The following is a 115,343-nucleotide window of genomic DNA, read 5'->3' as shown; positions in this document are numbered from 1 at the left end:
TCGCCCGGTGACGCGGCGGGAGGTTCGTCGGCGAGCGACATCGCGGACGCGCCGACCAGCAAGGCCCAGGTCTCCCGGCCGTCCGCGCCGTCGAGCCCGTCCACGCCGCCGGGTCCGCCCGGTGCGCCTGCCGCCCCCGGTGGAGGGGCGCACCACGCCGCCACGATGCTGGCCGGCCCCGGTGTTCCGCAGCCGCCCGGTCCGCCCGGTGCTCCGGGCGCGGGTCAGCCCCCGGCGCCTCCCGGTCCGCCCGGTGCTCCGGGGTCGTTGGGGCGTGGGCTGGACCATGCCGCGACGATGCTGGCCGGTCCGGCCGTCACGGGTCAGCCTCCGGCGCCGCCCGGTCCGCCCGGTCCGCCCGGGGCTCCCGGTGCACCTGGTGGCGGGGCCCATCACGCCGCCACGATGCTGGCCGGTCCCGGTGTTCCGCAGCCGCCCGGTCCGCCCGGCGCGCCTGGTGCGCCTGCGGCTCCCGGTGCGCCCGGGGTTCCCGGTGGCGGGATGGACCATGCCGCCACGATGCTGGCCGGCCCCGCCGTGGGTCGGCCGCCGGGTCCGCCCGGTCCGCCGCCCGGCGCGCCCGGTGCTCCTGGAGCCCCCGGTGGGCAGCCTCCGGTCCCGACCGGTGCGCCCACCGTCGGCCCCGGCTACCAGGCCGTGCTCCGCTACCGTGCGCCCGACGGCTCCGAGCAGCAGCTCATCCGCCGCTCGGCGCCCGGTACCCCGCACCCGGAATGGCAGATCCTCTACGAGCTGCGCGCCATGAACGTGCCGCCGCAGCAGGTGCTGGAGCTGCACACCGAGCTGGAGTCCTGCGAGCTGCCCGGCGGTTACTGCGCCCGGATGATCCGGGAGACGTGGCCGCAGGTGCGGATCACGAGCGTGGCCCCGTACGGCCAGGACCACGCGGGCCGGCAGCAGGGCATGCGGCATCTGCTCACCCACCAGGGCGAGCTGCACCAGGTCGCCGACGGTCCGGCGCGCCCGGCGCCGGTGCGCGCGCCGCTGCCGCAGGTCCCGCTGCAGCCGGCGATCCCGCTGGAGGCCATCGGTCAGGAGCTGTCGGCGGCGTTCGGTCCGCAGGGCGTGTTCCGGTTCGACCAGCGGGCGGTGTCCCGTCAGGGTGTGCCGGAGATCGTGGCGCAGACGCTGATGTGGGCGGGTCTGCCCGTCGATTTCGGGCCGTTCTTCTGGGCGCAGGCGGTGCCGGGCCAGCCGGTGCCGACGCTGGCCGAGCTGGCCCAGCAGCGGCAGGTGCAGCCGGCCTCGGACGCGGGCTCGTACCTCGTGATCGGCAGCGACTTCGGCAAGGCGCTGTGCGTGCAGTACGGGACCGCGCACATCGTGGCGGTGCCGGTCGAAGGCGGCCCGGGTGGTGCTCCCGTACCGCCGCAGTTCGTGAATTCGAGCCTGCCGCAATTCGTCCGGTCCCTCGCGATGCTGGGTCACATGTGGCGGCTGCGCCAGCATCTGACGCCGGAGCAGGCGGGGCGCTGGACGGTCGACTTCCAGTCGAATCTGGCGGGGCTCGACAGCGCGGCGCTGGCCTCGCCGGAGAGCTGGTGGTCGGTGCTGCTGGAGCAGATGTGGGACGGGCTGCTCTGATCGGCTGACCGTGTGAATGTGTGATCGACCGGCCGGCCGGGTCGGGACCCTCGAACAGGGTCTCGGCCCGGCCATTCCGGCTTCTGGGATCAAATGGCGCATCCTTGACGGGAATCCCCGCGAGAGAGGCGCTTCCAGGATGAGTGCACCCATTGCGACCGTGCGCGGTCGTGGCTACCGCACGGAAGAGGTCGACCGGTATCTCGCCCGGCTCTCCGGGAGCCGGGACGAGGCCTGGGAGCGGGTGGCGCGGCTGACGGTCCTGGCCAAGCAGATGGAGGCGGAGGCGGCGCGGCTGCGGGAGGCGGTCTCCGTGTTGGCTCCGCAGACGTACGACGAGCTGAGCGAGCGGGCCCGCCGGATCCTGCTGCTGGCGGAGGAAGAGGCGGACTCCGTACGGACGGACGCGCGGGTGGACGCGGCGGCGACGCTGGGCGCGGCCGAGGCGCGCGCCGACCGGGCGGCGGAGCTCGCGCGGGGCGACGCGGAGGCGGTGCGCGAGCAGACGGAGGTCCGGGCCCGGCAAGGGCTGCTGCGGGCGCAGCGCGAGGCGGACGACCTACGGGCGGGCGCGCGGGAGGACGCGGAGGCGTGGCGGGCGCAGGCGTCGGCCGCGGCGGCGGAGACGCGGCGGCGGGCGGAGGCGGAGCGGGCGGAGCGCGAGCAGGAGCAGGCGGAGCGCCGGGAGTCGGCGGAGCGGGAGCTGGCGGAGCGGGAGGCGGACCTGGAAGCGCGCCTGTCGGAGCTGGAGCGGCACGTCGAGGCCCGCCTGGCGGAGGCGCGGCGCGATTTCGCCGAGGCGGAGGAGTCGGCGCGGCACGGGCAGGAGGACGCGGAGGCGCGGGCGGCCGAGCTGGTCGCGCAGGCACGGGTGGCGGAGGAGCGGATCGGGCGCGAGACGCGGGGGATCCTGCGGGAGCACGAGGAGGCGGCGGAGGAGATGCGGGCGCACATGAACCACGTCCGGTCCAGCCTGGCAGCCCTGACGGGCCGAGCCCCGGCGGAGGGCTAGGCCGTCTTTTGATCCGCAGGAGACGGCCTGGCGGGTGCCCGATCTGAACAGGAGGTCTTCGATCGCGCCGAGGTCGCGGTTCCCGTACGTGACCCGGGCGTCGGTTCCGACGCGATCTCGGCGATCTGTGAACCCCTTCGTGTCAGGGGAGTTCGGTGAGGAACTCCTCGATCAGCGGGGCGATCCGCGGGAGGTGGCTCTCCAGGGCGAAGTGGCCCGCGCCCTCGAAGACGTGGACCTCGGCGTCCGGGGCGTCGCGGAGGTAGGCCTTCGCGCCCGCCGGGGTGAAGAAGGGGTCGCCCGCGCCCCACAGCACCAGCACCGGGATCCGGGCGGCGCGGAGCCAGGCCTGCCAGGCGGGGTAGTGGGCGAAGTTCGAGGCGTAGTCGAAGGCGAGGTCGGCCTGGGCGTCGGCGCGGCCCGGCAGGCCGAGGTGGTGCATGTCGAGGGTCCAGCTGTCGGGGGAGAGGAGGGTGGTGTCGGCGACGCCGGTCTCGTACTGGAAGCGGGTGCCCTCCAGGGTGAAGAGCCCCCGGACGCGCTCCTCGTCACCGGGGACCTCGCGCCGGAGTCCGGCGAACTCGCGGGCCGCGTCCGAGAGGCCCTCCTCGTAGGCGTTGCCGTTCTGGACGATCAGGCCGGTCACCCGCCCCGGTCGGCGGGTGGCGAGCCGCAGTCCGACCGGGGCGCCGAAGTCGAAGACGTACAGGGCGAAGCGGGCCAGCCCGAGGGCGTCGGTGAAGCCCTCCACGATGTCGGCGAGCCGGTCGAAGGTGTACGTGAAATCGGCCGGCGCCTCGGTGCGGCCGAAGCCGGGGTAGTCGGGGGCGATCAGGCGGTACGGGGTGTCGCCGAGGGCGTCCATCAGGCGGGCGAACTGGTGCGAGGCGGTGGGGAAGCCGTGCAGGAGCAGCAGTACGGGGCCGTCGGCCGGGCCGCTCTCGCGGTAGGCGACGCGGACCCCGTCCACGTCGACGGTGCGGTGCCGGATGGTGGGAATGGTGCGGCGAGCGGTCATCACATGCCTCCTGCGTCCTTGTTTCCATTAGTCTCACCGGTGATCGCTAATGGGTCAAGTGATTGCAGTAGCATTAGTGGAGTGACAGTGACCTTTCCGCTCATCGGTGAGCCCCTCGCGCTGGACCTCCTCAACACCGAGGCCGCCACGGGCGACCTCGTCGCCGACCCGGCGGGCCTCACGGACTGGCTGGCCGCGCAGGCCGGGCGGCTGACGCCCGTCGATGTCGTGGGCGGGGCAGAGGTGGCGGCCGTACGGGCCCTACGGGCGGCCGCGCGCGTGGCGCTCGACGCCGTGCGGCGCGACGAGCGGCCCCCGGCCGGGGCGCTCACCACGCTGAACGAGGCCTTGGCCGCGGCGCCCGCGCACCGGGTGCTCGCCTGGGCCGAGCAGGGCGGGATCACCGCCGCCGCGCACCGCCCGGCGGATCCGGCCCGGCGGCTCGCGGCGGAACTGGCCGAGGCGGTGGCGGAACTGCTGACGGACCCCCGGGTGGGGCAGGTGCGCGCGTGCGAGGCGCACGACTGCGTCCTGCTCTTCCTCCCGGCGCACCCGCGGCGCCGCTGGTGCGTGGCGTCGGTCTGCGGCAACCGCGCCCGGGTGGCCCGCTACTACGCCCGCCACAAGGGGGACTGACGGGGGACGGGAAGCCCCCGGATCAGCCCGCCGGCTGGGGCTGGGCCGGGACGGCGGGCTCGGCGCCGGGCTCGTAGCGGTACGGGTCGCTGCGCAGGCCGCGTGCCGTGACGACCACCGTGAACGGAGCTGTCGCCGGGGCCGGGAGGGTGGCGGTCAGCGCGCCCGTCAGCGGGTCGGCCGCGGTCGGGAGCGGGGTGTCGTCGACGGTGAGGAGGGTCGGCGGGCCCGTCGGGTCAGGGGTGAAGCCGCCGCCCTCGACCGTCAGGCGGCCGTCCTCCAGGGCGACGTGCGTGATCACCGGGTTGGCGCGCACGGCCATCTTGTTGATCAGGTACGCGCCCGCCGGGGCGCCGGTCAGGGCCCACATCTCGGCGGGCAGGCGCGGGAGTCCGCCGCCCACGTCCGCGAGGTAGAACAGCACCACGTACAGCATGGTGACCACGCTGAGGGCGACGTACTGGAGGTCCACCAGGTCGGTGCGTCCGCTGTCGTTCGCGATCAGCTCCCGCAGCGGCCGCCGGCCCGACTCCGTCGGCTTCGCGGCCGGCTTCGCCATGGAGCCGTGCTCCACGCGCAGGCCGACGACCGCCTTCGCGGCGATCAGGGCCACGTACGGTCCGCCGAGCAGCGGGAGGTACACGGTCGTCAGGGTGGACAGCGGGCCGTCGGCGCCCCGGAAGTACGCGATGCCGCCGCCCGCGGTGAGCCCGTAGCCGAGGATCGCCAGCAGCAGCCAGACCAGGATCACGGTCCAGGCGAGGGCGAGCGCCGTCGAGGTCGAGAGGCGGCCGTCGCGGCCGGTGATGAAACCCGGGCTGCGGCGCAGCCGCAGACAGAGCGGGCCGGCCAGCGCGGCCAGTAACGCGAGTGCGCACAGTGCGGATGCCATGTCGTCGTCCCCCCGGAAACGGTCCTGGCACGAGGGTTACCCACTGGCCCGTCCATGACAAGGCGACTTTCCGTGCACCGCCTGTGGGACGGCCCTCAATCCTCCTCGCGCAGTTCCGGCAGGACGGGGAACCGGCGCGGCGCCACCAGCAGCAGGACCAGCAGCGCGGCCACGGCGGCCGCCGTCGCGCCGAGGAAGATGTGCTCCACGGCGGCGGCCACGGCCTCGCGCAGGTAGCCGGCGGCGGCAGCGGGCAGCAGCTCCGGCCGGTCCAGGGCCTTCGCCACGTCGTCCAGGTGCTCAGGGAGGCCGGGTACGGGGGCGTCCGCCAGGCGCGCGGCGATGGTGGCGTTGGCCACGGCCGCGAGCAGGGCGGCGCCCACGCTCTGGCCGACCTGCCGGCAGAACAGCACCGAGGCGGTGGTGGTCCCGCGCTCGGACCAGCCCACGGTGGACTGGACCCCGACGATCAGCGGCAGCTGGAAGAGGCCGAGGGCGCCGCCGAGCAGCAGCATGATCAGCGCGGGCTGCCAGGGCCGGGCCGGGTACGGCAGCAGGGTGAAGGAGAAGAGGATCACCGCGGCGAGGGCGATCCCGACCGCCGCGGTGTCGCGGAAGCCGATGCGCCGGTAGACGTGCTGGCTGCAGGCGGCGGTGACGGGCCAGCTCAGGGTCATCACCGACATGACCAGGCCGGCGCCGACGGGGCCGAGGCCCAGGACGGACTGCGCGTAGGTCGGCATGAAGACCATCGGGGCGACCATCAGCAGGCCCAGCGCCCCCATGGCCAGGTTGACGGCGGCGATGGTGCGCCGGCGCCACACCCAGCCGGGCAGGATCGGCTCCTCGGCCCGGCGTTCGACCCGGACCACGACCACGGCCAGCAGCGCGCTCGCGCCCAGCAGCCCGAGCGAGGGGGCGGACAGCCACGGCCAGGCGACCCCGCCCTGGACGAGCGCGAAGAGCAGCAGCCCACCGCAGGCGAAGACGGCGAGGGCCCCCGCCCAGTCGACCGGTCCCCGGCGGCCCGGGGACCGTACGGGCTCGGTGAGGTGACGGGCGACCATCCACAGGGCGAGGCCGGCCAGCGGCAGGTTGATCAGGAAGATCCAGCGCCAGTGCGCGTACGAGGCCAGCAGCCCGCCGAGCGCCGGGCCGGCCACGGCCGAGGTGGCCCAGACGCTGGACATCCGGGCCTGGATCCGCGGCCGTTCGCGCAGCGGGTAGAGGTCGGCGGCCAGGGTCTGGATCGTGCCCTGGAGGGCGCCGCCGCCCAGGCCCTGGACGATGCGGAAGGCGATGAGGGCGGCCATGTTCCAGGCGGACGCGCACAGCAGCGAACCGACGAGGAAGAGGCCGATGCCGAAGAGCAGGACCGGCTTGCGGCCGAAGGTGTCGGACAGCTTCCCGTAGACGGGCAGGGTGACGGTCACCGCGAGCAGGTAGCCGGAGAAGAGCCAGGAGAAGACGGAGAACCCGCCGAGCTCGCCCACGATCTGCGGGACGGCGGTGGCCACGATCGTGCTGTCCAGGGCCACGAGGGCCATGCCGAGCATCAGGGAGGCCACCACCGGGGTCGGCGGGCGTGCGGCCGGCTTGTCCGCGGGCGCGCCGCCGGTCGCGTTCCCGACCGGAAGGGGGGTCTCGGCCGCGGGCCCCGAAGGTATGCCGTCCGGGCTCGCGCCCGTGCTCTCCGCCGATGCCACCGAGATTCCTTCCCCCTGCACGTAACCGCGGGGAACACCATCTCACCGCCGCCGGTCGGGCGGTATCCCTCAGGGTCGGTACACCGAAGGGTGCAGATCCCCTAAGGGTCCCTCCGCACTACGGGCCAGGGGTCGTTCCTCCCGGCGGAGGAGGTGCGCGGCCCCGACGTGTTCTTGACTGGAACCTACGCACCAGAGGCCGGGGGGTGGGGTTAACCCCCGGGCGGATACGGCGATGAGCACCAGCGCGCCGAGCTCCCGCCCGGCGGAGACTTCATGACGGCGACGCAGGCACGAACGCAGACGTACGCATTCGAAGAGGGAGAAAGACCGTGACAACGGCAATGACCGAAACCAGGCACGGGGGTACTGGAGGGCATGCTGCCGTCGCGGCCCGGGCGCGGAAGGTCGTCAAGGCCTACGGCTCCGGGGAGACGCGTGTCGTCGCCCTCGACGAGGTCGACGTGGACATCATGAGCGGCCAGTTCACCGCGATCATGGGCCCCTCCGGCTCCGGCAAGTCCACGCTGATGCACTGCCTCGCCGGTCTCGACACGGTGACCGGTGGCCAGATCCACCTGGACGACACCGAGATCACCGGGCTGAAGGACAAGAAGCTCACGCAGCTGCGCCGCGACCGGATCGGCTTCATCTTCCAGGCCTTCAACCTGCTGCCCACGCTCAACGCCCTGGAGAACATCACGCTCCCCATGGACATCGCGGGCCGCAAGCCGGACGCGGAGTGGCTGAACCGGGTCGTGGAGACCGTGGGTCTCGCCGGTCGGCTGAAGCACCGACCGACCGAGCTGTCCGGCGGTCAGCAGCAGCGCGTGGCGGTCGCCCGCGCCCTCGCCGCCCGCCCGCAGATCATCTTCGGCGACGAGCCGACCGGAAACCTGGACTCCAGGGCGGGCGCCGAGGTCCTCGGCTTCCTGCGCCGCTCGGTGGACGAGCTCGGCCAGACGATTGTCATGGTCACGCACGACCCGGTGGCGGCCTCCTACGCGGACCGCGTCATCTTCCTGGCCGACGGCCGGATCGTCGACGAGATGTACGGCCCCACCGCCGATCAGGTCCTCGACCGCATGAAGGACTTCGACGCACGCGGGCGGACCTCGTGAGCAACACCGTCCTGAAGACCTCGCGGCGCAACTTCGTCGCCCACAAGGGGCGGATGGCGCTCTCCGCCGTCGCGGTCATGCTCTCCGTCGCCTTCGTCTGCGGCACCCTGGTGTTCACCGACACCATGAACACCACCTTCGACAAGCTCTTCGCCGTCACCAACTCCGATGTGACCGTCACCCCGAAGGAGGCCGAGGCGGGGGAGGAGACCTCCGACCGCGGCCGTCCCGAGACGCTGGCGGGCTCGGCCGTCGAGCAGGTGCGCAAGGCCGAGGGCGTCAAGAGCGCCGAGGGCGGCGTCGTGTCGATGTCCGTCACGGTCGTCGACGCCAAGAACGAGAACATGGGCTCGACCACCGGCGCCCCGACCATCGCGGGCAACTGGAGCGACAACGAGCTCAAGTCCATGAAGATCACCTCGGGCAACGCGCCGCGCGGCCCGACCGAGATGATGGTCGACGCCGACACCGCCGAGAAGCACCACCTGAAGCTCGGTGACGAGCTGCGCACGATCGCCATCACCGGCGACATCCGCGCCAAGATCACCGGTATCGCCACCTTCACCGTCACCAACCCGGGCGCGGCGATCGTCTACTTCGACACCGCCACCGCGCAGCAGGCGCTGCTCGGCTCCCCGGGCGCCTTCACGCACGTCAACGTCACCGCCAAGGACGGGGTGAGCGACGAGCAGCTCAAGCAGAACATCGCCACGGCCGTCGGCGCGGACACGTACAAGCTGCAGACCGCCAAGGAAGCCGCGGACGCCAACCGCAAGGACGTCGGCTCCTTCCTCGACGTCATGAAGTACGTGATGCTCGGCTTCGCCGGGATCGCCTTCCTCGTCGGCATCTTCCTGATCTTCAACACCTTCTCGATGCTGGTCGCCCAGCGCACCCGCGAGATCGGCCTGATGCGCGCCATCGGCGCCGACAGCGGACAGGTCCTGAAGTCCGTGGTCGTCGAGGCCTTCCTGCTCGGCGTCGTCGGCTCCCTCCTGGGCGTCGGCGCGGGGATCGGGCTCGCCATCGGCCTGATGCAGCTCATGGGCGCCATGGGCATGCACCTGTCCACCGACGACCTGACGATCGCCTGGACCACCCCGGTCGTCGGCATCGTCCTCGGCGTCATCGTGACCGTCGTCTCCGCCTTCGTCCCGGCCCGCCGGGCCGGGAAGGTCTCCCCGATGGCCGCGCTGCGCGAGTCCGGCACCCCGGGCGACAAGAAGGCCGGCGTCGTCCGCGCCGTCCTCGGCCTGGTCCTCACCGGCATCGGCGGGGCCGCGCTCTACCTCGCCACCGCCGCCGAGAAGGCCGGACCCGGGTCGATGTGGCTGGCTCTGGGAGTCGTCCTCACCCTCATCGGCTTCATCGTGATCGGCCCGCTGCTCGCCGCGGGCGTGGTGCGGGTGCTCTCCGGCCTGGTGCTGCGGCCCTTCGGGTCCGTGGGCCGGCTCGCCGAGCGCAACGCCCTGCGCAACCCGCGCCGTACCGGCGCCACCGCCGCCGCCCTGATGATCGGCCTGGCCCTGGTCGCCTGCCTGTCCGTGGTCGGCTCCTCGATGGTGGCCTCCGCGACCGACGAGCTCGACCGGTCGGTCGGCGCGGACTACATCATCAACTCCGGGACCGGCCAGCCCGTGCTGCCGCAGGCCGAGCAGGCCCTGCGCGCCACCAAGGGCCTCGACCACGTCACCGCCTACCGCGAGGTGCCGGCCAAGATCACCGCCCCCGACGGCACCTCCGAGGAGGAGGGCATCGGCGCCACCGACCCGACGTACGCCAAGGACATCCGGCGCAAGATGGTCGCCGGCGAGCACGCCGCGGCGTACGGCAAGGACTCCATGGCGGTGGGCTCGGAGTACGCGACCCAGCACGGCGTCAAGGTCGGTGACGAGCTGACGGTCGCCTTCACCGGCGGCAACACGGTCAAGCTGAAGGTCGCCGCGATCACCAGCGACGAGGGCAACCTCGACAAGGGCATGAAGTACATCAGCACCGACGCGGCCCGGGCGAACGTCCCGGCCGACAAGCTGCCGCTCCCCTTCATGCTGCTGGCCAGCGCCCAGGACGGGCAGTCGGACGCCACCGCGTACGCCTCGGTCAAGGCCGCGATGGCGGAGTACCCGCAGTACAAGGTGCGCAACCAGACCGACTACAAGCAGTCGCTCAAGGACCAGGTCGGCCAACTGCTGAACATGGTCTACGGCCTCCTCGGCCTCGCGATCGTCGTCGCGGTCCTGGGCGTCGTGAACACCCTGGCCCTCTCCGTGGTCGAGCGGACCCGCGAGATCGGCCTGATGCGCGCCATCGGCCTCTCCCGCCGCCAGCTGCGCCGCATGATCCGCCTGGAGTCGGTGGTCATCGCCCTCTTCGGCGCCCTGCTCGGCCTCGGGCTGGGCATGACCTGGGGGATCGGCGCGCAGCAGCTGCTGGCGCTCCAGGGCCTGAAGGTGCTGGAGATCCCGTGGCCGACGATCCTCGGGGTGTTCGCCGCCTCGGCCTTCGTAGGCCTGTTCGCCGCACTGGTCCCGGCCTTCCGGGCAGGACGGATGAACGTACTGAACGCGATCGCGAGCGAGTAACCGCCCGCGTTCGTTCGGGGGAATGCCGGTCCGGGACCTCAGGGTCCCGGACCGGCGTCGTTCCCGGGGCCGGGGCCGCGCCCGGGGTCGGCCCCGGCGGTCACTGCCGGTGCATCAGTACGATGCCGCCGACCTCACCCACCAAGGTGAACTGCTCGCCCGGGTGGAGCTGGCGGGCGTAGTCGGTCGGGTCCTCGCCGGCCCACTTGGAGGAGTTGTCGATGGTGATCCAGTCGGGCACCACACCCTTGCTGCCGCCGATCCACAGCACGCGACAGCGCGAGGTCAGCCGGGTCAGCGGGGTGGTGTCGGCCTCCACGGTCGCCCCGTCGGGGATCCGGTCCAGGAGCCGCTCGATCGCCGTGACCCGCTCGGGCTTCTGGTACGTACGGGCCTCCGCGAGCTTGGCGGTCGGCATCGCGGTCGCGCCGAGGGCGAGGGCGGCGGCCAGCACGGCGGTCGGCAGCTGCAGGGCGTACGAGCGCAGCCACGGCCGCTCGCCGCGCCGGACGGTGTCGATGGCGTCGACCAGGGCGAGCGTCACCACGGGCATGAGGACGGCGCTGTAGTGCCAGTCGGTGGACCAGTAGTGGTCGTCCCCGGACAGGAACCGCCAGCCGAGGGTGGGCGCGGCGACCAGGAGCAGCGGCGAGCGCAGCGCGAGCAGCCCGGAGGTGGGGATCAGCACCCACGCCAGGGTGGTGAGCTTGGTGCCGATGCCGCCGAGCGGTCCCGCCCCGTCGATCTTGTCCCAGTAGCCGTAGCCGGCCGTGGCGAAGGCCGGTATGAGCACGGTGAACACCAGGACGGCGAAGACGCAGGCGGCGGCGGCGACGCCGAGCGCGGCCACGGTGATCCGGCGGTTGCTGTCGCGGGCCCGCCAGGCCACCACCACGGCCAGCGCGGCGAGCGTGAAGCCGAGGTCCTCCTTGACGAGGACCAGCGGCAGCCCCCACAGCAGGGCGGCCCGCCACCGCCGGGCGAGCACCGCCTCCAGGGCGAAGGCCAGCAGGGGCACCGCGAAGGCGATCTCGTGGAAGTCGAACTCGACGGCCCGCTGGATGCCCCAGGACAGCCCGTACGCGATGCCGACGGCGATCCCGCGGGGCCGGCCGAGGAAGCGTACGGCGGCCCGGGTGACGGGCACGGCGGACAGCGCGAACAGCGCGGACTGGGCGACCAGCAGGGTGAGGGGGCCGGGGAAGACGCGGTAGACGGGGGCGACGAGCGCGATGATCGGGCTGAAGTGGTCCCCGAGGATGTTGGCCCCGGGCCCCTTCAGGTCGACGACGGGCTCCTGGAGGTGTGCGTACGCGCGGATCGCCTGCTCGAAGATCCCGAGGTCCCAGGAGGCCCAGTCCATCCGCCGGAACCGCCCGACGGACAGTACGAGGTAGACGAGGAACAGCCCGGCGGCCACCAGCCAGGGCACAGCCCCCGGGTACCGGACCGGCCGGGCGGGTGCCGGTGCCACCGGCGCCGGGCGGGCTATCGCATCGCTCGTCACAAACTCGTGCTCCTCCGGGGAAAGTCGTCTCCCCGGCGGAAGACGACGCGGCGAGCTCGGACAGTCACAACACGAACATCGTAAAGCGGCGCGAGGGGCGTCGTCGTAGGGTGGAACCCCCGGCCCGTGCGACGTGTCGGGCCCTTCGCGTTGCCCGCTCCGCACCTCCGCGGCCTCACCCCCGCACCTTCCCACCCCAGATCTCCACCGGACGGAAAGCCTCTTTCATGAGCCTGCACGGACTGCTCGACGCCGTCACCCGTGATGCCGCCCTCGCCGAGGCGGTCACCGCGGCCGGGGACGGCAAGCGCATGCACGTGGACCTGGTCGGCCCCGCCGCCGCGCGGCCCTTCGCGATCGCCGCGCTGGCCCGGCAGACCGGGCGGACCGTGCTGGCGGTCACCGCCACCGGGCGCGAGGCCGAGGACCTGGCCGCCGCGCTGCGTTCGCTGCTGCCCCCCGACGAGGTGGTGGACTACCCGTCCTGGGAGACCCTTCCGCACGAGCGGCTCAGCCCGCGCAGCGACACCATGGGCCGCCGGCTCGCCGTCCTGCGCCGCCTGGTCCACCCGAGCAAGGACGATCCGGCCGCGGGTCCCGTGAGCGTGCTCGTCGCACCCATCCGCTCCGTGCTCCAGCCTCAGGTCAAGGGGCTCGGGGAGCTGGTCCCGGTCAGCCTGCGCCAGGGTGGCGGCGCCGACCTCGGCGAGATCACCGAGGCGCTGGCCGCCGCCGCGTACGCGCGGGTCGAGCTCGTCGAGAAGCGCGGGGAGTTCGCCGTGCGCGGCGGCATCCTCGACGTGTTCCCGCCCACCGAGGAACACCCGCTGCGCATCGAGTTCTGGGGCGACGAGGTCGAGGAGATCCGCTACTTCAAGGTCGCCGACCAGCGTTCCCTGGAGATCGCCGAGCACGGCCTGTGGGCCCCGCCCTGCCGCGAGCTGCTGCTCACCGACGCGGTACGGGAGCGGGCCGCGGCCCTCGCCGAGGCCCATCCCGAGCTCGGCGAGCTGCTGCACAAGATCGCCGAGGGGATCGCGGTGGAGGGCATGGAGTCCCTCGCCCCGGTCCTCGTCGACGAGATGGAACTGCTGATCGACGTGCTGCCCGCCGGGTCGATGGCCGTGGTCTGCGACCCCGAGCGGGTCCGGACCCGGGCCGCCGACCTCGTGGCGACCAGCCAGGAGTTCCTGATGGCCTCCTGGGCGGCCACCGCGGGCGGCGGCGAGGCGCCCATCGACGTCGGCGCGGCCTCGCTGCGCGGGATCGCAGACGTCCGCGACCGGGCCCGCGAGCTGGACATGATGTGGTGGTCGGTGTCCCCCTTCGCCGCCGACGAGAGCGCCGGCGGCGGCGACACCCTCAAGCTCGGCATGCACGCCCCGGAGGCCTACCGCGGCGACACGGCCCGGGCGCTGGCCGACACCAAGGGCTGGATCGCCGACGGCTGGCACACCGTCTACCTCACCGAGGGCCACGGCCCGGCCGCCCGTACGGTCGAGGTGCTCGGCGGCGAGGGCATCGCAGCCCGGCTGGAGCCGGAACTGCGCACCCTGGAGCCGAGCCTGGTCCACGTCGCCTGCGGTTCGATCGACAACGGCTTCGTCGACCCGGTGCTGCGCCTGGCCGTCCTCACCGAGACCGACCTGACCGGCCAGCGCACCGCCACCAAGGACCTCGGCCGGATGCCGACCCGGCGCCGCAAGACGATCGACCCGCTGACCCTGGAGGCCGGCGACTACATCGTCCACGAGCAGCACGGCGTGGGCCGCTACGTCGAGATGGTCCAGCGCACGGTCCAGGGCGCCACCCGCGAGTACCTGCTCGTGGAGTACGCGCCGGCCAAGCGCGGGCAGCCCGGCGACCGGCTCTACATCCCCACCGACCAGCTGGAGCAGGTCACCAAGTACGTCGGCGGCGAGGCCCCGACCCTGCACCGGCTCGGCGGCGCCGACTGGACCAAGACCAAGGCGCGCGCGAAGAAGGCGGTCAAGGAGATCGCCGCCGACCTCATCAAGCTCTACAGCGCGCGCATGGCGGCCCCCGGCCACACCTTCGGGCCGGACACCCCCTGGCAGCGCGAACTGGAGGACGCCTTCCCTTACGCGGAGACGCCCGACCAGCTCACCACCATCGCCGAGGTCAAGGAGGACATGGAGAAGTCGGTCCCGATGGACCGGCTGATCTGCGGCGACGTGGGCTACGGCAAGACCGAGATCGCCGTGCGCGCCGCCTTCAAGGCGGTCCAGGACGGCAAGCAGGTCGCCGTGCTCGTCCCGACGACGCTGCTCGTGCAGCAGCACTTCGGCACCTTCTCCGAGCGCTACAGCCAGTTCCCCGTCAAGGTGAAGGCGCTCTCGCGCTTCCAGAGCGAGAGCGAGTCCAAGGCCACCCTGGAGGGCCTGCACGAAGGCTCGGTGGACGTGGTCATCGGCACCCACCGGCTCTTCTCGCAGGAGACGAAGTTCAAGGACCTGGGCCTGGTCATCGTCGACGAGGAGCAGCGGTTCGGCGTGGAGCACAAGGAGCAGCTGAAGAAGCTCCGTGCCAACGTCGACGTGCTGACGATGTCCGCGACCCCGATCCCGCGCACCCTGGAGATGGCGGTGACCGGCATCCGCGAGATGTCGACGATCACCACCCCGCCGGAGGAGCGGCACCCGGTGCTCACCTTCGTCGGCCCGTACGAGGAGAAGCAGATCGGCGCGGCCATCCGCCGCGAGCTGCTGCGCGAAGGGCAGTGCTTCTACATCCACAACCGGGTGGAGTCCATCGACCGGGCGGCCGCCAAGCTGCGCGAGATCGTGCCCGAGGCGCGGATCGCGACGGCCCACGGCCAGATGTCGGAGCAGGCCTTGGAGCAGGTCGTCGTCGACTTCTGGGAGAAGAAGTTCGACGTGCTCGTCTCGACCACGATCGTCGAGTCGGGCATCGACATCTCCAACGCCAACACCCTGATCGTGGAGCGCGGCGACAACTTCGGCCTGAGCCAGCTGCACCAGCTGCGCGGGCGCGTCGGGCGTGGCCGCGAGCGCGGGTACGCGTACTTCCTGTACCCGCCGGAGAAGCCGCTGACGGAGACCGCGCACGAGCGCCTCGCGACGATCGCCCAGCACACCGAGATGGGCGCGGGCATGTACGTGGCGATGAAGGACCTGGAGATCCGCGGCGCGGGCAATCTGCTCGGCGGCGAGCAGTCCGGTCATATCGCGGGCGTCGGCTTCGACCTCTACATCCGCATGGTCGGCGAGGCCGTGGCGGACTACCGGGCCGCCGTCGAGGGCCAGGTGGAGGAGGAGCCGCCGCTGGAGGTCAAGATCGAGCTGCCGGTCGACGCGCACGTCCCGCACGACTACGCGCCGGGCGAGCGGCTGCGCCTGCAGGCGTACCGGTCGATCGCCTCCGCCAACTCCGAGGCCGACATCAAGGCCGTACGGGAGGAGCTCACCGACCGCTACGGCAAGCTGCCGGAGCCGGTGGAGAACCTGCTGCTGGTGGCCGGGCTCCGGATGCTGGCGCGGGCCTGCGGGGTCGGGGACATCACCCTCCAGGGCAACAACATCCGTTTCGGGCCCGTGGAGTTGCGCGAGTCGCAGGAGCTGCGGCTCAAGCGGCTCTATCCGGGGACGGTCCTCAAGCCCGCCACCTCGCAGATCCTGGTTCCGCGCCCCAAGGCGGGCAAGATCGGCGGCAAGCCGGTGGTCGGGCGGGAACTGCTGGCCTGGACGGGGGAGTTCCTCACCACCATCCTCGGCTCGTAGCGGCGGTGGCGGCGGTGGCGCCGTAGCGGGTGCGGTGACGTACGGGAACGGCCGTGGCCGGGGACCTCACAGGTCCCCGGCCACGGCCGTTCCCGCGTACGTGGCGGGCTCAGCCCAGCTGGTCGGCGTCGATGACGTCCTTGCCGGTCGGCGCCTCGGCGTTCACCGGCTTGTCGATGCCGCTGAAGGAGACCTCGGACGGCTCCTTGCCGGTGATGCTCGCCTTGAGCAGGTACGGCTTGCCCTCGGTGGCCACCAGCAGGGTCTCGGTGCCCTCGTCGGTCTTGGTGGTGAGGGTGAGGGCCTTTCGGCCGTCGACCGAGGTGACCTTGCCCTTCTCCGCGCCCTTGCTGTCGTCGAACTCCTTGAGGAGCTCGTCCAGGTCGCACAGGGAGGCGAGCTCCTTCGCGTCGGCCTCCGAGGCCTTCGACTTCAGCCAGTGGCCGGCCAGCATCTTGATCGCCGCGTCCGCCTCCGCCTTGGGCATGTCCTTCATCTGGGAGCGGTAGAAGGGCTCGTCCGCCTTGATGAACACGAACTCGCCGGAGCGGATCAGCTCGAAGGAGCCGTCCTGGCCGGCGATCGTGCCCCGGCAGTCCCCGGCCTTGCTGACGGCCATGTTCAGCTCCAGCGGCTTGCCCTCGTCCCAGATCTTGCCGCTGACGGTGAGCGAGGCGGCGCCGCGCAGGGTGTCCACGGACTTGTCCGCCACCTCGGAGCCGGACAGGTCCGCGAACGGGCCGGACGCGAAGCATCCGGTGAGGCCGAGGGCGGCGGCACAGGCGAGGGCGGCGGTGGCGGTGAAGCGGTGAGCGGTGCGCATGGGGACTCTCTAGGGCTTCTGGAGGGTGGGGGTGAAGGCGGACGAAGGGGAAGCGGAAGAGTGTATTCCGTTTCGTGTGGACCCTGCGGATCCGGTGGTGTGACGTGCCGATCAGAGCAGATCTTTGTGAACCGAGTCAACATGATTCACGGAGGCATTTGAGTTCACGCTGTGAATCGGTCTCTTCGGTGTGAGCGGGTAAGCTCCCCGGCATGCCCGAGGAGAACGCCGCCGCAGAGGTCACCGCCGCAGCACAGGTCACCGCCGCAGAGGTCACCGCGGCCGAGGTCGCCCGCCTGGCCGGAGTCGGCCGCGCGGCCGTCAGCAACTGGCGTCGCCGCCACGCCGACTTCCCCAAGCCCGTCGGTGGCACCGAGACCAGCCCCTCCTTCTCCCTGGACGAGGTGGAGCACTGGCTGCGCGCCCAGGGCAAGCTCGCCGAGGTCCCGCTGCGCGAACGGGTCTGGCAGCAGATCACCGCGCACCCCGGCGGAGCCGTCACCGCACTCGGTCAGGCGGGCGGCGCCCTGCTCGTCGTGCGGGACCGGCCCGCCGACTGGCTGGAGCTGACCGCGGTCTCCGACGCGCGCATGGCCACCCTGCTGCGCCCCGTCCTCGACCAGGTGCTCGGCGCCCGCCTCGGGCCCGGCCACGCGCTCGCCGAGATCCCGCTCGGCCCGGCCGCCATGCCGCTGCTGCGGGCCGCCGCCGAACTCGCCGCGGAACTGGGAGCCCGCCAGGCCTTCGAGTTCCTCCTCGGGCGCCACCTCGACGCCAACCCCCGCCAGTACACGCTCACCCCGGACGGCCTCGCCGGGCTGATGGCCGCCCTCGCCGGACCCTCCGCCCGCACCGTCCTGGACCCCGCCTGCGGCACCGGCACCCTGCTGCGGGCCGTCCGCGGCGCCACCGCCCTCCACGCGCAGGACTCCGCGCCCGAACTCGCCGCCCTCGCCGCCCTGCGCCTGGCCCTGAACGGAACGCCCCAGGTCCGCGCCGCCGCCGGCGACAGCCTGCGGGCCGACGCCTTCGCCCAGGACACCGTCGACGCCGTGCTCTGCCACCCGCCGTTCAACGAACGCGGCTGGGGCCACGAGGAACTGGCCTACGATCCGCGCTGGGAGTACGGCTTCCCGGCCCGCACCGAATCCGAACTCGCCTGGGTCCAGCACGCCCTGGCCCACCTGCGCGAGGGCGGCACCGCCGTGCTGCTCATGCCGCCCGCCGTCGCCGCCCGCCGCTCCGGCCGCCGCATCCGGGCCGACCTGCTGCGCCGCGGCGCGCTGCGGGCCGTCGTCGCGCTCCCGGCCGGCGCGGCACCCCCGTACGGCATCCCCCTGCACCTGTGGGTGCTGCGCCGCCCCGCCCCGCACGCGGCGCCCCCGGCCGGGCTCCTGCTCATCGACACCGCGGCCCTCGCCGCCGCCGACGACCGACCCCGCTCCGCCTGGCCCGCCGTGCACGAAGCGGTGCAGGACGCCTGGAGCGCGTACGACCGCACCGGCTCGGTGGCGCAGGCGCCGGGCGTCAGCCGCGTCGTCCCCGTCATCGAGCTGCTGGACGACGACGTGGACCTCACCCCCGCCCGGCACCTGCCCCCGCCGACCGCCGGTGGCGGTCCGGCCGAGCTGACCGCCGTACGGGAGCGGCTCGGCGAGACCCTCGGCCGGGCCGCCCGGCTCACCCCGCCCGCGGCGGCGGCGCCCGCCGGGGGCACGGTCCGACCGCCGACGACCACCGTCGGCGAACTGGCCCGCGCCGGAGCCCTGGAACTGCACACCGGTACCGGCGGCGGAACCGGCTCGGCCCCCGTCCTCACCGAACAGGACGTCTACACCGGAACAGGCCCCTCCGGCACCTTGGCGCCCACCGCCGACGAGCCCGTGCTCACCGCCCCCGGCGACGTCCTCGTCCCCCTCGTCGGCGGCGCCGCCATCGCCCGGGTCGTCGACGAGGCCCTCGCCGGCGCCGTACCCGGCCGCGGCCTCGCCCTGCTGCGCGCCGACCCGGACGCCCTCGACCCCTGGTTCCTGGCCGGATTCCTGCGCGGCACCGCCAACACCCGCCGCGCCAGCAGCCACGCCTCCACCGCCACCCGCCTCGACGTCCGCCGGCTCCAACTGCCCCGACTGCCCCTGGCGCAGCAGCAGAGCTACGGGCTCCGCTTCCGGGCGCTCGCCGAGTTCGAGGACGCGCTACGGCTGGCGGGGCGGCTCGGCGAACAACTCGTACAGGGTTTCCACGACGGCCTCTCCGACGGCACGGTCACGCCGGAGTGAACGGCCGTGCAGCGAGCGTGCAACGGTTGCGCGCATCCCCTCACTCCTGGCCGGGAACGCTGTATACCCTCAGACCCGAAACCTCTTCCGCACGGCCCGTCAGGAGCAGCGATGCACGGCCCCGGCCTTCCGCCGCAGCACGGCCCCCAGTCCGATTCCGGGGGTGTGATGGCATTGCGCGTGGTGTTCGTGCTGCTCCCCATCCTCAGCTGCGGCTTCCTCGCCTGGGGTTCCCTGCTGCGGCTCGCCCTGGTCACCCGCAAGTCCCGTGACTGGACGCTGATGGTGGTCAGCGGCGTGCTGGCCGTCCTGTGGATGACGCTCATCCAGGTCGACCCCACGCCCGACGTCAACGGCTGGCAGGGCAACCTGGGCGCCGGTGGTTCGATCTTCAGCGGTCTGGCGATCTGCGTGTACTTCCTCGTCGCCGACATCAAGCACCACGAGGCCCGTCGGACCGCCCCGACGGCGCAGTGGTACCCGGCGCAGTCCGCCCCGTACGTCCACCCGCAGCCCTCCGGGCCCGCCTACGGATACCCGCCCGCCACCGCCACCACCCGGCCCTCCACGCCGACCTCGACGCCCACCCCGACGCCGACCCCGGTCCCGGCGCCTCCGCAGGTGCCGCCGCAGCCGACCCCGCCCCCGCGCATCGGCCAGGTCCGTGCCGAACTCGACGAGCTCAGCGAGCTGCTGCGCAAGCAGACCCCGCCGACCGGGGGCCCCCGCCAGGATCCCCACCAGACCCCGTTCCAGGACCCGCAGCAGTGACCGACCGGCTCATCGGCGACCGCTACCAGCTCGCGACCGTCCTCGGCCAGGGCGGCATGGGCCAGGTCTGGACCGCCTACGACCGGCGCCTCGACCGCCGTGTCGCCGTCAAACTGCTGCGCCCCGACAAGGTCGCCGGCCCCGGCACCGTCGCCGAGGAGCTGCGCCGCCGCTTCGTACGCGAGTGCCGGGTCACCGCGCAGGTCGACCACCCCGGCCTGGTCACCGTGCACGACGCGGGCAGCGACGGCGACGAACTCTTCCTCGTCATGGGCTACGTGGAGGGCGCGGACCTCGCCGACCACCTTGCCGAGCACGACCCCTACCCCTGGCAGTGGGCGGTCTCCGTCGTCGCGCAGCTGTGCTCGGTCCTGTCGGCCGTGCACGCGGTGCCGATCGTGCACCGGGACCTCAAGCCCCGCAACGTGATGGTCCGCCCGGACGGCACCGTGCTCGTCCTGGACCTCGGCGTGGCCTCGGTCATGGACACCGACACCACCCGCCTCACCAGCACCGGTTCGCCCATCGGCAGCCCCGCCTACATGGCCCCCGAGCAGGCCATGGGCGGCGCCGTGGGCCCGTATACCGACCTGTACGCGCTCGGCGTGCTGCTGTACGAACTGCTCACCGGCAACGTCCCCTTCGCCGGGTCCACCGCCCTCGGCGTGCTGCACCGCCACCTGTACGAGCCGCCGCTCCCGGTCCGCCAGATACGCCCGGAGATCCCGCCGGAGCTGGAGAAGCTGCTGCTCCACCTCCTCGCCAAGGACCCGCAGGACCGGCCCTCCTCCGCCCAGGAGGTCTACGAGGCCCTGGCCCCGCTGCTGCCCGCCCGTGGCAGCCGCACCCCGTCCGGGCCGCTCGACCCGACCCGGCCCTTCCTGCGCCCGCAGGCACCCTGGCCGGACCGGGCCGCGGCCATCCCCCCGCGGCCGAGCACCCCGCCCGCGCCGCCCAAGGCGGACGTCCCCGGCGCCGTGGACGAGGCCCGCAAACTCCTGGACGAGGGGCGCCTCACCCAGGCCGTGGACATCCTCGGCGGCATCCTGCCCGCGGCGGCCGCCGAGCACGGGGAGCACTCCCCGGTGGTCCGCTCCCTGCGCAAGCAGTACGCCGCCACCCTCATGGACGACGGCCAGTACCGGCGCGCCCTGCCGGAACTGCGCCGCCTCGCCGACGAGTTCCCGGCCGGCGATCCCCAGTCGCTGCGCTTCCGCTACGACTCGGCCCAGTGCCTGGAGCAACTGGGCGAGCCGGCCGCCGCCCTGGCGGAGTACCGCTCTCTGCTCCCGTTCTTCGAGAACCACTACGCCAACCCGGACCCGGGCCTGCCGCTGGAGGTCCGCCGCCGGATCGCCCACCTGCTGCTCTCCCTCGGCGACCGGCAGGCGGCCCACGACACCCTGGCCCGGCTGCTGTTCGACGCGGAACGGCTGCACGGCCCGGCCCACCCCTTCCCGGCCGAGATCCGCCGCACCCTGCACTGGCTCAGCCAGGTCCGCTGACCTGGCGCCGGGCCCGTACCCGCAGGGCCGTGACCAAGGCGATCGCCGCCGCGACCGCCGCGACCGCCAGCCCCGGGACCAGCCCCGGGGGGCGGAACGCGCAGCTCACCGTGGTGGTGCCGGGGGAGAGCGGGATCGCCACCAGGCCCAGGTGGGCGGCGGCCGGGCGGCCGTCGCAGGTCCAGCCGGCGATCGCGGGGACCGAGAGGACCGCCGTGCCGGTCGTGCCCGGCGGGAGCGTGGCGCGGACCTCCGAGGAGCCGACCCGCACCGAGGTCGCCGCGGTGGCCCGCAGGCCGGCGACCGCGGTGTCGAGGCGCGTCCGGTCCAGGCAGGACAGGGTCCACCGCGGGGGCGCGGCCGCGTCGAAGACCAGCGCCGAGGACTCCCCGCGGGAGGGGCCCAGCGGCTGGAGGGCCGCCCGGTTGCGCGGGGCGTTGCCGTTCAACCGGAAGGCGGGGCCGTCCGCGAGGCGGGCCGTCGCGTTGTACTCGGGAGCCCACAGATAGGCCTCCGTGCCCGCGCGGCACACCCCGGGCGCGAGCGGGTCCTCGTACACCCGGGCGCCCAGCAGCAGCTCCTGGTTGGCGAAGGGGGAGTCGTCGGCGTAGGAGAGGGTGGGGCCGGGCGGACGGGTCGTCACCAGCGGGGGCACCTCGGCGCGCCGCACCGTGCCGTCGGGCCGCAGGCGGGCGCCGACCGCGAAGACCGCGTCCGTCACCGGGTTGTCGAGGCTCTGGACGTTGCGTCCGCGCGAGGTCCAACCCGCCCCCAGCGCGACCATCGTGCGGGTGAACACGTCCGGGGTGTGGCTGCTGTAGTACGAGCCGCCCTCGCCGCCGAGCAGCAGCGGGTCGTTGCCCGTCAGGGCCGGCCGGCCGGGGTCGGTGCGGTACGCGGGCCAGCCCTCGGCGCCGGCCAGGGCCGCGGCGCGCGCGGTGTGCGCCGGCCCCCAGGACGGGTAGTCGTCCAGGCCGCCGAGTGTGCCCTTGTGGCCGTAGGCGGTGGTGGCGGCGGCCTGCGTCAGCAGGACCAGGGCGAGCAGCCCGGCCGCCGGCCACGCGAGCCGGCGGTGGCGCAGCGCCCACCAGGCCGCGGCCGCGAGCGCCAGCCCGCCGCCGAACAGCGCGTAGCCCGCCGTCGTCACCAGCGGGCTGTCGTACGCCCACAGCGCTGCGGCCGTCAGTACGCCCGCGCCCGCCGCCAGCGCCGGCGGCCGCGGCAGGCCGGCGGCCAGCCCGGTCCAGGCGGCGATCACGGCGATCCCGGCCAGCACGAAGGTCTGCCGGTACGGGCTTCCGTTCGGGGTGGCGAAGAGGTGCCAGGCCAGATGGGTGGGCGCCCACTGGAGGGAGAGCGCCACGGCCACGGTCAGCCCGGCCCACCACAGCCGGGTGCGGGCGGGCACCGCCCGGTGGAAGGGCAGGGCGGCCACCAGCAGCAGGGTTGTGGTGCCGACGAACACGGCCGGGGAGGAGAAGGAGTACGTGCCCGGCAGCAGCCGCGCGAACAGGTCGGCCCAGGACACCGGCCGGAACTCCTTGACCCACCCCGGGTACGCCTGCCCGGAGCTGAGGAAGAGGGGCAGGAGCACCGGGGCCGACAGCGCGATCCCGAGCACGGTCGTCCCGGCCGCCCGTGCGATCACCGGCAGCCGGGCCCGGACGCCCTCACGGGTGAGCACCACCCGTACCAGCAGCACCAGGGCCGCCCCCAGCGTCGCCATGTAGGCGGTGTAGAAGTTCGCCGTCCAGCAGACCGCGACGACCAGCGGCGCGAGCAGGATCCGGCGCCCGCGCAGGGCCCATTCACCGGTGAGGCACAGCAGCGGGAAGGCGATCAGGCCGTCCAACCACATCGGGTTGTAGGAGGCCTCGATCACCGACCAGCCGCACAACGCGTACGAGGCCCCGAGCAGTCCGGCCGCCCACCAGGGCCCGCGGCGCTGCGTGCGCAGCAGCCAGGTCATCGCCGCCGCCGCGGCCGCCGTCTTGAGCACGGTGACGACGTACACCGCGAGGTCGATGTCCGCGCGCGGGAAGAGCCCGACGAGGACGGCGAACGGGCTGGTCAGGTAGGTGCCCAGGTCCGGCAGGAAGCTCATGCCGTATCCGGAGCGCCAGTTGAACAGCAGCCCGCCCTCCGCCCGGCCGTGCAGGAGGTCCCACAGCTGCGCGTGGAAGGGGACGAACTGGTTGCCGAGGTCGTTGACGCTGCGGTGGCGCGTTCCGTAGGGGAACACGCGGGCGGCGGCGTCCCCGGCGCACACGGCCACCGCCGTGAGCAGGGCGGCGAGCGCCGAGCCGAGCAGACTCCGGCGACGCGGGGAGCGGCGCGGGGAGGGGCGCGGTGCGGCGCGCGGTGAGCGACGTGGTGCGGGACGCGGCGAGGTACGCGGCACGGAGCGCGGCGAGCGGTGCGTTGTCGACATGGTGGGCCGACCTTGGCAGGGTCGGGTGACCGAAGGATGGCCTCAGGGTTGCCGGTGGCCGATCCGGGCCGTCGTGGGGCGGCGAGGTACCCAGGATGGGTGACGGGTGGCGCGCCGGACGCGCCCGAGCCCGGCGACTCGCCTATGAACGGTGCGTGTTCGGTCCGCGCGTGAATCGTTGGTCGAACCGGTGGTCCGGATCACCGTGACCTCATAACATCGATCACCGCACGGCCCTTTGTGCACCGACGCACAATCTCCCGGCCCTGGAGGCTCCTTTGCACCGTCGCACAGCGCTCTCCGTCTCCGCCGCCCTGCTGGTGGCGGCGCCCTTGCTGTCCGCCTGCTCGGGCGAACCGCGTCCCGGCACCGCGGCCGTCGTGGGCGGCGAACGGATCACCACCTCCGCGCTCCAGGCCCAGGTGAACGATGTCCGAGCGGCGCAGAACCGTTCCGGGCAGGCCGCCGCCGAACTCATCGCGAGCACCCCCCACCTGGAACGGCAGAAGCTCGACGCCCTCATCCAGAGCCGGATCATCGACAAGATGGCCGACACCGCGGGGCTCACCGCCACCCGGAAGAACATCGAGGACGAACGCAAGGCGTACGTCGACGAGAACGGCGGCGACGAGCAGTTCGAGGCACTGCTCCTGCAGAAGGGGGCCGTGGCCCCCGGCCAGGTCGACCGCTTCCTGCGGGACCGGGTGCTCCTGACCGCGCTCACCGCCAAGTACGGGGCCGGGAAGCTGGAGGAGCCGGCCCGCGCCGCCGTCAAGGACCTGAACATCGAGGTGAACCCGCGCTACGGGGCCTGGGACGCCAAGGAGATCAAGCTGGGCACCGGGGAGACGCCCTGGATCACCCAGCGGACGCGGCCCGAGGCGGCCCCTGCCGGAGCCTGAGCTCCGGGGTCCCCCCGGGGTGTGGGCCGCCGCGTCGGAGGTAGGTTCGGAGGGTGACCGACCACTCCGAACCCACCGCCACCCCCGACGCCGACGAGCCCACGGGCCGCATCGTCCTGCTGACCACCAGCCACCGGGTCGCCCCCGGCGTGCTGTCCTGGCCGGCGTGGCAGACCCTGCACGCCGCGGACCGGGTGCTGTGCGCCGACCCCGGCCACCCGCAGCTGCCGTACCTGCGGGAGGCCGGCATCGAGGTCGCGTTCGAGAGTCCGGACGCGCACGCGCTGGTCGAGGCCTGCGCGGGCGGCCGTACGGTCGTGGTGCTCCCGGGCGGCGAGGGCGACCGGCGGCTCACCGACTCCCTGGCGCGGCTGGCCGGCTCGGGCCGGGTCTCCATGCCCGACCTGGAACTCCTGCCGGGTTCGTACGACCTGCCGGGCGCCCGCCTGCTCGACCTGGTCCAGGTGATGGACCGGGTCCGCCGCGAGTGCCCGTGGACCTCCCGGCAGACCCACCGGGGCCTGGCCAAGTACGCGATCGAGGAGGCGTACGAGCTGGTCGAGGCCATCGAGGACGGGGATCGGGAGGAACTGCGCGAGGAGCTCGGCGACGTACTGCTCCAGGTCGTCTTCCACGCGCGGATCGCCGAGGAGGCGTCCGAGGAGGCCTTCTCCATCGACGACGTGGCCGGGGCGCTCGTCACGAAGCTGATCCACCGGCACCCGCACGTCTTCGGCGACGCGCAGGCCGAGACCCCGGAGGACGTGAGCGCGCACTGGCAGCGCACCAAGGCCGTGGAGAAGCGGCGGGAATCGGTCACCGACGGGATCCCGGTGGGCCAGCCCGGTCTGGCGCTCGCCGCCAAGCTCGCGGGCCGGGTCCGTACGGGCGGCGTGGTCGTGGAACTGCCCCGCGGCGAGGGCATCGGATACGAACTGTTGGAGCTCGCGGCCCGCGCCGAGGCGGCGGGGATCGACCCCGAGACCGCGCTGCGCGCGGCGGCCCGCGCCTACCGGGACGCGATCCGGGCGGCCGAGGGCCTCGCGGGAGCGGACGAGCGGTAGTTCCGCTCCCCTCGGTACTCCTCTTGGTACTCCCTCGGTTCAGTACTCCCTCGGCGCACGGGCCGAGGGATCGAGCCAGTGGGGCGCCGGGCGGTTCAGGAACCACTCGCCGAAGCCCAGCGGGCGCTCCCCGTACCCGTGGCCGCCGGCCGGCACCGCGTCGTGGAAGAGGCGGCCGGGGCGGGCGCCCAGCTCCCGGAGCAGGTGGGCGGTCTCGTCGACGAACTGCGGCGGGCCGCTGAGGTAGACGTCCTGGTCCGGCCACAGGCCCCGGTGGCCGAGCGCGGTCGCGAGCCGGTCGGTGGCCTGATTGCGGTGCCGACCGGGGGCGGGCGTGATGTAGGTGACGGCGAGCCGGCCGCAGCGGGCGGCGTACGCGTCGATGAGCGGGCGGTCGTAGAGGTGCGCGCCGTCCCGCGCCACCACGAAGAGCCGTACGTCCTGATCGGGCGGGCGTTCCGCGAGATCCTCCAGCAGGGCCCGGATCGGAGCCCAGCCGGTGCCGGCGGCGATCAGGCTGATCGGGCGGTCCTCGCGGCGGAGGGTCAGCCGCCCGCCGGCGGCGCCGAGCCGCAGCACGTCGCCCGGTCGGGTCTCGCGGACCAGGGTGGTGCTCAGTCGGCCCTGGTCGATGCGGCTGACGTGCAGGTCGAGGGTGCCGTCGGGGCGGGGGGCGTTGCCGATGGAGTAGGTGCGCCAGGTCGTCGGGTGGCGTTCGCTGCTCACACTCGTGTACTGGCCGGGGAGATAGGGGAAGGGGACGTGCGGCCGGAGCGTCAGGACGGCGATGTCCGCCCCGTACTGGAGGTGGCGCACGACCTCCGCGTTCCACCACGGCGGGTCCTCGCTCGCGTCGGCGCCGGCCGTCATCGCGTCGGCCATCACCTGATAGGCCTCGGCCCAGGCCTTCTCGACGGACGGGGTCCAGGCCGCGCCGGAGGTTGCCGCGAGTGCGGCGAGCAGGCTGGCGCCGACGGCCGCGTAGTGCTCGGGGCGGACCAGGAACTTGCGGTGGTCGCGTCCGAGGTCGCGCAGGTAGGGGTCGAGGGTCTCCTCGTCGAAGTGGGTGATCACATGGGTGAGCGCCGCGAAGAGCCGGTCCCGCTGGCGTTCCATGTCGTCCGGGGAGTCCGGGAAGAGGGCGCGGATGCCGGGGTTGTGCCAGAAGAGGTGGGAGTAGAAGAACTTGACGGCGTGCTCGGCTCGTCGCTCCACCACCGCGAAACTGCTCTTCAAGATCCTGACATCCACAAAACCGAAAGTAGGAATGCCGGAGAAGTTCAGGTCAAGCGATGGTCGATCTGCGGACAGCCGCGACGAATCGCCTATATCGGATGGGGGTTCGGCGCCGGGATACGGTCATCAGGTGCACGAGCAGACCTCCGGGACCCCCGCCGAAACCCCCGCGGACACCCCTTCCACCGAGGGCCCCACCCTCTTCGACTGGGAGTTCGCGACCGACCCGTACCCGGCCTACGCCTGGCTGCGCGAGCACTCCCCGGTGCACCGCACCAAGCTGCCCAGCGGGGTCGAGGCCTGGCTCGTCACCCGGTACGCCGACGCCCGCCAGGCCCTGGCCGACCAGCGGCTCAGCAAGAATCCGGCGCACCACGCGGAGCCCGCGCACGCCAAGGGCAAGACCGGGATCCCGGGGGAGCGCAAGGCGGAGCTGATGACGCACCTGCTCAACATCGACCCGCCGGACCACACCCGACTGCGGCGGCTGGTGTCCAAGGCGTTCACCCCGCGCAGGGTCGCCGAGTTCGCCCCGCGGGTGCAGGCGCTCACCGACCACCTGATCGACGCGTTCGCGGGGAAAGGTGAGGCTGATCTCATTCACGAGTTCGCCTTTCCGCTCCCCATCTACGCGATCTGCGAGATGCTCGGGGTCCCGCGCGAGGACCAGGACGACTTCCGCGACTGGGCCGGCATGATGATCCGCCACGGTGGCGGTCCGCGCGGCGGAGTGGCCCGGTCGGTCAAGCAGATGCGGACCTACCTCGGTGAACTCATTCACCGCAAAAGGGATGATCTGGGCGACGACCTGATCTCCGACCTGATCCGGGCGAGCGATCACGGGGACCATCTGACGGAGGCCGAGGCCACCGCCATGGCCTTCATCTTGCTTTTTGCCGGTTTCGAGACCACCGTGAACCTCATCGGCAACGGGGTCCACTCCCTCTTCATGAACCCCGAACAGCGTGAGCGCCTCCAGCTCTCCCTCGCCGCCGGGGAGAGCGGACTGCTGGCCACCGGGGTCGAGGAACTGCTGCGGTACGACGGTCCGGTGGAGCTGGCCACCTGGCGGTTCGCCACCGAGCCGCTGACCCTCGGCGGTATGCGGATCGAGGCGGGTGATCCGGTCCTGGTCGTCCTGGCGGCCGCCGACCGGGATCCGGAGCGCTTCGCGGAGCCGGACACCCTCGACCTCTCCCGGACCGACAACCAGCACCTCGGATACGGTCACGGCATCCACTACTGCCTGGGTGCTCCGCTCGCCCGACTCGAAGGGCAGACGGCGCTCGCGACTTTGCTGACGCGTCTTCCCGATCTGGAACTGGCCGTTCCACCCCAAGACCTGCGCTGGCGAGGGGGGTTGATCATGCGAGGGCTACGTACTCTTCCCGTTCGATTCGCGGCTCAAAACACTTGCGCGAAACCTGATTAAAAGTCAGATCCGACTTGAACTTGTGACAATCGTTCGAAGGCCGCTAGGTTCTGCCGTTACCCCGCTGTTATGCGAAAGGTGATCCCTCATGCTCTCCGGGAACGGCCGTCACAGACGCCCCCGCCAGGTCCCCGCGCTGGTTGTCACAGCCGGAGTCACTGGCTCTGCGTTGGCCATGCCTCTGCTGGCCGCCACCAGCGCCACCGCCGCCGACACGTCCACATGGGACAAGGTCGCCGAGTGCGAGAGCGGTGGCTCCTGGAGCGCCAACTTCGGCAGCGGCGCCTACGGCGGACTCCAGTTCACCCAGGAGGAGTGGCAGAGCGCCGGCGGGCTCGACTTCGCCGAGCGCCCCGACCTGGCGAGCCGCTCCCAGCAGATCGCCGTGGCCGAGCGGGTGCTGAACTCGACGGGGCCGCAGGCGTGGCCGCTGTGCGCGGCCTCGGCCGGCCTGGTCAAGGAGAGCCCCGCCGCCCAGGTGGACCCCGGTCTGCCCGGCGGTCAGGGCCCGCTGGCCCCCGCGCCGTCCCGCCCGGACGACGCCGTTCCGTCCGCCGGCGGCGGCAAGCCGTCCACGGACTACGGGTCCCCGACCCCGGCGCCGGCTCCGAGCCCGTCCGGCACCCCGTTCCTGATTCCGGACGCCCCGTCCGTCGGACTGCCCGTCATGCCCGCGCCGGACATCCCGACGACGCCTCCGGTCGACCCGACGGCCCCGGTCCGGCCGGGCGACCCGACCGGTACCCCGACCCCCGTCGACCCGACGGCGCCGACGCAGCCGGTGGACCCGACCGCGCCGTCCACCACCGCGCCCGTCACGCCGGGCCTGCCCCCGGTCGACCCGACGGCCCCTGTGACCCCGGAGGTCCCGCAGACCACCGGCGCCACTGTGGTCGAGGGCAGCGGCAAGCATCGCGGTGCGCCGGAGACCGGGCCGTCGGCTCTGCCTGACACCGCGTCGGACCCCGTCTACACGGTCCAGGCGGGCGACAGCCTGGCGACCATCGCGGTTGCCAAGGGCGTAAAGGGGGGCTGGAACGGTCTCTACCAGGCCAATGAGCAGGTGATCGGCGAGGACGCCAACCTCATCAAGCCCGGTCAGAACCTGGATCTAACCCCGCAATAAGGACAGTTCAGTTATCCGGAAAGAGTTGAATGTCGGATTTCTGTAAGTGAGACATGTGTCTCTTCCGGTCAACTGGCGTGTCCCGCCCAGGGCATTGCGCAAACCCCGCCCTCACCTGCGCAAACACCCCTTCGAGGGGCGCAAGTAGGGTCCGTTTCTCCCCGATGTTGCTCGTTGAACATCGGGGAGAGACCTGTCTACCTTCTGAATCGCTCGCCACCGCGAGCTCCTTCGACCGCATCGCCGAATCCTGCCGGCGGACGGAGGGAACAGTCGTCGCGTCAAGCGCCGAAGGCAGGAGCGGGGGAACCAAGGTAGGTGCCGGGAGCGGCCGTTGAGAGACGGTCACGCCACCGGCTTGGGGTCAAGACGTGCGCTAGGTCGCACGGCCGGGCAACTCACTCGCCCGAACCCGACAGCTCACCTCGTAGGCGTCGGTGAGGAGAAACTCCATGCTGCTTTCCGGCAAGGGCAAGCACCGCCGCGGTACTGCAATCGAGCGGTCTGTCCGGATCGTCACGCTCGCCGGTGTCGCCGGTGTGGCTGTGGCCGCCCCCCTGATGGCCGCGGGCACCGCCAGCGCCGCCACCTCGTCCGAGTGGGACAAGGTCGCGCAGTGCGAGTCCGGTGGCAACTGGGCCATCAATACGGGCAACGGCTACTACGGCGGCCTGCAGTTCTCGCCCTCCACCTGGTCCGGTTACGGCGGCAAGTCCTACGCCGCGCAGGCCAACCAGGCCACCAAGGCGCAGCAGATAGCCGTCGCGGAGAAGGTCCTCAAGAGCCAGGGCAAGGGCGCCTGGCCGTCCTGCGGCAAGGGCCTGTCGAACTCGTCCTACGCCGGTGGCGGCGCCGAGGCCCCGGCCTCCAAGCCGCAGTCGAAGCCGAAGGCCGAGACGAAGAAGACCGAGACCAAGAAGACCGAGACCAAGGCCGCGCCGAAGCAGGAGACCAAGCGTCCCGAGGCGCCGACCACCCGCTCCGAGCGCGCCGAGGCTCCGGTCGCGCCGAAGACCGGCAACGGCTCGTACGAGGTCAAGTCGGGCGACACCCTGGGCACCATCGCCGAGACCAACGGCGTCAAGGGTGGCTGGGAGAAGCTGTTCGAGCTGAACAAGGACATCGTCTCGGACGCCGACCTGATCTTCCCGGGTCAGAAGCTGAAGCTCAGCTGAACACTGCGGCAAAGCCGCAGGAACATGTACGCGGCGTCAGCTGACCCCGTGCAGGATTTCACCGCCCGGCGCGTGTTCCACGCGCCGGGCGGTGCTGCGTTCGGGCCCCGCAAGCCGATGATCAAGCGTCCCTATGTCCCGGAAGCGGGGTATTCGGTCCCTTTTTCGTCCCAGGGTCCGGGCGGTCGGCCGGTCGAGTGCCCGGAGCCGGTTAGGCTCTAGGCGGCAAGGCCATCCCACGGCCTGACATGCCACCGCACACCCAGCGTCACATCCCAGAAGGAGATGCTCGTGCCGTCCATCGACGTCGTCGTAGCCCGGGAAATCCTGGACTCCCGAGGCAACCCCACGGTCGAGGTCGAGGTGGGCCTCGACGATGGCAGCACCGGCCGTGCTGCAGTTCCGTCCGGCGCCTCCACCGGCGCATTCGAGGCCATCGAGCTCCGTGACGGTGACCCCAACCGTTACATGGGCAAGGGTGTCGAGAAGGCCGTCCTCGCCGTCATCGAGCAGATCGGCCCGGAGCTCGTCGGCTACGACGCCACCGAGCAGCGGCTGATCGACCAGGCCATGTTCGACCTGGACGCCACCGACAACAAGGGCTCGCTCGGCGCCAACGCCATCCTCGGCGTGTCCCTGGCCGTCGCGCACGCCGCGTCCGAGGCCTCGGACCTTCCGCTCTTCCGCTACCTCGGCGGTCCGAACGCGCACCTGCTGCCCGTTCCGATGATGAACATCCTCAACGGTGGGTCGCACGCCGACTCCAACGTGGACATCCAGGAGTTCATGATCGCCCCGATCGGCGCGGAGTCCTTCTCCGAGGCACTGCGTTGGGGTGCCGAGGTCTACCACACCCTCAAGAAGGTCCTGCACACCAAGGGCCTGTCCACCGGCCTGGGCGACGAGGGCGGCTTCGCCCCGAACCTGGAGTCCAACCGCGCCGCGCTCGACCTCATCGTCGAGGCCATCAAGCAGGCCGGCTACACCCCGGGCAAGGACATCGCGCTCGCGCTCGACGTCGCCGCGTCCGAGTTCTACAAGGACGGCAAGTACGAGTTCGAGGGCCAGTCCCGCTCGGCCGCCGAGATGACCGAGTACTACGAGGAGCTCGTCTCCGCGTACCCGATGGTCTCCATCGAGGACCCGCTGTACGAGGACGACTGGGCCGGCTGGAAGACCCTCACCGACAAGCTCGGCACCAAGGTCCAGATCGTCGGTGACGACCTGTTCGTCACCAACCCGGAGCGTCTGGCCCGCGGTATCGAGGAGGGCTCCGCGAACGCCCTGCTCGTGAAGGTGAACCAGATCGGTTCGCTGACCGAGACCCTGGACGCCGTCGAGATGGCCCAGCGCAACGGCTTCAAGTGCATGATGTCCCACCGTTCCGGTGAGACCGAGGACGTCACCATCGCCGACCTCGCCGTCGCCGTGAACTGCGGTCAGATCAAGACCGGCGCCCCGGCCCGCTCGGACCGTGTCGCCAAGTACAACCAGCTGCTGCGCATCGAGGAGATCCTCGACGACGCCGCGGTGTACGCGGGCCGCTCCGCCTTCCCGCGCTTCAAGGGCTAATCACCCCCCTGAGGGGCTGGCCTCCGTACGTCCCCGCACTCGGTCCCGTACCGTGTGCGGGGACGTATTGCGTAGTGCGTACCTAGGGGAGGCGGACCAATGGCCGGGAACCGGGATCGGTTCTCCACCTTCTCCACCGCGACGAGGCTCAAGCAGCTCGGCGAGCGGACCGCCGCCCACGTCTACCGGTCGCAGTCGCGGCGTCAGGTCCGCCGCAGCCGGCTCACCGGCCGCGCCGCGCTCCTGGTGCTCGTCCTCTGTACGCTGGTCGTCGCCCTCGCGTACCCGATGCGCCAGTACGTCTCCCAGCGCTCGGAGATCGCGAAGCAGCAGCGGGCCGCCGCGGCCGCGCGGGACCGCCTGGAGCGGCTCCGCGACGAGAAGGCCCGCTGGCAGGACGACGCCTACGCGGAGCAGCAGGCGCGCAAGCACCTGCACTTCCTGCGCCCGGGGGAGATCGGCTACATCATGAGCGACCCCGGGGCCCAGCCCCCGCAGCCGCACCGGACCGGCCAGGCCGGCTCCGACCGCCCTTGGTACTCCAACGTCTGGGACGGCGTCGACAAGGCCGACCGCCCCGGCGAGTGACCCGGCCCGCAGGGCCACAGCACCTCAGCACCGCAGCACCCATCCACGAGAACGAAGAGACTTCCTCCAGGCATGCAGACGCCCCCGCCCCAGACCGACCGGACCGAGCCGACCGACGCGGACATCGACGCGTTCCAGCAGCAGCTCGGCCGCCCGCCGCGCGGGCTGCGCGCCATCGCGCACCGCTGCCCCTGCGGCCAGCCGGACGTGGTGGAGACCGCCCCGCGCCTCCCCGACGGCACCCCCTTCCCGACGCTGTACTACCTCACCTGCCCGCGCGCGGCCTCCGCGATCGGCACGCTGGAGGCGAACGGCGTGATGAAGGAGATGCAGGCCCGGCTCGCCGAGGACAAGGAACTGGCCGCCGCCTACCAGGCCGCCCACGAGGACTACATCGAGCGGCGCGACGCCATCGAGGTGCTCCAGGGCTTCCCGAGCGCCGGCGGCATGCCGGACCGGGTGAAGTGCCTGCACGTGCTGGTGGGCCACTCCCTGGCCGCCGGCCCCGGGGTCAACCCGTTCGGCGACGAGGCCCTCGCCATGCTGCCGGAGTGGTGGGCCAAGGGCGCCTGCGTCGTGCCGTGCGGGGAGAAGAAGACGGAAGAGAAGGAGTCGGGCGCGTGACCCGGGTCGCCGCCGTCGACTGCGGTACGAACTCCATCCGGCTGCTCGTGGCGGACTGCGACCCGGCCACCGGTGAGCTGATCGAGCTGGACCGCCGGATGACGATCGTTCGGCTGGGCCAGGGCGTGGACCGCACCGGCCGGCTGGCCCCGGAGGCGCTGGAGCGCACCTTCGCGGCCTGCCGCGAGTACGCGGGAGTGATCAAGGAGTTCGGCGCGGAGCGGGTGCGCTTCGTGGCGACCTCAGCCTCCCGGGACGCCGAGAACCGGGCGGACTTCGTCCGGGGCGTCCTGGACATCCTGGGGGTCGAGCCCGAGGTGATCTCCGGTGACCAGGAGGCGGAGTTCTCCTTCACCGGCGCCACCAAGGAACTCACGGCGCACGAGCACCTCGAGCGCCCCTTCCTGGTGGTGGACATCGGCGGTGGCTCGACCGAGTTCGTGGTCGGCGAGGAGCACGTACGGGCCGCCCGGTCCGTGGACATCGGCTGCGTCCGGATGACCGAGCGGCACCTGGTGGTGGACGGGGTCGTCACCGACCCGCCGACCGCGGAGCAGGTCGCCGCGATCCGGGCCGACATCGAGGCGGCGCTGGACCTGGCCGCCGAGAGCGTCCCGCTGGCCGAGGCGCGCACGTTGGTGGGGCTGGCCGGCTCGGTGACCACGGTCGCCGGGATCGCGCTGGAGCTGCCGGCGTACGAGTCGTCCGCGATCCACCACTCCCGGATCTCCTACGAGCAGGTGCGGGCGATCAGCGAGCGCATGCTGACGCAGACGCACGCCGAGCGCGCGGCGATCCCGGTGATGCACGAGGGCCGGGTGGACGTGATCGGCGCGGGCGCGCTGGTGCTTCTGGCGATCATGGAGCGCATCGGGGCTTCCGAGGTTGTCGTGTCGGAGCACGACATCCTCGATGGAATCGCTTGGTCGATCGCCTGAACGACCTTCGAAGCAGGTTGTGAGTGGCTGATTCGGGGCCGACAGGCCCGTGATCCACATCAACTTCGTGAAGTTCTTCACAAGGAAAAGGGGTCTGTGGAGTCGTCGGAAGGGTCCTTCGGGGTCCTCCGGAGGCCCGCAGGCCCCTTTTCGCGCGCGTTCGTGCGATCGACGGAGGCGACGGGATCCGCGTCGGAGGTATGGACGAAGCCCTGTGGTCCAGTCCGCTTTCGGCCTTGGAGGCCAGTTCAGGACGGGTGAACAACGACTCCGAGCACCTTCTGGTTCCCGTCGCGCGTCATGACCTCCGTCACGTGGGCGGCGGAGTGTAGCAGAGGGTCTCCCAGTCCTTGTGAAGGGGCTCACGAGCGACACCCCTTTGGGTGCTGGATACTCGTTCCATGAGCACCACGGAGCGTCCCAGGATCCTCGTTGTAGGAGGTGGGTACGTAGGCCTGTACGCAGCCAAGCGCATCATGAAGAAGATGCGCTACGGCGAGGCGACCGTCACGGTCGTCGACCCGCGCTCGTACATGACCTACCAGCCCTTCCTCCCTGAAGTGGCCGCAGGCAGCATCTCGCCTCGGCACGTCGTCGTCCCGCTGCGACGCGTGCTGCCCAAGGCAGAGGTTCTCACCGGCCGGGTCACCAGCATCGACCAGGACCGCAAGGTCGCCGTCGTCACGCCGCTCGTCGGCGAGGCGTACGAGCTGCCCTTCGACTACCTGGTGATCGCGCTCGGCGCCGTCTCCCGCACCTTCCCGATCCCCGGCCTCGCCGAACAGGGCATCGGTATGAAGGGCGTCGAAGAGGGCATCGGCCTGCGCAACCACGTCCTCGAGCAGCTCGACAAGGCCGAGTCCACGACGGACGAGAACGTCCGCCGCAAGGCTCTCACCTTCGTCTTCGTCGGCGGCGGCTTCGCCGGTGCGGAGACCATCGGTGAGGTCGAGGACATGGCTCGGGACGCCGCGAAGTACTACTCCACGATCAAGCGCGAGGACATGCGCTTCATCCTGGTCGACGCGGCCGACAAGATCCTTCCCGAGGTCGGGCCCAAGCTCGGCACCTGGGGCAAGGAGCACCTCGAGTCCCGCGGCATCGAGATCTACCTCAGCACCTCCATGGACTCCTGCGTGGACGGCCACGTGGTGCTGAAGAACGGCCTCGAGGTCGACTCCAACACCATCGTGTGGACCGCCGGCGTCAAGCCGAACCCGGTGCTGGCCCGCTACGGCCTGCCGCTGGGCCCCCGCGGCCACGTGGACGCCCAGCCGACCCTCCAGGTCACGGGCACGGACTACATCTGGACCGCCGGCGACAACGCCCAGGTTCCGGACATCGCGTCCCGCAAGGCCGGTGTCGAGAACGCCTGGTGCCCGCCGAACGCCCAGCACGCGCTGCGTCAGGCCAAGGTCCTCGGCGACAACGTCATCTCGGGCATGCGGGGCTTCCCGCAGGCCGAGTACTCGCACTCCAACAAGGGTGCGGTGGCGGGCCTCGGCCTCCACAAGGGCGTCGCGATGATCGTCATGGGCAAGACGAAGATCAAGCTCAAGGGCCGGCTGGCCTGGTACATGCACCGTGGCTACCACGGCATGGCCATGCCGACCTGGAACCGCAAGATCCGCGTCTTCGCCGACTGGACCCTCGCGATGTTCCTCAAGCGCGAGGTCGTCTCCCTCGGTGCGCTGGAGACCCCCCGCGAGGAGTTCTACGAGGCCGCCAAGCCGGCGCCGGCGCCGGCTCCGGCCGCCGCCGCTGCCCCGGCCGCGAAGGCCAAGGCCTCCTGACCGGTGTGACCGGCAGGAGCTGAGCTCACCGGCTCCACTTGCTCCATCTGCTTCACCTGTACGACCTGTTCGACCCCGAAGGGGCCGCCCGCCATCCGTGGTGCGGGCGGCCCCTTCGGCGTACCCGGGGCCCGAGATGGGTAGACGGAGGGGTCGGAGCTTTTGTGGAGGTGCGCCATGACCGACGCCGCGCCGCGGCTCGCCGTTGTTGCCGAGACCCTGCTGGGTGCCCCGCTGCCGGTACGTGTGCGGGCCTGGGACGGCAGCGAGGCCGGCCCGCCCGACGGCCCCGTGCTCGTCATCCACGACCGCCGAGCCGTGCGGCGGATGCTCTGGAGGCCCGGCGAGCTGGGGCTGGCCCGGGCCTGGGTGGCGGGCGAACTGACGGTCGAAGGAAGTCTGTTCGATCTATTGGACCGGGTGGCGGGCCTGCTGTGGGAGCGTGAGCCCGACCTGCCGCCCGTCGGCCCCACCGTCTCCACCGCCCAGGGCGGTCCCGGACCGTTCGCGGCCCTCGGCGGCCTCGCGCGCCGCACGGGGCTGCCCGCGCTCCGCGACCTGCCGGGCGCGAGGTGGCGCGACGCCGCCCAGCGGGCCGCCGCGCGCGAGCTGATCGCCCTCGCCGGCCCACTGCCCCCACCCCCGCCCCCCGCCGAGGAAGCGGCCTCCAGGCGGACCGGAAGTCGCCACAGCAAGAACCGCGACCGCCGGGCCGTCAGCCACCACTACGACGTCGGCAACGACTTCTACGAACGGGTCCTGGGCCCCTCCATGGTGTACTCCTGCGCCTACTGGAGCCCCGGCGCCACCCTCGAACTGGCCCAGCGCGACAAGCTCGACCTGGTCTGCCGCAAGCTCGCCCTGCGGCCCGGGGACCGGCTGCTCGACGTCGGCTGCGGCTGGGGCGCCATGGCACTGCACGCGGCCCGCGAGTACGGCGTCCGGGTCACCGGTGTCACGCTCTCCCGCGAGCAGGCCGTGTACGCCCGTAAACGGGTCGCCGACGAGGGACTGACGGAGCGGGTGGACATCCGGATCCAGGACTACCGGGACGTCAAGGACGGGCCGTACGACGCCATTTCCTCCATCGGGATGGCCGAACACGTCGGAGCCGACCGCTACCGCGACTACGCCCGCACCCTGCACGCCCTGCTGCGCCCCGGCGGGCGGCTGCTCAACCACCAGATCGCCCGGCGTCCGGAGCCGGACGAGGAGGCCTACCGCATCGACGAGTTCATCGACGCCTACGTCTTCCCCGACGGGGAGCTCTCGCCGCTCGGCACCACCGTCGGCGAGCTGGAACGGGCCGGCTTCGAGGTCCGTGACGTCGAAGCGCTGCGCGAGCACTACGGGCTGACCCTGCGGGCGTGGGTGGCCCGGCTGGAGGAGCACTGGGCGGAGGCGGTCCGGCTGACCTCGCCCGGCCGGGCCCGGGTCTGGCAGCTCTACATGGCGGCCTGCGCGCTCGGCTTCGAGCGGGGCCGACTCGGGGTCAACCAGGTGTTCGCGGTGCGCCCCACGGCGGCCGGGGACGCCCGGCTGCCCCTGCGGCTGCGTACGTGGGACACGGAAGCAGAAACGGTCTAGCAGGGGTCGCGAACGCGGAAGGGCCCCGGGGCGATGCCCCGGGGCCCTTCCCGTGTCCCTGCCGCCGCTACTCCGTCTTGATGGCGGTGAGCATGTTGAGGCGGGCGGCGCTGCGAGCGGGCCACATGGCGGCCAGGACGCCGACCACGGCGGCCAGCAGGAGGAAGATGCCGATCCGGTCCCACGGGAGGATCAGTTCGTAGTTCGGCATGGCCTTCGCGAGCGTGCTGCCGACCGCCCAGGCGAGGAAGACGCCGATGGCGACGCCCAGGACGGCTCCGAAGAGCGAGATCGCCACGGCCTCCAGGCGGATCATGTTCTTGACCCGGCCGCGGTCGAGACCGATGGCCCGCAGCATGCCGATCTCCTGGGTCCGCTCGAAGACGGACATCGCCAGGGTGTTGACCACACCGAGCACCGAGATGATCAGCGCCATGCCGAGCAGGCCGTACATGATGTTCAGCATCAGGTTGATCTGGCCGCCCATCTCGTTGCGCATGTCCTGCTGGGTGGCGACCTTGATGGCCGGGTTCTTGCCCAGCGCGTCGACGACCTTCTGCTGACCGGCCTTGGACGACCCGCCCTCGACGTTGACGTACACCTCGCTGACGGCGCTCTCCTCGCTGTGCTGGGAGAGGATCTTGTCGTCGAGGACGTACGGGGAGAGCAGGCCCTCCATGTCCTTGTAGACCGCGCCGACCTTGAGGGTCTGCTGCTTGCCGTCCTGGTACTTCACCTGGATCGTGGAGCCGGTGTCGAGCTTCTTGCTCTTCGCGGTCTTCTCGGCGACCAGGATCTCGCCCTTGGCGAGGGAGTCCACCGAGCCGCTGACGGTCTCGATGTTCAGCAGCCGGCCGATGCCGGCCGGGTTGACGCCGGAGGCCGACCGGAAGTCGTCACCGACCATGAAGTAGCCGGCCGTCTGCGGGGAGACCGCCTTGATGCCGGGGGTCTTGGCCAGGGTCTCGGCCACCGACTCGTCGAGGTAGCCCCCCATGTCGCCGGCCATGGAGACCTTGTAGTCGGCCTTGAGCTTCTCGGTGGTCATCCGGTCGACGACCTTGCCGACGGTGATGCCCAGCACCGACAGGGTGGTGACCAGGGTCAGGCCGATCGCCAGCGAGGCGGCGGTGACGGCGGTGCGGCGCGGGTTGCGGACGGCGTTCTGGGAGGCCAGCTTGCCGGGGATCCCGAACACCTTCTGCAGCAGCGGGCGGACGGCCCCGATGACCGGCTTGGAGAGCAGCGGCAGCAGCACGATCATGCCGATGAGCATGAAGAACGCGCCCGCGCCGATGGTCATGCGGCCGGAGTTGCCGCCGTTGGAGACCCCGAGCAGGACCAGGCCGATGCCGATGACACTGATGATCGAGCCGATGACGTTGCGCACGACCAGCGACTTAGCGCTGGCCGGCAGGTGGGCACTGCCCATGGCGGCGACCGGGGCGATCCGGCCCGTGCGCCAGGCGGGGAGCAGGGCCGCGACCGTCGTGACCAGGACGCCGATGACCAGGGCCGCGATGATCGTGCTCGGCGCGACCACGACGCCGCCGCCCGGGAGCTTGGCACCGAGGGAGCCGATCACGGAGCGCATGGCGACCGCCAGGCCGATACCGCTGATCAGGCCGATGACGGCGGACATGAAGCCGACGACCAGGGCCTCGGTGAGCACCGAGCGCATGACCTGACCGCGGTTGGCGCCGACGGCGCGCAGCAGGGCCAGCTCCTTGGTGCGCTGGGTGACCAGCATGGTGAAGGTGTTGTAGATGAGGAAGACGCCGACGAAGAGCGAGATGCCGGCGAAGACGAGCAGCATGGTGCCCAACTGGCCGAGGCCCCGCTCGATGTCCTTGGCCTGCTTCTCGGCGAGCGCGGCGCCGGTCTGCGCCTGGGTGCCCTTGCTGTCGACCAGCGTCTTGACGTCGGCGAGCAGCTTCTCGGCGGAGGTGCCGTCCTTGGCCCCGACCGACATCTCCTGGAAGTAGCCGGGCTTGAGGTAGAGCTCCTGGGCGACCTTGGTCTCGAAGAGCACCAGGCTGCCGCCGGCCGTGACGCCGCCGTCCGTGGTGGTGAAGACGCCGGCGAGGGAGTACTCCTTCACCGGGCCGTTGGTGGCGACGCGCACCTTGTCGCCGACCTTGTACTTGCCCGTGTCCGCGGTCGCCTTGTCGAGCGCGATCTCGTCGGCCTTGGCCGGGCCGGCGCCCGCTGTGAAGGTGTAGCGCGGGTTCTTGTCGTCCTTGACGGGCGTGTAGTTGGCGCCCTGGTTGGCCCAGCCGGCGCCGATCAGCTTGCCGTTCTCGTCGCCGACGCCGGCGAAGCCGGAGACCCGTCCGGAGACGGAGGCGACGCCCGGGAGCGCCTTGACCTTGTCGAGGGTGGCCTGGCTCAGGCCGGGCTCGCCCTCCTTCTCGCCGTTCTCGTTCATGAGCTGCCCGTACGAGGTGACGGACACGGCCACACCCGCGTAGTCCTTGGCGGACTGGCCGGAGAGGGACTTCTTGAGGGTGTCGGTGAAGACGAGGGTGCCGGAGACGAAGGCGACGCCGAGGGTGACGGCGAGCACCGTCATCAGCAGTCGGGCCTTGTGCGCGAGGACATTGCGCAGGGCTGTACGGAACATGGGTTTCGAGTCCTGGGGCTGGAAGTCTGGAGGAGGGCTTCGGAGGTGGCCCGGATCAGCTGGTGCGGCCCTTGGCGTCGAAGGCCTTCATTCGGTCCAGCACGCCGTCGGCGGTGGGGTGGAGCATCTCGTCGACGATGGCGCCGTCGGCGAGGAAGATGACGCGGTCCGCGTAGGAGGCGGCGGCCGGGTCGTGGGTGACCATCACCACGGTCTGGCCGAGCTCGCGCACCGAGTTGCGCAGGAAGCCCAGGACCTCGGCGCCCGAGCGGGAGTCCAGGTTTCCGGTGGGCTCGTCGCCGAAGATGATCTCGGGGCGGGAGGCCAGGGCGCGGGCCACGGCCACGCGCTGCTGCTGACCGCCGGAGAGCTGGGTGGGGCGGTGCGACAGACGCTCGGACAGGCCGACCATGTCGATCACGGAGTCCAGCCACTGCTTGTCGGGCTTGCGGCCGGCGATGTCCATGGGGAGCGTGATGTTCTCCAGGGCCGTCAGGGTCGGCAGCAGGTTGAACGCCTGGAAGATGAAGCCGATCTTGTCCCGGCGCAGCTGGGTGAGCTGCTTGTCCTTGAGGCTCCCGAGCTCGATGTCGCCGATGCGGACGGAGCCCGCGGAGAAGGTGTCCAGTCCCGCGACGCAGTGCATCAGCGTGGACTTGCCGGAGCCCGAGGGGCCCATGATCGCGGTGAACTGTCCCTGCGTGAAGTCCACGCTGACGTTGTCGAGGGCGACCACCTGGGTCTCGCCCTGGCCGTACACCTTGGAGAGGCCGGTGGCGCGGGCGGCCACGGCCTGGGTGGTGTGCGGGGCGTAGTTCATGGTGGTCACGGGACGGCTCCTCGGTCTGCGGTGCGGGGACGTTTCCATCCTCGCCGCGCGTACCCCCGCTCCGGATCAGCCGCCGTGCCTGTTCCTCGGCCCACTGGAGTCTGACGGCCGACGGGTGGGTGTCCTCCTCTGGTATGACAGGAGCCCCGTCCGAGGGCGGTGGCCCGGGGTGGCGGGGAGGGTGGCGCGGGGGGTGGCGTGGGCCATCGAAATCCCGTCATTCCCGTACAGGTGATGATCGACGTCCAGAACGGGCCGACCGTGCGTTCTCGGGCCTGACGAACCCTCAAGCGCCAATAAAATCAGACAACATCGGAAAGTTCGCAGGTTGGCACAGGGAGTGATCCGGATAGGCTCGACCCAGCGTTCAAGGCTTTTTCACGGGGGCCGCCACGCCTTGCCCGGATGGTGGAATGCAGACACGGCGAGCTTAAACCTCGCTGGCCTTCGGGCCGTGCCGGTTCAAGTCCGGTTCCGGGTACCACCCACGGCCCGGTGTCCGGCCTCGCGGGAGCGACCGACCACGGACACGGGAGTCATGCGCGTCGCCCGCGCCTCCCTCGGAGGAACAGCCCGAAGCCTTTCACGGCGACGTCAACCGGACCGGACCGCCGCCGCCCGTCGAACCGGGTGAAGACCGACCGGTACGCCACGGCGGGCCGGGCGGCGTACGGGGGCCGGCCGCGGGGCCGCCCGTTTATTCACAGCGCCCCGTCGTGCCCTCTCCTAAGATCCTCCTCCAGCAGTAGGGTGCTTTCTTTGCGAGCGCATTACTCTTGATGCAAGGCCGCGCTCGGTGGCCACGGAGGAGTGAGATGAGGAGCAGTAACCCGGTCTTCTCGCGACGGGGGTTCAGCCGCGACAACGGTGGCTACGCGGGCTTTGACGCGCAGCCGCAGCAGGCCGGGACCAACCCGTACGCGACCAACCCGTACGCGGCCGACCCGACCACCGGCATGCCGCAGGCCCCGGCCCGCGCCAACGTGATGACCATGGACGACGTCGTAAGCCGTACGGCCATGACGCTCGGCACGCTCATCGTGACGGCCACCCTTGCCTGGATCGCGCTGCCGGTCGACCCGGACAACCTCGGTACGTCGTACGCCATCGGCATCGGCGCGGGTCTCGTCGCGTTCGTCTTCGCGATCATCCAGTCGTTCAAGAGCAAGCCCGTCCCGGGCCTGATCCTGGCGTACGCGGCGTTCGAGGGCGTCTTCCTCGGCGTCATCAGCGCGGCCGTCAGCACCTACCTCGGCCCCGGCGTGGTCATGCAGGCCGTGATGGGCACGATGTGCGTCTTCGCCGCCGTGCTCTTCGCGTACAAGATGCGCTGGATCCGCGTCACCCGCCGCTTCTACGGCTTCGTGATGGCCGCGACCCTCGGCTTCATCCTGCTGATGCTCGTGAACACCCTGTTCGCGGTCTTCGGCGGCGGTGACGGCCTCGGCTTCCGCAGCGGCGGCCTCGGCCTGCTGTTCGGTGCCATCGGCGTCATCCTCGGCGCCTGCTTCCTCGCCCTCGACTTCAAGCAGGTCGAGGACGGCATCGCCTACGGTGCCCCGCGCGAGGAGGCCTGGCTGGCGGCCTTCGCCCTCACCATGACCCTGGTCTGGATCTATGTCGAGATGCTGCGCATCTTCTCGATCCTCTCGGGCGACGACTAGCAGGACCCGCACGCCGGTCACCGGCCTGCGCACCGCATGGGGAAGGCCCCGCGAGCACTCTGCTCGCGGGGCCTTCCCGCGTAGAGGGGTACGGGAAACGAGGTCGGGGGAGAGGGGCTCAGCCGAGCCGGCGTGCGGCTCTGCGCAGGTCGTACTCGTGGATGATCGCCTTGGCCTGGCCGTACGACAGCTCGTGCGCGCCGCGCAGCCAGCTGACCTTCTCCTCGAACCGGACGAGTGAGGGGCCGTCGTCCACGGTGCGGAGCCAGTCGGAGACTTCACGACCGGTGGTCTGGGGGATTCTGTCGATCATGTTGCGGTGGGTCTGTTCGGAGAACTCTACGGACATGGGCGCCTCCGGAGGTATCGCCGTGCTGTTCTCTTCACGCCACCGTGCCGGAGAGTTCGCCCGTTGGCAATGGGGCCCGGGCGGCGCGTAAGGTCGGCCGGGTGCTTGATACTTCGCCCCTGAGCGCCGTCGTGGAACGTTTCGCCGACCGGCTGCGGGCCGCGCCGCAGAGTCGCCTGCAGCAGGGTGCCGCCGCCGCGGCGCTGGACCTGGCCCGCGAACTCTCCGTACGGGCCCAGCGGATCGAGACCCCCGGGCAGGAGCCGAAGGAGGTGCCGGACGCCGGCATCTTCGTGGTCGGCGATCAGGTGGCCGTGACCGGGCTGGACCTCGCCGAGGCGCTGCGCGCCGCGGCCCCGGACAGCGCGAAGGCCCCGTCCGAGGTGCTGGACGAGGCCGTGCGGCTGGTGGAGCGGGCGGAAGTCAGAGCGATGCGATGACGCGGTCCGCGAGGATGTAGACGTTGCTGTCGGGGTCCTCGCCGTCACCGCAGGAGAAGGTCAGCGCGTAGGCGCCGGAGATGCCCGAGCCGCCCAGCAGGACCGGTGCGGTGCCCGAGCGCAGGGCCTCGGCGAGCCGCTCCGCGGTCTCCCGGTGTCCCGGGGTCATGCACAGCGTCGTGCCGTCCGTGAAGACGTACACGTCCAGGGTGCCCAGCGGGCCCGGGCGGACGTCCGCGAGGGCCGTACGGGCCTCCGCGAGCTCCTCCAGGCGGTTCACGGTGCGCTCGTGGTCGGCGCCGGGGTGCGAGGCCTGGACCGGTACGAAGTCGGGGTGCGAGGGGTGGCGCCGGCGGGCGGCGGCCAGCTCGGCCGAGTCCTCGGGGTACCCGGGGAGCTCGTCGAGGATCTCCTCGCCGAGTACGGGCTCCAGCCCCACCAGGTCGGCCTGCCGGGGCAGGAAGACCGGGTTGTCCTCGCCGAGCCCGGGCAGGCCGCCCAGCAGCGAGGGGGCGTCGGCGGCGTCACGGGCCTCCTGCGCGGCCCAGAAGGCCCGCGCCTCGGCCAGCTCGCGCTCGCGCTCCTCGGCGAGGGCTTCGGCCACGGCGGCTCGTATCTCCGCGGCGGGGGACTCGACGGCGCTGCGGGCGTGCGGGACGGTCGCACCACGAGGGTGGACCGGCACCGCCAGCTCGTTGCGCAGGGCGGCGACCTGCTTACGCAGACCGTGGACGGCGTGCAGCGCAGCAGCGCCCACGGCCGTGGCAGCGGCCGTGGTCAGCAGCAGGGCAAGAGACATGGCGCTCACTGACTAACTCCTGAGGTGATTCGATCCCCCGACTTCCTACATCAGAGTGTCCCGACCTGGGAATGGCGTGCAGTGCATTACGTCACGAAATGGACAGGGCTTTGGTCACACCTGCCGCATCCGTACCAGCGCTGACCTGGGTAAACACCGATCCCCCAGGAGATAGGTCACATCCTGGGGGAAATTTGGTCACAGGTAGGCCGCGACGGGGTTGGATCCGGTGCCGGTACGCCGCAAGGGATCCTCCCGGATCCCTTGCGGCGCCTGGGGCTCTCCTTGATCGAATGAGCGACCCCTACCCTCCGCTACGGCTCAGCTCAGGCGCTCGATCACCATGGCCATGCCCTGGCCGCCACCGACGCACATGGTCTCGAGGCCGAACTGCTTGTCGTGGAACTGCAGGCTGTTGATCAGCGTGCCGGTGATGCGCGCACCGGTCATCCCGAAGGGGTGACCGACGGCGATGGCTCCACCGTTGACGTTCAGCTTCTCCAGCGGGATCTCCAGGTCCCGGTACGACGGGATGACCTGGGCCGCGAAGGCCTCGTTGATCTCGAAGAGGTCGATGTCGCCGACCGTGAGGCCGGCCCGCTTCAGGGCCTGCTTCGACGCCTCGACCGGGCCCAGGCCCATGATCTCGGGGGAGAGGCCGGTGACACCGGTGGAGACGATCCGGGCCAGCGGGGTCAGGCCCAGCTCGCGGGCCTTGGTGTCGCTCATGATGACCAGCGCCGCGGCGCCGTCGTTGAGCGGGCAGCAGTTGGCGGCCGTGACCAGGCCGTCGGGGCGGAAGACGGGCTTGAGGCCCTGCACGCCCTCCAGGGTCACGCCGGCGCGCGGACCGTCGTCGCCGGAGACGACCGTGCCGTCCGGGGTGGTGATCGGGGTGATCTCGCGGGCCCAGAAGCCGTTCTTGATGGCCTCTTCCGCCAGGTTCTGCGAGCGGACGCCGAACTCGTCCATGTCCTGGCGGGTCACGCCCTTGATGCGGGCCAGGTTCTCGGCGGTCTGCCCCATCGCCATGTACGCGTCCGGGACCAGGCCGTCCTCGCGCGGGTCGTGCCAGCTGGAGCCGGTCGACTCGGCGACGGCCGCCGTACGCGCCTCGGCGTCGGCGAAGAGCGGGTTGTGGGTGTCGGGCCACGAGTCCGAGTTGCCCTTGGCGAACCGCGACACCATCTCGACGCCCGCCGAGATGAAGACATCGCCCTCGCCCGCCTTGATGGCATGCAGGGCCATGCGGGAGGTCTGCAGCGAGGAGGAGCAGTAGCGGGTGATCGTGGTGCCGGGCAGGAAGTCCATGCCCATCTGCACGGCCACGATGCGCGCCAGGTTGTTGCCCTGCTCACCGCCGGGCAGGCCGCAGCCGAGCATCAGGTCGTCGATCTCGCGCGGGTCCAGCCCGGGGACCTTGGCCAGGGCGGCCTGGATGATCGTCGCGGTCAGGTCGTCCGGCCGCACGTCCTTGAGGGACCCCTTGAAGGCGCGCCCGATCGGGGAGCGGGCGGTGGAAACGATGACGGCTTCGGGCATCGGGACTCCAAGGGTGTGTTGCGGCTCTGTGCGGGACCGCAAGCGAAGTTACCGCCCCGTACGGTCCAGGTCACCGGCCGGGGCGTGTGACACGGGCCGCACTCGCCCGCGACATCCGGTCGCGGGCGGGCGACACGACGACGGTCCGGCGTCGCGGCGGGCGGCGTCAAGCGGTGCGGAGTGCCCGGCCGGGACGCCCCTACGGCACCACGGGCTGGGCCGGGTCCGAGGCCGGCACCCGACGCCGACGGCGGTGCTTGAGCAGTACCCAGGGACCGCGGGCGGCCGTGACCTCCGTACCCGCCTGGCCCGCGGCGGCCGACGCGGCCTTCGCCACCGGCAGCATGTCCTCGTCCCGGGACACGTCCAGCCGGTCCGACTCCGGCCACAGGCCCAGCGCCGCGCACAGGGTCGGCAGCACGGCCATGGCGGCGGTCGCGTACCCCTCCGCCGAGGGGTGGTAGGAGTCCGGGCCGAACATCTCGCGCGGGTTCGCGGCGAACTCCGGGCCCAGCAGATCCCCCATCGAGACCGTACGGGCGCCCAGCGCGACCACCCCTATGGTCTGCGCGGCGGCCAGCTGGCGCGAGACCCGGCGTGCCAGCCAGCGCAGCGGCTGGTAGACCGGCTCGATCGTGCCCAGGTCCGGGCAGGTGCCCACGACGACCTCGGCGCCCGCCATGCGCAGCCTGCGCACCGCCGAGGTGAGCAGCCGCACCGACTGGGTCGGCGGCATCCGGCGCGTCACGTCGTTGGCACCGATCATGATCACGCAGACGTCCGGGGGCGGCGAGGGGCCGTCCAGCAACAGCCCGACCTGCCGGTCCAGGTCGTCCGACATGGCCCCCGAAAGGGCTACGTTGCGCAGCTCCACCGGCCGCTCGGCCACCGCCGCCAGCCCCGAGGCCATCAGGGCCGCCGGAGTCTGCCGGGCGCGCCGTACGCCCAGTCCCGCGGCCGTGGAGTCACCCAGCATGCCCAGGCGCAGCGGGCCCGGGCTCAGCTCCGGCCCGCCGAACTCGCTCCCGTAGAGCCCGTCGGCCCGTGGTGGCTCGGGCAGCCCGGACCCGACGGCCCGCCTCGCGAACTGTATCTCGGCCACCACCAGCCCGATCGCGGCGGCCCCCACCAGTCCGAGTCCGCCTCCGCCGTACGCCGCCCCCGCCGCGATCCGGCGGGCTGTCCTCGCCCTGGACATCCTTCAGGCCACCTCCTCGGTCCTCATTGATCCCTACCTGCCCCGTACGTACGGTCGGTCAATCCCTTTCCGCATACTCTGGCCGGACCTCCCGGAGAACCCGTGGAGTCCCCTCCTTGGAGAACATGGTGCAATTCCACGACTCGATGATCAGCCTCGTCGGCAACACCCCGCTGGTGAAGCTCAACCGTGTGACCGAAGGCCTGCAGGCCACCGTCCTTGCGAAGGTCGAGTACTTCAATCCCGGTGGATCCGTGAAGGACCGGATCGCCGTACGGATGATCGAGGCCGCCGAGCAGAGCGGAGCCCTCAAGCCCGGCGGCACCATCGTGGAGCCGACCAGCGGCAACACGGGTGTAGGACTCGCCATCGTGGCCCAGCAGAAGGGCTACAAGTGCATCTTCGTCTGCCCTGACAAGGTGTCCATGGACAAGATCAACGTGATGCGCGCGTACGGCGCGGAGGTCGTGGTCTGCCCGACCGCCGTCGACCCTGAGCACCCGGACTCGTACTACAACGTGTCCGACCGCCTCGCGCGCGAGCCCGGCGCCTGGAAGCCCGACCAGTACAGCAACCCGAACAACCCCCGTTCGCACTACGAGACCACCGGTCCGGAGCTGTGGGAGCAGACGGACGGGAAGATCACCCACTTCGTCGCGGGCGTCGGCACGGGCGGCACGATCTCGGGTACGGGCAACTACCTCAAGGAGGTGTCCGGCGGCAAGGTCAAGGTCATCGGCGCCGACCCCGAGGGCTCGGTCTACTCGGGCGGCTCCGGGCGTCCGTACCTGGTCGAGGGCGTCGGTGAGGACTTCTGGCCGACCGCCTACGACCCGAACGTCACCGACGAGATCATCGCGGTGTCCGACAAGGACTCCTTCCAGATGACCCGCCGCCTCGCCAAGGAGGAGGGCCTGCTCGTCGGCGGCTCCTGCGGCATGGCGGTCGTCGCGGCGCTGAAGGCCGCCGAGGGCCTCGGTCCGGACGACGTGGTCGTCGTCCTGCTGCCGGACAGCGGCCGCGGCTACCTCAGCAAGATCTTCAGCGACGAGTGGATGGCGGGACACGGCTTCCTGGAGGAGGCCGGCCCCGCCGCGCGCATCGGTGACGTGCTGAACGACAAGGAGGGCGGCATCCCCTCCCTCGTCCACATGCACCCCGAGGAGACCGTCGGCGAGGCCATCGAGGTCCTGCGCGAGTACGGCGTCTCGCAGATGCCGATCGTCAAGCCGGGCGCCGGTCACCCGGACGTGATGGCCGCCGAGGTCATCGGCTCCGTGGTCGAGAAGGAGCTGCTGGCGGCGCTGTTCGCGCAGCGGGCCTCCCTGACCGACCCGCTGGAGAAGCACATGAGCTCCCCGCTGCCGCAGGTCGGCTCCGGCGAGCCGGTGTCCGAGCTGATGGCGGTGCTCGGCGAGGCGGACGCGGCGATCGTGCTGGTCGAGGGCAAGCCCACCGGTGTGGTGAGCCGTCAGGACCTGCTGGCCTTCCTGGCCAAGGGCTCGAAGTAGCCCGCAGGGCGTCGCGCACGGCCTTCGCGCAATCGGTACGGGCCCGACACGTGACGGCAGCACCGGCTTAACACGGCTGGGGCACAGTGGTGGTCGTCGGCGGGGAAGTCCGGGAGACCGGGACCCGGCCGGCACCACCGAACGGCGTTCGAGCACCTCCGGAGCGGCTCCCGGACCGCGCGAACGCCATGGACGCGGACGGCCCTGACCCGGCCGTGTCCTTCGCGGGGACCGCCGTCGTCCCGCCCCTCGGGCGACCGAGGGTGCGGCGGTCCCCGCGCCATTCTTTTCGGGCTCGGTTCGCGCGTGCGGCGGTGGCGGCAGGGCCGGGCCGTCCCTTCCGGATCGTGCCTGACCCGCGCCGCCCGGCACGGCACCGGACGACGCGGGTTCGATCGGCAAGATCCGGAAGAGACGCCCCAGGGGTCAGTCCCGGGGGGCCTGCTGACCCCGCCGGAGGCGAGCGGCGTGGATGAAGCTCACGCCGGCGATCCCCGCCCAGGCGACGATCAGCCCCGGCAGCCGAGCCTGCGTGACGGCGATCGCCGACAGCGGGATCGCCAGGACCAGGGTGATGATCGCGAAGCCGAAGCGTTCGCCGAAGTTCCCGTCCCCCGGGGCGGCGGACGGCGCCCGGCCGCCCCCGCGGGCCGCGGACAGGCGTTCCTCGGCGAGCCTGCGCCGGACCTGTGTGTCGACCTTCTCGACGAACGAGTCCACGAGTGCGGCCTCGTACTCCGGACCCAGCTCGCGGCGGGCGTCCAGCGCGGCGTCGAATTCCTTCTTCAGCTCTTGGGCATGCGCGTCCATGTCCCCACCGTAGGAACCCCGGCGGGCCCCGGCACTGGGGCTAGCACCCCTATCCGGATCGCGGGCACGGCTTGCCCCGCTGCATAACCGCATGCAGAGTGCTCCGTGACTGAATATCTCACCGGGACGGAGGGGACGGGATGAGTGACAGCCCGGCCGCGCGGCTGCAGAAGCTGTTCGAGGGGCACCGGCTGACGCCGACCCAGCGGCGGATCGCGCACTGCATGGTGCGCGGGGCGGCGGAGGTGCCCTTCCTGTCGAGCGTCGAGCTCGCGGAGCTGGCCGGGGTGAGCCAGCCCTCGGTGACCCGGTTCGCCGTGGCGCTGGGCTTCGACGGCTATCCGGCGCTGCGCCGCCACCTGCGCGAGGTGGCTCCCGCCGAGCGGCCCGAGGCCGCGGACGAGGACGCGTACAACGAGTACCAGCAGGCCGTTCTCGGCGAGATCGAGAACCTGCGGCAGCTGGCGGCGATGCTCGCCGATCCCGCGCCGGTCCAGGAGGCGGGGCGACTGCTCGCCGCCTCGACCCCGCTGCTGGTGCTCGGGCTGCGGGCGGCCTCCTCCCAGGCGCGGGGGTTCGCGTACTTCGCCTCGAAGGTCCACCCGGACGTACGGCTCCTCGACGAGGGCGGTTCGATGATGGAGGACCGCATCGACGCGGCGCGCTACGAGGGCGCCACGGCGCTGCTCTGCTTCGCGCTGCCCCGCCACCCCCGGGAGGTCGTGGACACGCTGGAGCGCTCGCGGCGGGCCGGCCTGACCGTGGTCACGGTCGCCGAGTCGGCCTTCGCCCCGGTGGCCCGCCACTCGGACCTGCTGATTCCGGCGCAGGTCGGTACCGGGCTGGCCTTCGACACGGCGTGCGCGCCGATGCTGCTGGGGCGGGTGCTGCTGGAGTCGATGGCGGACGCCCTGCCGGACGCGCAGGCCCGGCTGGAGGCCTTCGACGCGCGGGCGGCCGCCCGAGGCCTGTTCGTGGAGTGAGCCTCAGCGGTAGCTGAGCTCGGCCAGCTCGGTGGCGAGCCGGTCGCGCAGCGCCGGGACGCGGGCGAGCAGCGGCAGCAGGGCGTTGCGCGCGGTGCGCAGGAGCGGGTTGCGGACGGTCGCGGCCCGGGTCATCCGGTGGGTCAGGGCCACCACGCGCCGGGCCACGGGGCGGCGGCGGGCCTCGTAACCGTCGAGGTCCCCGGTGGTCAGGGCGCGGCCGAGGGCGTAGCCGTCCTGGATGCCGGTGTTCATGCCCTGCCCACCCGCCGGGCTGTGCACATGGGCCGCGTCCCCGGCCAGCAGCAGCCGTCCGGCGCGGTAGCGGTCCGCGATCCGGTGGTGGATCCGGAACCGGGAGGACCAGACGAGTTCGCGGACGACCGCCGTGCCCGGGACGCGCTCGTCCATCAGGCCCTGCACGAAGGCGAGGTCCGGTTCGGCCGGGGCCTCGGCGACGGCGGTGACGATCCGGTAGTGCCCTCCGGGCAGCGGGGCGACCACGGTGGGCCCGGCGGCGCCGAAGGCGAGCGTGACCTCGCCCGGCCCCGGAGCCCAGTCCATGACGACGTCGGCGAGGACGAAGGACTCCCCGTACGCACTGCCGGTGAAGCCGATCCCGGCGGCTTCGCGGACCACGCTGTGCATCCCGTCGGCGCCCACGACGTGTGCGGCGCGCAGGGTCTCCCCGGTGGCGGTGGTGAGGGTGGCGCCGACCGCGTCCTGCGTGACGGCGGTGACCTCGTAGGGGCGGTGGACGTCGCCGCCGAGGGCGCGCAGGCGCTCCAGGAGCACGGCTTCGGTCTCGTACTGCGGGACCATCAGTGCGTACGGGTGGGCCGTGGGCAGGCCGTCGAAGTCGACGGCGGCGAGCGGGCGGGCGCCGTCGCGGATCCGGAACCGGCGCACGCGTACGCCGCGGCCGACGAGGTCGCCGGACAGGGCGCCGCTCGGGTCGAGCTCGTCGAGGACCTCCAGGGTGCGGGCGTGCACGACGGCGGCGCGGGAGGTGTTGGCGCCCTCGGCCTGCTTGTCGAGGAGGACGAAGTCGACGCCGGCCCCGGCCAGGGTCACGGCGAGGGCGAGCCCGGTGGGTCCGGCCCCGACGATGGCCACGTCCGTACGGGTCGGGAGTGCGGCGGTGCTGGTCATGCGGGCCTCCTCCGATAGGCCAACGTCTGTTGGCCAACAACTGTTGATACGAGAGTGCGCTCATCCCACTGGTATGTCAACGATTGTTGGCCTACGGTTGTTGGCATGACGGCACGACGTACCTCGGACCTGACGAAGACGGCGATCCTGCGGGCGGCCCGGGAGCGCTTCGCCGCGCAGGGCTTCGAGCGCACCACCATCCGGGCCGTCGCGGCGGACGCGGAGATCGACCCCTCGATGGTCATGCGCTACTTCGGCAGCAAGGAGCGGCTCTTCGACGCCGCCCTCGCGGTGGACCTGCGCCTGCCCGACCTGGCCGCCGTGCCGACCGGGGAGCTGCCGGCCGCCCTCGTACGCCATTTCGTGGAGCGGTGGGAGGGGGACCCGGCCGACGACGCCCTGCTCGTGCTGCTGCGCTCCGCGGTGACGAACGAACAGGCCGCGGACCGGATGCGGGAGGTGTTCGCGGCGCAGGTCGCCCCGGCGCTGGCGGCCGCCGTCGGCCCGGAGCGGGCCGCGGCCGCGGCGGGCCTGGTCTCCGCGCAGCTGCTGGGGCTGGCCCTGACCCGCTACCTGCTGCGGCTGCCGGGGGTGGTCGCCCTGACCCCGGAGGGCGTGGTCCAGGGCCTGGCCCCGGCCCTGGCCGCCACCCTCTCCGCCTGAGGTCGCCGTCCGGCGTACGCGCGCCGCTGTCGCCCGGCGTACGCGCGCCGCCGCCGGGGGCGTCGACCCCGGCGGGTCACAGCAGGGCGTCGCGCAGGTCGCCGCCCGCTTCCGCGACGATGGCCGCGACGTCCTGCGCCGGCCTGGCGAGGCTGAAGCGGACCCGGCCGTCCCGGTCCACCGCGAAGCCGTGGACCGCCGGGCGCGGCAGGCTGTTGTAGCCGTAGTGGGCCGTGAAGAAGTACGCCCCGGTGTCCGGGACGCCGATCAGGTCGCCGGGGGCGAGCCGCGGCAGCTCGCGGGCGGTGGCCAGCAGGTCCCCCGCGAAGCAGGCCGGGCCCGCGACGTCCTGGGCCACCGGGTCCCCGGTCTTCGGGGCGCCCTTCGCGTCGTAGGGCAGGATCCGCACCGGCCAGGCGGCCGGGGCGTACGCGGTGCGGGTCGCCACCTGGACCCCGGCGTGGGTGAGCGCGATCGGCCGGGAGCCGGTGGTCTTGGTGTACTCGACGCGGGCCAGCACCAGGCCGTGCTTGGCCAGCAGGGCCCGGCCGAACTCCGTGACCAGGCCGTACGAGCCGTCGAAGAGGGTGGGGACCGCCTCGCGCAGGGCGGCCACGTACTGGGCGAACGTCGGGGTCGGCTCGTCCGAGGCGAAGTTCACCGGCAGGCCGCCGCCGATGTCGAGGGTGTCGACCTGGCGTCGCCCGACCGCCGCGTTGATCTCCTCGGCGAGCGCGTGCAGGTCCCGTACGCCTTCCGCGATCAGGGTCAGGGGTACGCCCTGGGAGCCCGAGTGGATGTGCAGACGGGTGAGCCACGGTCGGTCCGCGTAGGCCCGCAGCAGCCAGGCGCGCGCCTCGGGGTCGCGCAGGGCGATCCCGAACTTCGAGGTCGCGGTGGCCGTGGACAGGGCGTCGATGGCTCCGGCGCCGGTCTGCGGGTTGATCCGTACGCCGATCGGGGCGGCGGGGGGCGCGGCCGCCCGGCCGACGAGCTCGTCGAGGCGGGCCAGCTCCTGCGGGTTGTCGGCGTTGACGGCGATGCCCAGGGCCAGGGCCTCGAGCAGCTCGGCCGGCGTCTTGGCGGGGGAGTCCAGGACGGTCCGGTCGGCGGGCACCCCGGCCGCCCTGGCCAGCGCCAGCTCCCCGGGGCTCGCCACCTCGCAGCCGAGCCCGGCGTCGGCGAGCAGCCGCAGGACCGGGACGAGCGGGGCGGCCTTGACGGCGAAGGCGTGCAGGACGGGGGTGCCGGGTGCGAGGGCGGCCGCGAAGGCGCCGGTCAGGGCGGCGGCGGAGGCCCGGATGCCGGCGACGTCCAGCAGGCACACCAAGGGCTCCGTGTCGTCGCCCCCGCCCACGAGACCCTGCGCGACGGCGGCCCGTACGGCCAGATCCCGGCGCCCTGCGGCGCTCCGGGCGGCACCCTCGACCTCGCTGTTTGCGGCCATGTCGGCCATCCCATCATCCGACGGGGCCGACCGCAGCTGTTGACTGAATCTATTCAGGGCGCGAGGATGTGAATAGATTGACCAACATCGGAGGAGGCACCGCCATGTCAGGACCCCGCCCCGTACGTGCCGCGCGAGGCACCGAGCTCAGCACCCTGGGATGGCAGCAGGAGGCCGCCCTGCGGATGCTGCAGAACAACCTCGACCCCGAGGTCGCCGAGCACCCCGACAAGCTGGTCGTCTACGGCGGCACCGGCAAGGCCGCGCGCGACTGGCGCTCGTACGACGCCATGGTCCGCACCCTCCAGACCCTCAAGCAGGACGAGACGATGCTCGTCCAGTCCGGCCGCCCGGTCGGCGTGATGCAGACCCACGAGTGGGCGCCGCGCGTCCTGCTCGCCAACTCCAACCTGGTGGGCGACTGGGCCAACTGGGAGGAGTTCCGCCGGCTGGAGCACCTGGGCCTGACCATGTACGGCCAGATGACCGCCGGGTCCTGGATCTACATCGGCACCCAGGGCATCCTCCAGGGCACCTACGAGACCTTCGCCGCCGTCGCCGCGAAGAAGTTCGACGGGACCCTCGCCGGCACCATCACCCTCACCGCCGGCCTCGGCGGCATGGGCGGCGCCCAGCCGCTGGCCGTGACGATGAACGACGGCGTCGCGATCTGCATCGACGTCGACCCGCGCGCCATCGACCGCCGCATCGAGCACCGCTACCTGGACGTCAAGGCCGACAACCTCCGCCACGCCCTCCAGCTCGCCGTCGAGGCCCGCGACGCCCGCAAGCCGCTCTCCATCGGTCTCCTCGGCAACGCCGCCGAGCTGCTCCCGCAGATGCTGGCCGAGGGCGCGCCCATCGACATCGTGACCGACCAGACCTCGGCCCACGACCCGCTCGCGTACCTGCCGGTCGGCGTCGACTTCGACGACATGGCCTCCTACGCCGCCAAGGACCCGGCCGGCTTCACCACCCGCGCCCGCGAGTCCATGGCCAAGCACGTCGAGGCCATGGTCGGCTTCATGGACGCCGGCGCCGAGGTCTTCGACTACGGCAACTCCATCCGCGGCGAGGCCCAGCTGGCCGGCTACGACCGCGCCTTCGCCTTCCCCGGCTTCGTCCCGGCCTACATCCGCCCGCTGTTCTGCGAGGGCAAGGGCCCCTTCCGCTGGGCCGCCCTGTCCGGCGAGGCCTCGGACATCCACAAGACCGACAAGGCCATGCTGGAACTCTTCCCCGAGAACGAGTCCCTGCACCGCTGGATCAAGATGGCCGGCGAGCGCGTCCACTTCCAGGGCCTGCCCGCCCGCATCTGCTGGCTCGGCTACGGCGAGCGCGACAAGGCCGGCGAGCGCTTCAACGAGATGGTGGCCGACGGCACCCTCGCCGCCCCGCTGGTGATCGGCCGCGACCACCTCGACTGCGGCTCGGTGGCCTCCCCGTACCGCGAGACCGAGGCCATGCTCGACGGCTCCGACGCGATCGCCGACTGGCCGCTGCTCAACGCCATGGTCAACGTGGCCTCCGGCGCCTCCTGGGTCTCCATCCACCACGGCGGCGGCGTCGGCATGGGCCGCTCGATCCACGCGGGCCAGGTCACCGTCGCCGACGGCACCAAGCTCGCGGGCGAGAAGATCCGCCGCGTCCTCACCAACGACCCGGGCATGGGCGTCATCCGCCACGTCGACGCCGGCTACGACATCGCCGAGTCGGTCGCCGACGAGCGCGGCGTCCGCGTCCCCATGCGTGAGGGCGACGACGCGTGACCTTCCACGAGATGTGGGCCGAGCTCGCGCCCATCGGCCGCGACGCCGGCACCGGCGGGTACCGCCGGTACGCCTGGAGCGGGGCCGACGCCGACTGCCGGACCTGGTTCCAGGAGCAGGCCGAGGCGCGCGGGCTGACGTACGAGACCGACCGCAACGGCAACCAGTGGGCCTGGCTCGGCGACCCCCTCGCGGGGGACGCCGTGGTCACCGGCTCGCACCTGGACTCCGTCCCCGACGGCGGGGCCTTCGACGGCCCCCTCGGGGTGGTGTCCTCCTTCGCGGCCCTGGACGAACTCCGCAGGAGAGGCGCGGAGTTCTCCCGGCCGTTGGCCATCACCAACTTCGGCGACGAGGAAGGTGCCCGCTTCGGGCTCGCCTGCGTCGGCTCCCGGCTCGCCGCCGGGCAGCTGACCAAGGAGAAGGCGTACGAGCTGCGCGACGCCGAGGGCATCTCCCTGCCCCAGGCCATGGAGGCCGCCGGATACGACCCCGAGACCATCGGGGCCGACCCCGAACGCCTGGGCCGCGTCGGCGCCTTCGTCGAGCTGCACGTGGAACAGGGCCGGGCCCTGGACCTGTCCGGGGACCGGGTCGGCATCGCCTCCGCGATCTGGCCGCACGGCCGTTGGCGGTTCGACTTCCGCGGCGAGGCCAACCACGCCGGCACCACCCGGCTGGTCGACCGCCGCGACCCGATGCTCACCTACGCGGCGACCGTGCTGGCCGCCCGCAGCGAGGCGGCCCTCGCCGGGGCCGTCGCCACCTTCGGGAAGATCTCCGTCGAGCCCAACGGGGTCAACGCCATCCCCTCGCTCGTGCGCGGCTGGCTCGACTCCCGGGCCGCCGACCAGGCCACCCTCGACACGGTCGTCACGGCCATCGAGAAGGCCGCCCGCGAGCGCGCCGACCAGGACGGCATCGACCTCGGCATCGTCCGGGAGTCCTTCACCCCGGTCGTCGAGTTCGAGCACGCCCTGCGCGACGAGATGAACCGGATCCTGGGCGGTTCGGTCCCCGTCCTCGGCACCGGCGCGGGACACGACGCCGGGATCCTCTCGGCGACCGTCCCGACCGCCATGCTGTTCGTACGGAACCCGACCGGCGTCTCCCACTCCCCGCGGGAGTTCGCCGCCGAGGACGACTGCGTGGCGGGCGTCCTCGCCCTCGCCGACGTACTGGAAGGCCTGGCATGCCGCTGAAGACGTACTGGCTGGAGCACGCCTGGCTCGGCACCCACGTCGAGCCGGGCGTCGCCCTGGAGGTCACCGCGGAGGGCCGGATCGGCGCCCTGCGCACCGGGGTGGAGACCCCGCCGCCCGGCGCCGAGGTGCTGCGCGGCCTGACGGTCCCGGGCCTGGCCAACGCGCACAGCCATGCCTTCCACCGGGCCCTGCGGGGCACCGTCCAGGTCGGCTCGGGCACCTTCTGGACCTGGCGCGACCAGATGTACAAGGTCGCCCAGAACCTCACCCCCGAGAGCTACTTCGCGCTCGCCCGCGCCGTCTACGCCGAGATGGCGCTGGCCGGCATCACCAACGTCGGCGAGTTCCACTACGTCCACCACGCGCCCGGCGGCGCCCGGTACGCCGACCCGAACGCCATGGGCGAGGCCCTGATCGAGGCCGCCGCCGCGGCCGGCATCCGGATCACCCTGCTGGACACGGCCTACCTCTCGGCCGGCTTCGGCGAGGCGCCCAACAGCCACCAGCTGCGCTTCTCCGACGGCACCGCCGAGGCCTGGGCCGAGCGCGCGAGTGCGCTGAGGCCCCGTGAGCACGCCCTGATCGGCGCGGCGATCCACTCGGTCCGCGCCGTGCCGGCCGCCGAACTGGCCACCGTGGCCGGCTGGGCCGACGAGCGCCGGGCGCCCCTGCACGTCCACCTCTCGGAGCAGACCGCCGAGAACGACGCCTGCCTGGCCGCCCACGGACGTACGCCCACCCAGCTGCTGGCCGACCACGGCGTGCTCGGCCCGCGCACCACCGGCGTCCACAACACGCACCTCACCGACACGGACGTCGCCCTCCTCGGCGGGACCACCACCGGCACCTGCATGTGCCCTACCACCGAACGCGACCTCGCGGACGGCATCGGCCCGGCGACCCGGCTCCAGCACGCGGGCAGCCCGCTGTCCCTGGGCAGTGACAGCCACGCCGTGATCGACCTGCTCGAAGAGGCCCGCGCGATGGAGCTGAACGAGCGCCTGCGCAGCCGCACCCGGGGCCACTGGACGGCGAACGCCCTGCTCACCGCCGCCACCGAGGACGGCCACGCCGCCCTCGGACTCCCGGACGCGGGCCGCCTGGAGGTGGGCGCGCTCGCGGACTTCACCACGATCGCGCTGGACTCCGTACGTACGGCGGGTCCGCCGGCGCGGCTGGGGGCCGAGACGGCCGTCTTCGCGGCCACCGCCTCGGACGTCCGCCACACCGTGGTCGGCGGCCGCCACGTGGTCCGCGACGGCGCCCACACCCTCGTCGAGGACGTCCCGTCCGCCCTCGCCGAATCCATCGCCGCCCTCCGCGCCTGACCGCTTGCCGGGGCTCCGCCTCGGACCCCGCGCCTCAAACGCCGGCGGGGCTGTACTTCAGCCCGTCCGGCGTTTGAGGACCGGGTCCGGGCAGAGCCCGGTGCTCCGAGAGGAACCCCATGACCACCACCGCCATCACCAACATCGGCAGCCTCGTCACCAACGACCCGTCCGTCGGCGACGGCTCCCCCCTCGGCCTGATCGAGAACGCGGCGGTCGTCATCGACGGCGACAAGATCGCCTGGGTCGGCCCCGCCGCACAGCTCCCGGCCACGGACGAGCGCTTCGACGCGGACGGCCGTGCCGTCATCCCCGGCTTCGTCGACAGCCACAGCCACCTCGTCTTCGCCGGCGACCGCACCCAGGAGTTCAACGCCCGCATGTCGGGCCGCGCCTACTCCGCCGGCGGCATCCGCACCACCGTCGCCGCCACCCGCGCCGCCACCGACGCCGAGCTGGAGGCGGGCCTCGTCCGCCACCTCGACGAGGCCCGCCGCCAGGGCACCACCACCTTCGAGACCAAGTCCGGCTACGGCCTCACCGTCGCCGACGAGGCCCGCGCCCTGCGCATCGCCGCCGCGCACACCGAGGAGGTCACCTACCTCGGCGCGCACATCGTCTCCCCGGACTTCGCCGAGGACCCGGCCGGCTACGTCGACCTCGTCACCGGCGAGATGCTGGAGGCCTGCGCCCCGTACGCCCGCTGGGTGGACGTCTTCTGCGAGAAGGGCGCCTTCGACGGCGACCAGGCCCGCGCGATCCTCACCGCCGGCGCCGCCGCCGGGCTGATCCCGCGCGTCCACGCCAACCAGCTGTCCTACGGGCCCGGCGTCCAGCTCGCCGTCGAGCTCGAAGCGGCCTCCGCCGACCACTGCACCCACCTGACCGACGCCGACGTCGACGCCCTCGTGCAGGCCGCCGACACCACCGTCGCCACCCTGCTGCCCGGCGCCGAGTTCTCCACGCGCGCCCAGTGGCCCGACGCCCGGCGCCTGATCGACGCGGGCGCCACCGTCGCCCTGTCCACGGACTGCAACCCCGGCTCCTCCTACACGAGTTCGATGCCCTTCTGCATCGCGCTCGCCGTCCGCGACATGCGGATGACCCCCGACGAGGCGCTCTGGTCGGCCACCGCGGGCGGGGCCCGCGCCCTGCGTCGCGACGACATCGGCCTCCTGGCTCCCGGGGCCCGCGCCGACCTGGCCCTGCTGGACGCCCCGAGCCATGTCCACCTCGCCTACCGACCGGGCGTGCCGCTCGTTTCCGGCGTCTGGCAGCGGGGCCGGCGCGCCTACTGACGAACTGTCGATCCCGGGTTGTCCTTTGTCTTCCCTCCGTAAGGGCCCGGGCGTACCTTGAGCCACCGATCTGATGTGTCGTCAGTTTTCTGTGGCCCGAGGGGAAGACGAAGGTGTCCGACCGCAAACGCTCCACCGCGCTCGCGCTGGCCTCCGCGCTGGCCGGATCGGCGGTGCTGTTCACCGCCCCCGCGGCCCATGCCGCCGTCGTCGACGTCGCCTACGACTGCAAGACCCCGATCGGGGACAAGTCGGCGGTGTCGCCCATCGACATCAAGTCCGTCAAGGAGGGGGACGGGTACAAGCTGACGATGTCCTTCCAGAAGGGCGTCTCGTCCAGCCCCATCGAGCTCGGCAAGGGCGCCATGAGCCCCAGCGCCGTCATCCTCGTCGGCGGCGCCGAGAAGGTGTCCGTACCGGTCTCGGGGCCGTCCAACCCCGAAGCCGTGCCCCCGGACACCCCCATCAAGATCACCGACCTCTCGGGCACCTACACGCCCAAGAAGAGCGGCAAGGTGACCTTCACCGCCGGCGTGCTCACCATCAAGGCGATGGGCACCACGACCACCTGCACCCCCGGCAACAGCCCGGGACCCTCGCTCGAACTGGACGTCACGGCGCCCGGTGGCGGCGGAAACGCGCAGCCAGGCGCCGAGACCACCGACACCACCGGCGACACCCTTCCGCAGACCGGGCCCGCCGACTCCGCCCTGGCCCTCGGCACCCTCGGCGGCACGGTGCTGCTCGCCGGCGCGGCCGGCGTGCTCTGGCTGACCCGGCGCGGGCAGCGGGCCCGGTCCTGAACGGAGCACCCCGGTCATGCCCGTGCACCACACCCTCAGGCGCGCCGCCGTCGTCCTCCTGCTCGCCGCCGCCACGCTGTACGCGGCTCCGGCGCGCCCGGCGGTCGCCGACGAGCCGGGCTGGACCGCCGAGCCCGCCGCCGGCGCGGCGGCGACCACCGCCCGCCCGTACTTCTACCTCGCCGGCGCCCCCGGCACCGTGCTGGAGGACCGCCTCGCCCTGGCCAACACCACCGACCGGGAGCGCACCATCACCCTGCGCGGGGCCGACGCCTACAACACGGCCGACGGCGCCCTCGCGGTCCGCCCGGCGACGCCCGGCGCCGGAGCCGCCGACACCGAGGGGGCCACCGGAGCCACCGGGGCCGGTTCCTGGATCAGCTTCGGAGCCGCCACCACCGTGAAGGTCCCGCCCCGCACCCGCGCCGTGGTCCCCTTCACCCTCACCGTGCCGCCCGGGTCCCCGCCCGGCGACCACCCCGCCGCCGTGATCGCCTCCGAGGGCGGCCACGACGTCGGAGTACGGATCCACCTGCGGGTCGGCGGCCCCACCCTGGCGGCCCTCACGGTCGAGGACGTCGCCGTCCGGGGCCGGGGCGCGGCCGCCGTCATCGCCTACACCCTCGTCAACCGCGGCAACGTGGCCCTCACCCCCGAACCGCGGATCCACACCGAGGCCCTCGTCGGCGAGGTGTCCGACCCGCCCCGCGGCCGCACCCCGCCGATCGAACTGCTCCCCGGCCGGCGGGTGGAGCTCACCGAGCCCTGGCCCGGCGCCCCGGCCCTCGACCGGGTCCGCGTCACCCTCACCGTGACCGCCCCCGGCGGCGCCCGAGCCACGGCCACCGGAGCGCACTGGCTCGTCCCCTGGGGGTGGGTCGGCCTGCTCGGGGGCGGCCTGCTCGGCCTCGGCGCGACGACCGCCGCAGCGCTGTACCTCGTACGCGGCCGGCGACCCGAACCGGGCCCGGCCCCGGCGCCGGACGGGCCGCCCGCGGCCGGACCGACGACCCCTGCACCGCACCACGAACTGACGGGAGCCGCCAGGTGAGAAGAGTCGGAGCCCTGCTGGCCGCGGGACTGGCGGTGTGCGCCCTCGCCCTGTTCCCCGCGGGCCCGGCCGCCGCCGCCGAGGGCAAGCCGACCGTGGCGCTCTCCCTCCAGGAGGCCGCCAAGGGCACCCCGATCACCGTCACCGGCACCGGCTGGCCGGCGAAGACGCTGGTGATGCTGCTGGTCTGCGGCCAGAACATGATCGGCGGTACCAACAGCTGCGCCAACGCCGACGGCGCCGCCGTCTCGGTCGCCGCCGACGGGGGCTTCACCGCCCAGCTGCCCGTGGTGGCGCCGCCCAAGCCGTGCCCCTGCGTCGTCCACGCGACCTCCGTCAACGGAGACCAGTCCACCGTCGCGACCCCCTTGAAGATCACCGACCACCCGGTCGCCGAGCTGCCCGCCGAATCCGGCACGGCCCGCCTCGCGATGCTCACCGGGGTCCGGCTGGAGGGGGAGGACGGGGTGCTGACCTGGTTCGGCGCCCCGCCCGCCCGGAAGTTCAAGGTCACGGTCGGCAATCTCGGGCCGGTCCCCGTCAAGGACCCGGTCTTTCAGCTCGGTACCGCGCACGGAGTGTTCGCCCCGCTGTGGGAGGAGGCCCGCTGGAAGGGCACCATCCCGCCCGGCGGCAAGGCGGAGATCGCGCTCGACGTGAGCCTGGCCGCCGGCGCCCACGGGGACTACACGATCTCCCTCAAGTACGGCGAGACCGTGGTGGCCACGCAGCCCTGGGGCGTGGACCGCCCGTACGGGGTGCTGCTGTTCTGGGGCCTGCTCCTGCTGGTGATCCCGGCCGCGGTCTTCCGTATCGGCATGGCGATCGTCGACCGGGTCCGGCCGCGCGCCGCGGCCGCCGCGGGCCGCCACCGGGGCGTACGGCTCCCCGACGCGGCCTCCGCGATCACGGCCCGGCTGCCGAGGATCGGGGCCGCGCGATCGCCCGAGCCGGCCCCGGGCTCCGACCTCCCGGAGCCGTCCCCCCACACCACCACGGCGGTCCTGCCGTGGTTCACCCCGGACAGCGCGCCGGGCACAGCACCACAGGCGTCCGCACCGTCTGAGAACCGTTCGACGACGAAGGGACATTCGTGAATACCCAACGGAGGGTGAGCGCGGCCGTGATCGCGCTGCTGCTCGGCGGCGCCGGTATCGCCATCGGAGCCACTCCCGCCCAGGCCGCGGAGACCAAGTTCAACGTCAAGTGCGTGCCCCCGGCCGGGGGCGGCGCTCCGGTGGAGGGGGAGACCACCGCCAAGGTCACCGCCCCCGCCTCGGCGAAGGTCGGCGACGAGGTCGACGTGTCGTGGGAGACGGTGAAGCCCGCCTCGAACAACACGGACCTGATGGACATCCCGCAGGACGCGGTCCAGCCCACCGGCTGGATCACCGTGGGCGGGGGCGGCGGTGAGCTGAAGGTCGTCGGGGAGAAGAAGAACCCGCCGATCCCGAAGAAGGCGCCCATGCAGATGTCCGTGATGAAGGGCAAGCTGAAACTCACCAAGGCCGGGAAGGTCACGCTGACCCCCGGCAAGTACGACGTGGCCGTCACCTTCTCCTTCGGCACGTTCGTCACCAAGTGCGCGCCGACCGGCGCCGTGGGGGTCGGGGCCACCATCGACGTGGCGGCCGGCTCCAGCGGCGGTACGACGACCGGCGGTACGACCACCGGGGGCACGACCACCGGTGGCACGACGACCGGGGGCACGACCACCGGTGGCACGACGACCGGGGGCACCACCACGGGCGGCTCCACCGGCGGGGGAGGCGGCCAGACCGACTTCCCGGGCAAGGCGGTCGAGGTGGCCTTCGACTGCGGGCCGGTCGTCCCGGGGGGCATCAAGACCCCGGTCACGATCAACGCGAAGAAGAACGGCGGCAGCTACGACCTGACCGTCAAGACCGCCAAGGGTGCGATGGCGGCGCCCATGGCCCTGCCCGCGGGAGCGCTCAAGCCCTCCATGGACGTGAAGCTCGGCGGCGCGGACAGCGGCACGGTCAAGGTCACCGGCCCGGCCAACGCGGAGCCCATCCCGGACAAGGCCCCGGTCAGCCTCAGCGACATGACCGGTACCTACAAGCCCGGCAAGAGCGGCAAGGTGACGCTCAGCCCGGACCAGCTGACGATCGACGTCACGATGGCTCCCGGCGCCACCCCGATCAACGTCCCCTGCAAGGCGGCGAGCAGCGGGGTCTCGCTGGAGCTGGACACCGCCGCCCAGCCGGGCGGCTCCGGTTCCTCCACGGCGTCCGGCGGCGGCAGCAGCACCTCGGGCGGTCTCGCCGAGACCGGCGCGGAGGACGAGGGCGGCATCAAGGCCCTGGCCCTGGTCGCCGGCACGGTGATCCTGCTCGGCGGGGCGGTGTTCACCTTCACCCCGTGGCGCCGCCTGCGCGGCACCCGCTGACACACGAACGGCCCGGCACACCTTCCGGTGTGCCGGGCCGTTCCGTGCGACGGGGGGCGGACGCGTCAGCCCATGCCGTCCATCAGCTGGTTGACCTTCTTGCGGTACATGAAGATCGCGAGGCCGGCGGCCACGGCGGCGACCGCCTGGAAGAGGATGACCCCGACGCCGTTGAGCTGCACGTCGGCCAGACCCATCAGACCGGTGATGCAGTCACCGGCGGTGACGGCCAGGAACCAGACGCCCATCATCTGGGAGCCGTACTTCTGCGGCGCCATCTTCGTGGTGACCGACAGGCCGACCGGGGAGAGGCACAGCTCCGCGAGCGTGTGCATCAGGAAGATGAGCACCAGCCACCACATGGTGACCTTGGTGTCGTTGCCGGCGGTCTGGCTCAGCGGCAGGGCGAACACGAAGAACGAGGCGCCGACGATGACCAGGGCCACCGAGAACTTCACGATGGTGCTGGGCTCGCGGTTGCGGCGGGCCAGGGCCACCCAGGCGGCGGCGAAGACCGGGGCCAGGGCCACCACGAAGAGCGGGTTCAGCGACTGGAAGATGGTGGTCGGGACTTCCCAGCCGAACAGGCTGCGCTCGGAGTTCTTGTCACCGAAGAGCGAGAGCGTCGAACCGCCCTGGTCGTAGATCATCCAGAAGACGGCGGCGGCCACGAAGAACCAGATGTAGGCGCTCATCCGGGTCTGCTCGACGGTGGACAGGTCCCTGTCGCGCTTGATGCGGACGAGGACGGCGACCGGGATGAGCAGGCCGGCGATGGTGATCGGGTACAGCGCCCACTTGATGGTGAACATGTCCGCGGCGACCACGGCACCGTAGAAGACGGCGACGACGGCCAGGACGGCGAGGGCCTTGACGATCACGGCCTTGCGCTCGGCGGCGGACAGCGGGTTCGGGACGACGCTGCTCTGCGGGCTCAGGGTGCGACCGGCGAGCAGGTAGACCACGAGACCGATGGCCATACCGACGGCGGCCAGAGCGAAGCCGAGGTGCCAGTTCACCTCCTCGCCGACGATGCCGATACCGATCGGCGCGAGCAGCGCACCGACGTTGATGCCGATGTAGAAGATCGTGAAGCCGCTGTCCCGGCGCGGGTCGTCCACACCGCGGTACAGGTGGCCGACCATCGTGGAGATGTTGGCCTTCAGCAGACCGGAGCCGACCGCGACCAGCAGCAGACCGACGAAGAACGCCAGCTGGCCGGGCAGTGCGAGCGACACGTGGCCCGCCATGATCACGACACCGGCGATGGCGACGGTCTTGCGGGCACCCCAGACGCGGTCACCGAACCAACCGCCGGGCATGGCCATGAGGTAGACCATGGCCACGTAGACGGAGTAGATCGCCGTGGCCGTCGCGGCGGTGAAGCCGAGGCCACCACCCTGGCTGCCGGTCGCGGCGTCGACGCCGCCGGAGACCAAGTACAGAACGAGAAGCGCACGCATGCCGTAGTAGGAGAAGCGCTCCCACATCTCGGTCATGAACAGCGTGGCCAGGCCGATCGGGTGGCCGAGGACGGTCTTCTCGTGAGCGGGGCTCGGTGAGGCCGTCGTCAGGCTGGAAGCCATGGTCGATCCTTGCTTGCTCGGGACGCTTCGGCTTCGTGAGCTCATCCGCGCCCGGTGGGGGGTGGCCGGCACCGGCGGACGGATCTCCTACCCCACGCCTCGGGGCCCGCCCCACGGGGATGGGGGCGGCAGGACATCCGTAACCGGGATCCACGCCCTCCCGCGCATCATCACGCGAGGGGCCCGGCCAACAGGTCATTCACTCTCGTCCTGGCTGACGGACCGGTCCTTGATCGGACCGTCCGTCCGGTTCAGGACAGAAATAGAGACCTTTGCGCTGCTTTTCGGCACAAAGGTCCCTGAGGTATTGCATCAGGCGTCTCGCCACCATACGACACGACACTGCGGCATATGAAAGGACTTGAGAGATGGATCACAAGGCGTGCCGGGAACCGTTCGACCATATTCGAAGGCGCTCAGCGGTTCATAAGCGCAGATAGAGAGGGGTCTTCCCGGGGGCCTCTGGTTTCACCCGCCGCGGACTACCATCACCCACATGACGCGTGTACTGCTCGCCGAGGACGACGCATCCATCTCGGAACCCCTGGCCCGCGCCCTGCGCCGGGAGGGGTACGAGGTCGAGGTCCGGGAGGACGGCCCCACCGCCCTGGACGCCGGACTGCAGGGCGGCGTCGACCTCGTCGTCCTCGACCTGGGACTGCCGGGCATGGACGGCCTGGAGGTCGCCCGCCGCCTGCGCGCCGAGGGCCACGGCTTCCCGATCCTGGTCCTCACCGCCCGGGCCGACGAGGTCGACACGGTCGTCGGCCTGGACGCCGGCGCCGACGACTACGTGACCAAGCCCTTCCGCCTGGCCGAACTGCTCGCCCGGGTCCGGGCCCTGCTCCGGCGCGGCGCCACCGAGGCCCTCCAGCCCCCCGCCACCCACGGCGTGCGGATCGACGTCGAGTCGCACCGGGCCTGGATGGGGGAGGAGGAGCTCCAGCTCACGGCCAAGGAGTTCGACCTGCTGCGGGTCCTGGTCCGCGACGCGGGTCGGGTCGTCACCCGCGACCAGCTCATGCGCGAGGTCTGGGACACCACCTGGTGGTCCTCCACCAAGACCCTCGACATGCACATCTCCTGGCTGCGCAAGAAGCTGGGCGACGACGCCGCCAACCCCCGCTACATCGCCACCGTGCGGGGCGTCGGCTTCCGCTTCGAGAAGAGCTGACCGTCTCCTCCGGCCCCACCTGGGGCATGCTCTAGGGCATGCGCCGCCGCCTCATCAACTCCACGCTCGCCGTGGTGCTCGTCGTGATCGCCGTCTTCGGGGTATCCCTGGTCATCGTCGAGACCCGGACCATCACCAGCAGCGCCCAGGACCGCATCGAGTCCGAGGCGCTGCGGCTCGTGGGCATCGTCGAGGCGAACGTCCTGGAGGACAAACCGATCGACCCCGTGGCCCTCGCGGAGCAGCTGGACGCCGGCCACCACGCGCGGATCACCGTCCCGGGCCAGTCCGCCGTGCAGGTGGGCGCCCCGATCCTCGACAGCGTGATCCGGGGCACCGCCCGCGGGGAGCAGGGCGAGGTCGTGGTCGTCGAGGAGGCCCGCTCCACCGTGACCCGTGAGGTCGGGCGGACCCTGGCGGTGGTCGGCGCGGTGGCCCTGCTGGCTGTCGTGGCGGCCGTACTGCTCGCCGTACGGCAGGCCAACCGGCTGGCCTCCCCGCTCACCGACCTGGCCGAGACGGCCGAGCGGCTCGGGTCGGGCGATCCGCGACCCCGGCACAAGCGGTACGGGGTCCCCGAGCTGGACCGGGTCGCGGACGTGCTGGACTCCAGCGCCGAGCGGATCGGCCGGATGCTGACCGCCGAGCGGCGCCTGGCCGCGGACGCCTCCCACCAGCTACGCACCCCCCTCACCGCGCTCTCCATGCGGCTGGAGGAGATCACGGTCACCGACGACCTGGCGACCGTCCGGGAGGAGGCGACGATCGCCCTGACCCAGGTGGAGCGGCTCACGGACGTGGTGCAGCGGCTGCTCACGAACTCGCGCGACCCACGCACGGGCTCGGCGGTCCCCTTCGACCTGGACGAGGTCGTCAAGCAGCAGGTCGAGGAGTGGCGGCCGGCCTACCGCAGCGCGGGCCGGGCCATCGTGCGCTCCGGACGGACGGGCGTACGGGCCGTCGGCACCCCGGGCGCGGTCTCGCAGGTACTGGCCACCCTGGTGGAGAACGCACTGATGCACGGCGGTGGCACGGTCGCGCTGCGCACCCGGGTGATCGGCAACCAGGCGGTGCTGGAGGTCACGGACGAGGGACCCGGCGTCCCGCCCGACCTCGGCAACCGGATCTTCGAGCGGACGATCAGCGGCCGCAACTCCACCGGGATCGGCCTCGCGGTGGCCCGGGACCTCGCCGAGGCCGACGGCGGTCGCCTGGAGCTGCTGCAGACGCAGCCACCGGTGTTCGCGCTGTTCCTCAGCCGGACGGCGCCGGAAAGGGCCGTGCCGGAGGCGACGGTCCGCTAGGTCGTCTCTTTCGGATCTTGTCGGGTGAGCCCGGGGCGTCCGGTGCGGTACATCGCAAGGCGGAGGGGCGCCCGTGTACTGGACGTACTCGGGTGCCCCGACAACGCGGCGAGGTGCCGTGCCGGGCGGGCCGGGCCCGACAAGATCCGGAAGAGACGGCCTAGGCCCGGTTGTTCGCGGGCTCGGGCGCGGGCTGGGGCGTCGGCTTCGGCGCAGATACGGGCTCGGGCTCGGGCGCGGATTCGGCCACGGTCACGGGCAGGGCCTTGAAGACCCAGGTCCGGTACGACCAGAAGCGGAAGACGGTCGCCGTCCCGATGCCGACGAACTTGAAGACGTTGGACGCGAGCGGCCCGTCCCAGCCGAACCCGTAGGTGGCGGTGTAGAGCACGCCGTTCTCGATGACCAGCCCGATCGCGCTGAACACGGCGAACAGGGTCAGCTCACGGGTGCGCCCGCTCTGTGCGCGGTCCCGGTAGGCGAAGTAACGGAAACCGAGGTAGTTCGTGGCGATGGCCACGACGGTGGCTATGACGCTCGCGCGCACCACCTGGAGGTCGGTCGTGTTGCGGATCAGGTTGAAGACACCCAGGTTGACCAGCACACCGAGACCGCCGACGGCCCCGAACTTGGCGACCTCCCGTGCGAAACCGCGTACGCGCTCGAGGGGCGATCCGTTCTTCGGCGTGCTCATGTGATGGTTCAGTCCCTGTCGGTCACCGCCCCGCGAGGGGCGTCCGGTGGTTTTCGTCAACCCAGACATGCTAAGTGTCGCTCGGTTGCTCCGTCTGTCCCATCCGGGACCGTGCGACGCAACGCACACGGGCACACACACGGGTACACACGGGAACGTTCTCGCCAGGGCCGTGTCCGGATGGCGGAATACCGGCGGATACCCTGGAGGAGTGACGTTCCCGGTAGTCGGCATGGTCGGCGGCGGACAGCTCGCCCGCATGACCCACGAGGCGGGTATCCCCCTCGGTATCAAATTCAAGCTCCTCAGTGACACGCCGCAGGACTCGGCGGCCCAGGTCGTGAGCGATGTCGTCATCGGCGACTATCGCGACCTGGAGACGTTGCGTGCCTTCGCGCGCGGTTGTGACGTGATCACCTTCGACCACGAGCATGTACCCATGGAGCACCTACGGGCCCTGGAAGCGGACGGCATCCCCGTCCGCCCGGGGCCCGACGCTTTGGTGCACGCCCAGGACAAGGGGGTGATGCGCGCCAAGCTCGACGAGATCGGCGCGCCCAGCCCCCGCCACCGGATCGTCGCCGATCCGGACGACGTGGCCGCCTTCGCGCAGGAGGTGGGCGGGTTCCCCGTCATCCTCAAGACCGTGCGGGGCGGGTACGACGGCAAGGGGGTGTGGTTCGTCCGCAGCCCCCAGGACGCGGCGGCCCCCTTCAAGGCGGGTGTCCCGGTCCTCGCGGAGGAGAAGGTCGAGTTCGTCCGCGAGCTCGCGGCGAACATCGTCCGCTCCCCGCACGGCCAGGCGGTGGCCTATCCCGTCGTCGAGTCCCGCCAGGTGGACGGGGTCTGCGACACGGTGATCGCCCCGGCCCCGAACCTCTCGGAGGCCCTCGCGGGCGAGGCCCAGGCCCTCGCCCTGCGCATCGCCAAGGAACTCGACGTGACCGGCCACCTGGCCGTGGAGCTGTTCGAGACCACCGACGGCCGGATCCTGGTCAACGAGCTGGCGATGCGCCCGCACAACAGCGGCCACTGGACCCAGGACGGGGCCGTGACCTCACAGTTCGCCAACCACGTACGGGCGGTGCTGGACCTTCCGCTGGGCGACCCGCGCCCCCGCGCCACGTGGACCGTCATGGCGAACGTGCTGGGCGGGGACTACCCCGACATGTACGCGGCGTACCTGCACTGCATGGCCCACGACCCCCAGCTGAAGATCCACATGTACGGCAAGGACGTGAAACACGGTCGCAAGGTCGGCCACGTCAACACCTACGGCGACGACCTGGACGATGTGCTGGAGCGCGCACGCCACGCTGCCGACTACCTCAGAGGAACGGTCACCGCATGAGCCCCACCTCCGCAGCCCCCGTCATCGGCATCGTCATGGGTTCCGACTCGGACTGGCCCGTCATGGAGGCGGCCGCCCAGGCCCTGGACGAGTTCGAGATCCCCTACGAGGTCGACGTCGTGTCCGCCCACCGGATGCCGCGCGAGATGATCGAGTACGGGGAGCGGGCCGCCGGCCGCGGGCTGAAGGCGATCATCGCGGGCGCGGGCGGAGCCGCCCACCTGCCCGGCATGCTCGCCTCGGTCACCCCGCTGCCGGTCATCGGCGTGCCGGTGCCGCTGAAGTACCTCGACGGCATGGACTCGCTGCTGTCGATCGTCCAGATGCCCGCCGGGGTTCCCGTCGCCACCGTCTCGGTCGCCGGCGCGCGCAACGCGGGCCTGCTGGCCGTACGGATGCTGGCCGCGCACGACACCGAGCTGCTGGCCCGGATGCGCGACTTCCAGCAGGAGCTGAACGACCAGGCCACGGAGAAGGGCAAGCGGCTGCGTACGAAGGTCGCGAACGCGGAGTCCTTCGGGTTCGGCAAGTGAGCGCCGCGCAGCGTCTGGACGAGGCGCGCGAGCTGCTGGCCGAACACCCCGTCGTGGACGGCCACAACGACCTGCCCTGGGCGCTGCGCGAGCAGGTGCGCTACGACCTGTCGCGTCGGGACATCGCGGGCGACCAGTCCGCGCACCTGCACACCGACATCCCCCGGCTGCGCGCCGGCGGGGTCGGGGCGCAGTTCTGGTCCGTCTACGTGCGGTCCGACTACGCCGGTGACGAGGCGGTCAGCGCCACCCTGGAGCAGATCGACGTCGTCGCCCAGCTGATCGACCGTTATCCCGGCGACCTCGTGCGGGCGCTGACGGCGGACGACATGGAGGCGGCCCGCGCCGACGGCCGGATCGCCTCGCTGATGGGCGCCGAGGGCGGCCACTCCATCAACAACTCGCTCGCCACGCTGCGCGCCCTGCACCAGCTGGGCGTGCGGTACATGACGCTCACGCACAACGACACGATCGACTGGGCGGACTCGGCGACCGACGAGCCCCGGCACGGCGGTCTGACCGACTTCGGCCGCGAGGTCGTCCGCGAGATGAACCGCGTCGGCATGCTGGTGGACCTCTCGCACGTCGCCGCGACGACGATGCGCGACGCCATCGCCGTCTCCGCCGCGCCGGTGGTCTTCTCGCACTCCTCGGCGCGGGCGGTCTGCGACCATCCGCGCAACATCCCCGACGACGTGCTGGCCACGCTGCCGGGCAACGGCGGGGTGGCGATGGCCACCTTCGTACCGAAGTTCATCCTCCCGGCGGCGGTCGAGTGGACCCTGGCCGCGGACGAGAACCTGCGGGCGCACGGTCTCCACCACCTGGACACCACCCCCGAGGCGATGGCCCTGCACCGCGCCTTCGAGGAGGCGCGCCCGCGTCCCATGGCCACGGCCGCCACGGTGGCCGACCACCTGGACCACATGCGCGAGGTGGCCGGCATCGACCACATCGGCATCGGCGGGGACTACGACGGCACGGCCTTCACCCCGTCCGGCCTGGACGACGTGGCGGGCTACCCGAACCTCGTCGCCGAGCTGCTCACGCGCGGCTGGTCCAGGGCCGACCTGGCGAAGCTCACCTGGTCCAACGCGGTACGGGCGCTGCGCGACGCGGAGGCGGTCGCCCGCGACCTGTCGGCCTCCCGGGGCCCGTCGAACGCGGTGATCCGCTAGCGGACTCGGTGCCCGGCGGATGCGGTAACAGGGTGTGACCTGCGGGTTCACTCGAACGCTGCGTCCGCCGGGCGGCCGTGCCGTCCCACATGTCACGGTGGCACCACCTCTCCCTGCTGCCGCCGAGACCGGAGCGAACGCCATGGCCGACCTGCAGGATGAACCCCACTCCGTGGGCATCGGAGCCGAAGACCTCCCCGCACCCGCGGTAGCGGTGGCGGCGGGCGCCCTCGACCGGGCCGTCGCGCTGCTGGCCGTCCATCCCGTGGCCGACGGATGCAACACGCTGGTCCGGACCCTGCACCAGCGCCCGTACCACGACATCGAAACCTCGGACACGGGCGTGGACACCGACATCCCGCGGCTGCGCGCCGGGGGAGTGGGGGCCCAGTTCTGGTCCCTGCTCGTGCCGTCGGCGCGGGCGCGCGAGGACGCCTCCGGCGACCAGGTGCTCTCCGACACGCTCGACGAGATCGACACGGCGCTGACCTTGATGCGCCGCTATCCCGACAGCCTGTGCCTGGCCCTCGGCGCCGACGACCTGGCGGACGCCCGCAACCGCGGCCGCATCGCCTCGTTCCTGGGCCCGGTGCCCGGCCGGACCCTCACCGACTCCCTGGGCGCGCTGCGCGCCTTCCACGCGCTGGGCGTACGGATCCTCGCGCCGGCGGGGGCGCCCTGGGCCCAGGACGAGCTGACGGCCTTCGGCCACGAGGTGGTCCGCGAGGCGAACCGGCTGGCGATCCTGCTGGACCTGACGGACTGCCCGCCGGCGGTCGCCTGCCGGCTCGCGGGGGCCTCCAAGGCCCCGGTGATCATCTCGAACACGGCGGCCGCCTCGCTGAACCCGCATCCGGGGAACGTGACCGACGAGGTGCTGGCGGCCCTGCGGGAGGCGAACGGCCTGGCGATGGTCACCTTCGACACCGCGCGCACCGGGGACTCCCTGCACGCGGTGGCGGACCACCTGGACCATGTACGGGCGATCGCGGGCCCGCACGGCGTCGGACTCGGCGCCAGCTTCGGCACCGGACCGGGCCACCCCCGCCCGACAGGCCTGACCGACCCCTCGGGCTACCCGCGGCTGATCGCGGAACTGCTGGAGCGCGGCTGGCCGGAGTCCGAGGTGGCACTGCTGACCTGGGGCAACGCCCAGCGCGTCCTACGCGACGCGGAATTCACCTCCCGCGCGGCCCAACACCGCCGCTGACCCTTCCAGCCCCGCCGGCGTTCGAGGCGCAGGGGTCCGGGGGCGGAGCCCCTGGCAACGGCGCCGCACGGCACCCGGATCCGCACCCCCGCCCGGCCCGAGGGCTAGGCTCGCGGACGCCCCATCGCCCGGTACGTCCAGCCCGCCGCCCGCCACCGCACCGGGTCCAGCGCGTTGCGGCCGTCCAGGATCAGCCGGTCGGTGACCACGCCCGCCAGCTCCGCCGGGTCGAGGTCGCGGAACTCGCGCCACTCGGTCAGGTGCAGGACGACCTCCGCGCCGCGGGCCGCCGCCGCGGCGGACTCCGCGTAGCCCAGCGTCGGGAAGACGCGGCGGGCGTTGTCCATGCCCTTGGGGTCGTAGACGGTGACCTGACCGCCCTGGAGGTGGATCTGCCCGGCCACGTTCAGCGCGGGCGAGTCGCGCACATCGTCGGAGTCCGGCTTGAAGGTGGCACCGAGCACGGCGACCCGCTTGCCGAGGAACGAACCGCCCACGGCCTCCCGGGCCAGCTCGACCATGTGCCCGCGGCGCCGCATGTTGATGGAGTCGACCTCGCGCAGGAAGGTCAGCGCCTGGTCGGCGCCCAGCTCACCGGCGCGCGCCATGAAGGCGCGGATGTCCTTGGGCAGGCAGCCGCCGCCGAAGCCGATCCCCGCGCGCAGGAACTTCGCGCCGATCCGCTCGTCGTAGCCGATGGCCTCGGCCAGCTTGACCACGTCCCCGCCGGCGGCCTCGCACACCTCCGCCATCGCGTTGATGAAGGAGATCTTGGTCGCGAGGAAGGAGTTCGCGGCGGTCTTCACCAGCTCCGCGGTCGGGAAGTCGGTGACCACCAGCGGGGTCCCCTCCGACATCGGGGTCTCGTACACCTCCCGCAGCAGCTTCTCGGCGCGCTCGCCCTGGACGCCGATCACGATCCGGTCGGGGTGCAGGGTGTCGTCCACCGCGAAGCCCTCCCGCAGGAACTCCGGGTTCCAGGCCAGTTCCACGTCCGCGCCCGCCGGGGCCCGCTCCGCGAGCTCGCGGGCGAGCCGCTCCGCCGAGCCGACCGGCACCGTGGACTTGCCGACGACCAGGACCGGCCGGGTCAGGTGGGGGGCCAGCGAGGCCATCGCGGAGTCCACGTAGGACATGTCGCAGGCGTACTCGCCGTGCTTCTGCGGGGTGTTCACGCAGACGAAGTGGACGTCACCGAAGGCGCCGACCTCCTCCCAGGAGGTCGTGAACCGCAGCCGGCCGGTCGAGCCCGGCAGCCCGGCCACGTGCTTGGCCAGCAGCTCCTCCAGCCCGGGCTCGTACATCGGGACCCGGCCCGAGGCCAGCATCTCGATCTTCTCGGGCACCACGTCCAGCCCCAGCACCTCGAAGCCCAGCTCCGCCATCGCGGCAGCGTGGGTGGCGCCGAGGTAGCCGGTGCCGATCACAGTGATCCTGAGGGGGGCCATGGGTGCTCCAGAGGTGCGGGGCCGTTTGCGGCCACTGAGCATAGTCGGGCCCGCCGGCGGGGACGTTCCCGCAGGAACCACCGCTGTCACCCATCTCACGTGGCCCTTCCATATCGCCATCCGTGACCGGACCACTAGGCTTGGGTTACTTAACGGTAGTTAGCATCACGCATCACCCTGGGGAGTGAGAGATCTTGGCGGGTTCTGCCGACTTCGACCTGTACCGCCCGGCCGAGGAGCACGACATGCTCCGCGAGTCGGTCCGCTCGCTCGCCGAGGCGAAGATCCTGCCGTTCGCGGCCGCGGTCGACGAGGAGTCCCGCTTCCCGCAGGAGGCCCTGGACGCCCTGGTCTCCAGCGACCTGCACGCCGTCCACGTGCCGGAGACCTACGGCGGCGCGGGCGCCGACGCCCTCGCCACCGTGATCGTGATCGAGGAGGTGGCCCGTGTCTGCGCCTCCTCCTCCCTCATCCCGGCCGTGAACAAGCTCGGCTCGCTCCCGGTGATCCTCTCCGGTTCCGAGGAGCTCAAGGCCAAGTACCTGGGCCCCCTCGCCAAGGGCGACGCGATGTTCTCGTACGCGCTCTCCGAGCCGGACGCGGGCTCCGACGCCGCCGGCATGAAGACCCGCGCCGTGCGCGACGGGGACTTCTGGGTGCTCAACGGCGTCAAGCGCTGGATCACCAACGCGGGCGTCTCCGAGTACTACACGGTGATGGCCGTCACCGACCCGGAGAAGCGCTCCAAGGGCATCAGCGCCTTCGTCGTGGAGAAGAGCGACGAGGGCGTGTCCTTCGGCGCCCCGGAGAAGAAGCTCGGCATCAAGGGCTCCCCGACGCGCGAGGTCTACCTCGACAACGTCCGGATCCCCGCCGACCGCATGATCGGCGCCGAGGGCACCGGCTTCGCCACCGCGATGAAGACCCTGGACCACACCCGCATCACCATCGCGGCCCAGGCGCTCGGCATCGCCCAGGGCGCCCTGGACTACGCCAAGGGCTACGTCCAGGAGCGCAAGCAGTTCGGCAAGCCGATCGGCGACTTCCAGGGCGTGCAGTTCATGCTCGCGGACATGGCCATGAAGGTCTCGGCCGCCCGCGCGCTGACCTACCAGGCCGCCGCCGCCTCCGAGCGCGGCGACGCCGACCTGACGTACCTCGGCGCCGCGGCCAAGTGCTTCGCCTCCGACATCGCCATGGAGGTCACCACGGACGCGGTCCAACTCCTGGGCGGCTACGGCTACACCCGCGACTACCCGGTGGAGCGCATGATGCGCGACGCCAAGATCACCCAGATCTACGAGGGCACGAACCAGGTCCAGCGCATCGTCATGGCGCGCAACCTGCCGTAGGGCGGGGGCCCTTCGAGAAGCCCCGGCCGGCCCGGCCGGGGCTTCTACGTGCGGCGCATCGGCATGGCCGTCGCATACCCCCGGATGGGCTAAATTTGGACCCTCATATGCACAATCGGTTGGGGAGAACGCAATGACGGAAGCGATCCTGCTAGTTGGCGGGCAGGGCACGCGTCTGCGCCCCGTGACGGTGAACACCCCCAAGCCGATGGTTCCGGCAGCAGGTGTCCCCTTCCTCGCACACCAGATAGCCAGGGCCGCTGCCGCAGGCGTCACCCACATAGTGATGGCCACCTGCTACCTCGCCGAGGTCTTCGAGCCCTACTTCGGTGACGGATCGGCCTTCGGCCTCACCCTTGAGTACGTGGTCGAGGACGAGCCGCTCGGTACCGGCGGCGCCATCCGCAACGCCGCCCAGCGGCTGCACGGCGGCCCGGACTCCTCCGTCCTCGTCTTCAACGGCGACATCCTCACCGGCCTGGACATCGCCGGCCTGGTCGAGTCCCACAAGGCCGCCGAAGCCGACGTCTCCCTGCACCTCGTCAGCGTCGAGGACCCCCGCGCCTTCGGCCTGGTCCCCACCGACTCCGAGGGGCGGGTGCTGGCCTTCACCGAGAAGCCGCAGACCCCCGAAGAGATCATCACCGACCAGATCAACGCCGGCTGCTACGTCTTCCGCCGCGATGTGATCGACTCCATCCCGGCCGGGCGTCCCGTCTCCGTCGAGCGCGAGACCTTCCCCGGTCTCCTCGCCTCCGGGGCCAAGCTGCACGGCGTCACCGAGAACACCTACTGGCTGGACCTCGGCAAGCCGGAGTCCTTTGTCCAGGCTTCCGCCGATCTGGTACGAGGCGTCGTGTCCTCCCCGGCCGTTCCCGGCCCCCGTGGTGAAGCCCTGGTGCTCCCGGGAGCCCATGTGGCGGACGGCGCGAAGCTTTCGGGAGGTACTGTGGTGGGCGCTGGTGCCCGGATCGAATCGGGCGCCGTCGTCCAGGGCTCCATCGTGCTGGACGGCGCGATCATCGGTCCGGACACGCACGTCAGCGCCAGCCTGGTCGGCGCCGGAGCCTCGGTGGGAACGCGCACAGTCCTGGACGGCGCGGTCATCGGCGACGGTGCGGTCGTAGGGGCTGACAACGAACTTCGCGCAGGGGCGCGGGTGTGGTGCGAGGCTGAACTGCCCGCGGCCGCAGTCCGCTTTTCCTCCGACCGGTGACCCCGGGCAGGGACGCGCGTACCGACCGACTTCAGTGAGGCATACCCCTGTGATAGGCGAGCAGCAGACTCCCCGCGCCACCGACATCGTGACCACCAAGCTCCCCGACGCGTGGGCGCAGACCCCGCTCACCGTGGTCATGCCCACGTACAACGAAGCCGGCAACCTGCCGGGCATGGCCGAGCTCATCATGGGCCTGGACCAGCCCGGCCTGCGCCTGCTGATCGTCGACGACTCCTCGCCCGACGGCACGGGCCGGATCGCCGACGAACTCGCCGAGGGCTACCTCACCGAGGACGGCGCCCCGCGCATGTCGGTGCTGCACCGCACGGCGAAGGACGGCCTCGGCCGCGCCTACGCCGCCGGCATGGCCAAGGCCGTCGAGGACGGCGCCGAGTACGTGCTCCAGATGGACGCGGACGGCTCCCACCCGTCCGGCAAGATCGCCGAGATGCTGGGCGTGGCCCTGTCCACCGGCGCCGGTCTCGTCGTCGGCAGCCGCTACGTCCCGGGCGGCACCCTGTCCGACGCGTGGGGCGCGCACCGCAAGCTGCTCTCCCGCTGGGCCAACGCCTACGCGAGCACCATCCTGGGCACCCGCGTGCGCGACATCACGGGCGGCTTCAACCTGTGGAGCGCCGAGGCGCTGCGCGCGATCGACCTGGCGTCGGTCGGCAGCGCGGGCTACAGCTTCCAGGTGGAGATGAAGTTCAAGGCACTGCGCCGCGACTTCCAGGTGATGGAGGTCCCGATCCACTTCGAGGACCGCACCGTCGGCGAGTCCAAGATGAACCTCGCGGTCCAGCTGGAGTCCATCGCCATGCCGTGGAAGCTGCGCGCCCGCGCCGGCAAGCGCTGACCCGCTCTCCCGCTCTCACGGAAAATGGGGCACCCCCTCAGGGGGTGCCCCATTTTCCGTGCACCGGGTCACTGGCCGCGGACGGTGACCTTCTCGTCGTTCTGGATCTCCTTCACCAACTGCTGCACCTTCGCCTTGTCCCAGACGAGGTTGCCGCCGCGCTGGCCGGAGATCGGCATGTTCATCGAGACGCCGTCACCGCCGTTGACGCTCTTCATCGCGAAGAACATCTGGCCCATGTCGTACAGGCCCATGTCCTTGTCCACGATCAGGGTGTCCAGGCCCGCGCCCAGCATCGGGTAGAGCGCGAACGGGTTCAGGATCGTCGACGGCGTCGCGGCCTGGCTCGCCAGCGCCGACAGGAACTTCTGCTGGTTCTTCGTCCGTTGGAGGTCCGACTCGGCGAAGGCGTACCGGGTCCGTACGAAGGCCAGGGACTGCTCGCCGTTCAGGGTCTGCTTGCCGGCCTGGAAGTCGGCGCCCGACTTCTCGTCCTTGAAGCCCTTCTCGATGTCCAGCTCCACCCCGCCCAGCGCGTCCACGATGTTCGCGAAGCCGGCGAAGCCGATCTCCGCGTAGTGGTCGATCCGCAGGCCGGTGTTGTGCTCCACCGTCCGCACCAGCAGCTCCGGCCCGTCCTCCGCGTACGCCGCGTTGAGCTTGACCCGGCGCCCCTGCGCGGGGAACGTCTTGCCGGACTGCGAGCCCACGAAGGACGGGATCTCCACGTCCGAGTCGCGCGGCAGCGAGATCATGGTGTTCCCGCTGGAGCACTTCGCCAGGATCATCATCGAGTCGGTCCGCTTGCCCTCGGCCGAGCCCGTGTGCAGCTTCTTCTTCTCCTCGTCGGACATCCCCTCGCGGCTGTCGGAGCCCACGATCAGGTACGTCGTGCAGTCGCCCTCCTTCGGGCGCTCGATGACCTTGCCGAGGTCCACCTCGCGGCGCACCTTGGAGTCGGCCCAGAAGTAGGTGGAGACCGAGGTCACCACCAGCACGGAGAGCAGCACGATCGAGCCGACCTTGATCCGCTTGCGCCAGTCCGGGGCGGGACCGGGCGCCCGCCCGGGCCGGCCGGGTCCGGACGGCCCACCGGGGCCTCCCGGTCCGCCGGGCCCGCCGCCCTGCTGCGACCCGTAGACCTGGCCGGTGTTGTAGCCGCTGTCGTAACCGCCGTACGTGTCGTGGCCGCCCGCCTGCTGCGGGGGTACGCCGTACGCGGGCGGCGGTCCCGCCGGGCGCTGCGGCTGCGCGGGCCGAGGCGGCTGTTGCGGCTGCCGCTGGATGTGCCGCATCCGCTGCACACCCTCGGGCTGCGGCTGCGCGCTGCCGCGCCCGTACGCGTCGTCACGACCTTCTGGCCAGTCATTCATGCGCCCAAGGATGCCTGCCCGGGTACGTGCTCCGACAGCCCGGTCCACATTCCGTTCCGCTGCTGTTGCAGAGCTGATGCCTCCGGGGGGCATCTAAGGTGTTCGTATGACACAGACACCGGGCGAGCTGCCCGGGAAGCCGACCGCAGCCTCCCGGACGACCCTCAGCCACATCATGACCGCCAACGACACCAACCTCCTCGGGACGGTGCACGGCGGCGTGATCATGAAGCTGGTGGACGACGCGGCGGGCGCCGTGGCCGGCCGCCACTCCGGCGGCCCGGCGGTCACCGCGTCCATGGACGAGATGGCCTTCCTCGCTCCCGTGCGCGTGGGTGACCTCGTCCACGTCAAGGCCCAGTGCAACTGGACCGGCCGCTCCTCCATGGAGATCGGCGTACGGGTCCTCGCGGAGCGGTGGAACGAGTCCACCCCCGCCACCCAGGTCGGCAGCGCCTACCTCGTCTTCGCGGCCGTGGACGCCGAGGGCAAGCCCCGCCAGGTTCCGCCCGTCATCCCGCAGACGGAGCAGGACGAGCGGCGCTACCAGGAGGCCCAGATCCGCCGCACCCACCGCCTGGCCCGCCGTCAGGCCATCATGGCGCTGCGCGAGGAGCGCTCCGCCCAGGGCTTCGACGACTGAAACGGGCGTGGGCGGGGCGTGTTTCGCGTCACGGAAGAGCCCTACCGTCTCGGGGCGACCGGGGCCCGCGTTAGTGTGACCTGTCCGACGCCTGAGTGAACGCTGTGCCGGCGTCCGTCCGCCCTCGGATTCCCTGCGGAGAAACACCCCTGATGTCCACCGTCGTGCCTTCCCTGCCCTCCCTGCACAAGGGGGCTCCCGACGTGCCGGCCCAGGCCGCGAACTCCGCTCCCCGCCGGCCCCGCCTGTACGTGCTGGACGGGCTGCGGCTGATCGCCGCACTGTCGGTGGTCTCCTTCCACTGGGCCGGCGTCAACATCCACCCGGAGATCTGGGGGCAGAAGCCGCAGGCGCTCATGCCCGACACCCACCGGTTCGCCTCCTACGGCTGGATGGGCGTCCAACTCTTCTTCCTCATCAGCGGCTTCGTGATCTGCATGTCGTGCTGGGGGCGTTCACCGCGGGATTACTTCACCTCCCGCGTGGTGCGCCTGTACCCCGCCTACTGGGCCGGCATCGTCATCACCACCCTGGTGGTGAACTTCGCGGCCACGGTCCGCGCGAGCCGCCGGCCGATGAGCATCAGCGACGTGCTGACCAACCTCACGATGCTGGAGCGCCCCCTCGGCGTCACCGAGGCGGACGGCGTGTACTGGACGCTCTGGATCGAAATGCGCTTCTACCTGCTGTTCGCCGTCGTCGCCGTGATGGGCCTGACCTATCGCCGGGTGCTCGCCTTCTGCGGCATCTGGGCCATCCTCGCCGTGATCACCCCCGGCGTGGACAGCAAGCTCATGGACACGGTCTTCATGCCGCAGGACGCCCCGTACTTCATCGCGGGCGTGGCCATGTACCTGATCTACCGGTTCGGTGTGAACCCGATGCTGCTCGGGGTCGTCGCGTTCTCCTGGCTGATCGCGCAGAACCGGCTGCACATCACGGTGGGCAGCTACGAGTACGAGGTGCACCACACCCTGTCCTGGCCGGTCATGGCGTTCATCTCGGCCGCGGCCTTCCTGGTGATGCTCGCCGTGTCGATGGGCGCCTTCAACTGGATGCGCTGGAAGTGGCTGACCGTCGCCGGCGCCCTGACCTACCCCGTCTACCTCCTGCACCAGGAGCTGGGTTGGGCCATGATCCGCTGGGGCCGCGACCACGGCATCGCGCCCTTCCCGCTGCTCGCGATGTGCCTCGTCGTGATCCTGTCCCTGGCCTGGCTGGTCCACCGGTTCGTGGAACGACCGCTGTCCGGGGTGCTCAAGCGGCTGCTGGACGGAGCCCGGATGACGCTGCCGAAGGCGGATCCGCCGGTGCGCCGCGCCTAGGACCGCGCCACGCGATTGGTTCCTGCCGGAACACCTGATCTACCCTTTCCCGTCGAGCTCGGTCCGCGGATCCCCTGTTCCGAGGCCACTGACGGCAGCCGCCACGAGGGACCCGGAAGGTACGAGCACCATGACCACCAGCAGCACCGCGGTCGCGCCCGCGACCGGTGAGGGGCGCTCCGGCTCCGCAGCGCAGGGCGGCGCGTCCGCCGCCCCGGTGTCGGGCCCGGCCCGGTTCCACTGGCTCTGGGCCGCCTTGCTGACCTTCGTCGTCGCCTGCATAGGCGGCGGCGCCGCCCAGCCCTGGCGCGACGAACTCGCCAGCTGGAACGCCGCCGCCCGCGACACCGGCGACCTCGTCGGCATGCTCGAACACGTCGACGCCGTCTCCGGTGCGTACTACCTGCTCCTGCACGGCTGGGTCTCCGTCTTCGGCGATTCCACCGCCATGCTGCGGATGCCCTCGGCGCTGGCCATGGCCGGCGCGGCGGCCTTCGTGGTGCTCACCGCCCGCACGCTCTTCGACCGCCGGACCGCGGTCTTCGCCGGACTGCTGTTCGCGCTGGTGCCCGCCGTCTCCAAGTACGGCCAGGAGGCCCGCTCCTACGCCTTCGTCGTGCTGGCCGTGGCCGCGGCCACCTGGCTGCTGCTGCGCGCGCTGGAGCGCCCGACCGTGGCGCGCTGGCTGCCGTACTCCGTGGCCCTCGCCGCCGCCGGGCTCTTCCACGTCGTCTCACTGCTCGTCCTGCTGCCCCACGCGCTGATCGTGCTCGGACGCTGGTGGGACGCGCGGTCCTGGCGGCTGCCGGCCGGTTACGCCGCGGCCGTCGTGGTGGGGCTGCTGCCGGTGGTCCCGCTGGTGCTGCTCGGCCAGCGCCAGGTGGGCCGGCAGATCAGCTGGCTCAAGACGCCGCACCTGCGCGACCTGGCCGGGCTCTGGAGCAACCTGAGCGCCTCGCCGCTGGTCTCCTTCGCCCTGCTCGCCGCCGCCCTGCTGCCCCTGGCCTGGGCCCGGGGACGCCGCCCGGCCGCGGAGCTCGCGCTGGTGGCCGCCCTGCCGATCGCCGTGGCCTGGGTGATCTCCCACGGCTCGACCTCGTACTTCCTCGACCGCTACCTGCTCTTCACCCTGCCCGCCTGGGTGCTGCTGGCCGCCGCCGGGCTCGGCGCGCTGCGCCCGCGGCTGCTCGGCGTGGCCGGACTGGTGGTCCTGGTGGCGCTGGGCGTCACCGACCAGCGGCACCTGCGCACCAAGTACGCCAAGGACGGTACGGACGGCAAGCGCGTCGCCGACGTCATCGCCAAGGACTACAAGCCCGGTGACGGCTTCGCCCCGGTCCGCGGCGCCGACCGCGTCTTCATGATCGATTTCACGGTCGACTACTACCTGCCCGGGAACGTGAAGCTGAAGGACGTCTTCGCCGAGCGGTCGGCCCTGGCCGCCGACGACCTGTTCCCGGTGGAGTGCGAGCAGGCCGCCCAGTGCCTGGAGGACCTGAACGGCACCCAGCGCGTGTGGGTGGTCACCTGGAGCGGGACCCCGAACCCGTACCACAAGCTCCCCGAGGGCCAGGAGAAGGCGCTGAAGGACCACTACAAGGTGGTCAAGAGCACCAAGGTCCGCAACCTCCAGGTCACGCTGGTCGAACGCGCCCGCTGACGCCCGCTCAGGTGCCGCAGACCACCTCGTCGCCCGTGACCACCCCGAAGGTGCCCTGGTACGGGTCCTCGGCGCGCACCGGCACCACCTTGCGGTAGTCCGCTCCCGCGACCACCACCACCGTCCGGCCCTGGCCCGCCACCGCCCGTAGCTCGCTGCCCGGCAGCGCGGTGGCCACCGACCGGGCGGAGCGGTCCCAGCGCGGGTCGTAGGTGATCACCGTGCGCTTGACCTCCCGGCCGGCGCCGTTGCCCGGGGCCCGGGTGGTGTCGAAGCCGGTGGCCCGCAGGGCGTCGTCGACCCGGCCGCCCAGCCCGTCGATCCGGGTGCCGTTCTCCACCTGGACCCGGACCTGGGGCGGGGGCACGTCCACGGGCACCGCCGCGGGCGGGCCGCCACCGGTCTTCCCGGGCCGGGCCGGGGCCAGCGGCCGGTCCTGGCGCACTGCCTCGAACAGCTTGGCGGCCTTCGGCTCGTCCCACTTCACGGTGGACCCGATGCCCTTCACCGGGAAGGAGGGGCTGCCGATGGGCACCGAGGCGAACTCGGAGGAGGACGGGGTGAAGTCCCGCATCGCCTGTCCGAGGGCCAGCATCTGCTCCGAGCCGAAGTCCTTGTCGGCCCGGACGGAGCCGAGGAGGGTGGAGCTGACCTCCTTGAACTTCACCGGGTTCAGCAGCACCCCACCGCCGATCGCCTGCTTGATCAGGGCGGCCACGAAACGTTGTTGGCGCTGCATCCGGCCGAGGTCGGAGGCCCCGTCGACATGGCGCGAGCGCACGTACTGCAGGGCCTGCCCACCGCTGAGGCGGTGGCTGCCGGGCAGCAGGTCGAGGCCGGTGTTGCGGTCGCGCATGGTCTTGGCCGTGCAGATCTCCACGCCGCCCATCGCGTCGACCGTCTTCATGAAGCTGGTGAAGTCGACCTCCAGGTAGTGGTCGATCTTCACCCGGGTCATGTTCTCCACGGTCCGCACGGTCAGGTTGGGCCCGCCCTCCGCGTACGCCGCGTTCAGCCGCACGGGATGGGCCTTGTGCGCCGTGCGCGTGACGAGGTCCTGGTGGGCGGGCACCTCGGCGTAGCTGTCGCGGGGCAGGCTGATCACACTGGCCCGCTCCTTGTCCGCCGACAGGTGCACGAGCATGATCGTGTCCGTGCAGTGGCAGGGCGCGCCGCCCAGTCGGTACTCGCGCTTCTCCTCCGGGGAGATCTTCTCCCGCCCGTCGGTGCCCACCAGCAGGAAGTTGAGGCCGTGTCCGGCCTGGGGGCGGTTCTTCATGTCCTTGAACGGGTCCACCCGCTCGATCCCGGTGTCCAGACCGGTCATCACGGCGTGCCCGATGGCTCCGGAGCCGAGCACCACCACCGACAGGCCGGCCGCGAGCCGGACCCCCCACCGGGGCCGCCCGTCCCGGTGCCGGGCGGAGCCGCCTCCGCCGCGTCGGGCGCGCTGCGGTCGGGGCGGCCCGGCAGGACGGGCGGGACGGTGCGGCTGGGGCACGGGGGACACCTCCGCGGGGGGCAGCGGGGAGACCGGCCGGGGCACTGGCCGGATCAGCTGATTCGGCAGAACAGTAGGCCCATACGATCAGCAGCTGTCCTTACCGGTCGCTCGGCGCGCACCCGGTTCCCCCGTACGCGGTAACGTGACACCGATACCCGACCTTGAAGGACCACATGCCCGCCCAGCAGCCCGCAGTCTCGGTGATCATGCCGGTGCTCAATGAGGAGCACTACCTCCGCGATTCCGTCCGCCACATCCTCGAACAGGAGTACGCGGGCGAGATGGAGGTGGTGATCGCACTCGGGCCGTCCACGGACCGCACCGACGAGATCGCCGCCGAACTCGTCGCCGAGGATCCCCGAGTCCACACCGTCCCGAATCCCACCGGCCGGACCCCGGCGGCGCTCAACGCCGCCATCAAGGCCTCGCGGCACCCGATCGTGGTGCGCGTCGACGGCCACGGCATGCTTTCGCCGAACTACATCGCCACCGCCGTCCGCCTTCTGGAGGAGACCGGCGCCCAGAACGTCGGCGGCATCATGCACGCCGAGGGCGAGAACGCCTGGGAGGAGGCCGTCGCCGCCGCGATGACCTCGAAGATCGGTGTCGGCAACGCGCCGTTCCACACCGGCGGCCAGGCGGGACCGGCCGAGACGGTCTACCTCGGAGTGTTCCGCCGCGAGGCGCTGGAACAGCAGGGCGGCTACAACGAGGAGTTCATCCGCGCCCAGGACTGGGAGCTGAACTTCCGCATCCGCGAAGCCGGCGGTCTGATCTGGTTCTCGCCGGAGCTGATGGTCCAGTACCGTCCGCGGCGCTCCGTACGGGCCCTGGCCAAGCAGTACAAGGACTACGGTCGCTGGCGGCACGTGGTGGCCCGCTACCACTCGGGCTCCATCAACCTGCGCTACCTGGCCCCGCCGACCCTCGTCTGCGCGCTCGCCGCGAGCGCGGTCGTGGGCGTGGCCGTCACCCCCCTGGGCTTCGTGCTCCCGGCCGGCTATCTCGCGGCGATCACCGCGGGCTCCGTACCGGCGGGCAAGGGTCTCGGGATCAAGGCCCGGGCCCAGATCCCCGTCGCCCTGGCGACCATGCACCTGAGCTGGGGCTTCGGCTTCCTGACCAGCCCGCGGGCGCTGGCGGACAAGGTCATCGCGAGTCGCCGTCCGGCCGTGCACCAGGACCCCTCGCAGGTCTGAGACGTACGAAGGGGCCCGGCCCGGAGGCTGCGGATCGTCGCAGCCGCCGGGCCGGGCCCCTTTCGCGTACGCGCTACCAGGTGAAGCCCGGCTGGATCGGCATGCAGGCGCCCTCGTTGTCGCCGTTGAGGGCGTGGGCCGAGGTCGGGGCCACGGTCGGGGCGGGCGGCGGCGGGGTCGGCGCGTTGCCGGTCCGCCAGTCCTTGCCGATGTACAGGGTGACCCCGGTGACCTCCTCGGACTTCTGCACCGCGGTGGCGGGCAGACCCAGGGCGGTGGCCACGGCGCCCGCGTCGGCCGCCTGGGCGTCCGTGGCGTAGCGGACCACGGTGGTGTCCTCGGCGCCGGTCCGGGTGTCGGCGGTGGCCTTGCTGAAGCCCTTGCCGGTCAGCAGCGCGGCCACCTCGTTCGCCCGGTTCTTGACCCGGGTCTCGGCGCCGTCCTTGCCGCTCGTGGCGTTGCGGACGGAGACCACGACCTTCGCGGGAGCCACGGCCGGCGCCGTGGTCGCGGCGGCGCCGGGGGTACCGGGGGTACCGGGAGCCGTGCTCGGGGTGCCCGGGGCCGCGGAGGCGCCCGGTGAGGGGGACGCGCCGCCCGCCGGGGTCCCGTTGCCCTTGCCGTCGAGCGCGATGTCCTCGCGGACCATCCGGAAGACGGCCTCGGCCTCGTTCGCCATGGGCTCGACCCGGCCGTCCAGGCCCGGCTTGGTGCTGTAGACCCAGGGCATGGTGGTCATGGTGATCCGGCCCGGGGGCACCTTCTTGAGCTCCATGCTCAGGTCGTAGAGCTTGTCGATCTTGTTCAGGCCGGTGTCCACGACCATGGCGTCGATGGCCGCCTGCGCCAGGCTGTTGAGCTTCACCGGGTTGGTGAGCTTGGCGTTCTTGCGGAACTCGCGGGCCATCGAGGTCATGTACTGGTGCTGCGCGTGGGTGCGGCCGATGTCGGTGCCGTCCTCGAACCCGTAGCGGGTGCGCAGCCACTGCAGGGCCTGCTCGCCCTGGATGACGCTCGTGCCCTTCGACAGCTTCAGGCCGGAGCCCTTGCCGTCACGGGTGCGGGAGTGGACGTTCTCCTCGACGCAGACCGGGACGCCGCCGATGGCGTCCGCCATCGAGACCACACCCTTGAAGTCGATCATCATGAAGTGATCGATGGGGATCTTGGTCAGTTCCTGCCAGGCGGCGACCGTGCAGCCCGGACCGCCGCGCTGCAGGGACTCGTTGGTCTGTACGAGGCCCTTGCTGGCGGGGTGCACCTTGCCACCCGGCTCGGTGCACTTGGGCATCATCAGCATCGTGTCGCGCGGCATGGAGACCACCGACATGTTGCTGCGGTCGGCCGACAGGTGCAGCAGCATCTGCACGTCCGCCAGCGGCGGCCCGTCGAAGGTGTCCGTGGCCCCGCCGAGTGCCTGGTTCGCCGCGTCGTCGCGCGCGTCGGAGCCGATCAGCAGGACGTTCAGCGGGGTCTGCCCGAAGGCGTTGGGCTTGGAACCGCCCAGTTTGGTCTCACCGAGGTTCAGCGCGTCCGTGTGGATGCTGCCGTTCAGGTGCTGGTAGTAGAGGTATCCGGCGGCCGCGGTCCCGAGTATCAGCAGCGACAGCACGGAAGCCGTCCAGCGCAGCACGCGCCGTCTGCCCTGTCTGCGGGGCCGGTCGCCGGCCGCTCGGCGCGTCGCTCCGGAGCCGCCCCGCTGTGGGGGCACCGTGCCGGACGCGTCCGCCCCGCCGCCGGATATCTCCTCGCCGGCCTGGGCGGTCGCCCCCTCCCCTCGCACGCTGCTGTGCCTCACACGTCCCCCTCGAGATCCTTCATGGTCGACTGAGTGCCGGTGTCACCGGCCGAGCCTGTTACTTGGCGCAGACGGCCTTGTCGGCCTGCGCCTGCTGCACGTCCTGGGGCAGCTGCTGGGGCACCGCGGCCGCCAGCGGGGCACCCGGCTGCTGGAAGTCCGGACCCAGCGTCAGCTTCATCGGGGTCTTCGCCGAGGCGTCCGCCGTCCCCACCTTCAGCGCGGTCGCGGGCAGGCCCATGATGTCCGCCAGCGCCCGGGCCTGGTCGGCCTGGTTGGGCGCGTACTCCAGCTGCGTGGCGCCGACCTTCGCCGGTGCGTTGCCCTCGTTGCCGGACTTGGACACGCCCTTGCTGTTCTGCAGCCAGTTCACCGTGGTGGAGGCCGCGCCCTTGGGCCCGCCGCCGTTGTAGACGCTCACCCGTACGTCCGTCGCGGCCGCGCGGTTGCCCTGGAGCAGGGCGTCCTGCTTGGCCTTCGTGTCCGCGTCGGCCGCCTCCTTGGCGGCCGCTTCCTTCTTCTCGACCTCCGTGAGCGAGACGTCCCCCCGGATCATCTGCAGCAACGGGTCGGCCAAGGCGTGATCGACGACGACGGTGGCCTTCTTACCCTCCGGTTCGGCCGGGTTGTCGAGCACCGGCAGGGTGGTGAAGGTGATGTTCTTCGTGTCGATGCCCTTCAACTCACCGGCCAGATCGGTGAGTTTGCCGATGGACCCGATCCCCGAGTCCACGCCCAGCGACTTGGTGGCGGCCTCCGCGAGGGAGAGGAACTTCTTGGGGCTGGTCAGCGTCTCCTTCGACTTCATCTCGCGCATCATCGAACCCAGGAACTGCTGCTGGATCCTGATCCGGTCGAGGTCGCTGTTGTTGCCGAAGCCGTGCCGGGTCCGGACGAAGGCGAGGGCCTCCTCGCCCTGCAACCGGTGTTCGCCGGCGTCCAACTTGAGGTGGGAACCCTCCTCGTCGTTGACGGGCTTGGCCAGGCACACCGGTACTCCGCCGACCGCCGTGCTCAGCGTCTTGACGGCGTTGAAGTCGGCCATCATGAAGTGGTCGACCTCGATGCCGGTGAGTTCCTTGACCGTTCGCATCGTGCAGCCCGCGTCACGGCCCTCCTGGCCGAGGCTGGTGTTGAAGCGGGTGTTCTTGGTGGGCGCGATCGTCTTCGTCGATCCGTCCGGCTGCTTCGTCGGGCACGCCGGGATGTTGGCGATCAGGTCGCGGGGGATGGACAGCGCGGTCGCGTTCGTCCGGTCCTTCGAGACGTGGAACAAGATCGTGGTGTCGGCGTGGCCGACGCTGTCCTTGTCGCCGTAGGCCTCGTTGCCCGCACCGGTGCGCTTGTCGGTTCCGATCACCAGGATGTTGATGGCCTGGTCCTTCTTGAAACCGCCGGTGCCCGCTCCCGCCACGTCGGTGACGCTGAGGTTGCCGTTCAGGTGGTCGTAGTAGAGGTACCCCGCCACGGCACCGCCGACCAGCAGGAACGCCAGCACGCCGCCGGTGATGGCCAGTGCCTTCTTACGGCCGCCACCGCCGAGCTTGCGGGAGCGCCCGCCGCGCCGGCCGCCCGGGGGCGGGTCGCCACGTCGCGGCCTCGGTACACCGGGGGCGGGAGCGGTCGGCGCCGAAGGGGCAGACGGCGATCTGCGGGGTGCGGTGACCTTGGGCCGCGCTTGCGCGGCGGAGTCGGCCAGTCGCAGTTCGTAGTTGCCGGTGCGGGGATTGAGTACCCACTGGTCTGCGGGGTCGATTTCGTCCGCCCGCCCACGGCTTTGCGCATCCACGGTTGCTCGAATCCTCCGTCGGTGCCTCGCGACGCGCCTCCCCCAGGCGCACGGTCAACGATCCGGCTGCTGGTGCCCGCCTCTGGTCCGGCCGGGCACCGGATCGCTCACCCTATCCGCCCTGTTCGGCGGCAAACCATGCTGGTGACAAATTCCACTCCCCTTATAACGGGGCGAACCGCCCATCCCACTCGGTTCGGTCACCGGCTTTTGGGATTGCTTTACCGGCAGTCGGCGTTGCCCGCAGTGGTTCCGGTGAAAGTAGGGACGGGTACCTGAGGTGTGACGGTTCCCTCGTCCGCGGAGTTCGTGTCCGAACCGGCCTCCACGTCCGCCCCGGCGACCTCGGTCGCACGCGCGGTCGGGGTGGGCTCCGGCGGGGCGACCGTGACCGGCTTGTCCATCCGCAGCTGCCGGAACAGCCGCTCCGCGTCGGGCTCGACCAGCTCGTCCCGGTTCGGGTCGGGCGCGTACGGCTTGCGGGGCACCGTCAGGAACTTGACCTGATGGGTCGGGATGTCCCGCATGCCCCGCACGAGTTCGTACAGGCCGCGCAGCGAGGCCAGTCCCGGGTCCGTGGTCACCGAGGAGGTCGCCGCGTCCAGCAGCGGGTACAGCCGGGTCGGATTGAGCAGCACCCCGTTGCTCTGCACCTTCTTGACGAGCGATCCGAGGAACTGCTGCTGCCTGTCCATCCGTTCGGTGTCACTGCCGTTGCCCAGGCTGTGACGGGCGCGGACGTAGCCCAGCGCCTGCTCGCCCCGCAGGTTCTGGCGGCCGGCGGCCAGCCGCAGTTTGGCCTCGGCGTCGTTCACCGGGTCCTTGAGGCAGACCTCCACCCCGCCGATGGCGTCGACCATCTTCTTGAACCCGCCGAAGTCGATCACCATGTGATGGTCGACACGGATCCCGGTGAGCTTCTCCACCGTACGGATCGTGCAGGCGGCCCCGCCCCACTGGAACGCCCAGTTGAACTGCGAGAACCGCGCGGCGGTGCGGCTCCCGTCCGGCTGCAGGCAGGAGGGGATGTCCGTCATCAGGTCCCGGGGTATCGACACCGCGGTCGCGCTCCGGCGGTCCTGCGGCAGGTGCAGCAGGATCGTGGTGTCCGAGCGCTGGGTGCCCCCGTCCTGCCCGTACCGGGCGTTGTCCTTGCCGGAGCGGGAGTCCGAGCCGATGAGCAGGATGTTCTGGGCCCCGGTGGCCAGGTGCGCCGGGCGCTCGCGCTCGTAGCGCCTGAGCTCGGCCGCGGCCGAGGTGTCCTCGGTGATGTTCCCGTCGAGCTTGTTGTAGAGCCACCAGCCGGTGGCCGTACCCGCCAGGACGAGGAAGACCGCCCCGAGGCCGATCCAACGCAGCAGTCGGCGCCGACGCCCGCGGCTGCGCGGGGGCCGCCCCGCGCCCCCGGCGGCGGTGCCGCCCGGTATGCCTGCGCTGTCCGTCACTGGCGTCCGTCCCCTCGCCGCTACGACTGTGGGCCGTCGGCCGTACGGGTGAGCACGGCCACTGCCGATGCTGCCCCGGGGTCGCCGGAGCAGCCCGGGGGCGAGGCCTTGTCTAGGGCCATGCGGGTGACAAATCGCCCTTACCTGCCCTTCACCAGTGTGGGTGACAGGCCTCCGGACGGCGATCAGAGGGTGTGGGTGACCCGCTCGCTCTCGCCGCGCTGCGCCAGTCCGTCCTCCGAGAGCCGGTCCAGGTTCCGGCACAGCACCACGGACCCGCCCGCGGCCAGGGCGGCGTACAGCCCGGCCGAGAGGCCCTCCCAGGTGTCGTAGCCCAGCCCGGTCAGCACGCGCGAGCCCGTACCGAGGCCGAGCTTCGCCGCGTCCTCGCGGGCGCGGGCCACCAGCTGCGCCTGCGTGAGCTCCGTGCCGCCCACGACCAGCGCCGGACCCTCGGGATCCACCGGTACGAAGGGCGCGAAGCGGTCGCCCTGCCCCGGCACCTCCACCGCGTAGTCGGCGAACCCGGTCGGCGGCTGCGGGAACCGTCCGCCCAGCGGTCGCAGCGCGAGCGCCACCCGCTCACCGCCGCACGCCAGGGCCGCCTCCAAGGTGTCCGGACCGCTGACGACGAGATCCGCGCCGGCCGGGTCCTCGCCGATCTCGGCGACGACCCCGACGGACGCGCAGGCGAGCAGCCACACCGCGCTCTGCCAGTGCGCAGGGAGCATCAGCGCGAGCCGGTCCCCGGGCTCGGCCCCCAGGTCGCCCTGGAGCAGATTGGCGGTCTTGGCCACCCAATTGGCGAAGGTCGCGACGGACAATTCGACGCGCTCGCCGGTGGCATCGTCGTAGAAGGTGACGAGCGGGCGGCCCGGATCGGCGGCGAGCGCGGATCGCAGCAGGTCGGCAGGGGTGCGGTCAGTGGCGTTCACCCGGCACAGCGTACGCGGGCCCGTCCCCCGTACGGGGGCGGCCGGCTCCTCCGTACGGGGGAGGGGTACACGCGGCGTGTCGGACGGAGCGTCAGTTCTCGGATGGCGAGCGGCCGTCCGCGTGCTCACCATCCTTTTCATGCGTGGATTCCTTGCTTCCTCGATCGGCGTCGCGACGGCCGCCGCACTGGCCCTGCCCCTCGCGCTCGCCACTCCCGCCCTGGCCGAGACCGCCCCCGTAACCCCCGCCGGCTCCACCCAATCGCTGCCGCTCGTCCCGCTGGGACCCTCGGCGACGCGGACGCCCGGAGTCCCCGGAATGAGTGCCCCCGCAGGCCGCCCCGAGACGCAGGGCCTCACCGCACGCGAGGTCAAGACGTTCTCACTGGTCGGCGTGGTCTGGGACGACGCGACCACCGAACTGCACGGCCGGGTCCAGGTGCGGACCCGCTCCACCGCGACCGCCACCTGGTCGGACTGGCAGGACGTCGAGACCCACAACGGCGAGCACGCCGCCGACCCCGACGCAGCGGAACGCGGCGCGCGGCAGATCCGCGGCGCCACCGCCCCGCTGTGGGTGGGCGAGTCCGACGCCGTGGAGGTCCGCGTCCAGGCCGAACCCGGCGCCGCCACCACCCGAGCCCCCTCCCACCTGCCCACGGGCCTGCGGATCGAGCTCGTCGACCCCGGCGAGGACACCCCCGCCACCGGGTCCGACGGGAAGAACACCGGCCCGGACGGCGACGGCAAGGGCGAGGTGGTGTCCGGCATGTCGATGGCGGCGGCGGAGTCCTCCGCGGCGAACGTCCCGCACGCCTCGCTCGGCGCGGACGAGATCACCGCACTCGACAAGGCCGACTCCACCGCCGACGCCGTCTTCGCGAGCGACGGCGAACTGACCGCGGCCGCGGCCCCGTACATCGGCCCACGGCCGCGCATCGTCACCCGCAAGGGCTGGGGCGCGAACGAGGGCCTGCGCGAGCCGGGGTTCGTTTACACGAGCACCGTCAAGGCGGCCTTCGTCCACCACACCGCCTCCGGCAACAACTACGCCTGCAAGGACGCCCCGGCGGTCCTGCGCAGCCTGTACCGCTACCACGTGGTCAGCAACGGCTGGCGGGACTTCGGCTACAACTTCGCCGTCGACAAGTGCGGCACGGTCTACGAGGGCCGCGCGGGCGGCGTCTCCAAGGCGGTCCTCGGCGCGCACACCATGGGCTTCAACACCAACAGCATGGGCGTCGCGGTGCTGGGCACCTTCACCTCCGCCGCCCCGCCGGCGGCGGTGGTCGACTCGGTCGCCCGTCTCACGGCCTGGAAGCTCGGCCTCTTCGGCCGGGACCCGCGCGCGAAGACCACCCTGACCTCGGGCGGGGGCAACCGCTACCCCAAGGGCAGGAACGTGTCGATGAACGTCATCTCCGGCCACCGCGACGGCTTCGCCACCCAATGCCCGGGCACGAAGCTCTACGGCAAGCTCCCCACGACCCGGACGGCCTCGGCCAAGCTCCAGGGCCGGCCGTAGCGGATCCGGCCCCGCCGGCGATCGAGACGCGGGGTCCATGAGGTGCGGGGCGGGGTCCCCGGCGGCGACGCCGGAACCCCGCCCCGCACCTGTCACGGCGTTCCGCGCCCGCGCTTCGATCGCCGGCGGGGCCGGGGGGAAGCAGCCCTGCCGGCCCCGCCCGGCCCTGCCCGGCCCCGCCAGGGCACCTCTAGGCGGTGGCCGGGTGGTCCGGGGGGTAGTCGGGGGAAGGGGGTGGTCAGGGTCGAGCCCCCGGCGACGCGGCCGGGCCGGGCTACGCTCGGGGCATGGCCGGCCGCTTCGATCCCCTCACCCGCGCCGCGGTCCGCGGCGGCCGCACCGACGTACCCTCGGGCCGGGGCAGCACCGCCGGCTCGGGCGCCGAGGAACGCCGCTGGGCCCCCGGCGGCCCCGTCGACCTCGGACTCACCCTCGGCCCGCTCCGCCGCGGCCCCGGCGACCCGACCTTCCGCACCACCCCCGACGGCTCGGTCTGGCGTACCGCCCGGACCCCGCAGGGCCCGGCCACCCTCCGCGTGTCCCGCGTCGGCGAAGAGGTGCACGCCGAGGCCTGGGGCGCCGGCGCCGGCTGGTTCCTCGAACAGCTGCCGGCGCTCCTCGGCGCGGGCGACGACCCCGCCGCCTTCGTGCCCCGCCACCGCCTCGTGCACGCCAGCCACCGCCGGCGCCCCGGCCTGCGCCTCACCCGCACCGGCCTGGTCCTCGAATCCCTGATCCCCACGATCCTGGAGCAGAAGGTTACCGCCGACGAGGCCTACCGGGCCTGGCGCCGCCTGGTCCGGCAGTACGGCGAGCCGGCCCCCGGCCCGGCCGGCCCGGAGCTGTACGTCATGCCCGACCCGCGCACCTGGGCCATGATCCCGTCCTGGGACTGGCACAAGGCCGGGGTCGACGCCAAGCGCTCCGCCACCGTCGTGCGCGCCGCCCGCGTGGCCGGCCGCCTGGAAGAGGCCGCCGCGATGGACCTGCCCGAGGCCGTACGAAGGCTGGAGGCCGTCCCCGGCATCGGCCCGTGGACCTCCGCCGAGACCCTCCAGCGCAGCAACGGCGACCCCGACGCGATCACCACCGGCGATCTCCACCTGCCCGGCATCATCGGCTACGCCCTCGCGGGCGACCGCGACGCCGACGACGCCGTCATGCTGGAGCTGCTCGCCCCGTACGCGGGCCAGCGCCACCGCGCCGCCCGCCTCGTCCTCCTCGCGGGCCGCACCCCGCCCCGCCGCGCGCCCCGGATGCCGCGCGGCGACATCGGCCGCCTCTGAGTCCTGTCGTCGGGCGCCCGCGCCACGCCGCACCGGGGTCCGGCCGGCAGCGCGGGGGCGGCCCACCGATCCGGCGGGCTCGCCGCAGGCGTCAGCGGACCTCGATGAAGTTCGCCGCCGAGCGCCCCGGCCGGTCCGCCGGGGCCACCGCCGGGTGCCCCACCGCGACCGTTCCCATCGGGTCCCAGTCCTCGGGCAGCTCCAGCACCTCGCGCACCACGTCCCGGCAGAACATCGTCGAGGAGACCCACGCCGACCCCAGCCGCTCGCCGGCCAGCGCGACGAGCAGGTTCTGCACGCCCGCGCCCATCGCGACCACGAACATCTCCCGCTCCGCCGTGTCCCGACGGGCGTGCCCGTAGTGGTGCGCGCCGTCCGTCACCAGACAGGGCACCACCAGGTACGGGGCGGCCCGCAGCACGTCCCCGCGCCTGACCCGCTTCGCGACGGACTCCTCGGACTTGCCGTCCGCCCGCAGGTCCGCGATCCACGCGTCCCGCATCGCGTCCAGCAGCCGCACCCGGGAGGCCTCGGACTCCAGCAGGACGAACCGCCACGGCGTCGTGTGGTGCGGGGCCGGGGCCGTCACGGCCGCCGCCACCGCCCGCCGCACCGCGCCCGGGTCCACCGGCTCCGCCGTGAAGGCCCGTACGGTGCGCCGCTGCGTCACGGCTTCCCGTACCGCCTCCGAGGTCCCCAGCCGGAACATGTCGTCGGCCGGTGAGCGGACCAGGTCCCGGGCCGAGGAACCCTCGCCCAGTACGTGGGCCAGCCCGCGCACGACGGCCACCGGCAGCCCGTCGGCCTTGCCCTTGACCAGGTCACCGGCGGCGGCCAGCTCGTCCGCGGTCGCCACCACCGTCGCGCTCAGCGGGTTGCCGTGCGCGTCCGTGCCGCCGCGCAGGTCGTCCAGGACCCGCACCCCGGCCGAGCCGATCGCCACGTCGGTGAGCCCGGTGCGCCACGGCCGCCCGAAGGTGTCCGTCACGACCACGCCCACGTCCACGGAGAGGGTGTCGCGCACGCCCGCGCGGATCGCGGCGGCCGAGGCGTCCGGGTCCTCGGGCAGCAGCAGCACCGTGCCGGGGGCGGTGTTGGAGGCGTCCACGCCGGCCGCGGCCATCACCAGGCCCTGTCGGTTCTCGACGATCCGCAGCGGACCCCGGCGCGCGACCACCCGTACGGTCTCGGCGTCGATCGCGGCCTCGCGCGACTCGGCGTGCACGATCCGGCCCTCGGCCTTGGAGACGATCTTCGAGGTGACCAGCAGGACGTCCCCGTCCCGCAGGTCGGGGGCGGCCGTCGTGATCAGCTTCGCCAGGTCGTCGCCCGGCCTGACCTCAGGGATCCCGTCGAGCGCCCGCACCTCGTACGCGGGCACCCGCGTCACCGGGAGGCCTCCGCCAGCTCCAGCGCGGCGCGGGCCATCTCCGCGGTGGCCTCCACGTCGGTCATCATCAGCGGCACCGCGCGGCAGGTGATCCCGGCGGCCTCGACCTCCGCGACGGCGTCCGCGTCGGAGGTGTCCACGAGCCAGCCGTCCAGCAGCCCGGTCCCGTAGTGCAGGGCGACCGCGGCGGCGGTGGACTCGACGCCCACCGCGGCGAGCACCTTGTCGGCCATCCCGCGCACGGGTGCGCCCCCCACGATGGGGGAGAGGCCGATGACGGGCGCCCCGGCGGAGGCCACGGCGTCCCGGATGCCGGGGACGGCCAGGATCGTGCCGACCGAGACCACGGGGTTGGACGGCGGGAAGATGATCACGTCGGCGGCGGCGATGGCCTCCAGCACACCGGGAGCCGGCTTGGCCTGCTCGGCCCCCACGGGTACGACGGCCTCCGCGTCCACCGAGGCGCGCAGCCGGACCCAGTACTCCTGGAAGTGGACGACGCGGCGCTCGCCGGTGCCGGCCTCGGTGATCGCGACGTGCGTCTCGACCCGGTCGTCGGACATGGGCAGCAGGCGTACGCCGGGCTGCCAGCGGTCGCAGAGGGCCTCGGTGACGGCGCTCAGCGGGTAGCCCGCGCCGAGCATCTGCGTACGCACGATGTGGGTGGCGAAGTCGCGGTCGCCGAGGCCGAACCAGGTGGGCCCGACCCCGTACGCCGCGAGTTCCTCCTTGACGGTGAAGGACTCGTCGCTGCGGCCCCAGCCCTGGTCCTCGTTGATGCCACCGCCGAGGGTGTACATCACCGTGTCCAGGTCGGGGCAGACCTTGAGCCCGAAGAGGTGAATGTCGTCACCGGTGTTGCCGATGACCGTGATGTCCGCGTCGGGCACCGCCGACTTGAGTCCGGACAGGAACCGGGCGCCGCCTATACCGCCGGCCAGAACAACAATGCGCATGCGGACAGTCTGTCAGCCGGAGGCTGTCGTCGAGGGGCGGTGGTCGGGCCGAACGGGATCAGGCGGGTACGGACGCGGATTCGGCCGGGGAGCAGCTGTGCATCGGCATCTCGGTCAGGCCGGGGAAGTAGATGTGCAGGCTGACCGCGCCGTCGAGGGTGTCGTTGACGACCTCGTGGGCACGGCCGGGGGCGAGGACGCGCTGGGTGCCGGGGCGGTGGGCGGTGCGGCCGCGGGGGGTGTGCTCGGTGAGCTCGCCCTCCAGGACGGTCATGACGCCGGAGGAGGCGCCGTGGTCGTGCGGGCCGCTGCCCTGGCCGGGGACCCAGCTGAGCAGCCAGACCTCGTACCCGGGGCCGGTGCGCAGCCGGTGGTACCAGCGGGTGGTGGCGTCGTACTCGACGAGGTGCTCCCAGGAGGCGCGGTCCTCGGCGATGGAGCGGGCGAGCCCGGCGAACTCGGCGACGGTGGCCGGGTGTTCCCGGGCGGGCTGGAGCAGGTGCTGGACCGCGAGGATGTCGCCGGCGATCTGGAGGTCGCTCTCGACCGTCGAGGCCGTGGCGGTCGCGGCGACGGAAGCGGTGGGGGTGGCGCTGTTCGTGCTGTTCATCGTGGAGGTACCTCGACGGATGTCAGTCGTGCTGGCGGTTGCTGCGGGGGCGGGCCGGAGCTCTGAGGAGCCGAGGCTCCACGGGCATCAACAGCTGCAACAGCAACAGCGAACCTGGGCAGCGCACAGGAACCCACGAATGGGGGTCCGGGTGGTGGCTGCGGTCGCTGACATGCGAACAAGGAGAACGGCTCCGGGGTCGGACTGTCAACCCAATGTCCGGTTTGGGGTAAAAGTTTCACCTCATCCGGTTACCGTGCCCGGAGAAAGGTTTGTGCAGTGTGCGGCAGGGGATGTGGCGCTGTGTCGGCGCTCAAACCAGATCCCGACTTCCGTGACCTGAATGTGATCTGCGCCGCTTCTCCGGCCGGACCGCAACCCCGCCCGGAGGTGGCACGTGGAATACGGGTAAAGGCGGCATCCCGTGGTGCCGGTGGCATGTGTCACGATTTTTGGCGATATGAACACTTTCTGCATAGGCTTGGTTCCGCAGAGTGAATAAGGGGCCCGATAGCAGATCTCGGCTTGACTGCCCCGGAGCCACGCACTTGTAATTTCACTCGTGTCGTTACGTAGCAATCAGTGACGGCATCGTCACGGGGACGCACAGACAGAGCGAGGGGCGCACATGACCGAGCTGTTTCAGGAACTGCTGGTCGAGGAGGCGGACGAAGAGCTCGGGTGGCAGGAGCGCGCTCTGTGCGCCCAGACCGACCCCGAGTCCTTCTTTCCCGAGAAGGGCGGCTCCACCCGCGAGGCCAAGAAGGTCTGCCTCGCCTGCGAAGTCCGCTCCGAATGCCTCGAGTACGCCCTCGCCAACGACGAGCGATTCGGCATCTGGGGCGGTCTGTCCGAGCGGGAACGCCGCCGCCTGAAAAAGGCAGCGGTCTGAAACGGCCGACGCGGCCGGCGCGCCACAGGTCAGGCGCCTACCGCACAGCGCACGACATATCGAACGCACCACGGCACACACAGCGGATCCGACAGCACGAAACACCGCACGAAGCACCGCACGAAGCACTGCACGACGCCTCGCACAGGGCATTGCAGAACGCACGACAGAGCGCACTTCGACGCATGACAGACCGTGCGCCGAACGGGACGACGAGCGCGATACACAGCACCGCACACGGTCCGCCTCCTGCACCTTCCCCGCAGGAGGCGGACCGCTGTCGTGGCAGCCGTTAGGGTGGGGCGCTGTCCAGCAGCCTCCGAGGGCACACCACCCCCGGACCCCCGGCCGGAGGGCCCGTACCGCGATGTCCCTGCACAGCCAGTCGACGGCCTCCTACCAGGCCCCAGCCACACCCGAGTTCCCCCGGCACGTCGTCACCGCGGTCCTCGTCGCCCATGACGGCGCCCGCTGGCTGCCCCGGACACTCGCCGGCCTCCTCGGCCAGGAACGCCCCGCGCAGAACCACATCGCCGCCGACACCGGCAGCGCCGACGAATCCGCGCGCCTGCTCACCGAGGCCCTCGGCGACGACCGCGTCCTGCACCTCGCCCGCCGCACCGGCTTCGGCACCGCGGTCGACGAATCCGCACGCAACGCGGGCACCCTGACCCCCGAGGACCTCCCGTACCTCAAGCGCCCCAGCGGCTGGGACCCCGTGAGCCGCACCTGGCGCGACGACACGTACGACCTGCCCGACCTGCCCCACGGCGAACCCGTCCAGTGGCTCTGGCTCCTGCACGACGACAGCGCCCCCGAACCCGACGCCCTCACCGAACTGCTCCGCGTCGCCGACGAGAACCCCGACGCCGCGATCATCGGCCCCAAGCTCCGCGGCTGGTACGACAAGAAGCAGCTCCTCGAAGCCGGCGTCACCATCGCCCGCAGCGGCCGCCGCTGGACCGGCCTCGACCGCCGCGAACAGGACCAGGGCCAGCACGACCAGGTCCGCCCCGTCCTGTCCGTCTCCACCGCCGGCATGCTCGTCCGCCGCGACGTCTACGACGAGCTCGGCGGCTTCGACCGGCGCCTGCCGCTGATGCGCGACGACGTCGACCTGTGCTGGCGCGCCCAGAGCGCCGGCCACACCGTCCTCGTCGCCCCCGACGCCGTCCTGCGGCACGCCGAGGCCGCCGCCCGCGAACGCCGCACCGTCGACTGCGCCGGCCGCACCACCGCCGGCCCGCACCGCGTCGACAAGGCCGGCGCCGTCTACACGATCCTCGCCAACAGCTCCGGCCGCGCCCTGCCGTACGTCCTGCTGCGCGTCCTGCTCGGCACCGTGCTCCGCACCCTCGCCTACCTCATCGGCAAGGCCCCCGGCCAAGCCGTCGACGAGCTCACCGGCCTGCTCGCCACCCTGCTGCGCCCCGGCCGGCTCCTCGCCGCCCGCAAGGCCCGTCGTCGCCCCGCCGTCCCCGCCGCCGAACTGCGCCCGCTCTTCCCCCCGCCGGGAGCCTCCCTGCGGGCCAACGCGGAACAACTCGCCGGCTACTTCGGCGGCGACCGCGACACCGCCGCCGCCCCCGCGGGCCGGCACGGCGGAGGCAGCGTCCTCGACGCCCCCCGCGAGGACGGCGAGTACCTGGTGGAGACCGAGCGCTTCGCCCGCCTCAAGCGACTCGCCCGCAACCCCGCGCCGCTCCTCCTCGCCCTCCTGGCCCTCGTCTCCCTCGCCGCCTGCCGCGCCCTGATCGGCGGCGGCTCCCTGATGGGCGGCGCCCTGCTGCCCGCCCCCGCGAGCGGCTCCGACCTCTGGGGCGCCTACACCGACGGCTGGCACGCCGTCGGCACCGGCTCCACCGACTCCGCGCCGCCCTACCTGGCCGTGCTCGGCGCCCTCGCCACCCTGCTGTTCGGATCCACCCAGGCCGCCCTGACCCTGCTCCTCGTCGGATCCGTCCCGCTCGCCGGCCTCACCGCCTACTTCGCCTCCCGGCCGCTCGTCGAATCCCGGCTGCTGCGCGCCTGGGCGGCCGTCGCCTACGCCTTCCTGCCCGCCGTCACCGGAGCCCTCGCCGGCGGCCGCCTCGGCACCGCCGTCCTCGCCGTCGTGCTCCCGCTCCTCGCCCGCGCCGCCGTCGCCGCCTTCGACCTCGCCGACGGCGCGGAAGCCGCCGACCGACGGGGCGGCCGGCGCGCGGTGTGGACGTACATCCTGCTGCTCACCCTCACCACCGCCTTCACCCCCGTCGTATGGCCGATGGCCGCCGCCCTCGGGATCGGCGCGCTGGTCCTGCGCCGGGCGCACTGGAAGGCGTACGGCCTGCGACTGCTCGCCACCCTCGCCGTCCCGCTCGTCGTCCTCGCCCCCTGGTCCCTGGGCCTGCTCACGCACCCGGGCCGCCTCCTGCACGAGGCCGGACTGCCTTACGGGGCCGGTTCCGCCGACGCCTTCGGACTGCTCGCCATCAGCCCCGGCGGCCCCGGCACCGGCCCCGGAGCGGTGCTCGTCGGCATCGTCCTCGCCGCCCTGGCCGCCCTGCTGCGCACCGACCGCGCCTTCGCCGTCCGCACCGCCTGGGCCGCCGCCCTGGCCGGACTGCTCCTCGCCGTCGTCCTCAACCGCACCGCCTGGGCCGGACCCGCCACCCTCGTCTACGGGCTCGCCCTGCTCGCGGCCGCCGCGCTCGGCGCCGACGGGGCCAAGGAACGCGTCGCCGCCCGCAGCTTCGGCTGGCGCCAGCCGCTGGCCGCCCTCATCGCCCTGGCCGCCGCCGTAGGACCGCTGATCGCCGCCGCCACCTGGATGGTCGCCGGCGCCGACGGCCCGCTGCAGCGCCGCGACCCCGTACAGGTCCCGGCCTTCGTCGCGGACGCGGGCGGCGACGACAACCAGACCCGCACCCTGGTCCTCGACCTGGACCCGCCCGCCACCGTCTCCTACAGCCTCGTCCGTGGCTCCGGCGGCCGCATCGGCGACGCGGAGGTCACCGCCCGCACCGGCGGCGACGCCCGCCTCGACAAGGTCGTCTCCAACCTCGTCGCAGGCTCCGGCGCCGACCAGTCCAGCCAGCTCAGCGCCTACGCCATCCGCTTCGTGATGTTCCGCCCCGGCGGCCCCGAGGAGATCCGCCGCGTCCTCGACGCCACCCCGGGCCTCAGCCGCCGCCACCAGCAGGACGGCACCGCCCTGTGGGGCGTCGAACCCTGGCTGCCGCGCGCCGTCATCGTCTCCGGCAAGCAGGGCGAGGCCCCGATCCCCGTCGCCGCCGGACCCGTCGAGGCCCACAGCAAGATCCCCGCCGGTGCCGCGGGCCGCGTCCTGCGCATCGCCGACCGGGCCGACGAGGGCTGGCAGGCCACCCTCGACGGCAAGGCCCTGAGGCCCAAGACCGTCGACGGCTGGGCGCAGGGCTTCGAGCTGCCCGCCGACGGCGGCCGCCTCGACCTCGTCCACGAGGACTCCCTGCTGCGGACCGCCTGGTACTGGACCCAGGGCCTGCTCGCCCTGGTCCTGCTGGTGATGGCCCTGCCCGGCCGCCGCGCCGAACTCGACGACGACCTGCCGGAGGAGGAGGCCGCGATCCCGTCCCGGCCCGGCCCGGGCGAGGCCGGCGAGGGCCGCCGAGCCCGCCGACTGCGCGCCGAGGCCGAACCGGCCCCCGTACCGGTGGAGACCGCCGAGGTCGCCGACCCGTACGCGCAGATCCCGGCGCAGCCCGTGTACGGCGACGACGGCTACGCCTACCAGGCCTACGGCGACCAGGGCGGCTACGCCTACGAGCCGCAGCAGCAGGCCCCCTACGCCCCGTACCCGCAGTACGACCAGCAGGGCGGACAGCAGGGCGGGCAGGCCGGCCAGGCCTACGAGGACCCGTACCCGCAGCAGCCGCAGCACCAGCCGGTCCAGGACCCGGACCAGCAGCAGTACCCCTACCCGTACGAGCCCTACCCGCCGTACGACCAGCGCCCGGACGGGAGCCCCCAGCAGTGAAGCAGCGCGCACCCCTCACGCTGGCGGCGGTGACCGCGGCCCTGGCCGCCCTCACCGGTGTCGCCGCCCTCACCGCACCCGCCACCGACGGCAAGGCGGCCGACACCAAGGCCGCCACCGCGGCCCGGATGCCGGTGGAGCGGTCCCTGCTGGTGTGCCCGGGGCCCAGCTCCTCGGACATCGCCGAGACCACGTACACGGCCTTCACCCCCGGCGCCCCCGCCGGCGCCGGCAAGGGCTCGGCCCGGCTGCTCGGCGCGACCGCGGAGGCCAAGCCGGTGCTGGAGCCCAAGGAGCCGGGCAAGCCCTTCGGAGCCACCGCCGGCGGCGCCGACGCACCCGCCCTCACCGGCAGCGCCGAGGGCGCCCTCGCCCCCGGCTGGACCGCACAGCTGACCACCAAGGTCTCGGTCGGCCGCACCCGCGGCGTGCTCGGCGTCGGCTGCACCGCCCCCGGCACCGACTTCTGGTTCCCCGCGGTCGGCACGGCCAAGGGGCGCGAGGACTACGTCCACCTCACCAACCCCGACGACGCCGCCGCCATCGTCGACATCAAGCTCTTCGGCCCGGACGGTCCGGCCAAGCCCGACGCCGGCAGCGACGGCATCCGGGTCGACCCCAAGTCCACCAAGACCGTCCTGCTGTCCACCCTCGTCCCGGGCGCCCAGCTCGCGGACGCCACGGCCCACGTGACCACCCGCGCGGGCCGGGTCGGCGCATCGGTGCAGGTCGGCGAGGAGGGGGTGGGCGCCGACTGGCTGCCGGCCGCCGCCGACCCGGCGGGCTCGCTCGTCCTGCCGGGCATCCCGGCGGACGCCTCCTCCGTACGGCTGGTCGTCTTCGCACCGGGCGCGGAGGACGCGGACCTGAAGGTGCGCCTGGCCGCACCGGGCGGCTCGATCAGCCCGGCGGGCAACGAGCAGCTGCACGTCAAGGCCGGGATGACGGCGGCCGTGGACCTCAAGGACCTGACCCGCGGCGAGCCCGGCTCGCTGCTGCTGACCCCCTCCGACCCCAAGAAGTCCGCCCCGGTCGTCGCGGCCCTACGAGTGGTGCGTGGCAGCGGCGCCAAACAGGAGATCGGCTTCATCCCCGCCACCGCACCGGTCGGCGTACGGGCGACCGTGGCCGACAACCGGCCCGAGGAGAACACCACCGTGCTGGCGCTGACCGCGCCCGGCGCCGACGCGAAGGTCAAGGTGACCGCCTCGCCGGGCACCGGCGGCGGCGAGCCGGCCTCCCAGGAGGTCACGGTCAAGGCGGGCACCACGCAGACGGTGGCCCTGGCCCCGGCGGGCGGAAAGGGCTCCTACGCCCTCACCGTCGAGACCCTTTCGGGCGGCCCGGTCCACGCGGCCCGCACGCTGTCCCTCCCGCACGAGGGCATCGCGATGTTCACCGTCCAGGCCTTCTCGGACGACCACTCCACCGTCTCGGTCCCCAAGGCCGCCCAGGACCTCTCCGTCCTGACCCGCTGACCAGGAACCCCGGTACGTGAGAGCCGGGCCGGCCCCGGCCTCGGCCTAGTTCTCGCCGTACCGGGGGTCGACCGTCTCCGGCGAGAGCCCCAGCAGTTCCGCGACCTGCTCCACCACGATCTCGTGGACCAGCACCGCCTTCTCGTCCCGCGTCTTGGTACGGATCTCCACAGGCCGCCGGAACACCACGATCCGGGCGGGCCGGCCCTCGCGGGACTCCTGCACCGCGCCCAGCGGCACCGCCTCGTCGTTCCAGCCTCCGTCCGGACCGCCGGGCGGCCCGGGTACGTCACCGATCAGGAACTCCACGTCCGACAGCTGCGGCCAGCGCCGCTCCAGCCGCTCCACGGAGTCCCGTACGAGGTCCCCGAACAGCTCCGACCGGCTCGCCGACAGCGGCACCTGAGGAGGGGCCACCGGACCGCGCATCCCGCGCCCGTGCCGGTCCCGCCGACGCGGGCGCGGCTCGGCCGGGGCCCCCGCGGGGGGCTCTGCGGGGCAAGGGGGAAGAGGGGTGTCCGTCACCCCCGCAGGGTAGCCCTGAGCACGACACGGGGGAGTGCACGGCGGTGGAGTCGTCGCGGCCCGGTCAAGAGTGCGGTACCGTCCAACGTCGTGAGCCTTGTACGTCGCTGTTCGCGCACTGCGTGCGGCCGCCCTGCCGTCGCGACACTGACGTACGTCTACGCCGATTCGACCGCAGTTCTCGGCCCGCTCGCCACCTACGCCGAACCCCACTGCTACGACCTGTGCGCCGAGCACTCGGAGCGCCTGACCGCGCCGCGCGGCTGGGACGTCGTGCGCCTGTCCGACGGCTCCGCGCCGTCCCGGCCCAGCGGCGACGATCTCGAAGCCCTCGCCAACGCCGTACGCGAGGCGGCCCGCCCGCCCGAGCGGGCGGTGGAGGCCGGCGGTTCCGGTCAAAGCCGCCCGGTCCCCGGCGAGACCCGTCGCGGACACCTGCGGGTCTTGCGTTCGCCCGATTCCTGACGTCAGGACCGTCTGAAAAGCCCCTCCAGGTTCGAGGTAGGTTTGCCGAACCGCACAGAGCACCTCAGGAGGGCAGGCAGTGGCCGCAGATCTTACGAACATCGTCAAGGCATATGACGTACGAGGCGTCGTACCGGACGAATGGGACGAGCCGCTGGCCGAACTGTTCGGTGCCGCCTTCGTCGAGGTCACCGGCGCCACGGCGATCGTGATCGGCCACGACATGCGCCCCTCCTCTCCGGGCCTGTCCGCCGCCTTCGCGCGCGGTGCGGCCGCCCGCGGCGTGGACGTCACCCTGATCGGCCTGTGCTCCACCGACCAGCTGTACTACGCGTCCGGCGAGCTGAACCTCCCCGGCGCGATGTTCACGGCCTCCCACAACCCGGCCCAGTACAACGGCATCAAGCTCTGCCGCGCCGGCGCGGCCCCCGTGGGCCAGGACACCGGCCTCTCGCGCATCCGCGAGCTGGCGGAGCAGTGGACCGACGAGGGCGCCCCCGCCGTCGCCGCCGGCACCGTCCCCGGCACGATCACCGAGCAGGACACCCTCGCCGGCTACGCCGCGCACCTGACGGGCCTGGTCGACCTCACCGCCATCCGCCCGCTCAAGGTCGTCGTCGACGCGGGCAACGGCATGGGCGGCCACACCGTCCCCACCGTCTTCGAGGGCCTCCCCCTCGACCTGGTCCCCATGTACTTCGAGCTGGACGGGACGTTCCCGAACCACGAGGCGAACCCCCTCGACCCGAAGAACATCGTGGACCTGCAGGCCCGCGTACTGGCCGAAGGCGCGGACCTCGGCATCGCCTTCGACGGCGACGCCGACCGCTGCTTCATCGTCGACGAGCGCGGCGAGGCCGTCTCCCCGTCGGCGATCACCGCCCTGGTCGCGGCCCGCGAGCTGGCCCGCAACGGCGGCAAGGGCACCGTCATCCACAACCTGATCACCTCCTGGTCCGTCCCCGAGGTCGTCCGCGAGCACGGCGGCACCCCCGTCCGCACCCGCGTCGGCCACTCCTTCATCAAGGAGGAGATGGCCAAGACCGGCGCCATCTTCGGCGGCGAGCACTCCGCGCACTACTACTTCAAGGACTTCTGGAACGCGGACACCGGCATGCTCGCCGCGCTCCACGTCCTGGCGGCCCTCGGCGGCCAGCAGGACACCCTCTCCTCCCTGGTCTCCTCGTACGACCGCTACAAGGGCTCGGGCGAGATCAACTCGACGGTCGCCGACCAGGCCGCCCGCGTCGCCGAGATCAAGGACATCTACGGCGCCCGCGAGGACGTCACCCTGGACGAGCTCGACGGCCTGACCGTGTCCTCGACCGACTGGTGGCTCAACGTCCGCGCCTCCAACACGGAGCCCCTGCTCCGCCTGAACGTCGAGGCCCGCGACGCCGCCACCCTGGCGAAGACCCGCGACGAGGTCCTGGCCCTCATCCGCAAGATCTAACCCACGCAAAGCAGCCCCGCCGAAGTCAGCCCCGCCGGCGTTTGAGGCGCGGGGTCCGGGCAGAGCCTGGTGCCCGGCGGAGCCGGGGTTCCCCCGAGGGGCGGAGCCCCGGCCCGCACGGGCGCCGCGCCGGCGACCGTCGGCCCGCACCGGCACCCACCCGGCCCGCACCGGAGGTGACTCGGCGGTACGCTGACCCCCCAACCGCATGCCCGAAGGGAACCGCCCCATGCCGCTCGAAGCCGGACTCCTGCAGATCCTCGCCTGCCCCGCCTGCCACTCGCCGCTCCAGGACAAGTCGGCCGACGAGACGGCCCCCGAGCTGATCTGCACCGGCCAGGACTGCGGCCTCGCGTACCCCGTCCGGGACGGCATCCCGGTCCTCCTCGTGGACGAGGCCCGCCGCCCCGCCTGATTAGGGAGCCCGCATGCTCGACGAGTCGCTCCTCGACGCCCCCGACGCCCTCGCCCGCTCCGACCGCCGCGGCCTGCTCCGCGGCGCCGCCGAAGCCGGCGCCAGAGTCCGCACCGCGGCCCGGCACGCGACCGAGGCGGGCCTCGCCGACCTCCGCCCCGACGGCCGCCCCCGCACCGTCCTGATCGCCGGTCCCGGTACCGCCGCCACCGGCGTCGCCGACCTGCTGGGCGCCCTCGCCGGAGCCTCCGCACCCGTCATCCGGCTCCACCCCACCGGCGTCGCCCACGCGGCCGGCGCGCTGCGCTGGGCGCTGCCCGGCTGGGCCGGCCCCGTGGACCTGCTGCTCCTCGCCACCACCGACGGCACCGAGCCCGGGCTCGCCGTCCTCGCCGAGCAGGCGTACCGCCGCGGCTGCACCGTCGTGGCCGTCGCCCCCGAGCGCTCACCGCTGAGCGAGGCGGTGGACGGCGCGCACGGGCTCCTCGTACCGATGGCCAAGGCCCCGTACCAGGAGTACGACGAGTCCGCCGCGGCCGGACCGGGCGCCCTGTGGGCCCTGCTCACACCCCTGCTCGTGCTCCTGGACCGGGTCGGCCTGATCACCGCCGCCCCCGACACCCTGCAGCTCGTCGCCGACCGGCTCGACCGCACCGCCGAACGCTGCGGCCCGGCCATCGTCACGTACTCCAACCCGGCCAAGACCCTCGCCGCCGAGCTGGCCGACTCCCTCCCGCTCATCTGGAGCGAGGGCACCGCCGCCGGCTCCGCGGGCCGCCGCTTCGCCGCGACCCTCGCCGAACTCGCCGGCCGCCCCGCACTGGCCGCGACCCTCCCCGAGGCGCTCCCCGCCCACGGCGTCCTGCTCGCCGGAGCCTTCGCCGCCGGAGCCGACCCCGACGACTTCTTCCGTGACCGGGTCGACGAACCCCAGGCCCTGCGCGCCCGCGTCGTCCTGCTGCGCGACCGGCCCGCCGGGGGCCTCAGCGCCGCCCCCGCCGCCCGCGAACTCGCCCTCAGCCACGACACGGCCATCAGCGAACTCGAACCCGAGGAGGGCGTGGAGCTGGAACAGCTCGCCGAACTTCTCGCCGTCACGGATTTCGCCACCGCCTACCTGGCGCTGGCCTCCGGGGGACGCACCTGAGGCACACATCCGTGCCCACCCCTTCATCCAGATCCAGGAAGACGACCGATGGACCGCCTGACGAACACGATCCGCCCCTACGCCTGGGGATCCACCACCGCCATCCCCACCCTCCTCGGGGTGGAGCCCACGGGTGAGCCCCAGGCCGAGATGTGGATGGGCGCCCACCCCGGCGCCCCCTCCCGCCTCGACCGCGGAACCGGCGAGACCACCCTGTCGGACGTCATCGCCGCCGGCCCCGAGCGCGAGCTCGGCGCGGCCGCCGTCGCCAAGTTCGGCCCCCGGCTGCCCTTCCTCCTCAAGATCCTCGCCGCCGGCGCCCCGCTCTCCCTCCAGGTCCACCCCGACCTGGCCCAGGCCAAGGAGGGCTACGCCGACGAGGAGCGCCGAGGCGTCCCGATCGACGCGGGCCACCGCAACTACAAGGACGCCAACCACAAGCCCGAGCTGATCTGCGCGCTCACCCCCTTCGACGGCCTGTGCGGTTTCCGCCCGCCCCTGGAGGCCGCCGAACTCCTCGCCGGCCTCGGCGTCGACTCGCTCGAACCGTACGTCGACCTGTTGCGCGCCCACCCCATCGAGGCGGCCCTGCGCGAGGTGCTCACCGCCGTACTGACCGCGGACCGCGCGGAGATGGCCGCTACGGTGACCGAGGCCGCGGCCGCCGCCGAACGCCTCGGAGGCCCGTACAAGCCCTACGCCTCACTCGTCCACGACTACCCGGGCGACCCCGGCGTGATCGCGGCCATGCTCCTCAATCACGTCCGACTCCAGCCCGGTGAGGCCATGTTCCTCGGTGCCGGCATCCCGCACGCCTACTTCGACGGCCTCGGAGTCGAGCTCATGGCCAACTCCGACAACGTGCTGCGCTGCGGGCTCACCCCCAAGCACGTGGATGTGCCGGAGCTGCTGAAGGTCGTGAAGTTCGAGCCCAGCGACCCGGTCGTACTGCGCCCCGAGGCGTCCCCCGAGGGCGAGGAGGTCTACGAGACCCCCATCGACGAATTCCGGCTCTCCCGCTTCCTCCTCGCGCCCGGTGGCGCCACCCGCGTGCTCCCGCACGACGCCCCGCAGATCCTGCTCTGCACGGCCGGGTCCCCGCGCGCCGGTGAACTGGCCCTGTCCCCGGGCGAGTCGGTCTTCGTGCCGGCGGGCGAAAAGGTCGAACTGTCCGGAAGCGGGACGATCTTCCGGGCCACCGTGGTGGTCTGACGTAGCGTCCCTCCTACCGGCTGCAACAATGTGCGGCCGGTAGTCAGTGGCTAGGAAGGACACCCTGCACCCATGAGCGCGTCGGGCGGTACCAAGGCGATCGTGGCGGCACTCGCCGCCAACCTCGCCATCGCTGTAGCCAAATTCGTGGCATTCCTCTTCAGCGGCTCCTCGTCGATGCTCGCGGAAAGCGTCCACTCGCTGGCCGACTCCGGGAACCAGGGGCTGCTGCTGCTCGGCGGCAAGAAGGCCCAGCGCGAGGCGACGCCGCAACACCCCTTCGGGTACGGCCGCGAGCGCTACATCTACGCCTTCCTGGTCTCCATCGTGCTCTTCACCGTCGGTGGCATGTTCGCCATCTACGAGGGCTACGAGAAGATCCACGAGCCGCACCCCATCGAGGCCTGGTACTGGCCCGTGGGCGTCCTGCTCTTCGCGATCATCGCCGAGTCCTTCTCCTTCCGGACCGCCATCAAGGAATCGAACGAGATCCGCGGCAAGCTCACGTGGACCCAGTTCATCCGGCGGGCCAAGGCTCCCGAGCTGCCCGTCGTCCTCCTGGAGGACTTCGGCGCCCTCGTCGGTCTGGTCCTGGCCCTCGGCGGTGTCGGCCTCGCCCTGCTGACCGGCGACGGGATCTGGGACGGCATCGGCACCCTGTGCATCGGTGTGCTGCTCATCCTCATCGCGATCGTCCTGGCCGCGGAGACCAAGTCGCTCCTGCTGGGTGAGGCCGCGGGCGTCGAGGACGTCGAGAAGATCAAGGCCGCGGTCGTCGACGGGGACGTCGTCACCCGCGTGATCCACATGCGCACCCTGCACCTGGGCCCGGAGGAACTGCTGGTCGCCGCCAAGATCGCGGTCGAGGGCCACGACACCGCGACCCAGGTGGCCGACGCGATCAACGCGGCCGAGGCCCGCATCCGCGAGGCGGTCCCGATCGCCCGGGTGATCTACCTGGAGCCGGACATCTACCGCCCCGAGGCCGCCGAGTAACCCACGTACGCCGAAGGCCCCCGCGCGCAGCAGCCCGCGGGGGCCTTCGCCGTGCCCCCCGAGGCCCTCAGTCTCCCGGCGGCGGCACCAGCCCCGCGTACGCCGGGTGCACCGAGTCCGCCGCCGCCCGGCGGCGGAGCCGCAGCGCGGCGGCGCCGGACAACGCACCGGCGGCCAGCACCGCGCCGCCGACGAGCGCCGCGGTCCGCAGGCCGACGAGCAGCGGATCGTCCTCCTCGACGAGCGCGCCCGCCACGTCCGACACGGGCACGGTCCCGCCCTCCGCCGCCCCGAACCGGAAGCGGGAGTCGGCGGAGTTGCCGCGGTGGTCCCCCAGCACGAACAGCCGGCCCTCGGGCACCTTCACACTGAAGGCGCCGGGCGACCCCGCGACCGGATCGCCGTTCAGGACGTAAGGCTCGTCCAGCGGCTTCCCGTTCAAGGTCAGCGTCCGGTCCCCGGGCGAGTAGGCGATGCGGTCGCCGCCCACCGCGACCACCCGTTCCACGGACTGGTGCCGCTCACCCCAGGCCGAGGCGTCGAAGAGCACCACGTCGCCGCGGTTCACCTTCGTGATCAGCAGGTTGAAAACCATCGAGGAGCGCGTCGGGAGGGTCGGCTCCATGTGGCTCGACGGCATGACTTTGGTCGTCATGAAGAAGTACCCGCCGAGACCCCCGACGGAGCCCAGAAGTGCACCCAGCACCAGCAGCGTCACCGACGCCAACCCGAGTCGACGTCCAGGTACTCGGCCCTGCTGTCCCATACCCCGCCCCATACCCCGCCCCATGTCCTGCTCGATCCGACGTGCGGCCGAACTGTACGGGCAGGTCGAGCCGGGGCCGCCGACGGGGTCTCGTACCACCTGAGGGCCCGTCGGAGGCGTTCCGCCGGCCTATCCGGAACCCGCCGCCCGTCGGCTTGCGCGACATCAGCCCCGGGGCCCGCGGGTGCTCGTCGGCACGACCGCGGGCCCAAGAGGCGTTCGCCGCAGGGCCTGGAGGAAAGACGCGGCCAGTTCCCCGGTCGACTGGGGCAGACTCCGCCGATCGGTGTAGATTCGTGCCCAGTGTCAGGCGTCGCTGCTGATGGCGGGTCGGGCGGTCCCTGCGACCGGCCGAGGGGAGAGAGGACCCCCGACGGACTGTGCTCGGTGTCCCGTCCCCAGGACGGCGCACGGCCCAGCCGTACCCACCCTCTCGAACCATGAGGAGCAGCACCCATGGACTTCAAGGTCGCAGACCTCTCCCTTGCCGCGTTCGGCCGCAAGGAGATCACCCTGGCCGAGCACGAGATGCCGGGTCTGATGTCGATCCGAGCCGAGTACGCCGAGGCGCAGCCCCTGGCCGGCGCCCGCATCACCGGCTCGCTGCACATGACCGTGCAGACCGCCGTACTCATCGAGACCCTCGTCGCCCTCGGCGCCGACGTCCGTTGGGCCTCCTGCAACATCTTCTCCACCCAGGACCACGCCGCCGCGGCCATCGCGGTGGGTCCGAACGGCACCCCGGAGAACCCCCAGGGCGTTCCCGTCTTCGCCTGGAAGGGCGAGACGCTGGAGGAGTACTGGTGGTGCACGGAGCAGGCCCTGACCTGGCCGAACACCCCCACCGGCGGCCCGAACATGATCCTCGACGACGGTGGTGACGCCACCCTCCTCGTCCACAAGGGCGTCGAGTTCGAGAAGGCCGGCTCCGCCCCGGACCCGTCGACGGCGGACTCCGAGGAGTACGCCCACATCCTCACCCTGCTCAACCGCACGCTCGGCGAGGCCCCGCAGAAGTGGACGCAGCTCGCGTCCGAGATCCGCGGCGTGACGGAGGAGACCACCACCGGTGTCCACCGTCTCTACGAGATGATGTCCGAGGGCACCCTGCTGTTCCCGGCGATCAACGTGAACGACGCCGTCACCAAGTCGAAGTTCGACAACAAGTACGGCTGCCGCCACTCCCTGATCGACGGCATCAACCGCGCCACCGATGTCCTCATCGGCGGCAAGGTCGCGGTCGTCTTCGGCTACGGCGACGTCGGCAAGGGCTGCGCCGAGTCGCTGCGCGGCCAGGGCGCCCGCGTCATCGTCACCGAGATCGACCCGATCTGCGCCCTGCAGGCGGCGATGGACGGATACCAGGTCGCCACCCTCGACGACGTCGTCGAGACGGCCGACATCTTCATCACCACCACCGGCAACAAGGACATCATCATGGCCGCCGACATGGCCAAGATGAAGCACCAGGCCATCGTGGGCAACATCGGCCACTTCGACAACGAGATCGACATGGCCGGCCTGGCCAAGATCGAGGGCATCGTCAAGGACGAGGTCAAGCCCCAGGTCCACACCTGGAAGTTCCCCGACGGCAAGGTCCTGATCGTCCTCTCCGAGGGCCGCCTGCTGAACCTCGGCAACGCGACCGGCCACCCGTCCTTCGTGATGTCGAACTCCTTCGCGGACCAGACCCTGGCCCAGATCGAGCTCTTCACCAAGCCGCAGGAGTACCCGACCGAGGTCTACGTGCTCCCGAAGCACCTCGACGAGAAGGTTGCCCGCCTCCACCTCGACGCCCTCGGCGTCAAGCTCACCACGCTCCGCCCGGAGCAGGCCGCCTACATCGGCGTCCAGGTCGAGGGCCCGTACAAGCCGGACCACTACCGCTACTGATCCCGCCCCGATCAGCCCGATCGGTCCAGATCAGCAGAACGTGAAGCAGGCCCCCGGCATCCGTGCCGGGGGCCTGCCCCGTGTCCCTCCCGATCCGAAGAAGAGTGCGCACCATGCCCCGCGGCCGCTACTCGCTCCACGACCCGCACGACCACACCCCGCTCGGCGAGGAGCACTTCCACTGCGCCCCCGGACCCTCCGGCTGGCGCTACGTCTCCCAGCTCACCGGACCGGACGGGGACCACCGAGGCTCCGTCGACCTGGCGATCGACGAACTGGGACGCCCCATCCGCATGGAGCTCAACGCCGCGAGCTGGCAGGTGCGCGGCGCCGCCATCGACGGCGTCACCTGGGTCCGTACCGACCCCACCGGCACCGAGGCCACCGAGGCCACCGAGGGCAACATCGCCGCCCCCGGCTTCACCGGCACCTCCCCGGCCTTCCTCGTCGCCACGGCCCGCCTGCTGCGCCCGACCCTCGGCGCCCCCGCGACCCGCGTCCGGCTGCTGGCTCTCACCGATCCGGTGCTCGCGCCGCGTACGGTCGACCAGGCCTGGGCCCTTGTCGCCCGCCAGGAACACCCGACGGACAGCGGCCTGCTGCTGGTGGACGAGTACCAGGTCAGCGCCCTGGACACGGGAGAGGTCCACACGATCCACATCGCCGGCGACGTGGTGCTCTCGGCCCCCGGCATCGAACTCGAACACCTGGAGACGCCGCCCTCGGCCTTCGAGGAACAGTGACCGCTCAGGCGGGCGGCGCGAACCCGCCGGCGCGCGGAGCCGCCGCGGGCGGTACGGGCGCTACGGGTGCCACGGGCGCGGGAGCCGCGTAGGGGACCGGCGCCACGACAGGCATCGGCATCATCCCGGGCATCGGCGCGGGGGCGGGCCCGGGCCCAGGGGCGAACCCGGCGCCGGGACCGGCGGCGGCCGGCCGGAACGCCCGGGCGGCGTCCCGTGTCTGCCGCTCGTGCACCACGGCCATCAGGAACGCGGCGGCCGGCACCCCGGCCGGCGGCGGCGCCCCGGTCCGCGCCACCAGATCGTCCGCGAGCCGCACCGCCATCGCGGCACCGACCTGCGGATCCAGCTGGTTCATCCGCGTCAGGTACTGGCGTATCGCCAGCCACAGTCCGTCCGGCACCGCCGACAGGTCCAGCCCGGTGAACCGCCCGGCCAGCCACGGTGGCGGCGGAGGCACCGGCATCACGCGCGCCCCCGGCACCCGCTCCCGGACCACCAGCGTCCCCGCGAACACGTCCCCGAGCCGGCGGCCCCGCGCCGACACCAGCGAGGCGATGCACGCGATGGACCCGAAGGTCAGGATCAGCTCCACGATCCCCATGGCCCCGCGCACCAGAGCGTGTCGGAACCGGATCGGTCCGCCGTCGTCCCGTACGACCCGCAGCCCGCAGGCGAGCTTGCCGAGCGACCGCCCGTGGGACAGCGTCTCCACCGCGATCGGTACGCCCACCAGGAACAGCAGGAAGGTCGCCACGGCCACGGCAGCCTGGGCGGCCAGGTCCAGCGAGGCGGTGGCCATGGTCAGCCCGACGGAGATGAGCACGTACCCGGTGACGTACACGGCCAGGTCCAGGAGGATCGCCAACCCGCGGCTCGGCAGCCGCGCGGGCCTCAGCCCCAGGACGACCGCGTCCCCCGTCACCAGATCGCTCACCACAGCACCTCTCATCTGACCCGCCCCCCGCCCCTACGGCCTCCAGTCTGCCAAGCTGACCACACTAGGAATAGGCAATGGCCAGGGGACCTGGGACAGGGGAGCGGCAACCGGATGGATCTCGACGTCTTCGTGACCGCACACCGTGCGGAGTGGGACCGCCTGGAGCAGCTCCTCGGCCGCGGCCGCAAGCTCACCGGTGACGAGGCCGACGAACTCGTCGCGCTCTACCAGCGCACCTCCACCCACCTCTCGCAGATCCGCTCCAGCGCCCCGGACCCGATGCTCACCGGCCGGCTGACCCAGTTGGTGGCCCGCGCCCGCGCCACGGTGACCGGCACCCGCCGGGCCGGCTGGCGCGACGCCGCGCTCTTCTTCACGGCGGGTTTCCCGGCCGCGGTCTACCGCAGCCGCGCCTGGTGGATACCGACGGCCCTGCTCTCCACGGCGGTCGGCGTGCTCATCGGCTGGTGGATAGCCACGCACCCGGAGGTCCAGAGCGCCATCGCGGCGCCCGAGGACCTGAAGGCGCTCACGCAGCCCGGCGGCGAGTACGAGACGTACTACTCCAGCCACCCCGCGGGATCCTTCGCCGCCCAGGTCTGGACGAACAACGCCCAGGCTGCGGCGATCTGCCTGGTCCTGGGCGCGTTCCTGGGCATCCCGGTGCTCTGGATCCTCTTCCTCAACATGGCCAACCTCGGGGTGGGCATCGGCCTGATGGCCTCAGCCGGCCGCCTCGACGTCTTCCTGGGCCTGATCCTTCCGCACGGCCTGCTCGAACTGACGGCGGTGTTCGTGGCCGCGGGCATGGGCCTGCGCCTGGGCTGGACGGTCATCGACCCTGGCCCCCGCACCCGCCGCACGGCCCTCGCGGAACAGGGCCGCACCGCACTCGGCATGGCCATCGGCCTCGCGGTGGTGCTCTTCGTCTCGGGCCTGATCGAGGGCTTCGTGACCCCGTCGGGCCTCCCCACCTGGGCCCGCATCACGATCGGCGTCGCGGCCGAGGTCGCCTTCCTGCTCTACGTCTTCGTCCTGGGGGGCCGGGCCGCGCGCGCCGGCGATGTGGGCGATGTCGAGGCGGCCGACCGCACGGCGACGCTCCCGACCGCGGCCTGATGTGCGTACAAGCCCGTTGAGCTGCTAGTCTCCTCGTCTGTCCCGCGAAGACCGTTGACACGGAGCGCGCGGGGAGGTAGATTCGAACGGTTGCCTCGAACTGGACAAGTTCGGCAGCGATGGTTTAAAATCTCTCTCGCCCCCCAAAAGGAATTGAATTCCAGCGGGGCACAGTCGACTCCTCATTCAGGAATCCGAAGCCGGGAAATCCGGTGGAAAACTTCTGATAGAGTCGGAACCGCCGGAAAGGGAAAACGCGAAAGCGAATACCTGGAAAGCGCCGAGGAAGTCGGACACGAAAGAGTCTGATAGAGTCGGAAACGCAAGAACAGAACGAAAGCCCGGAGGAAAGCCCGAGAGGGTGAGTACAAAGGAAGCGTCCGTTCCTTGAGAACTCAA

General features: G+C 72.2%; 92 protein-coding genes, 1 tRNA gene and 1 riboswitch (1 of these 94 running past the window's edge). Of the genes, 61 read left to right on the top strand and 32 right to left on the bottom strand.

Annotated elements, in window-relative coordinates:
* Nucleotides 1-1,605, top strand: partial view of an SUKH-4 family immunity protein gene (locus tag BCL76_RS35280; protein WP_109783456.1) — the 3' portion only. It extends 810 nt beyond the left edge of the window; 1,605 of the gene's 2,415 nt are visible here — the last part of the coding sequence; its start codon lies beyond the left edge, outside the window; its stop codon occupies nt 1,603-1,605.
* Nucleotides 1,606-1,744: 139 nt separating this feature from the next.
* Nucleotides 1,745-2,617, top strand: a complete 873-nt coding sequence (locus tag BCL76_RS35275) for a DivIVA domain-containing protein (protein WP_109783455.1) — start codon at nt 1,745-1,747, stop codon at nt 2,615-2,617.
* 142 nt (nt 2,618-2,759) lie between these two features.
* Here BCL76_RS35275 and BCL76_RS35270 read toward each other — a convergent pair whose 3' ends face one another.
* Nucleotides 2,760-3,635 carry an alpha/beta fold hydrolase gene (locus BCL76_RS35270; RefSeq protein WP_109783454.1) on the bottom strand — a complete coding sequence of 292 codons (876 nt, stop codon included), beginning with the start codon at nt 3,633-3,635 and terminating at the stop codon, nt 2,760-2,762.
* An 81-nt stretch (nt 3,636-3,716) separates the two neighbouring features.
* Here BCL76_RS35270 and BCL76_RS35265 point away from each other — a divergent pair, with 81 nt between their 5' ends.
* Nucleotides 3,717-4,271, top strand: coding sequence for a CGNR zinc finger domain-containing protein (locus BCL76_RS35265; RefSeq protein WP_109783453.1), 555 nt, complete (start codon nt 3,717-3,719; stop codon nt 4,269-4,271).
* A gap of 22 nt (nt 4,272-4,293) precedes the next feature.
* On the opposite strand, the gene BCL76_RS35260 is transcribed toward BCL76_RS35265, so the two are convergent.
* Together BCL76_RS35260 and BCL76_RS35255 are read right to left on the bottom strand one after the other, a co-directional pair.
* The gene (locus BCL76_RS35260) at nt 4,294-5,163 is read right to left on the bottom strand and encodes a hypothetical protein (protein ID WP_258310096.1); all 870 of its coding nucleotides are present in this window, start codon (nt 5,161-5,163) and stop codon (nt 4,294-4,296) included.
* Between the two features lie 95 nt (nt 5,164-5,258).
* Nucleotides 5,259-6,830, bottom strand: coding sequence for an MFS transporter (locus tag BCL76_RS35255; protein WP_375138004.1), 1,572 nt, complete (start codon nt 6,828-6,830; stop codon nt 5,259-5,261).
* 383 nt (nt 6,831-7,213) lie between these two features.
* On the opposite strand from BCL76_RS35255, the gene BCL76_RS35250 reads away from it, so the two are divergent.
* Together BCL76_RS35250 and BCL76_RS35245 are read left to right on the top strand one after the other, a co-directional pair.
* The gene (locus BCL76_RS35250; RefSeq protein WP_375138002.1) at nt 7,214-7,990 is read left to right on the top strand and encodes an ABC transporter ATP-binding protein; all 777 of its coding nucleotides are present in this window, start codon (nt 7,214-7,216) and stop codon (nt 7,988-7,990) included.
* Between the two features lie 53 nt (nt 7,991-8,043).
* Entirely contained in the window at nt 8,044-10,572 is a 2,529-nt protein-coding gene (locus BCL76_RS35245) for an ABC transporter permease (RefSeq protein WP_109783467.1), read from the top strand.
* Between the two features lie 100 nt (nt 10,573-10,672).
* Here the strand turns inward: BCL76_RS35245 and BCL76_RS35240 are convergent, their stop codons facing one another.
* Entirely contained in the window at nt 10,673-11,995 is a 1,323-nt protein-coding gene (locus tag BCL76_RS35240; RefSeq protein ID WP_375138003.1) for a DUF2079 domain-containing protein, read from the bottom strand.
* A 311-nt stretch (nt 11,996-12,306) separates the two neighbouring features.
* On the opposite strand from BCL76_RS35240, the gene mfd reads away from it, so the two are divergent.
* Nucleotides 12,307-15,840 carry a transcription-repair coupling factor gene (gene mfd / locus BCL76_RS35235; RefSeq protein ID WP_109783451.1) on the top strand — a complete coding sequence of 1,178 codons (3,534 nt, stop codon included), beginning with the start codon at nt 12,307-12,309 and terminating at the stop codon, nt 15,838-15,840.
* Between the two features lie 109 nt (nt 15,841-15,949).
* Here the strand turns inward: mfd and BCL76_RS35230 are convergent, their stop codons facing one another.
* Nucleotides 15,950-16,663 (bottom strand): hypothetical protein, encoded by a 714-nt coding sequence (locus BCL76_RS35230; RefSeq protein ID WP_109783450.1) that lies wholly within the window; start codon nt 16,661-16,663, stop codon nt 15,950-15,952.
* A gap of 212 nt (nt 16,664-16,875) precedes the next feature.
* Here BCL76_RS35230 and BCL76_RS35225 point away from each other — a divergent pair, with 212 nt between their 5' ends.
* The 3 genes from BCL76_RS35225 (at nt 16,876) to BCL76_RS35215 (ending at nt 21,218) form a co-directional block, all read left to right on the top strand.
* Nucleotides 16,876-18,942 (top strand): N-6 DNA methylase, encoded by a 2,067-nt coding sequence (locus BCL76_RS35225; protein WP_109783449.1) that lies wholly within the window; start codon nt 16,876-16,878, stop codon nt 18,940-18,942.
* A 168-nt stretch (nt 18,943-19,110) separates the two neighbouring features.
* On the top strand, nt 19,111-19,713 hold the full coding sequence (locus tag BCL76_RS38690) for a hypothetical protein (protein WP_146228494.1): 603 nt from the start codon (nt 19,111-19,113) through the stop codon (nt 19,711-19,713).
* A complete protein-coding gene (locus BCL76_RS35215; RefSeq protein ID WP_109783447.1) occupies nt 19,710-21,218 on the top strand; it encodes a serine/threonine-protein kinase in 1,509 nt (502 codons plus the stop codon). The genes BCL76_RS38690 and BCL76_RS35215 overlap by 4 nt, the downstream gene beginning before the upstream one ends.
* Here BCL76_RS35215 and BCL76_RS35210 read toward each other — a convergent pair.
* A complete protein-coding gene (locus tag BCL76_RS35210) occupies nt 21,202-23,649 on the bottom strand; it encodes a YfhO family protein (protein ID WP_109783446.1) in 2,448 nt (815 codons plus the stop codon). The genes BCL76_RS35215 and BCL76_RS35210 overlap by 17 nt on opposite strands.
* 278 nt (nt 23,650-23,927) lie before the next feature.
* Between BCL76_RS35210 and BCL76_RS35205 the strand changes: the two genes are divergently transcribed.
* Nucleotides 23,928-24,551, top strand: a complete 624-nt coding sequence (locus BCL76_RS35205; protein WP_109783445.1) for a SurA N-terminal domain-containing protein — start codon at nt 23,928-23,930, stop codon at nt 24,549-24,551.
* A 53-nt stretch (nt 24,552-24,604) separates the two neighbouring features.
* A complete protein-coding gene (locus BCL76_RS35200; RefSeq protein WP_109783444.1) occupies nt 24,605-25,615 on the top strand; it encodes a nucleoside triphosphate pyrophosphohydrolase in 1,011 nt (336 codons plus the stop codon).
* Between the two features lie 39 nt (nt 25,616-25,654).
* Here BCL76_RS35200 and BCL76_RS35195 read toward each other — a convergent pair whose 3' ends face one another.
* Nucleotides 25,655-26,851: a globin domain-containing protein gene (locus BCL76_RS35195; RefSeq protein WP_258310094.1), complete on the bottom strand. Its 1,197-nt coding sequence runs from the start codon at nt 26,849-26,851 to the stop codon at nt 25,655-25,657.
* Between the two features lie 130 nt (nt 26,852-26,981).
* Here BCL76_RS35195 and BCL76_RS35190 point away from each other — a divergent pair, with 130 nt between their 5' ends.
* From BCL76_RS35190 to BCL76_RS35150, 9 genes are all read left to right on the top strand, one after another.
* A complete protein-coding gene (locus tag BCL76_RS35190; RefSeq protein ID WP_181382868.1) occupies nt 26,982-28,283 on the top strand; it encodes a cytochrome P450 family protein in 1,302 nt (433 codons plus the stop codon).
* Between the two features lie 175 nt (nt 28,284-28,458).
* Complete coding sequence (locus BCL76_RS35185) at nt 28,459-29,409, top strand: LysM peptidoglycan-binding domain-containing protein (RefSeq protein ID WP_309136880.1); 951 nt, start codon at nt 28,459-28,461, stop codon at nt 29,407-29,409.
* A gap of 276 nt (nt 29,410-29,685) precedes the next feature.
* A riboswitch (cyclic di-AMP (ydaO/yuaA leader) is annotated at nt 29,686-29,858 on the top strand.
* Between the two features lie 3 nt (nt 29,859-29,861).
* A complete protein-coding gene (locus BCL76_RS35180) occupies nt 29,862-30,584 on the top strand; it encodes a LysM peptidoglycan-binding domain-containing protein (protein WP_109783440.1) in 723 nt (240 codons plus the stop codon).
* Between the two features lie 285 nt (nt 30,585-30,869).
* Nucleotides 30,870-32,156, top strand: a complete 1,287-nt coding sequence (eno, locus tag BCL76_RS35175) for a phosphopyruvate hydratase (RefSeq protein WP_109783439.1) — start codon at nt 30,870-30,872, stop codon at nt 32,154-32,156.
* Between the two features lie 99 nt (nt 32,157-32,255).
* Nucleotides 32,256-32,744, top strand: a complete 489-nt coding sequence (locus BCL76_RS35170) for an FtsB family cell division protein (protein WP_030763523.1) — start codon at nt 32,256-32,258, stop codon at nt 32,742-32,744.
* Between the two features lie 72 nt (nt 32,745-32,816).
* On the top strand, nt 32,817-33,368 hold the full coding sequence (locus BCL76_RS35165; RefSeq protein ID WP_030763525.1) for a DUF501 domain-containing protein: 552 nt from the start codon (nt 32,817-32,819) through the stop codon (nt 33,366-33,368).
* Nucleotides 33,365-34,306, top strand: coding sequence for a Ppx/GppA phosphatase family protein (locus BCL76_RS35160; protein ID WP_109783438.1), 942 nt, complete (start codon nt 33,365-33,367; stop codon nt 34,304-34,306). Before BCL76_RS35165 ends, BCL76_RS35160 begins: the two co-directional genes overlap by 4 nt.
* 401 nt (nt 34,307-34,707) lie before the next feature.
* The gene (locus BCL76_RS35155; RefSeq protein WP_109783437.1) at nt 34,708-36,099 is read left to right on the top strand and encodes an NAD(P)/FAD-dependent oxidoreductase; all 1,392 of its coding nucleotides are present in this window, start codon (nt 34,708-34,710) and stop codon (nt 36,097-36,099) included.
* A 177-nt stretch (nt 36,100-36,276) separates the two neighbouring features.
* Complete coding sequence (locus BCL76_RS35150) at nt 36,277-37,686, top strand: SAM-dependent methyltransferase (RefSeq protein ID WP_109783436.1); 1,410 nt, start codon at nt 36,277-36,279, stop codon at nt 37,684-37,686.
* A 67-nt stretch (nt 37,687-37,753) separates the two neighbouring features.
* On the opposite strand, the gene BCL76_RS35145 is transcribed toward BCL76_RS35150, so the two are convergent.
* Together BCL76_RS35145 and BCL76_RS35140 are read right to left on the bottom strand one after the other, a co-directional pair.
* Nucleotides 37,754-40,309 carry an ABC transporter permease gene (locus BCL76_RS35145; RefSeq protein WP_109783435.1) on the bottom strand — a complete coding sequence of 852 codons (2,556 nt, stop codon included), beginning with the start codon at nt 40,307-40,309 and terminating at the stop codon, nt 37,754-37,756.
* Between the two features lie 55 nt (nt 40,310-40,364).
* Entirely contained in the window at nt 40,365-41,129 is a 765-nt protein-coding gene (locus tag BCL76_RS35140; protein WP_109783465.1) for an ABC transporter ATP-binding protein, read from the bottom strand.
* A gap of 408 nt (nt 41,130-41,537) precedes the next feature.
* Between BCL76_RS35140 and BCL76_RS35135 the strand changes: the two genes are divergently transcribed.
* Nucleotides 41,538-41,622: transfer RNA gene (locus tag BCL76_RS35135), tRNA-Leu, on the top strand.
* Between the two features lie 331 nt (nt 41,623-41,953).
* On the top strand, nt 41,954-42,802 hold the full coding sequence (locus BCL76_RS35130) for a Bax inhibitor-1/YccA family protein (protein ID WP_030763543.1): 849 nt from the start codon (nt 41,954-41,956) through the stop codon (nt 42,800-42,802).
* Between the two features lie 118 nt (nt 42,803-42,920).
* On the opposite strand, the gene BCL76_RS35125 is transcribed toward BCL76_RS35130, so the two are convergent.
* Nucleotides 42,921-43,151 (bottom strand): DUF4287 domain-containing protein, encoded by a 231-nt coding sequence (locus tag BCL76_RS35125; protein ID WP_030724673.1) that lies wholly within the window; start codon nt 43,149-43,151, stop codon nt 42,921-42,923.
* Nucleotides 43,152-43,252: 101 nt separating this feature from the next.
* Here BCL76_RS35125 and BCL76_RS35120 point away from each other — a divergent pair, with 101 nt between their 5' ends.
* Nucleotides 43,253-43,591, top strand: a complete 339-nt coding sequence (locus BCL76_RS35120; protein ID WP_109783434.1) for a hypothetical protein — start codon at nt 43,253-43,255, stop codon at nt 43,589-43,591.
* On the opposite strand, the gene BCL76_RS35115 is transcribed toward BCL76_RS35120, so the two are convergent.
* From BCL76_RS35115 to BCL76_RS35105, 3 genes are all read right to left on the bottom strand, one after another.
* The gene (locus BCL76_RS35115) at nt 43,575-44,390 is read right to left on the bottom strand and encodes a hypothetical protein (RefSeq protein WP_109783433.1); all 816 of its coding nucleotides are present in this window, start codon (nt 44,388-44,390) and stop codon (nt 43,575-43,577) included. The two genes, BCL76_RS35120 and BCL76_RS35115, sit on opposite strands and share 17 nt — an antisense overlap.
* A gap of 321 nt (nt 44,391-44,711) precedes the next feature.
* The gene (locus BCL76_RS35110; protein ID WP_030763553.1) at nt 44,712-45,932 is read right to left on the bottom strand and encodes an acetyl-CoA C-acetyltransferase; all 1,221 of its coding nucleotides are present in this window, start codon (nt 45,930-45,932) and stop codon (nt 44,712-44,714) included.
* 199 nt (nt 45,933-46,131) lie between these two features.
* Nucleotides 46,132-47,130, bottom strand: coding sequence for an SGNH/GDSL hydrolase family protein (locus BCL76_RS35105; RefSeq protein WP_109783432.1), 999 nt, complete (start codon nt 47,128-47,130; stop codon nt 46,132-46,134).
* A gap of 128 nt (nt 47,131-47,258) precedes the next feature.
* On the opposite strand from BCL76_RS35105, the gene BCL76_RS35100 reads away from it, so the two are divergent.
* On the top strand, nt 47,259-48,641 hold the full coding sequence (locus BCL76_RS35100) for a cystathionine beta-synthase (RefSeq protein ID WP_109783464.1): 1,383 nt from the start codon (nt 47,259-47,261) through the stop codon (nt 48,639-48,641).
* A 426-nt stretch (nt 48,642-49,067) separates the two neighbouring features.
* Here BCL76_RS35100 and BCL76_RS35095 read toward each other — a convergent pair whose 3' ends face one another.
* On the bottom strand, nt 49,068-49,451 hold the full coding sequence (locus BCL76_RS35095) for a hypothetical protein (protein ID WP_109783431.1): 384 nt from the start codon (nt 49,449-49,451) through the stop codon (nt 49,068-49,070).
* 140 nt (nt 49,452-49,591) lie between these two features.
* On the opposite strand from BCL76_RS35095, the gene BCL76_RS35090 reads away from it, so the two are divergent.
* Nucleotides 49,592-50,434 carry a MurR/RpiR family transcriptional regulator gene (locus BCL76_RS35090; RefSeq protein WP_109783430.1) on the top strand — a complete coding sequence of 281 codons (843 nt, stop codon included), beginning with the start codon at nt 49,592-49,594 and terminating at the stop codon, nt 50,432-50,434.
* A gap of 3 nt (nt 50,435-50,437) precedes the next feature.
* Here BCL76_RS35090 and BCL76_RS35085 read toward each other — a convergent pair whose 3' ends face one another.
* On the bottom strand, nt 50,438-51,586 hold the full coding sequence (locus BCL76_RS35085) for an FAD-dependent oxidoreductase (protein ID WP_109783429.1): 1,149 nt from the start codon (nt 51,584-51,586) through the stop codon (nt 50,438-50,440).
* A gap of 105 nt (nt 51,587-51,691) precedes the next feature.
* Here BCL76_RS35085 and BCL76_RS35080 point away from each other — a divergent pair, with 105 nt between their 5' ends.
* The gene (locus BCL76_RS35080; protein ID WP_109783428.1) at nt 51,692-52,249 is read left to right on the top strand and encodes a TetR/AcrR family transcriptional regulator; all 558 of its coding nucleotides are present in this window, start codon (nt 51,692-51,694) and stop codon (nt 52,247-52,249) included.
* 76 nt (nt 52,250-52,325) lie between these two features.
* Here BCL76_RS35080 and BCL76_RS35075 read toward each other — a convergent pair whose 3' ends face one another.
* The gene (locus BCL76_RS35075) at nt 52,326-53,705 is read right to left on the bottom strand and encodes a diaminopimelate decarboxylase (protein WP_375138001.1); all 1,380 of its coding nucleotides are present in this window, start codon (nt 53,703-53,705) and stop codon (nt 52,326-52,328) included.
* A 95-nt stretch (nt 53,706-53,800) separates the two neighbouring features.
* Between BCL76_RS35075 and hutU the strand changes: the two genes are divergently transcribed.
* From hutU to BCL76_RS39295, 8 genes are all read left to right on the top strand, one after another.
* Nucleotides 53,801-55,465: a urocanate hydratase gene (gene hutU / locus BCL76_RS35070; protein ID WP_109783427.1), complete on the top strand. Its 1,665-nt coding sequence runs from the start codon at nt 53,801-53,803 to the stop codon at nt 55,463-55,465.
* Between the two features lie 11 nt (nt 55,466-55,476).
* Nucleotides 55,477-56,667: an allantoate amidohydrolase gene (locus BCL76_RS35065; RefSeq protein WP_109783462.1), complete on the top strand. Its 1,191-nt coding sequence runs from the start codon at nt 55,477-55,479 to the stop codon at nt 56,665-56,667.
* Nucleotides 56,658-57,998, top strand: a complete 1,341-nt coding sequence (locus tag BCL76_RS35060) for a formimidoylglutamate deiminase (RefSeq protein ID WP_109783426.1) — start codon at nt 56,658-56,660, stop codon at nt 57,996-57,998. Before BCL76_RS35065 ends, BCL76_RS35060 begins: the two co-directional genes overlap by 10 nt.
* Before the next feature lie 119 nt (nt 57,999-58,117).
* Nucleotides 58,118-59,296: an imidazolonepropionase gene (gene hutI, locus BCL76_RS35055; protein ID WP_109783425.1), complete on the top strand. Its 1,179-nt coding sequence runs from the start codon at nt 58,118-58,120 to the stop codon at nt 59,294-59,296.
* A 113-nt stretch (nt 59,297-59,409) separates the two neighbouring features.
* The gene (locus BCL76_RS35050) at nt 59,410-60,099 is read left to right on the top strand and encodes an LPXTG cell wall anchor domain-containing protein (protein ID WP_109783424.1); all 690 of its coding nucleotides are present in this window, start codon (nt 59,410-59,412) and stop codon (nt 60,097-60,099) included.
* Between the two features lie 16 nt (nt 60,100-60,115).
* Nucleotides 60,116-61,150: a hypothetical protein gene (locus BCL76_RS35045; protein ID WP_109783423.1), complete on the top strand. Its 1,035-nt coding sequence runs from the start codon at nt 60,116-60,118 to the stop codon at nt 61,148-61,150.
* Nucleotides 61,147-62,247 (top strand): neocarzinostatin apoprotein domain-containing protein, encoded by a 1,101-nt coding sequence (locus BCL76_RS35040; protein WP_109783422.1) that lies wholly within the window; start codon nt 61,147-61,149, stop codon nt 62,245-62,247. The genes BCL76_RS35045 and BCL76_RS35040 overlap by 4 nt, the downstream gene beginning before the upstream one ends.
* A gap of 14 nt (nt 62,248-62,261) precedes the next feature.
* On the top strand, nt 62,262-63,560 hold the full coding sequence (locus BCL76_RS39295; RefSeq protein WP_181382867.1) for a hypothetical protein: 1,299 nt from the start codon (nt 62,262-62,264) through the stop codon (nt 63,558-63,560).
* 65 nt (nt 63,561-63,625) lie between these two features.
* On the opposite strand, the gene BCL76_RS35025 is transcribed toward BCL76_RS39295, so the two are convergent.
* Nucleotides 63,626-65,146, bottom strand: a complete 1,521-nt coding sequence (locus BCL76_RS35025; RefSeq protein ID WP_109783420.1) for a peptide MFS transporter — start codon at nt 65,144-65,146, stop codon at nt 63,626-63,628.
* Between the two features lie 496 nt (nt 65,147-65,642).
* On the opposite strand from BCL76_RS35025, the gene BCL76_RS35020 reads away from it, so the two are divergent.
* Complete coding sequence (locus tag BCL76_RS35020) at nt 65,643-66,320, top strand: response regulator transcription factor (protein WP_030724697.1); 678 nt, start codon at nt 65,643-65,645, stop codon at nt 66,318-66,320.
* A 38-nt stretch (nt 66,321-66,358) separates the two neighbouring features.
* Nucleotides 66,359-67,624, top strand: coding sequence for an ATP-binding protein (locus BCL76_RS35015; RefSeq protein WP_109783419.1), 1,266 nt, complete (start codon nt 66,359-66,361; stop codon nt 67,622-67,624).
* A 160-nt stretch (nt 67,625-67,784) separates the two neighbouring features.
* Here the strand turns inward: BCL76_RS35015 and BCL76_RS35010 are convergent, their stop codons facing one another.
* Nucleotides 67,785-68,318, bottom strand: a complete 534-nt coding sequence (locus BCL76_RS35010) for a GtrA family protein (protein ID WP_109783418.1) — start codon at nt 68,316-68,318, stop codon at nt 67,785-67,787.
* Nucleotides 68,319-68,529: 211 nt separating this feature from the next.
* On the opposite strand from BCL76_RS35010, the gene BCL76_RS35005 reads away from it, so the two are divergent.
* The 4 genes from BCL76_RS35005 to BCL76_RS34990 all read left to right on the top strand — a co-directional run bounded on the left by BCL76_RS35005 (nt 68,530) and on the right by BCL76_RS34990 (nt 72,590).
* A complete protein-coding gene (locus tag BCL76_RS35005) occupies nt 68,530-69,669 on the top strand; it encodes a 5-(carboxyamino)imidazole ribonucleotide synthase (RefSeq protein WP_109783417.1) in 1,140 nt (379 codons plus the stop codon).
* The gene (gene purE / locus BCL76_RS35000) at nt 69,666-70,202 is read left to right on the top strand and encodes a 5-(carboxyamino)imidazole ribonucleotide mutase (RefSeq protein ID WP_030763602.1); all 537 of its coding nucleotides are present in this window, start codon (nt 69,666-69,668) and stop codon (nt 70,200-70,202) included. The genes BCL76_RS35005 and purE overlap by 4 nt, the downstream gene beginning before the upstream one ends.
* Nucleotides 70,199-71,380: a dipeptidase gene (locus BCL76_RS34995; RefSeq protein ID WP_109783416.1), complete on the top strand. Its 1,182-nt coding sequence runs from the start codon at nt 70,199-70,201 to the stop codon at nt 71,378-71,380. Before purE ends, BCL76_RS34995 begins: the two co-directional genes overlap by 4 nt.
* 142 nt (nt 71,381-71,522) lie before the next feature.
* On the top strand, nt 71,523-72,590 hold the full coding sequence (locus BCL76_RS34990; RefSeq protein WP_109783415.1) for a membrane dipeptidase: 1,068 nt from the start codon (nt 71,523-71,525) through the stop codon (nt 72,588-72,590).
* A gap of 104 nt (nt 72,591-72,694) precedes the next feature.
* Here BCL76_RS34990 and BCL76_RS34985 read toward each other — a convergent pair whose 3' ends face one another.
* The gene (locus BCL76_RS34985; protein WP_109783414.1) at nt 72,695-74,038 is read right to left on the bottom strand and encodes a UDP-glucose dehydrogenase family protein; all 1,344 of its coding nucleotides are present in this window, start codon (nt 74,036-74,038) and stop codon (nt 72,695-72,697) included.
* A 194-nt stretch (nt 74,039-74,232) separates the two neighbouring features.
* Here BCL76_RS34985 and BCL76_RS34980 point away from each other — a divergent pair, with 194 nt between their 5' ends.
* From BCL76_RS34980 to BCL76_RS34970, 3 genes are all read left to right on the top strand, one after another.
* Entirely contained in the window at nt 74,233-75,390 is a 1,158-nt protein-coding gene (locus BCL76_RS34980; protein ID WP_030724705.1) for an acyl-CoA dehydrogenase family protein, read from the top strand.
* Nucleotides 75,391-75,523: 133 nt separating this feature from the next.
* Complete coding sequence (locus tag BCL76_RS34975; RefSeq protein ID WP_109783413.1) at nt 75,524-76,606, top strand: nucleotidyltransferase family protein; 1,083 nt, start codon at nt 75,524-75,526, stop codon at nt 76,604-76,606.
* A gap of 49 nt (nt 76,607-76,655) precedes the next feature.
* The gene (locus BCL76_RS34970) at nt 76,656-77,465 is read left to right on the top strand and encodes a polyprenol monophosphomannose synthase (RefSeq protein ID WP_030763615.1); all 810 of its coding nucleotides are present in this window, start codon (nt 76,656-76,658) and stop codon (nt 77,463-77,465) included.
* A 68-nt stretch (nt 77,466-77,533) separates the two neighbouring features.
* Here BCL76_RS34970 and BCL76_RS34965 read toward each other — a convergent pair whose 3' ends face one another.
* Entirely contained in the window at nt 77,534-78,838 is a 1,305-nt protein-coding gene (locus tag BCL76_RS34965) for an LCP family protein (RefSeq protein WP_181382866.1), read from the bottom strand.
* 106 nt (nt 78,839-78,944) lie between these two features.
* Here BCL76_RS34965 and BCL76_RS34960 point away from each other — a divergent pair, with 106 nt between their 5' ends.
* From BCL76_RS34960 to BCL76_RS34950, 3 genes are all read left to right on the top strand, one after another.
* A complete protein-coding gene (locus BCL76_RS34960) occupies nt 78,945-79,481 on the top strand; it encodes an acyl-CoA thioesterase (RefSeq protein ID WP_109783412.1) in 537 nt (178 codons plus the stop codon).
* Nucleotides 79,482-79,633: 152 nt separating this feature from the next.
* Entirely contained in the window at nt 79,634-80,806 is a 1,173-nt protein-coding gene (locus tag BCL76_RS34955) for an acyltransferase family protein (protein ID WP_109783411.1), read from the top strand.
* A gap of 130 nt (nt 80,807-80,936) precedes the next feature.
* Nucleotides 80,937-82,466, top strand: coding sequence for a glycosyltransferase family 39 protein (locus BCL76_RS34950; protein WP_109783410.1), 1,530 nt, complete (start codon nt 80,937-80,939; stop codon nt 82,464-82,466).
* A 7-nt stretch (nt 82,467-82,473) separates the two neighbouring features.
* Here BCL76_RS34950 and BCL76_RS34945 read toward each other — a convergent pair whose 3' ends face one another.
* A complete protein-coding gene (locus BCL76_RS34945) occupies nt 82,474-83,967 on the bottom strand; it encodes an LCP family protein (protein WP_258310091.1) in 1,494 nt (497 codons plus the stop codon).
* Nucleotides 83,968-84,143: 176 nt separating this feature from the next.
* Here BCL76_RS34945 and BCL76_RS34940 point away from each other — a divergent pair, with 176 nt between their 5' ends.
* On the top strand, nt 84,144-85,169 hold the full coding sequence (locus tag BCL76_RS34940) for a glycosyltransferase family 2 protein (protein WP_109783408.1): 1,026 nt from the start codon (nt 84,144-84,146) through the stop codon (nt 85,167-85,169).
* 73 nt (nt 85,170-85,242) lie between these two features.
* On the opposite strand, the gene BCL76_RS34935 is transcribed toward BCL76_RS34940, so the two are convergent.
* The 4 genes from BCL76_RS34935 to BCL76_RS34920 all read right to left on the bottom strand — a co-directional run bounded on the left by BCL76_RS34935 (nt 85,243) and on the right by BCL76_RS34920 (nt 91,136).
* Nucleotides 85,243-86,967, bottom strand: coding sequence for an LCP family protein (locus BCL76_RS34935; RefSeq protein WP_258310090.1), 1,725 nt, complete (start codon nt 86,965-86,967; stop codon nt 85,243-85,245).
* 58 nt (nt 86,968-87,025) lie between these two features.
* Nucleotides 87,026-88,756, bottom strand: coding sequence for an LCP family protein (locus BCL76_RS34930; RefSeq protein ID WP_109783406.1), 1,731 nt, complete (start codon nt 88,754-88,756; stop codon nt 87,026-87,028).
* 221 nt (nt 88,757-88,977) lie between these two features.
* Nucleotides 88,978-90,201: an LCP family protein gene (locus BCL76_RS34925; protein WP_109783405.1), complete on the bottom strand. Its 1,224-nt coding sequence runs from the start codon at nt 90,199-90,201 to the stop codon at nt 88,978-88,980.
* Between the two features lie 185 nt (nt 90,202-90,386).
* The gene (locus BCL76_RS34920; protein WP_109783404.1) at nt 90,387-91,136 is read right to left on the bottom strand and encodes a TIGR03089 family protein; all 750 of its coding nucleotides are present in this window, start codon (nt 91,134-91,136) and stop codon (nt 90,387-90,389) included.
* A 139-nt stretch (nt 91,137-91,275) separates the two neighbouring features.
* Between BCL76_RS34920 and BCL76_RS34915 the strand changes: the two genes are divergently transcribed.
* Both BCL76_RS34915 and BCL76_RS34910 read left to right on the top strand, forming a co-directional pair.
* Nucleotides 91,276-92,661 carry a peptidoglycan recognition protein family protein gene (locus tag BCL76_RS34915; RefSeq protein WP_109783461.1) on the top strand — a complete coding sequence of 462 codons (1,386 nt, stop codon included), beginning with the start codon at nt 91,276-91,278 and terminating at the stop codon, nt 92,659-92,661.
* Nucleotides 92,662-92,948: 287 nt separating this feature from the next.
* A complete protein-coding gene (locus BCL76_RS34910) occupies nt 92,949-93,947 on the top strand; it encodes a DNA-3-methyladenine glycosylase family protein (protein ID WP_109783403.1) in 999 nt (332 codons plus the stop codon).
* Between the two features lie 91 nt (nt 93,948-94,038).
* Here the strand turns inward: BCL76_RS34910 and BCL76_RS34905 are convergent, their stop codons facing one another.
* Genes BCL76_RS34905 through BCL76_RS34895 form a run of 3 tightly spaced genes read right to left on the bottom strand, consistent with a single transcriptional unit; the run spans nt 94,039 to nt 96,903 of the window.
* Nucleotides 94,039-95,337, bottom strand: a complete 1,299-nt coding sequence (locus tag BCL76_RS34905; RefSeq protein WP_109783402.1) for a coenzyme F420-0:L-glutamate ligase — start codon at nt 95,335-95,337, stop codon at nt 94,039-94,041.
* Entirely contained in the window at nt 95,334-96,293 is a 960-nt protein-coding gene (gene cofD, locus BCL76_RS34900) for a 2-phospho-L-lactate transferase (protein WP_109783401.1), read from the bottom strand. The genes BCL76_RS34905 and cofD overlap by 4 nt, the downstream gene beginning before the upstream one ends.
* A gap of 58 nt (nt 96,294-96,351) precedes the next feature.
* Complete coding sequence (locus BCL76_RS34895) at nt 96,352-96,903, bottom strand: cysteine dioxygenase (protein WP_109783400.1); 552 nt, start codon at nt 96,901-96,903, stop codon at nt 96,352-96,354.
* 628 nt (nt 96,904-97,531) lie between these two features.
* Between BCL76_RS34895 and BCL76_RS34885 the strand changes: the two genes are divergently transcribed.
* The 3 genes from BCL76_RS34885 to BCL76_RS34875 all read left to right on the top strand — a co-directional run bounded on the left by BCL76_RS34885 (nt 97,532) and on the right by BCL76_RS34875 (nt 103,270).
* Entirely contained in the window at nt 97,532-97,795 is a 264-nt protein-coding gene (locus tag BCL76_RS34885; protein ID WP_003983763.1) for a WhiB family transcriptional regulator, read from the top strand.
* 367 nt (nt 97,796-98,162) lie between these two features.
* Complete coding sequence (locus BCL76_RS34880; RefSeq protein ID WP_109783398.1) at nt 98,163-101,792, top strand: glycosyltransferase family 2 protein; 3,630 nt, start codon at nt 98,163-98,165, stop codon at nt 101,790-101,792.
* A complete protein-coding gene (locus tag BCL76_RS34875) occupies nt 101,789-103,270 on the top strand; it encodes a DUF5719 family protein (RefSeq protein WP_109783397.1) in 1,482 nt (493 codons plus the stop codon). Before BCL76_RS34880 ends, BCL76_RS34875 begins: the two co-directional genes overlap by 4 nt.
* 45 nt (nt 103,271-103,315) lie before the next feature.
* Here BCL76_RS34875 and BCL76_RS34870 read toward each other — a convergent pair whose 3' ends face one another.
* Nucleotides 103,316-103,795 carry a metallopeptidase family protein gene (locus BCL76_RS34870; protein WP_375138000.1) on the bottom strand — a complete coding sequence of 160 codons (480 nt, stop codon included), beginning with the start codon at nt 103,793-103,795 and terminating at the stop codon, nt 103,316-103,318.
* Nucleotides 103,796-103,810: 15 nt separating this feature from the next.
* On the opposite strand from BCL76_RS34870, the gene BCL76_RS34865 reads away from it, so the two are divergent.
* From BCL76_RS34865 to BCL76_RS34840, 6 genes are all read left to right on the top strand, one after another.
* The gene (locus BCL76_RS34865; RefSeq protein WP_109783460.1) at nt 103,811-104,260 is read left to right on the top strand and encodes a DUF3499 domain-containing protein; all 450 of its coding nucleotides are present in this window, start codon (nt 103,811-103,813) and stop codon (nt 104,258-104,260) included.
* 79 nt (nt 104,261-104,339) lie between these two features.
* Nucleotides 104,340-105,713: a phosphomannomutase/phosphoglucomutase gene (locus BCL76_RS34860; RefSeq protein WP_109783395.1), complete on the top strand. Its 1,374-nt coding sequence runs from the start codon at nt 104,340-104,342 to the stop codon at nt 105,711-105,713.
* Nucleotides 105,714-105,942: 229 nt separating this feature from the next.
* Complete coding sequence (locus BCL76_RS34855; protein WP_030724745.1) at nt 105,943-106,128, top strand: Trm112 family protein; 186 nt, start codon at nt 105,943-105,945, stop codon at nt 106,126-106,128.
* Between the two features lie 13 nt (nt 106,129-106,141).
* On the top strand, nt 106,142-107,275 hold the full coding sequence (locus BCL76_RS34850; protein WP_109783394.1) for an SIS domain-containing protein: 1,134 nt from the start codon (nt 106,142-106,144) through the stop codon (nt 107,273-107,275).
* A 48-nt stretch (nt 107,276-107,323) separates the two neighbouring features.
* The gene (gene manA / locus BCL76_RS34845) at nt 107,324-108,487 is read left to right on the top strand and encodes a mannose-6-phosphate isomerase, class I (RefSeq protein ID WP_109783393.1); all 1,164 of its coding nucleotides are present in this window, start codon (nt 107,324-107,326) and stop codon (nt 108,485-108,487) included.
* 72 nt (nt 108,488-108,559) lie between these two features.
* The gene (locus tag BCL76_RS34840; protein ID WP_109783392.1) at nt 108,560-109,483 is read left to right on the top strand and encodes a cation diffusion facilitator family transporter; all 924 of its coding nucleotides are present in this window, start codon (nt 108,560-108,562) and stop codon (nt 109,481-109,483) included.
* A gap of 67 nt (nt 109,484-109,550) precedes the next feature.
* On the opposite strand, the gene lepB is transcribed toward BCL76_RS34840, so the two are convergent.
* Entirely contained in the window at nt 109,551-110,249 is a 699-nt protein-coding gene (gene lepB, locus BCL76_RS34835) for a signal peptidase I (RefSeq protein WP_375137999.1), read from the bottom strand.
* Between the two features lie 456 nt (nt 110,250-110,705).
* Between lepB and ahcY the strand changes: the two genes are divergently transcribed.
* Complete coding sequence (gene ahcY / locus BCL76_RS34830; protein WP_109783390.1) at nt 110,706-112,142, top strand: adenosylhomocysteinase; 1,437 nt, start codon at nt 110,706-110,708, stop codon at nt 112,140-112,142.
* Nucleotides 112,143-112,255: 113 nt separating this feature from the next.
* Entirely contained in the window at nt 112,256-112,885 is a 630-nt protein-coding gene (locus BCL76_RS34825; protein WP_109783389.1) for a hypothetical protein, read from the top strand.
* 4 nt (nt 112,886-112,889) lie between these two features.
* Here the strand turns inward: BCL76_RS34825 and BCL76_RS34820 are convergent, their stop codons facing one another.
* Nucleotides 112,890-113,822 carry an RDD family protein gene (locus BCL76_RS34820; protein WP_109783459.1) on the bottom strand — a complete coding sequence of 311 codons (933 nt, stop codon included), beginning with the start codon at nt 113,820-113,822 and terminating at the stop codon, nt 112,890-112,892.
* A 114-nt stretch (nt 113,823-113,936) separates the two neighbouring features.
* On the opposite strand from BCL76_RS34820, the gene BCL76_RS34815 reads away from it, so the two are divergent.
* Nucleotides 113,937-114,944 carry a stage II sporulation protein M gene (locus tag BCL76_RS34815; RefSeq protein ID WP_109783388.1) on the top strand — a complete coding sequence of 336 codons (1,008 nt, stop codon included), beginning with the start codon at nt 113,937-113,939 and terminating at the stop codon, nt 114,942-114,944.
* Between the two features lie 186 nt (nt 114,945-115,130).
* Here the strand turns inward: BCL76_RS34815 and BCL76_RS39440 are convergent.
* A partial coding sequence (locus tag BCL76_RS39440; RefSeq protein WP_219934012.1) for a hypothetical protein occupies nt 115,131-115,343 on the bottom strand: 213 nt, incomplete at its 5' end.

It is taken from the genome of Streptomyces sp. CG 926 (assembly GCF_003148825.1).
Taxonomy (GTDB): domain Bacteria; phylum Actinomycetota; class Actinomycetes; order Streptomycetales; family Streptomycetaceae; genus Streptomyces.
This window is presented reverse-complemented; position numbering and strand designations above follow the sequence as displayed.

What these genes read in the sequence shown, in the direction of transcription:
- BCL76_RS35275 (WP_109783455.1), top strand. Translation starts at nt 1,745, where the DNA reads ATGAGTGCACCCATTGCGACCGTGCGCGGTCGTGGCTACCGCACGGAA.
- BCL76_RS35270 (WP_109783454.1), bottom strand. Translation starts at nt 3,635, where the DNA reads ATGACCGCTCGCCGCACCATTCCCACCATCCGGCACCGCACCGTCGAC.
- BCL76_RS35260 (WP_258310096.1), bottom strand. Translation starts at nt 5,163, where the DNA reads ATGGCATCCGCACTGTGCGCACTCGCGTTACTGGCCGCGCTGGCCGGC.
- BCL76_RS35250 (WP_375138002.1), top strand. Translation starts at nt 7,214, where the DNA reads ATGACCGAAACCAGGCACGGGGGTACTGGAGGGCATGCTGCCGTCGCG.
- BCL76_RS35245 (WP_109783467.1), top strand. Translation starts at nt 8,044, where the DNA reads ATGGCGCTCTCCGCCGTCGCGGTCATGCTCTCCGTCGCCTTCGTCTGC.
- mfd (WP_109783451.1), top strand. Translation starts at nt 12,307, where the DNA reads ATGAGCCTGCACGGACTGCTCGACGCCGTCACCCGTGATGCCGCCCTC.
- BCL76_RS35230 (WP_109783450.1), bottom strand. Translation starts at nt 16,663, where the DNA reads ATGCGCACCGCTCACCGCTTCACCGCCACCGCCGCCCTCGCCTGTGCC.
- BCL76_RS35225 (WP_109783449.1), top strand. Translation starts at nt 16,876, where the DNA reads ATGCCCGAGGAGAACGCCGCCGCAGAGGTCACCGCCGCAGCACAGGTC.
- BCL76_RS38690 (WP_146228494.1), top strand. Translation starts at nt 19,111, where the DNA reads ATGGCATTGCGCGTGGTGTTCGTGCTGCTCCCCATCCTCAGCTGCGGC.
- BCL76_RS35210 (WP_109783446.1), bottom strand. Translation starts at nt 23,649, where the DNA reads ATGTCGACAACGCACCGCTCGCCGCGCTCCGTGCCGCGTACCTCGCCG.
- BCL76_RS35185 (WP_309136880.1), top strand. Translation starts at nt 28,459, where the DNA reads ATGCCTCTGCTGGCCGCCACCAGCGCCACCGCCGCCGACACGTCCACA.
- BCL76_RS35180 (WP_109783440.1), top strand. Translation starts at nt 29,862, where the DNA reads ATGCTGCTTTCCGGCAAGGGCAAGCACCGCCGCGGTACTGCAATCGAG.
- eno (WP_109783439.1), top strand. Translation starts at nt 30,870, where the DNA reads ATGCTCGTGCCGTCCATCGACGTCGTCGTAGCCCGGGAAATCCTGGAC.
- BCL76_RS35170 (WP_030763523.1), top strand. Translation starts at nt 32,256, where the DNA reads ATGGCCGGGAACCGGGATCGGTTCTCCACCTTCTCCACCGCGACGAGG.
- BCL76_RS35165 (WP_030763525.1), top strand. Translation starts at nt 32,817, where the DNA reads ATGCAGACGCCCCCGCCCCAGACCGACCGGACCGAGCCGACCGACGCG.
- BCL76_RS35155 (WP_109783437.1), top strand. Translation starts at nt 34,708, where the DNA reads ATGAGCACCACGGAGCGTCCCAGGATCCTCGTTGTAGGAGGTGGGTAC.
- BCL76_RS35150 (WP_109783436.1), top strand. Translation starts at nt 36,277, where the DNA reads ATGACCGACGCCGCGCCGCGGCTCGCCGTTGTTGCCGAGACCCTGCTG.
- BCL76_RS35145 (WP_109783435.1), bottom strand. Translation starts at nt 40,309, where the DNA reads ATGTTCCGTACAGCCCTGCGCAATGTCCTCGCGCACAAGGCCCGACTG.
- BCL76_RS35140 (WP_109783465.1), bottom strand. Translation starts at nt 41,129, where the DNA reads ATGAACTACGCCCCGCACACCACCCAGGCCGTGGCCGCCCGCGCCACC.
- BCL76_RS35130 (WP_030763543.1), top strand. Translation starts at nt 41,954, where the DNA reads ATGAGGAGCAGTAACCCGGTCTTCTCGCGACGGGGGTTCAGCCGCGAC.
- BCL76_RS35125 (WP_030724673.1), bottom strand. Translation starts at nt 43,151, where the DNA reads ATGTCCGTAGAGTTCTCCGAACAGACCCACCGCAACATGATCGACAGA.
- BCL76_RS35115 (WP_109783433.1), bottom strand. Translation starts at nt 44,390, where the DNA reads ATGTCTCTTGCCCTGCTGCTGACCACGGCCGCTGCCACGGCCGTGGGC.
- BCL76_RS35110 (WP_030763553.1), bottom strand. Translation starts at nt 45,932, where the DNA reads ATGCCCGAAGCCGTCATCGTTTCCACCGCCCGCTCCCCGATCGGGCGC.
- BCL76_RS35105 (WP_109783432.1), bottom strand. Translation starts at nt 47,130, where the DNA reads ATGTCCAGGGCGAGGACAGCCCGCCGGATCGCGGCGGGGGCGGCGTAC.
- BCL76_RS35095 (WP_109783431.1), bottom strand. Translation starts at nt 49,451, where the DNA reads ATGGACGCGCATGCCCAAGAGCTGAAGAAGGAATTCGACGCCGCGCTG.
- BCL76_RS35090 (WP_109783430.1), top strand. Translation starts at nt 49,592, where the DNA reads ATGAGTGACAGCCCGGCCGCGCGGCTGCAGAAGCTGTTCGAGGGGCAC.
- BCL76_RS35085 (WP_109783429.1), bottom strand. Translation starts at nt 51,586, where the DNA reads ATGACCAGCACCGCCGCACTCCCGACCCGTACGGACGTGGCCATCGTC.
- BCL76_RS35080 (WP_109783428.1), top strand. Translation starts at nt 51,692, where the DNA reads ATGACGGCACGACGTACCTCGGACCTGACGAAGACGGCGATCCTGCGG.
- BCL76_RS35075 (WP_375138001.1), bottom strand. Translation starts at nt 53,705, where the DNA reads ATGGCCGACATGGCCGCAAACAGCGAGGTCGAGGGTGCCGCCCGGAGC.
- hutU (WP_109783427.1), top strand. Translation starts at nt 53,801, where the DNA reads ATGTCAGGACCCCGCCCCGTACGTGCCGCGCGAGGCACCGAGCTCAGC.
- BCL76_RS35065 (WP_109783462.1), top strand. Translation starts at nt 55,477, where the DNA reads ATGTGGGCCGAGCTCGCGCCCATCGGCCGCGACGCCGGCACCGGCGGG.
- BCL76_RS35060 (WP_109783426.1), top strand. Translation starts at nt 56,658, where the DNA reads ATGCCGCTGAAGACGTACTGGCTGGAGCACGCCTGGCTCGGCACCCAC.
- hutI (WP_109783425.1), top strand. Translation starts at nt 58,118, where the DNA reads ATGACCACCACCGCCATCACCAACATCGGCAGCCTCGTCACCAACGAC.
- BCL76_RS35045 (WP_109783423.1), top strand. Translation starts at nt 60,116, where the DNA reads ATGCCCGTGCACCACACCCTCAGGCGCGCCGCCGTCGTCCTCCTGCTC.
- BCL76_RS35025 (WP_109783420.1), bottom strand. Translation starts at nt 65,146, where the DNA reads ATGGCTTCCAGCCTGACGACGGCCTCACCGAGCCCCGCTCACGAGAAG.
- BCL76_RS35020 (WP_030724697.1), top strand. Translation starts at nt 65,643, where the DNA reads ATGACGCGTGTACTGCTCGCCGAGGACGACGCATCCATCTCGGAACCC.
- BCL76_RS35015 (WP_109783419.1), top strand. Translation starts at nt 66,359, where the DNA reads ATGCGCCGCCGCCTCATCAACTCCACGCTCGCCGTGGTGCTCGTCGTG.
- BCL76_RS35010 (WP_109783418.1), bottom strand. Translation starts at nt 68,318, where the DNA reads ATGAGCACGCCGAAGAACGGATCGCCCCTCGAGCGCGTACGCGGTTTC.
- purE (WP_030763602.1), top strand. Translation starts at nt 69,666, where the DNA reads ATGAGCCCCACCTCCGCAGCCCCCGTCATCGGCATCGTCATGGGTTCC.
- BCL76_RS34990 (WP_109783415.1), top strand. Translation starts at nt 71,523, where the DNA reads ATGGCCGACCTGCAGGATGAACCCCACTCCGTGGGCATCGGAGCCGAA.
- BCL76_RS34985 (WP_109783414.1), bottom strand. Translation starts at nt 74,038, where the DNA reads ATGGCCCCCCTCAGGATCACTGTGATCGGCACCGGCTACCTCGGCGCC.
- BCL76_RS34975 (WP_109783413.1), top strand. Translation starts at nt 75,524, where the DNA reads ATGACGGAAGCGATCCTGCTAGTTGGCGGGCAGGGCACGCGTCTGCGC.
- BCL76_RS34965 (WP_181382866.1), bottom strand. Translation starts at nt 78,838, where the DNA reads ATGAATGACTGGCCAGAAGGTCGTGACGACGCGTACGGGCGCGGCAGC.
- BCL76_RS34960 (WP_109783412.1), top strand. Translation starts at nt 78,945, where the DNA reads ATGACACAGACACCGGGCGAGCTGCCCGGGAAGCCGACCGCAGCCTCC.
- BCL76_RS34955 (WP_109783411.1), top strand. Translation starts at nt 79,634, where the DNA reads ATGTCCACCGTCGTGCCTTCCCTGCCCTCCCTGCACAAGGGGGCTCCC.
- BCL76_RS34950 (WP_109783410.1), top strand. Translation starts at nt 80,937, where the DNA reads ATGACCACCAGCAGCACCGCGGTCGCGCCCGCGACCGGTGAGGGGCGC.
- BCL76_RS34940 (WP_109783408.1), top strand. Translation starts at nt 84,144, where the DNA reads ATGCCCGCCCAGCAGCCCGCAGTCTCGGTGATCATGCCGGTGCTCAAT.
- BCL76_RS34915 (WP_109783461.1), top strand. Translation starts at nt 91,276, where the DNA reads ATGCGTGGATTCCTTGCTTCCTCGATCGGCGTCGCGACGGCCGCCGCA.
- BCL76_RS34910 (WP_109783403.1), top strand. Translation starts at nt 92,949, where the DNA reads ATGGCCGGCCGCTTCGATCCCCTCACCCGCGCCGCGGTCCGCGGCGGC.
- cofD (WP_109783401.1), bottom strand. Translation starts at nt 96,293, where the DNA reads ATGCGCATTGTTGTTCTGGCCGGCGGTATAGGCGGCGCCCGGTTCCTG.
- BCL76_RS34895 (WP_109783400.1), bottom strand. Translation starts at nt 96,903, where the DNA reads ATGAACAGCACGAACAGCGCCACCCCCACCGCTTCCGTCGCCGCGACC.
- BCL76_RS34885 (WP_003983763.1), top strand. Translation starts at nt 97,532, where the DNA reads ATGACCGAGCTGTTTCAGGAACTGCTGGTCGAGGAGGCGGACGAAGAG.
- BCL76_RS34880 (WP_109783398.1), top strand. Translation starts at nt 98,163, where the DNA reads ATGTCCCTGCACAGCCAGTCGACGGCCTCCTACCAGGCCCCAGCCACA.
- BCL76_RS34855 (WP_030724745.1), top strand. Translation starts at nt 105,943, where the DNA reads ATGCCGCTCGAAGCCGGACTCCTGCAGATCCTCGCCTGCCCCGCCTGC.
- BCL76_RS34850 (WP_109783394.1), top strand. Translation starts at nt 106,142, where the DNA reads ATGCTCGACGAGTCGCTCCTCGACGCCCCCGACGCCCTCGCCCGCTCC.
- manA (WP_109783393.1), top strand. Translation starts at nt 107,324, where the DNA reads ATGGACCGCCTGACGAACACGATCCGCCCCTACGCCTGGGGATCCACC.
- BCL76_RS34840 (WP_109783392.1), top strand. Translation starts at nt 108,560, where the DNA reads ATGAGCGCGTCGGGCGGTACCAAGGCGATCGTGGCGGCACTCGCCGCC.
- lepB (WP_375137999.1), bottom strand. Translation starts at nt 110,249, where the DNA reads ATGGGACAGCAGGGCCGAGTACCTGGACGTCGACTCGGGTTGGCGTCG.
- ahcY (WP_109783390.1), top strand. Translation starts at nt 110,706, where the DNA reads ATGGACTTCAAGGTCGCAGACCTCTCCCTTGCCGCGTTCGGCCGCAAG.
- BCL76_RS34825 (WP_109783389.1), top strand. Translation starts at nt 112,256, where the DNA reads ATGCCCCGCGGCCGCTACTCGCTCCACGACCCGCACGACCACACCCCG.
- BCL76_RS34815 (WP_109783388.1), top strand. Translation starts at nt 113,937, where the DNA reads ATGGATCTCGACGTCTTCGTGACCGCACACCGTGCGGAGTGGGACCGC.